The sequence below is a fragment of the Micromonospora sp. M71_S20 genome (genome assembly GCF_003664255.1).
Taxonomy (GTDB): Bacteria; Actinomycetota; Actinomycetes; order Mycobacteriales; family Micromonosporaceae; genus Micromonospora.
This window is the reverse complement of sequence record NZ_RCCV01000004.1, coordinates 345,310-460,652: the sequence shown is the minus strand read 5'-3', so window position 1 is coordinate 460,652 and position 115,343 is coordinate 345,310. Positions and strand designations below refer to the sequence as shown.

Below are 115,343 nucleotides of genomic sequence, written 5' to 3'. Positions count from 1 at the left end.
CAACGGCTGCGATCAATGCCAGGAGGGCCAGGAACCGTCCGATTCGGGCGAGTGCCAGGCTGTGCATGGACAGAACCAACATCAGCGGCACGACCGTGGCTGCGGCGACCACGAGGGCCAGCCACCCCAGTCTCCGAACGTGTGCAGTGGGGCGCGGTCGACAGCGATAACGGCCACGATCACGGCGGATGTCGCCCAGGCCGTCCATGCGAACGGCCCGAAACAGCGGATGATGAACGACTCGCACAGCTCTGCGACGGACTGCATGAGGGCAGGCCAAAGAGCGACCGGCCAGCGGGGAACCGATCAGCCGGCCAACTGACAGCGGAATCTCTCACCGGCGAGCAGAATCCCTGTCTCGACGTCGGGCGGTGGCCGGGCTTCCTGACCACCGATCGTCGCGCCCGTTCAGAACTGCCGCACGGCCAGCAGGCTGAGGGCGGCCACGAGCACGACGCCCGCCGTGACGGTGATCGTGCGGATCCGTACCCGCAGGTCGGCGTCCCACCTGTAGCCGGTGCCGGCGGCGCGGCGGGCCAGCGGGGTCATCGCGCGTCCGACACCGAAGCCGATCCCGGCGAGCATCGCGACGTGCAGGCGCTGACCGCCGAGGAGCAGGGCGACCGCCAGCACGTACGGAGCACTCGCCGAGACGTAGGTGCGGACCCCGGTGCCCATCTCGAAGCCGAACTGCAGCGCCCCGCGCCGCAGGCTGCGCTGAAGCACGTCCTGCGGCACCTGCCGGGCGTTCTGCGGCAGCCGGATCGGCACCAGGCCCACCTCGCGGAGCAGCCCCAGCACCGCCACCGCCACGATGCCCGCGTGCCGCCACGGGACGGGCAGGGGCGCGGACAGGCCGGAGAGCAACCCCAGCACCAACCCGCTGAGCAGGCCACCGGCGATCAACCCTACGACGAACAGGCTGAGGACGACGCCCTGCCGATCTCGATCCCGCCACCCGGGCGAGGCCAGCGCGTGCGCGCTGTTGTGCGTTCAAACGGAGCCGGAGAGCGTGTAACCCGCGAGCCCTCCGATCATCGCCCAGGTGAGCACGTGTCCGTACGCGGCGGCGGCGAGCGCACCGACGGCGAGCAGCACGAGGGGTACGAGGGGGTCGCCGACCCGGCGCAGTGCCGCCCGGGCGTGCCCCGGCAGCGTCCGGGTCATACGGCGGCGCCGGTCAGCGTCCGCCAGGAGTTGACCCCGATCACCCCGTCGACCGTCAGCCCGTTCTGCCGCTGGAAGTCGCGCGCCGCGCTGTCCGTCGCCGGGCCGAAGGACCCGTCGACCACCAGCGCGTAGCCGCGCCTGTTCAGCTGGCGCTGCGCGGCGCTGACGACCTGGCCGCTGTTCCCGGAGCGGACCGTGGTCACGAGCTTCGGCCAGGTGGTCGCGTCGACGACACCGGTGGCCCCGAGGCCGGCCGCCGTCTGGAAGCTCTTCACCTTCGCCTCGGTGTCGGCACCGAAGATCCCGTCGATGTCGGTCGCGTGCCCGCGGGCGGTCAACAGGTGCTGCACCGTGTAGACGTTGACCCCCGTGTTGCTCCGCCGGGTGGTGGGCCAGCTGGCCGCGCCCAGGCATCCGCACTTGGTGTTCCAGCGGCAGATCGACTTCACCCAGCCGGAGCTGGTCTTCTTGTACCCGTCGTGGCACCGGCGTTCGACCGAGCAGGCGCAGGCGCCGCACGCCCCGTTGTAGGCCCACAGCCAGCCGTCGTAGGTGCCGCCGTAGCACTGGTTCGGCCGCAGGATCCAGGTGACGCCGTCGTTCTTGTGGAATCCGGTGTACGTCCCGCTGGTGTTGCAGGAGTCGGCGAAGATCGTGCTCGGGCCGCACCCCGGCGAGCAGTTGTGGTCGCTGGCGTACGTCGGGCACCCGGCATAGATGGTGTAGCCGTCGGCGTACGCGCGGCGGGCCGCCGGGAACACACTGAGCGCGGCCATCCCCACCGCGGTGCCCGCCCGGAGCAGGGTGCGCCGCGACATCTCCCACCCGGCGCGCCTCCGGCCGCCCGGCTGGACCGGCACCCGCCGGACGGCGGGCCCGGTGCCCGGGTCGTCTCCGCGCAGCCAGGGCACGGTGTCGATACCGGTCATGCCCGATCTCCCTGATTCGTGGCGACCGCCGGTGCGGGGTCGCCGGGTGGGCTGTCGACTTCGTCGAGCAGGCGGTGCAGTGCCGCGCGGGAGCCGAGCGGCTCGGCGCGCAGCACCCGCCCGGCCCGGTCGACGACGGTGGCGAACGGGGTGGCGAGGGCGTCGTAGCGCTCGAACAGCTCCGCCTGTCCGCCGAGCACGGTGATCGGCAGCTCCGCGGCCCGCGCCGGCGGGTCCTCCCGGTAGAGGACCCGGAACTCCAGGCCGGGGCGGACGTGTTCGCTCGCCTCGGCCAGCACCTCGGTGCACGTCCCGCAGTCGGGTTCCAAAAAGAGCAGCACCAGCGGAACCGCCGGTGCCGCCGGTGCCAGCCGGGCGAATTCGGGGGCTGGTGCGCCCGGCCGCAGACCGACCGACTCGGGACGGCGCTGGACCGCCCCGCTCGACAGCGCGTGCACCTGGCGTACCAGGCCCGAGACCGTGAACGCCAGCAGGAGTATCGCGATCCAGCTCAGGATCAGTGCGCTGGTCTGGAAGCTCATCCGGGCAGGCCTCCCTCTGTCGTGCCGATGGACCGGCGGGTCGTGGGCCGCCGGGCTGTCGCCGTCGCCGGCTCGTACATCGCGGCGGGCAGGTGCCACAGCAGCACGGTGAACGTGGCGGAGGCCAGCAGCACGACGGCCAGTGGGGCGTCGGCGCGATCCGCCGGGATGATCGAGCCGGACAGGAGCAGCGCGACCAGTGCCAGCCCGGCGAGGACCGCCGCCCGCGCCACCACCCAGCCGGTCATCGGCAGTTCCACCCGGGAGCATCCGCACGAGCCGGCGCGCCCGGTCGACCTCACGTACAGGCCGTAGCCGGCGTACAGGGCGAGCAGCGCGACGCTGCCGACGAGGACGGCGGCGAGCAGGCCCTCGCCGGCGGGGTGGAGCAGCGCCACGATCCCGGCGCCGGCGAGCAGGCCTTCGCCGGCGATGGCGATGGCGGCGACCGCGCCCGGAGCCGGAAGCACCCGGTGCGCGGCCAGGGCCTCGGCGAGCGCCGCCGGCCGTGACAGGTGCTCGGCGGTGCTGACGAGCAGGGTGAACAGGACGGTGTACGTGGCCACGCCGGCCAGCAGTCCGGACATCCCGACCTACCGGGCGGTCCGGACGCGGAGCCGGTCGACCAGAGTGGGCACCTGCTCCATGTCCGTGTCGGCGAACGGCACCAGGCTGAGCCAGGCGTCCGCCGCAGCCAGTACGAAGTAGGGCTGCCCGTCGGGCAGGACGTCCCGGAAGAGTTCGCCCGCCTGCGTCTGGAGGCCACGCCAGGTGGGCAGTTGCCCGGCACGCTGCTTGGTGAGCGGTGCGATCTCCAGCAGGCCGAGCCCGGGAACCTCCTTGAGCACGGTGGCGGGTTCGACGAACTCGGCCCCGGTCTTCGAGGTCGGGCGCAGGGCCAGCCCGTCGTCGTGCTCCTCGACGCGCAGCGTCCGCAATGCCCCGAGCAGGTCGGTGGTCGCCGCGCCGTACATCTCGGTGAAGAAGCAGTGCCGCCGCCCCCGCCAGACCGCCACGAGCCGTTCCTCAGCCAACTGGATCTGCGGGTCGTACGACCGGATGCGCGCGGTCAGCAGCGTTCCGCCCTGGTAGGTGAGTTCCTCGTCGAACGTCTCGACGCCGAGCGTCCGGGCCACGTCGTCCGCGAGCCCGATCGCGCCGGCCGTGAACTCGTGCAGCCGGCCGCCGATCGTCACGTCGGCCACGGATGTGAACGGTGCGCTGAGGTCGAGTGAACCATCGAGCGAGAATCGGCCGTGGTCGATTGCCCGATGCGTCACCGGCGCGCCTCTGGCTGCCATGCGACCGCCCTTCGTCCGGGTCCGGAACTTACCAACGGCACCGTATACGGATCTGTAAATATCTGACAAGGTCGATCGCTGTCACGGTGCGGTGACAGCTCGGTGTCGGCGCGCTGACGCTGCGGGCGCGCGACGTCCGGCCCGAGCGGCACGGGCCGTGGAAGACGCCGACCGGCCGGTAGGGTTTTCCGCGTGGACCTGGCCGACACCGCCGCCCGGCTCGGCGTACCCGTCGAGGACGTCGACCGCGTGCACCGGCTCGCCGGCGACCGGCCGTCGGCTCCGCTGCCCGCGAAGGCCGACGCGCCCGCGATCCTCGACCGGCTCGCGGTGCGTCCGGACGACGCCGCCGAGATCCTGGCGGGCTGGCCCGAGCCCGGCTCTCCGCTGTGGACACCGGAGCTGCGCTGGCTGCTCGACCGCTCGATCGCCCTGGTCCGCGCCGATCTGGGGGGTTACGGCTGGCTGCCGCCCGGTCCGGCGCTGCCGCGCGAGCGGGGCCCCGCCTGGCGGCATCTCTACGTGTACGCGTACCTGGCCCTGGTCGACGTCGTCACGGCGTACCACCGCGACCACGGCATCGCCGACGCCGTGTCGTGGGTGACCCTCGCGGACCTGGGCCGCAACCTCGCGATCGACCGGCGGATGCACCGCGAGGGGTGGCCGGTCATGCAGAGCTGGCTCACGCTGCACGCGCGCGGCGGCATCTACGAGTTGGGCCGGCTGCAGCACCAGCGCGGCGACACCACCATCCACCTGCACATCCCCGAGTCGGGGCCGATGGGCCCGGAGGCGGTCGAGGCGTCGCTCGACGAGGCCCGTGCGTTCTTCCCGCGGCACTTTCCAGACGAGCGCCACACGGCGTTCTCCTGCGGCTCGTGGCTGCTCGACCCGCAGCTGCGGGAGTACCTGCCCGCGGACGCCAACATCGTCCGGTTCCAGCGGAGGTTCGAGCTGGAGCCCTACGAGGAGCCGGAAGGGCTGGACGCCGACGTCGAGGTGCTGCGGTTCGTGTTCCGCACCCTGACCACGCCGCTCGACCAACTGCCGCGCCGCACCCTCCTCCAGCGCGCGGTCGTCGACCACCTGCGGGCCGGCCGCCACTGGCAGTGGCGGCGCGGCACCTTCCCGATCTAGCCACACCCCCGGGTTCCGTACCGTTCAGCCGGATCGGCGGCACGGACGCGGACGTGGGGCGGGGCCACCGGTGTCCGGCGGCCCCGCTGGCGTGCCGTCGCTCAGACGATCTCCACTCCGTAGACGCTCAGCGCCTCGGTGACCGGCTGGAAGTAGGTGGTCCCGCCGGAGGAACAGTTACCGCTGCCACCCGAGGTCAGGCCCAGGGCGGTACTTCCGCTGAAGAGTGCGCCGCCGCTGTCGCCCGGCTCGGCACAGACCGTGGTGCGGATCAGGCCGCTGACGCTGCCCTCGGCGTAGTTCACCGTGGCGTCGGTCGCCTCGACCGTGCCGCCGTGCAGGCCGGTGGTGCTGCCGGAGCGCTGCACCGACTGCCCGACGAAGGCGTCAGCCGCGCCGGTGATGTCGCGGGTGGTGCCGTCGTACAGGTAGACGCTGCCGTCGGCGGCGGCCGGGTTGGTGTGCCGCACGATGCCGTAGTCGTCGCCGGGGAAGCTGCCGGTGCCGCCGGTGCCGAGCAGGTTGCCCTGCCCGGAGTCGGCGTACCAGTTGGCGGTGATGTCGGTGCAGTGTCCGGCGGTGAGGAAATAGTGGGTGTCACCGCTGCGGACGTTGAAGCCCAGCGAACAGCGGCCGCCACCCTCGGCGTAGATGGCCTCGCCGCCGGCGGCCCGGGTGCTGAGCGTGCCGGCCTCCCGCTGGATGCGGACGGTGCCGCCGAGCCGCTGCGCAACGGCCTCGACGCGCTCCAGCTTGGCGCCGGTCACCGTGCTGTCGACGGAGACCACGACCTGGTTGGTCGCCGGATCGGTCCACCACGCGGTGCCTGGCACCCGCGCGGCGCTGTTCAGCGTGCTGGTGGCGCGGGCGAGGTCGTCCGCACCGCGGGCGACGAGCTTCGGGGTCGCGCCGGCCGCGCGGACCTTGCGGGCAGCGGCGTCGTCGGTCACGGTGACGACCATGGCGCCGTCGGCACCGGCGTACGCCCCGCCGGAGCGGTCGCCGAGTGCGGCGGCGAGCGCGGAGGCTTGATCGGGGGAAGCGGGCGTAGCGGGCGCTGCCTGAGCGGGACTGCTGGTCAACGTGCCGACGACCAACGCGCCAGCCACCGACAGTGCGGTGACGCGGCGCAACGGAGACCCGGAGAGTCGCATGTGGTACCTCCATGGAGCTGAGCACGGGCTGCCTTTCAGGTAGCCCCGGGCACCCGATCGGTTGGTGAGGCTCACCCGACCGGAGGCGTCGATCTGTTCATAGATCTCGTATTGATTGCAAGAGTGACGGTTGGCCTGACTCGGCCGCTTCTCATACCTTGGGTCCGGACAGCCCGACGAGTGGCGCCTGCGGCGATTAGTGGCTATTCGCTGCGACTTGGCAGGTCAGCGAGCCCGGCCTGCGACCCGCCGGACGGCTCCCGCCACTCACCCCGACCGGATGGCGGGACGAGGTCGCAACATCGAAAAACCGACGGCGGCCGACGGCCGTCGGGCCGGCACCGGGCACGTCGACGCCTCACCTGCCGTCGTGGACCGGGGCGGACTCGGCCGTGCGCCGAGCCCGCCCCGCCAGTTCCACCCGGTCCTGATCGTGAGCTCCGACGACGCCTGCCGTTCGGCCCACCTCGTTGCCGCAGGCGTCAGGAGCACCCGAGCCGGACCGGTGTCACGCCGTCAGCGCTGCAGTGTCAGCAGACCCGGCCGGTAGGGCAGGCGGCCGTAGTCGCCGCCGGAGTCGGGGGCACGGCCCTGATAGAGCAGCCGCAGGTTGCAGGGATCGACGGTCATGGTCTGATCGGCGTTGCTGCGAATCAGTTCGCCGTGGCTGATGTCGTTGGTCCAGGTGGCGCCACTGTTGGCCTTGCCGGCGAAGGGGTTGCTCTCGGTCGCGGCCTGCGGCGTCCACGTACCGCCCAGACTGGTGGCCGTGAACGAGCGGAAGTAGCGACCCTGCGAGCCGATCGCCTCGACGAGCATGAGGTACCGGTCCTGGCCCTGGAGCTTGTAGACCTGAACGGCTTCGAACAGGTTGTTCGTCGTGTCGCTCATGATCACCGTCGAGGTCGAGCCGAAGCTGCCCGGGAAGTTGCCGATCGGCATGCTGGCCCGGTAGATCCTGCCGTTGTCCCCGGCGAAGAACAGGTACATGTTGGTGCCGTCCCCGATGACAGCCTGGTCGATGGGGCCGGTGCCGGAGTCGGAGATGCTTCCGGAGAAGAGCGTCTGCGGCGCCGACCAGCTGTTCACATTGGTCGGGTCACTCGACGTCCGGTAGGAGAAGGCGGGTCCGCCCCACTGGTAGGCGAGCACCCAGATGTTCCTGGGCGCGAAGTAGAACAGTGAGGGCGCGACGGCGGAGAAGGGCATCTGGTTCTGGCTGGCCGAGGCCATGTCGGACCAGTTCGTGAAGAGGCCGAAGTTCATCGAGCCCCACGTCGTTCCCGTGTCGTGCGTGGTCGCGTAGACGAGTTGCCGGCCGTTGTAGGGGGCGTGGGTGAAGTCCTTCAGTGACACCCACCCCGCCCTCGGTTGCGCCAGCGGCCCCGTCGACGACCACCGGTACGTCGACGGCAGGGCGCACGTGCCGGGCGGCGGCGTGGTGGGGTTGCCCCCGCCGTCGACGCGGACGAGTTGCCACTGCTGGTTGCTGCCGTTCCAGTCGTCGTACTGCACGATGCTCCCGCCGTCGGCGGTCGAGGCGCCCTGCACCTCCACCACCTTGCCGCTGTTCCGGTTGATCAGGCGGACGTAGCCACCGGCGGAGTCGGCCAGCCGGAACTGCTGGTTGGTCGAGTTGCCGTCGGCCCACTGCACGATGCCGGCACCGTTGGCGGTCGAGAAGTTGTAGACGTCGAGCACCTTGCCGGACAGCCGCGACCGCAACCGGTAGTAGCCACCGCCGGAGTCCACGAACTGCCACTGCTGCTGGTTGCCGTCGTTCCGCGCCCACTGCACGATCCGTGCGCCGTCGTTCGTGGCCAGGTTGTACACGTCCAGGGCCTTGCCGCTGTTGCGGTTGACCAGCACGTACCACGCGCTCGTGTCGACCGTCGCCGCGGCGGCGGGTGCCGACGACACCACCGCCGCGACGGCACCACCGAGCAACACGGCCATGCCGGCGGCGACGACCCGTAGCCACCAGCCACGCCCCCGCGACGGCGGCGCGACCGGTGGAGCTCCACCTGAAGCAGACATGATTCTCCTTGGATGAGAAGTGCCAACGGGATGCCCGGAGACGGGCGCACCGCGTTGCGTGACCGGAGCGCGAGCGCACGGAAGTTAGCGCTAACACGCCTGATGCGCCCTGGCGCGCGCCCGGTCCACGCCGACGAGCCCGGCCTGCCCGGTAAGCCACACTGTCGCCGCCCTTAGCCATCGACTGTGAGCGATAACATGCCGTTCGTCAAGCGGCAACCGTTCGGGCTCACCGGCCGGGCACGGCGCAGCGCGCGGCCGGTGGCTGCCGGCCGCGCGGCGACGGCTGGAGCCGCGGTCGCGCCCCGCTGCATCAGTTGAACGACATCTATCCCCGGACATAGATGTAGTGCTATTAATCGTTCACCAACCGGCGGACGATGGAGGGGTACATGACCAGAACCCGGATGCTGACCCTGCTCGCAGGCATTCTCTCCGCGACACTCGCGCTACTTGGGCTGGCCAATCCGGCGCAGGCCGCCGGCCACCACTACGTGGCGCTCGGCGACTCGTACGCCTCAGGTGTCGGCGCCGGCAGCTACACCTCGGAGAGCGGCACCTGCAAACGCAGCACCAACGCGTTCTCCGCCCGCTGGGCGGCGGCCAACGCGCCGGCCTCCTACACATCGGTGGCCTGCGCGGGCGCGAAGACGACCGACGTGATCAACTCACAGGTCGCCGCGCTCAGCTCGCAGACCACCCTCGTCAGCATCACCATCGGCGGCAACGACGCCGGCTTTGGCAACATCATGTCCACCTGCGCCCTCCGCGGCTCCAGCGCCTGCATCGCCGCGGTCGACGCGGCCCAGGCGCAGGCCCGGGCGAACCTTCCCGGCCTGCTCGACCGCGCGTACGCCGCGATCCGCGGCAAGGCCCCGAACGCCAGGGTCGTGGTGCTGAGCTACCCGGTCTTCTACCAGTTGGGCACGACCTGCATCGGCATCGGCGAGGCCGCCCGCGCCAAGGTCAACGAGGGCATCAACCTGGTCGACAGCCTGATCTCCGCCGCCGCGGCCCGCGCCGGGTTCACCTTCGCCGACGTCCGCAGCATCTTCGTGGGACACCAGATCTGCAGCGGCAACAAATGGATCCACTCCGTCGACATCCTGAACCTGTCGAACTCGTACCACCCGATGGTGACCGGGCAGACCAACGGCTACCTGCCGGTGTTCACCCAGGCAGTCGGCCAGTCCGCCACGGCCAAGAAGGCCGGCGCCAAGGTGTAGCCCGCTGGGCCTTGGCCCTGCGGTGGAGATCGACGGCGGCCACCGCCGGTTGTCGGTGCGGCCGGGTCCGGCCGTCAGGCAGCCGGTGTCCGGAGCTGAGCCGGCCGACGCCGTCTCGCGCTTCACGTACCGCGGGGATCTGTTCCACGGAACAGATCCCCGCAGTACGTCGTGCCGGCGCCCTCAGGCGGTTGGCGCGGTGTCGAAGCGGGCGAGTTCGGCGCGGGTGAACCGCACCCGGTCGGTGTCGGCGCCCCCGCCGCGGCGAGTTGGTCGGCCAGGCCGTGCGACCGGGCCAATCTGCCCACGCTCAGCCAGTTCACCAGGTGCGCCATCATGTAGCGATGCCGCATCGTCTGTCCTATGCCGACGCCGTCAAGATCTTGGGTGGCTCCGGCCCTCTCGCCAAGGCCGTCGACAACCTGCTCGGCGGCGCGCTCACCGTAGCGACCGCGGGCGGCAGCGATCTCGCGATCAGCCTCTTCGACGCCAAGACCGAGGTGGTCCGGCTCGGCGGCCTGCTCACGGCCAAGATCAGTGATTCCGTACGCGGGCTGGGGCGGCACGACCGCAGCGAACGGCTCCAGGCCGCGCACGCTGTCCTGGTGGTCACCGCGTTCTTCGAGGAGCTGGACGACTGCCTGACCGCGGCGGGCATCGGCGAGCCCGGATTCACCCGGGAGGACCAGCTCCGGTTCGCCGCCGACGGCGGCGATGAAGGGACGCTGGTCGACCGCTTCCTGCGCGCGCCGGTCCCCTTGCCGGCGCCCGATCTCCCGTACGCGGGCCTCCTGGCCGCTCTTGAGGACTGGTTCACCGAACAGTCGGTACGAATGGGACGCCATCTCACCGGGCTGGCCGGCTGGGACCGGGCCGACGAGCGCAAGCGTCGGATGCTGGCAGACCTGCTCGACCGGCAGCTGCCCGCTGCGGCCGTCACCCGCTACGACGAGATCCATCGCCGCCTCGCCGAGGAGATCCCCGAGTTCGCGCTCTGGACCGATCGTCTCGAGGCGCGCGCCGCCACCCGGGGCCTGGAACGTCTCGAGGCGCTGCTGCTGCGGGCCGGCTCGGGCCGCGACCCGGGCCGCCACCGGGCCGCGCTGTCCCTCTCCTATCGCGCCGAGCTCGACCGTCCCATCCTCGGCGGCGACGCGGGGGAACTGCTCCTGCCGACGCTCGGAGCCGCGTACCTCGATCCGCACTTCCGGGTCCGCGCGGCCGACCCGGGCGCCCGTCCCGCAGACGACCGGTGGTGGGCAGGCGCAAGCGTGCGCAACGACTTCGACACATTCCTCGCCGCCCACCTGACCACCACCCAGGCCACCGAGGCTCCGATGCTGCTGCTCGGCCAGCCGGGCGCCGGGAAGTCCTCGCTGACCCGGATCCTCGCCGCCCGCCTGCCCGCCGGTGACTTCTTCGTCTGCCGGGTCCCGCTGCGCGAGGTGCCCGCCGAGGCCGAGATCCAGGACCAGGTCGAACGGGCCTTGCGCCTCGCGATCGGCGAGACAGTGTCCTGGGCGGAACTCTCCCGCGACGCCGACGGCGCCCTGCCGGTCATCCTGCTCGACGGCTTCGACGAGCTTTTGCAAGCCACCGGCCTGCACCAGTCCGACTACCTGCACCGGGTCGCCAGGTTCCAGCAGCGGGAGGCAGCGTTGGGCCGTCCCGTCGCGGTCATAGTCACCACCCGGATCGCCGTCGCGGACCGCGCCCGTCTGCCTGTCGGTGCCCTCGCCGTGCGTCTCGAGCCGTTCGACGAGGCTCAGATCGAGCGCTGGCTGACCGTCTGGAACGAGCACGGTCGGCTCGTCAGACCCCTGACGCCGGATGTGGTCCTCCGCTTCCGCGACCTCGCCGAACAGCCGTTGCTGCTGCTCATGCTCGCCCTCTACGACGCCACTGGCCACGGTTTGCGGGGCGACGCCGCGGCCCTCGACGACGGTCAGCTCTACGAGCGGTTGCTGGCCTCCTTCGCCAAGCGTGAGGTACGCCGGGTGCATGTGGGACAGCCCGACTCGGCCGTGCCGGGGCTGGTCGAGCAGGAGCTCCTGCGCCTGTCGGTGGTCGCCTTCGCGATGTTCCATCGCCTGCGGTTGTGGGTCACCGAACGCGAGCTGGACGACGACCTCACCAGCCTCGGCCTCGCCCCGTCGCGCCCGGGCCGCACCGAGGCGTTCCGCAGCCCGCTCACCGTCGGCCAGGAGATGGTCGGGCGCTTCTTCTTCATCCAGCGCGCCCAGGCCGTGCAGGACGACCAGACCCGGCAGACGTACGAGTTCCTGCACGCGACCTTCGGCGAGTACCTCGTGTCCCGGCTCGTCGTGCAGGCCGTCCGCGACACCGAGGCGCGCGAGTCGGCGGGCACGCTGGCCCTGCGCTTGGGGCCGTCGAACGACGACGACCTGCTGCGATCCCTGCTCGGCCTCACGCCACTGACCGCCCGCGCCACGGTCCTGCCGTTCATCGCCGGCCTGCTCGACGGCCCCGACCGCGACCGCATCCGCACCTGGCTGACCGGCCGCACCTCCCAGGCCATGACCCGCCCGCAGTACGCCGAAAGCCGCTACCGCCCGGTCGACAAGCGCATCGACCACTGGATGGCCACCTACTCGTTCAATCTCTTCCTGCTGACCCTGGCCTGCGGCGGCGCACTGCGTGCGTCGGAAGTGTTCACCCGGACCGACGACCCGGCGGCCTGGCTGCGCAACTCAGCCCTACAGTGGCAGGCCGCCGTGCCGGGCGGCATGTGGATGGACGCCATGGAGGTCCTCACGGTCACCCGCACCTGGCACCACGGCCGCCGCGACATCGTTATCGAGTACGCAGGCGGCTGGACGCCCGACCTCCCGGATCCGACAGACGTCTACTGGGCCAACGCACTGGCACCCGGCGAAAGCCGCGACAAGACATCCGAGGCCGCCTTCGAGACATCTCCCGCGCTCAGGTCCATGCACCTGAGCAACCGCCTGAGCGACGACATGCTGCTGCACGCCCTGGAACCGTTGATCCGCCGGATACCTGCGGCGTGGAACCAATTCGCGGAGGGAGAGGACGGCAGCGGCATCTCGGTCGCGCACGCTTTCATCCGGATGTGGCTGGCGGTCTCGCTGGACACCCCCTCGGAGGAACTGGTCGCCGCCTGCCGGGACGCCTCCGCCGCCGTGGCGGACCTGGCCCCGATCGACAGGAGGGACTCGCCGGCGATCGGGGACGCCACGGAGATTGTGTTGGGCACCATGCGGGCCGAAGCGCGCCGCCTGCCGCCGGAAAAGGTGTGCGAGATAGTCCATGAGCTGATCGACGAAGGCAAGGTCACTCCGCGCGCGGCCGTCAGCGCGGTTCAGTGCCTGGTTGCTTCGGGGGCCACGGAAGACCGGTACGGGGCCTCGCTCACCTCGGACCTGATCAACGCGCACGCGCGTAGCATCGACGGCCGCGTGCTCGTCGCGGCGTTACGCGCGATCGCCGCTGGGAAGGAAGCCGGGCTTGCGGAGTTCCCTCGCCTGGCCGCAGCCCTGATCGAGGCCGGACGCCAACCGGAACTCGAACGCGAGGCCCCGGACCTCACCGACGCCTTGTTCGCTCGCCCATGAGACAACACCCGACCGCAGGCGGGTCCGGGTGACGGCAACGGGATGGGCTGGGACATCGGTACCCCCCATCGAGGTACGCGGCGCCGCGCTCTCCCGCCCAGCGATCGTGGGCCCGGGCCTGCTGGGGAGAGCCGCTCGTCAGGTTCACCAGCACCTTGCCCGCGACCGCGGCGTCCACGGAACCGAGCACCTCGTAGACCGCCGCGCCGTCGAGCAGACACACCACGACGAGCGGGCTCGCTGCCGCCGCTTCCGCGGCGGTCGCGCTGGTCACCGCGGCAGTCCTCACTCCGCACCGTCCGCTGGTGGCCGGCCCGGCCACCGTCGCGCTGCTGGTGTTGCTCGTGGCCCGGACGAAGGCTCGCCCCGACGGCTTCCTGCCCGCCGCGGTGGCGCGTACGGCCGGTTCCGCACGGCGTGCGTGCTGGCTTTCGTGCTGGGTGTGGTGAACTTCGCCCTGCTCTACGCCGCGCCGGATCTGCTGCGCGAGCACGCGGGCTGGGACAGCACCCGGAGCGGGATCGTGCTGCTGGCGCCGTACCTGCTCGGCGGCTTCTGCTCGGGGTTCCTGGTCGCGGCGTCCGTGCGGGTGCCACACCACGTGACGGCCGCCGCGTTGCTCAGCGGCGCGGCCGCCGCGCCGCTGCTGGCGGCGGTCACCTCCGCCGTACCGCTACTGCTGGGGGCGATGGCGCTCGCCTCCCTGTCCGCCGCGACCGGCCAGGGCGTACTCGCCCTGCGAGCGACCGGCGTCGTGCCCGCCTCTCACCAAGCCGAAGCCCTGGGCCTGTTCAACCTCGCCTACCTGCTCAGCGTCGCGTTCGAACCAGCGATCGCCGTGACGCTCTCGCAGCCGACCGGCTGAGATCCGGCGGCGCCCGGCGCCGGCGGGCGTCGAGCCCGACGTCCGGGCCGGGGCGGCACGAATCTCGTCGGGAGCGCCGAACCGCCTTCTGTCCAGAGGTGCCGGATGGCGCCGGCCCCGGCCGGCGCCATCCGGCACGCAGCCGGACAACGGCGAGGAGGTGAGCGGTCCTACCTACCAGCTGCAGTTGGCGGCCGGGATCCAGCCGTCCTGCCCCGGTGCCTCGGCCCCGTGGCCGTAGTACCAGGTCTGGATGTCACTGCCGCCGTAGATCGAGTGGACGCGGAAGCCCCGCCCCGGGCTCAAGGTGCGGAGGACGTCGCCCCAGGGCTGGTCGCGCAGCCAGGTGGCCTGGTTGGTCACGCAGATGTCACCAGGGCCGTCGCTGGCGGCGGCCGGCGTGGACGCCACCGCCGATCCGGCCGCGACGACGGCCATGACCGCCAGCACGCGTACAACCTTGCGCTTCATACGTTTCCTCTCGGTCGGATGCCTTACGAGCCAGCCGATTATGCCCAACACCCCTGACGGCGAGTCGGTCAGTCTGAGCGGCATCAGGGCACGTGGCGGCGAGGCGACGATCGACAGAGGTGAAGCTCCAGGTTGGACGGCAGCGGAGCCCTGCCCGGCTCGCCCACCGGCCGCGTCACCGACCGGTGCGGCTCAGCGGGTCCGGTAGCGCGCGTAGATCAGTCCGCTGTCGAAGGCACGCTCCTCGACCAGCTCGAGATCGAGGCGCACACCGTCGGGGAAGAACCGCTTGCCGCCGCCGACCACGCTCGTGGTGATGAACAGGTGGTACTCGTCCACCAGGCCGGCCGCGATCGCCTGGGCCGCGAGGTTCGGGCCGTCGACGGTGAGGTCGTGATCAGCCTCGGCCTTGAGCTTGCGCACCGCGGCCGGGTCGAAGGTCCGCTCGATCCTGGTCTTCGCGCTGGACACCGACTCCAGCGTCGTGGAGTACACGATCTTCTCCGCGGCCTGCCAGTCGCGGGCGTACTGGAGGATGTGTGGCGGCTGGTCGGGCTCGGTGTGCGCGGTCTCCCAGTAGACCATCGTCTCGTACATCCGTCGGCCGTAGAGGTACGTGCCGACGGGGCGGAAGAGGTCGTTGATGAAGGTGTGCACCTCCTGATCGTCGGCCCCGGTGCCGAGGCCGCCCTCCGCCGCCTCGGCGTAGCCGTCGAGCGAGGTGACCATCGAGTAGATGAGCTTCGCCATGCGTCTCCTTCGGGTACGAGCGGGTCAGCCGGCCCGTCCCGCTGCCGACCCGGCCGACACGAACCCCGCCCGGATGAGCACCGCCTGCGAGGGGTCGCGCAGGATCGTCCCGTTCCGCCACGAGGGTGTCAAGCAGCCGCAGCCCCGCGCCACCCCGCGGTGCGCAGGCGGTCGGTCACTCCCCCAGAACCTCGTGTCGGTACCGGTCCACCGTCGCCGCGACCCGCTCGGGGTCGCGCGGGTCGACCCGGATGACCACCCGCGCCACGCCCAACTCCCGCAGGGCGTCAGCCTCGGCCCGGGTGGCCGGCGCCCGCGAGGTCACCGCCACCTCAACCGGATCCCGGCCGAGCACCGCGCACTCGACTCGGAGCAGTTCCAGCATCTCGGCCAGGCCGGCGGCGTCGACGCCGAGCGGGTAGAAGTCGGTGCCGTAGCGGGCGGCCCTGCGGACGGCCGCCCGGCTGTGCCCGCCGATCATGATCGGCACTCCTCCGGGCCGGGTGGGGCGTGGCGCGCTGTGCACCGCGTCGAAGTGCACGGTCGCGCCGTGGTGGGTGGCCGGCGCGTCGGACCAAAGCGTCCGCAGCGCGTCGAGGTACTCGTCGGCCCGCCGGCCCCGGTCGGAGAAGGGCACCCCGACGGCGTCGTACTCCTCGCGCAGCCAGCCGACTCCGACCCCGGCGATCAGCCGGCCGCCGCTGAGCACGTCGAGCGTGGCCAGGCGTTTGGCCAGGGCGACGGGGTGGTGCAACGGGAGGATCAGCATAGCGGTGCCGAGCACCAGCCGACTGGTGTGCGCCGCCGCGAAGGTCAACCAGTGCAGGGGGTCGGGGATGTCGTCGCCGGGCAGCAGGCTCATCCGGCCGCTCGCGTCGTAGGGATAGCTGGAGTGGTAGGCGTCGGGCACCAGCAGGTGCTCGACCGCCCACACCGACTCGCAGCCCAAGCTCTCCAGCTGTCGGACGAAGGCGGCGGTGACCCCGGGCTCGGCGGCGCCCGGCCCGCCGAGCACCGGCAGTACGCCGAGTTTCAACCCCATGCGACCCACTCAGCTCGCCGGGCGCAGTTCCCGAGGACGCTGCACACCCATCGCGGCGCGGTACGCGTCGTCCAGGGCCCGCCCGCCGCCCTCCTCGCAGGTCAGCACCTCGCCCCGGACGAGGACGTAGCCCCGGGAGACCATCCGACGCAGCACGCCCAGCGCCGGCTCGGCGAGCAGCACCGCCACCCCCTCGGCGGCCAGCGCGGTCACCGTCCGGCCGAGTTCCTGCACGACCAGCGGGGCCAGCCCGGTGGTCATCTCGTCCAGCAGCAGCACCCGGGGCGAGCCCATCAGCGCCCGCGCCACCACCAGCATCTGCTGCTCACCGCCCGACAGCACGCCGACCAGGCTGCGCCGGCGGGTCCGGAGGATCGGAAACCGGTCCAGCGCACCCTGCACCGCGCTACGGGGCAGGTGCAGCAGCTCCGCCATCACCTGGAGATTGTCGACGACGTCGAGATGCGGAAACAGCTGCCGCCCCTGCGGGACGATCGCGATCCCGGCCCGCGCCCGGGCCGCCGGCCGCAGCCGGCTGACATCGTCACCGTCCAGGAACACCCGCCCGGTGGCCGGCACCGAGCCGTAGGCGGCGAGCAGCAGGCTGCTCTTACCCGCGCCGTTCGGCCCGACCAGCGCCGTGACCGTGCCGCCCGGCACGGTCACCGCGGCGTCGGTGAGGGCGCTGGCGTGCCCGTACCGGACACTCAGCCCCTCCACCCTCAACTCATGAGCGGACATCCTCCACCCTCCCCTGGCGTGGCACGCTGCCGTCGGACGGCGCCGTGGCGTCGGCTCCGGCGGACGCGTCGTCGGCCACCGCAGCGGTCGCCGCGTCGGCATCCTCGTCCTCGTCGGCGTCGGTCGAGCCGAAGTAGACCTCCTGCATCTGCGGGCTCGCCAGGCACTCCGCGGGATCGCCGTCGAAGGCCACCCTGCCCCGGTCGAGCAGCAGCACCCGGTCGACCAGTCGGGCGACCAGGTCCACGTTGTGATCGACCAGGATCACCGCGTGCCCCCGCCGCTGGACCGTCCGGATCACGTCGGCGATACCGGCCACCCCCTGCGCGTCGGAGCCGGCGAAGGGCTCGTCGAGCAGCAGCACCACCGGGTTCTGGCCCAGCGCCCGGCCGACCTCGACGAGTCGTTGCTCGCCGAGGGTCAGGTCGCCCGCCTCGCGGTCGAGACCCTCGATGCCCAGCTCGTGCGCCAACTGGCGGACGCCCTCGCGGTCGGCCGCCCGCTCCGGCCGCAGCACGCCGGTGAACGCACCCGCGATCATCCGCCACGGCGTGTTGTGCCGTTGCGCGTGCCGACCGAGCAGCAGGTTGTCCCGGACGCTGAGGTGCAGCGCGAGCTGCGGGTACTGGAAGGTGCGGCCGAGCCCGGCGCGCGCCCGGCGGGAGGCCGGCCCGGTGAGCCGCTGCCCACGCAGCAGCAACTCACCGGCGGTGGCCGCCTGCGCACCGGAGATCAGGTCCACCAGCGTCGTCTTGCCGGCGCCGTTCGGGCCGACCAACCCGAGGATCTCCCCCGCCCGCAGCTCGAACGAGACGTCCGCCAACGCGGTCACCCCGCCGTACCGCTTGGTCAGGCCACGACCGACCAGAAGCTTCGTCTCATCCACCGGTACGCCTCCTCCGTGGCAGCGTCATCGCGCGCCGTCTCAACTTGTCGGCGTATCCGATCACGCCCTTCGGCGCGACCAGCATGATCACCAGGACCCCCAACGCGAGCAGCAGCGTGCCACTGGCCTGGATCGCCGGGAAGTTCAGGGTCAGCTCGACGGCGAGCACCGCACCCGCGACCGCGCCCCAGGGCGTGCCCGAGCCACCGATCAACGGCATGAAGATGGCCAGGAAGACGATGTTGAGCGTGAAGGTGTCCGGCGTGATGCTGCCGGCCGAGTAGGCGAAGAGGCCACCGCCGACCGCGGCGATGGCCGCGCCGAGCGCCAACGCGACCAGGTTCATCATCGGTACGCGGACGCCGGCCGCCTCCACCGCGCGGGGGGCGTCCCGCATGGTCCGCACGATCACGCCCCACGGCGACAGCCGCAACCGGTCCAGCAGGAAGGCGACCACACAGACCACGATCACCGAGCCGACCACCACCTGGTAGTGGCTCGGCATCCAGCCGAACAGGCGCAGCGGGCGCAGGTTGCCCACGCCGCCGGAGCCGCCGGTGAGCCGCTCGCCGTCGATGAGGAACGCGGTGAAGGCCATCCCGAAGAGCAGGGTCACCGCGGCCAGGAAGAACCCGGACAGCCGCCGGGTGGCCAGGCCCAGCAGGACGGCGATGACCGCCGCCACGATCGGGCCGGCGATCCAGGCGAGCAGCAGCGGCAGGTCGGTGCGGGTCGAGATCAGCCCGACCGCGTACCCGCCGATGCCCGCGTAGGCGCTGTACGCCATCGACAGCGAGCCCGCCATCAGGTACGGCACGTACATCCCGAGGGCGATCAGCGCGTAGGTGACGCTGGCGGTGACCAGCGTCTGCCGGTAACCGTCGGAGCCGACCCAGGTCAGGATCAGCACGGCGGCGGCAATCCCGAGGCCCAGGCCACCGATGCCCGGCACCTGCCGGATGTCCCACCGCGGGCGCGCGGCTGCGGCGTGGGGGGCGCTCACGTCGGTCATGCCCGCACCGTCCTGACGAAGAGGCCCTGCGGACGGAAGGCGAAGAACAGCAGCGCGATCAGGAGCATCCCGTAGACGTGCGACTGGCCACCGAAGTAGTAGGGCAGGAACACCTCGACCAGGCCGAGCAGCATGCCCCCGAAGAGCGGCGCCCAGACCGAGCCGGTGCCGCCGATCACCACCGCGAGGAAACCGGACAGTGACCAGTGCAGGCCGGAGAGCGAGTGCACCCCGGCCTTCGGCGCGAAGAGCAGACCCGCCACCGCGGCGAGGAAGCCGGCGGCCAGGAAGGCGACCAGTCGGATCCGGTTGACCGGCAGACCGAGCAGCGAGGCCGCCTGTTTGCTGTCACCCACCGCACGCAGCAGCCGGCCGGTCCGGGTGGCTCTGATCCAGACGGCGGTCACCCCGAAGGTCAGCACGGTCACCACGATCAGCAGTAGCGAGCTGGGTTGGACGACGATGCCGCCGATCGGCAGGGGATCGAAGGTGGCCAGGCTCTGGCCCGGCAGCGTCGGATGGCCGAAGAGGTACCCGGCGATCTGCTGGATGGTGAAGAGCACGGCGGCCACGGCCACCAGGGCGGGCAGCTCGCCGCCGCCGCTGCGCCGCTGCACCGGCCGGACCACGCCCAGCTCGGTGCCGGCTGCCAGCAGCAGGGTGACCGCCACCGCGATCCCGGCCGCGGGCCAGACGCCGAGGTCGTACTCGATGACCAACCAGCTCGTGCAGAGCCCGCCCATCATCGCGTAGGGGCCGATGGCGAAGTTGAAGAAACCTGCGCCGACCTGGACCAGGTAGTAGGCCAGAGCCAGCATGCCGAAGAAGCAGCCCATCTCCATCGCGGAGAGCCAGAGCTGGAGGTCTGTCATGTGGAAACTCCTCGGGAACTGCCGCAGGGGCCGGTCGCAGGACCGGCCCCTGCGCCGGTCAACCGGAACAGGGCGGTTGGAAGGTGGACCAGGGTCCCTTCGGCTTGTTGTCGTCGCCGAACTCGATCAGGGACAGCCCGCAGAGCCCGTCGGCGCCGAGGTGCTTGGTCGCCGAGAACGACAGGGTGAAGTTGCCCTGCCCGAAGGCGGCCTGGTAGCCGGTGATCCCCTGGATCGCCGCGTTGAGCTTGGCCGGGTCGTCCGGGCCGCCGGCCTTCTCGATGGCCAGCTTGAGCAGTTGCACCGAGTCCCACGCCTGCGCGTCGTACGCGGTCACCTCGTAGTCGTCGCCGTTCTTCTCCTTCAGCAACTTCGTCAGAGCCTGGGTGCGGGGATTCTCCGAGTTGATCGACCCCATGAAGATCAGGCCCTTGAGCGCACCGGCGTTGGCCAGTTTCCACGAGGACGGCTGGTTGCCGATCGAGGCCAGCGAGAAGCGCGGCTTGCCGGAGAACTGCCTGGCCAGGGTGTTCTGGGCGAGCACCTCGAAGGAGCCGCCGACGCTGGTCACCAGGACGGCGTCCGGATTGGCGTTCTTGAGTCGGGCCACCTGCGCGGAGAGGTCGGAGGCGTTGGCCGCCCCCTTCTCGGTGGCCACCACCGTGACACAGGAGAGCCCGCCGAGCAGCGACTTGTTGAGCGCGGCGATGGTGGTGGTGTCGTCGGTCAGCACACCCAGCTTGCTGATGTTCGCCGCCTTGAACGCGCCGCAGTAGACCTCGGCCCAGTCCGCCGTGGTGTTGGCGAGCATGTAGATGAGTTCGTTGTTGGGTGGTTCGACAAGCGTGGCGGTGACGCCCGTCGGCGCGATCGCCGGCAACTTGAGCTGGGTCAGCGTCGACTTGGCCTGCATGATCGCCGCGCTGCCGCTCTGCAGGAGCAGCGCCTTGGCACCCTGGCCGGAGAGCTTCTGCAACACCGCGGGCACCTTGGTCGGGTCGCTCTCGTCGTTCTCGACGACGAGGCGTAACGGCCGGCCGAGCACCCCGCCCTTGTCGTTGATGTCCTGCACCGCCAGCCTGATCGTCTTGCCGGCGATGGTGCTGTAGGACGCGCCAGGACCGGTGCTGTCCTCGTCCATCCCGATGATGATGGGCGCCCCTGATGCGGTGCCGTCGGTGGGCTTGTCACTGTCACCGCCGCCTCCACCACAGGCGGTGAGGGCCAGCAGGGCCGCCAGACCCGCCGCCAGACCGGTGGAACCAATTCTCGATACGACCACTGCTATCCCTGCCTTGCCGGTTGTCAGTGATAGGTAGTTGTGGACTGCGCGCGCCGGAGCCCGTTGACCGTCCCCGGCGCGCCGCCCGGTTACCGCCGTCGCGCCCGCGATGACGCCGACGTTTCCGGCGACATGTCACCCTCCGCGAGAAACCTAGCAAGCGCTTGGTTGCTTCTCATGATGGTGCCGGCATGGCCGTGTGTCAAGCACCACAATGCGACGCGCAAGTTACGAAGAAATCAAGAAGGGCGCTCGTCTGCGTCGGGGTTCCGCCGCAGGTCGGGGCCCGATCGGGCGGTATGGGCGCCAACTTCCCCTTCGGCCCGGCGGCCAGGCGGGCGGCTCCGGAATCCGGCCGAGCAGCCGGGTACCGGCCAGGTCGACGACGACCACCACCAGGCCGTCGTCCCGGCAGCGCCCACCGACCTGCCGGCGGTCGGTCATCCGCGCGCCGAGGGGCAACGCGCAGGCCAGCCACGACCCGGCCCGGGCGCCCGCTGTGGCGGGTACCCGGGCCGGTGGGATCTCGTGCCGGCGGAGTTCGCCGGTCAGCGGGTGACCGGGGTCAGTCGGTAGACGGAGAAGACGAAGTCGGGGCAGACCATCTGGCAGGCGGTGCAGCCGGTGCAGCCCGGGGTCAACTCGGGAAACCGGTAGCCCTTCTCGTTGACCTCGGCGGACATCACCAGCACCTGGGGCGGGCAGGCCAGGACGCAGAGGTCACAGCCCTTGCACTTCTCGGTGTCGATGATCAGGGTGCCCCGGCTGGCCCTGGCCGGGCCCTCCTGCGTCGTCACGGGCGGGCTCCTCCCCTCGTCGCCTGCACGATGCCGAGCAACCGGTCGCTCTCCCCGGCCGCGGGCGGTGGCGTCTCCGCCGTGAACACCCCGCGCCGGCGCAACGCCCGCACGGCGTTCTCGGCGGTCATGAGCACGTGGTCGAGGCTCGCCGCGGCAGCGGCCTCGGGATCCCCGGCGACCAGCGCGGCGTGTTCGCGACACAGCGCCGCCCGCTCGTCGTCCATCGCGTCCTCGATCGAGAACCTCGCCGCGACCGGCACCAGCCCGCTGAAGGTACGCAGCAGCGCGCGCAGGTGCGGGCCGGCGGCGGCGAGATTGACCACCTTGCGGAACTCACGAGCCAGCCGTTCGAACTCGTCCACCTGGCCGCAGTCGACCAGCGCCTCGATCAGCTTGTCGAGCGTCTCGCGTAGCCCGGCGTCCCCCGAGGCGGCGGCCCGACTGCTGGTCAGGGCGCTGAGCATGCCGTACAGCTCGAACGCCTCGCGCACCGTGCCGGCGTCGAACTCGGCCACGAACGCGCCCCGGTAGTGCGGCATGCTGACCAGGCCGTCCCGTTCCAGCTGCATCAGCCCCTCCCGGACCGGCACCCGGCTGACACCCAGCGTCGTGGCGATGCCGTCGAGGTCGATCCGGTCCCCGCTGCGCAGCGTGCCGTCGAACAGCAGCCCCAGGATGTAGCCGGCGACGGCCTCGCCCGCCTTCGCCCGTACCAGCGGCGTCATGTGACCAACTCCCCCAGTGGATAGGTCTGTTCCAGTGACCCGCCAAGGTAGCCGGGCCCCTCGGCGGTGGGGACGAACCACCCGGTGGGGCACATGGTGAGGATCTCCACCAGGCTGAACCCGGCACCGGCGAGCTGCGCCTCGAAGGCCTTACGCAGCATCCGCCTGGTCTGCGCCACCCCGCCGGCGGTGGAGACCGTGCCCCGGGCGACGTACGCCGTCCCCTGGAGGCTGGCGACCAGGTCGGCGACCGGGATCGGGTACCCGTGCGTCTCCGCCTCCCGACCGGCGAGGCTGGTCTTGGTCCGTTGACCGAGCACGGTGGTCGCGGTGAGCTGGCCACCGGTGTCGCCGAAGACGCCGTTGTTGAGCAGGACGCAGGTGATCCGTTCCCCCCGGGCGGCGGCGTGCAGCACCTCCTGCAACCCCTCGTTGGCCATGTCGCCGTCGCCCTGCATGGTGAAGACGGCGCATTCCGGGCGGACCCGCTTGATGCCGGTGGCGCAGGAGGGCGCCCGTCCGTGCAGGCACTGGAGCACGTCGACGTCCATGATCCGCACGAAGCTGCCGTAGCAGCCGTGCCCGACCACTCCGATCGTCCGCTGCACGATGTCGAGTTCCTGCAACACCTCCAGCAGCAGCCGCAGGGCGACCGGCTCGCCGCAGCCGGGACAGAGCGAGTGCTCGCCGAGCAGCAGCGACGGTTTCGGGTCAGCCACCTTGCGGGCGGGCCCGGCGGGCGGGCCGCTGGTGTCGATGATGATCTGTTCCCGGGTCATGCGGGGACACCTCCGGTGAGCGCGGCGAGGATCCGGTCGCGGATGACCGGGGCGTCCATCAGGTCGCCGTAGGCGAGGCCGGACTCGGCGATGCTGACCCCGCCGATGAACCGGACGACCGACCGGTCGGCGGCGTGGATGCGTACGTCGTCGAGCATCTGGCCGGCGTTGAGCTCGAACACCAGCACCCGGCGGGCGCCGGTGGTGGCGGCGGCCAGCGCCTCCCCCGGGAACGGCCAGAGCGACACCGGGCGGAACCAGCCGATCCGGTGCCCCTCGGCGCGCAGTTCCTCGACCACGTACTCGACGAAGAGCGCCGCCGTGCCGAAGGCCACCACGACCGTCTCGGCGTCGTCGACGTACGCCTGCTCGAACCGGGCCTCGACGCCGGCGATGGCGTCGAACTTGTCGGCGACGGCCCGCCAGTGCCGGTCCGGTCCGGGCCCGGGGTCGGTGGCCTTGCCCATGGCCCAGGTCCAGACCTGGCGGGAGCGGCCGGTGCCGCCACCGGTGCCGTCGAGCACCCAGTCCCGCGCCGGCAACGGCCCGTAGTCGCGAGGCGCCACGGTGACGGAGATCCGGGTCTGGGCGATCAACGGGTCGCCGTAGAGGATCACCGGCGCGCGGTGCAGCTCGGCGAGATGGAACAGCAACTGGGTGTGCTCGACCGCCTCGGTCACGTCCTTCGGCGCGAGGGTGATGGTCCGGTAGTCGCCCCAGCCGCCGCCCCGGGTGCACTGGAAGTAGTCCTGCTGGTTGCGGGCCATGTTGAAGACGACGAACGGGGTCTCGTTGAGCGCCGCCTCGGCGATCGTCTCCTGCATCAGCGCGATCCCCTGCCCGCAGGAGCCGGTGGCCGACCGGGTGCCGGCCGCGGCGGCGCCGAGCACCATGTTCGCGCCCTCGATCTCGCTCTCGGCGTTGACGCAGACCCCACCGACCGCCGGCAGTTCGCGCGACATGCTCTCCAGCAGCCCGGTGAACGGCGACATCGGGTAGCCGGCGAAGAAGCGGCAGCCGGCCGTGATCGCGGCGGCGGCGATGGCGGCGCTGCCCTCCAGCAGCTCCCGGGTCACGACGACACCCCCACCGTGGCGCCGACCGGCACGACCGGCACGGCGGCGCCGGCCGCGAGCGCGCGGGCGTTGGCCGGGGCGTGCTGGCGGCGGTACGGCGGCAGCAACTCGGTCATCGCCTCGACCAGGGCGGCCGGGTCGACCACTCCGGTCACCGCGTTGTACGCCCCGAGCAGGACGAAACCGATCGCCTGCGGCGCGTCGACCGACTTCGCCACGGCGGTGGCGTCCACCGGATGCACCGTCATCGCCGGCAGGCTGCCCGGGTCGACCAGCGGGACGTTGACGACGGCCGGTCCACCGGGGCGCAGCCGGGCCAGGGCCGGCCCGCTGAACCGGTGGTGCACGACGATCGCCGACCAGGCGGCGGCGAGCACCGGCAGGCTCCGCAGCGGCTCGTCACCGATCACCACACCGGCCCGGGACGGGCCGCCGCGCATCTCGCCGCCGTAGTCGGCGGTGAGCATGGCGTAGCGCCCCGCGCGGGTCGCGGCGAGGGCGAGGGTCTTGGCGAGCAACTGGATGCCCTGGCCACCGACCCCGGTGACCACGAGTTCCCGCTCCATGCGTCCTCCTGAGTTCGGCACTTGACCTGGTTTGGATATTGAATACAAAATCTAACCGCGAGACAAGGGCAGGGTACGAGCCGTCGAGAGGAACACGATGCGCGCCGCTGTTCTGCACGGCTTCGGAGACCTCCGGGTCGAGGAGGTGCCCGATCCGCAGGCCGGGCCGGGCGAGGTGCTGGTCGACATCTGCTGCGTACAGCCGAGCGTGACCGAGTGCATGCTGATCGCCGGCGAACCGGTCGCCCTGCACCGACGGCTGGCCGACGCGCTGGCCACCGGGCCGGTCCGCTTCGGCGGCCACGAGTTCTGCGGCGTGGTGCGGGCGGTCGGCCCCGGGGTGCGCCGGTACCGGCCGGGTGACCGGGTCACCGCCGTCGAGACCCTGGTCTGTGGACACTGCGCGGCCTGCCGCAACGGCCGCACCGACGCCTGCGTCCGGCCCGAGTTCATCGGGTTCACCCGGCCGGGTGCCCTGGCCGAACGACTGGTCGTACCTGAGACGGCCGTGGTGCCCGTCCCACCCGGGGTGAGTGCGGCGGCCGCGGCGGCGATCCAACCGCTGGCCGGGGCGCTGCACGCGCACGCGCTGGCCGCCGTCGCGCCGGGCGAGACGGTGCTGGTCCTCGGCGCCGGGGTGATGGGCCTGCTGGCGGTCCAGGTCGCCCGCCGGGGCAACGCCGGCCTGGTCGCGGTCAGCGGCCGGAGCCCCGCCAAACTCGCCCTGGCCCGGCGGTTCGGGGCCGATCTGGTCATCGACGCCGCGGCGGCCGGTGCCGCCGCAGCGGACCCGGTGCTGGCGGCGGTCCACGACGCGACCGACGGGATCGGCGCCGACGTGGTGATCGAGACGGCCGGCGGGTCGCCGGGGCTCGGGCTGTCCGGTGCGGACACCCTGGAGCTGGCCGCCCGCTGCGCCCGCCGGGGCGGTCGGGTCGTCGGCGTCTCGGTGCTGCCGGACGACGTGCCGGCGCCCCTCGGTCTGCTGCGCGAACGGTCGGTCTCCCTGCTGCACCCCCGCTCCGGAGCCGGCGGCTACTCCCCCTCCGGTAGCGTCTTCACACACGCCCTGCGCCTGGTCGCCCGGGGCGACGTCGAGGTGGAGCCGCTGATCACCCACTGGTCGACCGGGATCGAGGCGATACCCGAGGCGGTGCGGATCACCCGGGACAAGGCCGCGCACGGGGCGATCAATCCGGTCCAGGTCCGGCTCGACGTCGACTGGGGGCGGCCGTGAGCCTGCTGATCGGGGAGATCGTCCGGCTGACCGCCCGGATGACACCGACCGCCGTGGCGGCCACCCTGCGCGGGCGGCGGATCACCTTCGGCGAGCTGGACCGGCAGGCGAACCGGACCGCGAACGCGCTCGCCGGGCTGGGGGTGCGGGCCGGCGACCGGGTGGCCTGGTCGACCGCGCCGACCCTGCGTACCCTCGACGGTTTTTTGGGCTGCGCCCGCCTCGGCGCCGTCTTCGTGCCCGTCAACCCGGCCCTGTCCGCCACGGAGGCCGAGGCGGTGCTGGCCTACCTGGAGCCCCGGCTGTTCGTCAGCGACCGGCCCGACGGTCCGGCCGGGACGCTGTCCGGGGTGCCGTTCGCCCGGGTCGGTGCCACCTCGGGTGGGGGTAGCGATCTGGATGCGCTCACCGCGCGCGCCTCGGCCACCGCGCCGGCCGGCGCCGACCGGCTGGCGGACACCGACCCGCACATCATCTACCTGACCAGCGGCAGCACCGGCCAGCCGAAGGGCGCGCTGGTCAGCCACCGGGCGAGCTGGCTGCGGGCCTCCCCCGGCGGCGGCACCTTCACCACCGGGATCCAGGGCTCGGGCGGGGTGCTCTGCAGCTTCCCGCTCTACCACTACGGCGGCTGGCACTACGTGCTGGAGGCGTGGCAGAACCGGACGGCCGTGCACCTGGTACCCCGGGCCGACGCGGTCGCGCTCATCGACGTGGTCCGCACCGAACACCCGTCGGCGCTCTACTGCATCCCGGCGGTCTGGGAACGGCTGCTCGATCCAGAACACCACCGGGCGGACCTCTCCGCGCTGCGGCACGCCGACACCGGCACCTCGGCCGTGCCGGCCGAGCTGGTCGACCGGATCAAGCGCCGGCTGCCGGCAAGCACCACGACCATCCTGTACGGCTCCACCGAGGCCGGTCGGATGGCGGCGCTGCACGACACGGACCTCGCGCGCCGGCCGGGCAGTGTGGGACGGCCAGCCTTCCCGGGTGCGCTCTGGGTGGCGGCGGGGGGCGCCGGTCGGATCGGCGAGGTCCAGGTGACCGGGCCGGCGCTGATGTCCGGGTACCACCGGCTGCCCGTCGAGACCGCGGCGGCGCTGCCGGACGGCGCGTACCGCTCCGGCGACCTCGGCTGGCTCGACGAGGACGGATACCTCTACCTGACCGGCCGGGCCCGGGAGGTCATCCGGACCGGGGGCGAGTCGGTCTCCCCGGTCGAGGTGGAGGCGGCCCTGCACGGCCTGGCCGGCGTCGTCGACGTGGCCGTCATCGGATTGCCGGACGGTCGTTGGGGCGAGGTGGTCTGCGCGGTGCTGGTGCTGGCGCCGGGCGCCGCTGCGCCGGAGGTCGACGCGGTACGCCGCCACGTGGCCGGCCGGCTGGCCGGCTTCAAGCAGCCGCGCCGGGTGGTCGTGCTGCCCAGCATCCCGCGTACCCCGGCCACCGGGCAGGTGCAGCGGTCCCGGATCCGCGAGTCGCTGCGGAACGTGGCCGGCCAACTGCCGTAGCCGGGGCCAGGCGGGGCGCGCGGCGCGACCGGGGCGGGTCGCTCCGGGTCAAGGCGGTGGGCCCGGCTCCCGGGTGGTGTCAGCGCCCGGAGTGTCGCCGGTCAGCCGGCGCGCAGCCGCGCGCGCAGCTCGGCCTTGGCGATCTTGCCGCCGGAGCCGCGCGGCAGTTCGTCGACGAGTTCCAGCCGCTCCGGCCAGTTCTCCGGGGACACCCCCCGCTCGGCGAGGTGCGCCCGCAGCCCGTCCAGGTCCAGCGTGGCCCCGGGATGCGGCACCACCACCGCGCAGACCCGCTCGCCGTACGTCGGATCGGGCACCGCCACCGCCGCCACCAGGGCGACCGCCGGGTGGGTGCCGACCTGGTCCTCGACCGCCGCCGCGCTGACGTTCTTGCCGCCCCGGATGATGAAGTCCTGCTTGCGGTCGACCACCCGCAGGTAGCCCCGCTCGTCGGCGGTGCAGATGTCCCCCGTCAGCATCCAGCCGTCCGGGGTGAAGAGGCGCTCGTTGGCCTCCGGGTCGGCGAAGTAGCCCAGGCAGGTGGCCGGGCCGGCGCAGGCCGCCTGCCCGGGGCCACCCGTGGCGGTGACGTCGGTGCCGTCCTCGGCGAGGAGCCGTACCCGCATCTCGTCGATCACCCGGCCCGCCGTGCGCAGCCGGGCGTCGATCCAGTCGTCCACAGTGGTACGAGACAGCGCCCCGGTCTCGTTCGAGCCGAAGAACTGCAGCACCTGGGCACCGGTACGACGCTCGAAGTCGGCCGCCCGCTCGAACGGCACCGCCTCGCCACCGGTGAACATGCACCGCAGCGAGCTGAGGTCGTACCGGCCCGGGTCGGCGTTGAGCATCATGATGAACTGCGTGCTGACGCAGCAGAGCACGGTGACCCGTTCCCGCTCGATCAACTCCAGCGCGCCGGTGGCACTGAACCTGGGCATCACCACGGTCGGCGCGCCGAGCAGGGTGGGCGTGAAGTTGGCCGTCCACTGGGCGAAGCCGTACGGGGCGGGAATCAGGGTGAGGAAGACGTCGTCGCCGGTGAGCGCGCCCGCGTCGACGGCGAGGTGGTGGTAGTACATCCACCGGTTCTGGTTGTGCACGACGCACTTGGGCATGCCGGTGGTCCCGGAGGTGCCGTTGAGCAGGTGGATCTCGCCCAGGCCGAGGGTCCGCCCGGCGATCAGTCGACGCTCGGCGTCCGTCGGCGCCGGCCAACTTACGTCGGCCAGCGTCGCCGGCAACTCCAGCCGTACGGTCAACGGCAGCCCGTCCACCAGCTCGGCGGCCGGAATCCCGCGGTGCTCGGCGAGACTGACCAGCGCGGTGGCGCCGCTGACGGTGAGCAGGTGCCGGACCTCCAGCCGACCGGCGCGCGGCCCGACCGCCACCACCACGACGCCGGCCTTCAGCGCCGCCAGGTACGCGACGTGCACCAGCACCCCGTCGGGGAGCAGCACCCCGACCCGCTCGCCCCGGGCGAGGCCCTGGCGGAGCAGTACCGCGGCGAGCCGGTCGGAGAGGTCGTCGAGCTGCCGCCAACTGACCCGCTCGGTGCCGGCGACGAAGGCGGGCCGTTCGCCGATGGCGCCGGCGTGCCGGCGTACCCGGTCGACCAGGGTGTCGGCGCCCCAGCGACCCACCTCGGCCAGCCGGTCCGCGACGTAGCGCTCGTGGGCGCTGCCGGGGTCCGGGGCCGTCCCGGGTGGATAGAGAGCCGAGACCTGGTTCACCTGCACCACCCCTACCAAACAAGCGCTTGTTTATGGCATTCTGTGGCCGGACAGCGAGACGTGTCAAGGAGGCGGAATGCGGATCTGGCGGACCTCGGCGGCGGCCGACCTGTTGACCGTGGCGGTCGAGCCCGGCGACCGGACCCACCGGTCGTTCGAGGTCGGCGCGGGAATGCTCACCGACCACGTGCCCGGCGCCCCGTCGGTGCTCTCCACCCCGGCCCTGATCGGGCTGCTGGAGGACACCGCCGCCGACATCCTGCGTCCCCGCCTCACCCCCGGCGCCGCCTCGGTCGGCACCTGGATCGGGGTGCACCACCGTTCCCCGGCCCTGGCCGGGGAACGGGTGGACGTGGTGGCGACGGTCGCCGTCGTGGCCGGCCGACGAGTCACCTTCGACGTGACCGCGTCGGTCGGCGGACGAACCGTCGGCGACGGCCAGGTCACCCAGACCCTGATCCGGGCCGTCGGGCACTGAGCCGGCCCACGGCCGCCGTCCGTCGCGACCCGCGCCGTCGCCGACACCGCACCCGACGGGCCGGCCCGCCGTCGACCGCTCAGAGCAGCGCCCGCAGGGCCGACTTGTCGACCTTGCCACCGGCGCCCAGTGGCAGCACGGGCAGCCCGACCAGCCGCTCCGGCCAGTTGACCTTGGAAACGCCCGCCGCCTCCAGGTGGACCCGCAACTCGTCCAGGGTCAGCCCGACACCGTCGCGGGTGACCACGAAGGCACAGACCCGCTCCCCCAGCACGTCGTCGGGCATGCCGACCACCGCGACCTGGGCCACGCCCGGATGCCCGCCCACGGCCTCCTCGACCACCGGCGCGCTCACGTTGTGCCCGCCCCGGATGATGAAGTCCGCCGTCCGCCCGGTGATCGAGAGGTACCCGTCGGCGTCCAGCCGCCCCAGGTCCCCGGTGCGCAGCCAGCCGTCCGGCCGGAACAGCAGGTGGTTGGCCGGCTCGTCCCGGAAGTACCCGGAGGTGCAGCCGGGACCGTTCACCGCCACCTGGCCCGGCCCCTCGGTCACCGGGTCACCGTTTGGGTCGAGCAGGCGTAGCCGCATCGCCGGCACCGGCCGACCGGCCGTCCCCAGCCGCGCCGGACGAGGGTCGGCCACCCGGGTCACCGAGATCGGCCCGGCCTCGTTCGAGCCGTAGAACTGCAGGACCGCGCAGCCGGTCCGCTCCTCGAACTCCTCCGCCCGGTGCCGCGGCACCCGCTCTCCGCCGGTGAAGAGCACCCGCAGCGAGCCGAGGTCACGCCGGGCGAACGACTCGTGGTTCAACATCATGATGAACTGGCTGGTCACGGCGGCGAGAACGGTCACCCGGTGCCGTTCGAGCAGGTCCAGCGTCCCGGCCGGGTCGAACTCGGCGCTCAGCACCGTGGTGAACCCGTACCGGGCGGGCATGACGTGGGCACTCCAGAGCCCGAAGCCGTACGGTGCGGGCAGCGCGCTCAGCACCACCTCCTCCGAGCCGAACGCCCCGGCCTCGGCGGCCAGCGCGGCGAAGTACTTGCGCACGTTCATGCTCTGCCGCACGCACTTGGGCCGCCCGGTGGTGCCCGAGGTGGAGTTGAGGAAGAACAGGTCGTCCGGGCCGAGACCCCGGCCGGCGAGCAGCCCGACGGCCTGCGCCACCGTCGGCACCGTGAGCGGTACGCCGGCCCGGCGCAGCACCGGCACCGCGTCGACCAGGTCCAGTTCCAGGTGCTCGGGAGCCCCGGTGAGCCGGGCGATCTCCCCGGCGGGTCGTCCCCGGTGACGGGACCGGCTGACCAGCGCGACCGCGCCGGTGTGCCGCAGCAGATGGCTGATCTCGGCGTCCCCGGCGCGAGGGCTCAGCCCCACCGTCACCAGGCCGGCCCGCTGCGCGGCCAGGTACGCGACGTGGGTGAGCGCGCCACCGGTGAGCAGCACGGCCAGCGGCTGCCCCGGCGCCCAGCCGGCGAGCACGTACGCCCCGGCCAGCCGGGTCGCCGCCGCGTCGTACTCGCGCCAGGTCAGCGCCCCCTCCGGGGCGTGGAAGGCGATCCCGTCCGGCGCGGCGACGGCGTTGCGCGCCACCAGGTCGCCGATCGTGTCGGCGTCCCACGAACCGTCGGCGTAGTACCGCTCGATCGTCGCCGAGGAGAACTCAGACACCTGCCCCACCGTCCATTCGCAGCACCGCTCCGGTGGCGAACCTCGCCTCCGGTGAACCGAGATAGGCGACCGCGGCGGCGATCTCCTCCGGCTGGGACACCGGCGGGTCGACCAGTGCCCGGCCGTGTGCCAGCAGTCGTGGGTCGGCCCCCGGCACGGGCGTCAGGTTCCGGGTCAACGCCGTGTCGATCGACCCGGGGCAGACGCAGGTGACCCGGACCCCGGTGAGCGCGTACTCCACGGCGAGCGCCCGGGTCAACGCGACCACCCCGCCCTTGGCCGCCGAGTAGGCGGCGCTGTACCGGTAGCCCCGCACTCCGGCCAGGGACGCGACCGTGACCAGCGCGCCCCGCCGCGCGCTCAGGTGCGGCAGCGCCGCCCGCGCGGTCAGGAAGGTGCCGGTCAGGTTGACCGCCAGCAACCGGTCCCACTCGGCGAGCGCGACGTCGGTGGTGTGGCCGAAGGAGGCGACCCCGGCGGCGGTCACCACCAGGTCGATGCCACCGCCCCAGTCGACCGCCCGGTCGACCGCCTCGGCGATGCCCGCCTCGTCCCGGACGTCAACCGCGATCGCCAGGCCGGCCGGGCCGAGGTCGGCGTCGTCGGCGAGCAGGTCGAGGCAGGCGACCCGGGCACCCTCGGCCGCGAGTCGGCGGGCCGTGGCCCGGCCCAGCCCGCTGGCGGCGCCGGTGACCAGCGCGACCCTGCCCTCGTACCGGCCGTTCATCGGTCCACCGCACCGCCACGGGGCGGGCCGTCCACGGTCGTGCCGCCCCGGGTGGCGGCGTCGCGCACCGACCGGTTCGGCTGGACCAGTACCCCGCCACCGGTCGCGACGGTCGTTGCGGGGCGTAGCTCCGTCACGACGTCGTCCTGGGTCATCCGCTCGTCAGCCATCGCCGCCTTCTCGCCGCCGGTCCGCCCGGCCGTCCGCGGTCGCCCCCACCGGTCGGCGCACGTCAGCGCAACTCGATCCCCGGAGGCACGTGGAGCAACTTACCAAGCGCTTGGTTGGTTACGCTACCCTGTACGACGAGCGGCACGACCTGTCGATGCCGCCGGTACACTCCGGAGGCCGTCCGGCGGGAGGACCCGTCGGACGTCCAACGACCAAGGCCCCTGTTCCGTCGAGTCCGTCTGTGAGAAAACATGGCGCGAGAGCCTGGAGTCCGGCGCGAGGCGATCCTCGCCAGTGCCGCCGCACTGTTCGCCAGGAAGGGCGTGGCGGCGACCACGGTCCGGCAGATCGCCGACGACGTCGGCATCCTCTCCGGCAGCCTCTACCACCACTTCGACTCCAAGGAGACGATGGTCGACGAGATCGTCTCCTCCTTCCTCAAGGACCTCCAGCACCGGTACGAGCAGGTCCTGGCCGAGGAGATCGACGCCCGCCAGCGCCTGCACGACCTGATCGTCGCCTCCCTCGAGGTGGTCGAGGCGCACCCGCACGCCACCGAGATCTACCAGAACGACGTCAACTTCCTGCTCCAGTTCGACCGGTTCGACTACCTGCGCAACGCCGGCCGCCAGGTGCAGAACGTCTGGCTCACGGTGATCGAGGCGGGCATCGCGGAGGGCACCTTCCGGGCCGACGTCGATCCGAAGATCCTCTACCGCCTGATGCGGGACGCGGTGTGGTTGTCCGTCCGCTGGTTCAAGCCCAGCGCGGACCACCCGATCTCCAGCCTGGCCGAGGACTGCACGTCACTCTTCCTGGACGGCCTGATCAGCCGCCCCAAGGACTGACGGCTACCGGCGCCGGCCAGGCTTCGGGCAGCTCCGGCCAGACCTCACGGCTCCCGGCCGGACTCTCGGCTCCCGGCCGGGCCCGGTCACGGCTGCTGGCGCAGGTCACCGGCGAACGCCTCGGCCACCGCCGCGACCGTCCACTCCGGCAGCCGTACGGCGACGGCCGTGCGCGGCGGCTGCACCAGCGACAGTTCGTCGCCGTCGACCCGGACGATCCGGCCCGAGATCCCCGCCGCCGCGTCGGAGAGCAGGTGCACGACGGCCGGCGCGTTGCTCGCCGGCGACTTGCCCACGTTCTGCCCGCGGGCCCGGGCGCCCAGATGCCGCTCGAAGGCGTCCGCCATCCGGGTGTGCGCATTGGGCGAGACCGCGTTGACGCGTACCTCCGTGTCGGCCAGGTCCGCCGCCCAGCACCAGGTCAGCGAGGCGACGCCCCCCTTGCTGGCACCGTACGCGGCGAGGGCGGCAGTGCCGGACTGGGAGCCGGAGGTCACGTTCACCACCGAACCGGCGCCGCCCTGCTCCAGCATCGCGCGGATCGCGTGCAGTCCGCAGTAGGCGGTGCCGAGCAGGTTCACCTCCAGCACCCGGCGGAACTCCTCCGGGTCCTGCTCCCGGGGACCGGCCAGCCGGAACAGCCCGGCGTTGTTGACCAGTCCGTCCACCCGCCCGTACGCGCGACGACAGTTGTCGATCAACCGGCCGGCTCCGGTCCAGGTGGCGACGTCCGAGTCGTCGGCCAGCGCCCCGATCGCCCCGGCCACCGACGCGGCGGCCGCCGTGTCGACATCGTTGACCACCACCGAGGCGCCCTCGGCGGCGGCGAGCCGGGCGTAGGCCTCGCCGAGGCCACGCCCCGCGCCGGTGATCACGACGGCCTTGCCGGCCAGCACGCCCGGCATCACGAGAGCCGCTCGATGATCAGCGCCATTCCCTGTCCGCCGGCAGTGCACATGGTGACCAGCCCGAACTGCCGGTCGCGGAAGCGCAGCGCGTTGATCAGGGTGGTGGTCATCCGGGCCCCGGTCATGCCGAACGGGTGCCCGACCGCGATCGCTCCGCCGTGGACGTTGAGCCGGTCCAGGTCGATGCCGAGCATCCGGTAGCTCGGGATCACCTGGGCCGCGAACGCCTCGTTCATCTCCACCAGGTCGATGTCGCCGATGGTGAGCCCGGCGTTGGCCAGCGCCCGCTGGGTGGCCTGCACCGGGCCGAGGCCCATGATCTCCGGACTGAGCGCGGAGACTCCGGTGGCGACCACCCGGGCCAGGGGGGTCTGACCGAGCTCGCGGGCGCGGGTGTCGCTGAGCACCACCAGCGCGGCGGCGCCGTCGTTGAGCGGGCAACAGTTCGCCGCGGTGACCGTGCCGTCCGGCCGGAAGACCGGTTTCAGGGCGCCGACCTTCTCCAGGGTGACGCCCGCACGCGGGCCGTCGTCACGGTCGACGACCGTGCCGTCGGGCAGGGTCACCGGAGTGATGTCGGTGGCCCAGAAACCGTCCATGGTCGCCTTCTCGGCCAGGTTCTGGCTGCGGACGGCGAACTCGTCCTGCTCCCGGCGGCTGACCCCGCAGTGCTGGGCCACGTTCTCGGCGGTGTGTCCCATGGCGATGTAGACGTCCGGCTCGGCACCGGCGGACCGCGGGTCGGACCAGTCCGCGCCACCGCCCCGGGCACGGGCGGCGGTGCGCTCCTCGGCGACGGCGTAGCGGGGGTGGTGGGTGCCGGGCATGCCGTCGGCCTTGCCCCGGTCGTAGCGGGAGACCATCTCCACCCCGGCCGAGAGGAAGGCGTGCCCCTCCCCCGCCCTGATCGCGTGCAGAGCCATCCGGGTGGTCTGCACCGACGAGGCGCAGTAACGCTGCACCACGGCGCCGGGCACCCCGTCCAGGCCGAGCCGCAGGGCGAGCATCCGGGCCAGGTTGTAGCCCTGCTCGCCGGCCGGCTGGGCGCAACCGAGCAGTACGTCGTCCAGCGTCCGCGGGTCCAGCGCGGGAACCTGCGCCAGGGCCGCACGGGCGATGTCGGCGATCAGGTCGTCGGCGCGCACGCCGACCAGCGAGCCCTTGCCGGCCCGCCCGATCGGTGAGCGGGCCGCGGCGACGATGACGGCTTCTGGCATCGGTTGCCCCCTTACTGAGTGACCATCCAGCCGCCGTCGACCGGCAGCAGCACGCCGTTGAGGTAGCTGGCGAGCGGGGAGAGCAGGAAGAGCACCGCGCCGGCGACCTCCTCCGGCCGGCCGGCCCGCCCCATCGGGTTGCGGGCCACGAGGTCCCGGCCCAACCCGGAGGCGGCGAACCCGGCCGTACGCGGGGTGTCGATCAGACCGGGCGCGACGGTGTTGGCCCGCACCGCCGGGGCGAGCCGGGTGGCCAGGTGCCGGGTGTAGCCGGCGATGGCCGCCTTTCCCGCGCAGTACCAGGCGGAGTCGGTGCCGACCAGGTTGCCGGCGACCGACGCGATGTTGACCACCGCCGCTCCGTCACCCGGCCGGCTGGCCAGCCAGGCGTCGGTGACCGTCCGCACGCTGCCCACGGTGAGCGCGAGCGCCCGGTCGAAGCCGAGGTCGGCGCTGCTGGCCGGGCCGGCGTTGTTGACCAGGTACGTGGCCGGGCCGCCGGCGACGAACGCGCCTCGCACCGCCACCGGATCGGCCACGTCGACCACCCGCGCGACGGCGCTGCCGCCGGCGGCGGTGATCTCGTCGGCGGTGCCGGTCACCGCGTCGCCGGCCAGGTCCCAGGCCGCCACCCGCAGGCCGACCCGGGCGGCCAGCAGCGCGGTCGCCCGGCCGATCCCGCTGCCGGCACCGGTGACGACGACGGTGGCGCCGGCCGGGAAAGCGAACTCCATACCGTCAACCTAACAAGCGCTTGGTCAGATGACAACGGCCGCCCCGCGACCGCCGCAGGCCGCCGCCGCCCTGGTGACGGCGGCGGCCCGTCACGGGGTCAGCAGGGGCCGAGGTCGCGCCACTGCGCGGTGAGCCCCGGCTCGGAGCCGAGCGTCCACCAGTTCGCCTGCCAGAGCCGGCCGTTGTGCCGCACCCGCTGGCCGCCGAGGTACACCGTGCCCCGGTCCCAGTTCGGCGCGCCTGCACAGTTCACCGGCGGCGGCGACGAGGGGGGCGGGGACGACGGCGGCGGCGAGGACGGCACGCCGGTGGGCGACGGCGACGACGTGCTGGGCGGCGTCGTGGGGCAGGCGCCGCCCGCGCCGACGGTGTCGGTGTGGGTGGTGCCGGCGGACCGCTGGCCGGCCACCCGCGCCGCCACCTCGGCCGGCGTGAGCACCTGCCGGTCGGCAAAGTACAGCCAGTCGACCTGCTGATGGTAGGTGCTGCGCCCGCCGGTGTGGGTGGCCAGATCGATGAACCACAGGTTGAAGTTGATCGACATCGGCGTCTCCGGGTAGTACCGGTCGCCGTGATCGGCCACCTGCTGACCGTCGACGTAGTACTTCACCCGGCCCTGGGAGACGGTGAACAGCAGGTCGTGCCAGCCGTCGAAGCTGCGGCGCTGCGCGGTGTGGGTGTTGTCGGCCACCCAGGGCTCGTTCTGGTACGTCTCCCAGGTGGTCTGGTAGAAGATCGGGCCCTGTTCGCCCCACCCGCCGTTGGGTAGGTACTCGAAGTCGATCTCGCCGTAGTTCGGGTCCATCGGACGGTCGAGCGGGGTGATCGTGAAGAACGTCTCGACGAGCCGATCGCCGTCGTTGCCGGCGACCGGCGCGTCGGCGAAGCGCACCCGGGCCGCGTACGTGCCCTCGAAGAACGCCCGGCGCTGGAACAGTTCGGCGTGGCTGGTGCCGGCGGCCGTCCCGTCCGTGGAGGCGGCGAGCTGGAGCACCTTCTGCCCGCCGGAGGTCGGGAACGAGATGTTGGACGCCGGCCACGAGGCGCCCGGCACGCCGGGGCCGCCGGCGTTGGTGCGCACCGTCCAGTTGCGGGCGGGCAGCGCGGGGTCGGCCGACGACGCGTACGCGAAGTCGTCGAACAGCACGCCGCAGGCTTCGGCCGCGGCGGCGGCGCTGCCACCGGGGCCGAATGCGGCGAACGCGGCGACGGCGGTGAGTGCCGCCGACGCGGCGGCGATGGCCGCGCGGGATCTCCGTGACATGGGGGGTCTCCTCACGGTGGGAGGGAAAGGGGTACGCGCGGGCGGGCGACGACGACCACCCGCGCGGTGGAGCCGGACGGAAGGGCCTACCTGATCGCCCCCGCGGTGAGGCCCGTGCGGATCTGCCGTTGGAAGAGCACGTACGCGGCGAGCACCGGCAGCATCGCGATGGTGAGGCCGGCGAAGAGGCCGCTCCAGTCGCTGCGGTAGCCCTGGCTGACCGACAGCGCGGCCAGGCCCTGTGCGAGCACGTACCGGTCGGGGTCGGGGTTGAGCACCAGCGGGAGCAGGTACTGGTTCCACAGCCCCAGGAAGTTGAAGATGGCGATGCTCACCAGGCCGGGTCGGGCCAGCGGCAGCATCACGCGGACGAGGACACCCCAGTGCGAGCAGCCGTCGAGGAACGCCGCCTCGGCGAGCGCGGTCGGCAGCGAGCGGAAGAACGCGTGCAGGAAGAAGACCGTGAACGGCAGCGCGTACGCGGTGTAGACGAGGATCAGGCCCGGGTAGGTGCCGAGCAGGCCGAGCTGCTCGACCACGAAGAACAGCGGCACCAGGGCCAGGAACACGGGGAAGAGCAGCCCGGAGACGAACGTGTAGTAGACGATCCGGTTGCCCCGGAACGGGTAGCGGGCCAGGGCGTAGGCGACGGTCGAACCCAGGACCATGGTGAGGACGAGCGCCGCCCCGACGACGATCGCGCTGTTGCCGACGTACCGGCCGATGGCGGCCTGCTCCCAGGCCCGCGACCAGTTGTCGAACCGCGGCTGCGCCGGCGGCGTCCACGGGCTGGTGAGGATCTCGCGGTCGGTCTTGAGCGAGCTGACCACCGCCCAGAGCAGGGGCAACGTGACGATCGCCGCCCACGCCACGAGGAAGACGTGCGGGCCCCAGGTGCCGCTGCGGCGTCGGCGCCGGGTCGGCGACACGGGTCTCGCGTCGACGGGCCGTTCGATGATGGTCGTCATGTGTACTCCACCCGCTCCCGGCGTCCGGCCCGCAACGCCACGACGGCGACGGCGAGCGTGAGGAAGAACAGCGCGACGCCCATCGCCGCGGCGTAGCCGAACCGCCCGTACGTGAAGGCGTTGCGGTAGAGCCCGAGACCCATCACCTCGGTCGCTCCGTCCGGCCCGCCCGGGCCCACGGTCATGATCTGCACGACCGCGAAGCCGTCCAGAGCGAGCACGCCGAGGTAGACGAACGCGACCTGGACGTTGTCCCAGAGCAGCGGCACGACGACGCGCCACAGGACGGCGAGGCGCCCGGCGCCGTCCAGCACCGCCGCCTCCAGCACCTCGCGCGGGATCGACTCCATGGCGGCGCCGAAGAGCACCATGTAGAAGCCGACCGACGACCAGACCAGCACCGCCATGACCGCCCACAGGGCGACGGCCGGGTCGCCGAGCCAACTGCGGGTCAGCGCGTCGAGCCCGACCCCGCGCAGAGCGCCGTTGAGCAGCCCGTCGGTGGGACCGTAGACGAACTGCCAGAGCACCGCGACGATCGGCAGCGAGAGCACCTGCGGCAGGAAGTACGCCACCTTGTACAGCTCGCCGCCGCGTACGGCGGAGGGTCCGCCGGCCCCGCCGCGCCCGCCGAACGAGACGAGCGCGGCCAGCAGCAGCCCGAGGGCGATGGTGGCCGCCGGCACCACGAGGAGCATCAGTCCGTTGTTGCGCAGAGCGGCGCGGAACAGCGGATCGTCGGCCAGCCGGCGGAAGTTGTCCAGCCCGACGAAGCCCACCTCGCCGGAGACGCCGGTCCAGTCGGTGAGAGCCAGGTAGAACGCCTGGGCGTACGGCGAGAGCACGAACACCGCGTACAGGGCGAGAGCGGGCAGGATCGCGCCGGCGAGGAACCGGTTCCGGCCGGATCGGACGGTCGTCATCGCTACCGCTCGTACTTGGTGACGGCGGTGTCGGCCGCGACGCGGTCCGCCGCCCGCTGGATCCGGTCGGCCCACTGGGCCGGCGTGACGCGCCGGGTGGCCAGCTCGCCGGTGGCGTCGTCGACCGCCTTGGCCAGGGGCGCGTACCAGGTGCGGAAGCGGTACGCGAACGTGTGCGAGGCGGCCGCGTCGACGGCGGCCTTCACCGAGCCGAGCCCGCTGGAGAGGGTGAGACCGTCGGTCGCACCGGTCACCGTGGGCAGGGTGGAGTTCAGCTCGGCGAACCGTCGCGCGGCCGACTTCGAGAACAGGACGCGCAGGAACTCCAGACCGCCTCGCGGATTCTTCGCCTTCGCCGGCACGATGAAGCACTCGCTGCTGGCCGCCTGAAGCCCGCTCACCGGCATCCGGTCACCGCCGCCGAGGGACGGCACCGGGGCCATCACCATGTCGAAGCCGTCGGGGGCGATGCCCTTCTGCTCGGCCTCCAGCCAGGACCCGCAGGGAATGATCGCGGCACGGCCCTGGCACCAGGCGGCCTGTGCCTCGGTGTGCGACAACGCCTCCGAGCCGGGCAGGAGGTAGCCGCGCCCGGCCAGCTCGGCCACGGCGGTGGCCGCGTCGAGCAGCGCCGGCTGCTTCCACGCGTTCGGTTCCAGGTTGTCGACCGCCTTGACGAGATCGGCCCCGCCGGCCTTGGCCGCCATGGCCAACAAGGGGTCGTTGACGTACTCCGGGTACTTACCCTGGTACGTCCACGGCGCGACGCCGGTCTTCTTGATCTCGGCGCAGAGCGCCAGCATCGCGTCCCAGGTCGTCGGGAACGTCCAGCCGTTGCGCGCGAAGAGCGACCGGGAGTACCACAGCCCCCAGACGGTGTAGGTGAAGTTGAGCGTGCGCGGGACGCCGTCGAACGTGCCGTCGTCGACGACGCCCGGCAGCAGGGTGTCGCGCACCTTCGTGCCGCCGCCGTCGAGCGCCGGGGCGTCGAGCAGTTCGCTCAGGTCGGTGAGCTTGCCGGCGGCGACGAGCGTGGCGAGGTCGAGCCGTCCGGCGCCGGTGTTGTCGACGACGTCCGGCGGAGTGTCGGCGACGAACCTCGGTTGAAGCGCCTCGCCCACCTTCTGGATGCCCTTGTGGTCGACCGTCGCACCCGGATGCCGCTCCTGGTAGAGCTTCTCGGCGTGGACGGCGTAGTCGTCGCCGTAACCGCCCTTGAAGATGACGACCTCGAGCGGTGCCGCGTCGGGCACGCCGAGCGGGTTCTCGGCGCTCTTCGCGCCCTCGGCCGCGGGGGCGCCGTCGTCACCGCCGCCGGCGGTCACGCATCCGGCCAGGGGCACGGCCGCGGCGACGGCTGCGCTCGCGCGCAGGACGGCGCGCCGGGTGGTGGGGTGGCGTCCGTGCGGAGAAGAGGGGTTCATGACTGGGCTCGCCTTCTCTAGGCGGCACGCCGGATGCGCCCGGCGTACCGCGCCTCCAACTCCTGGTTGTGCCGGTCTCCGCCGGGTACGTTCGCCGACAGGTAGACCGGGGGCGTCTCACCGGCGGCGACGAGCCGGGCCACCACCTCGCACACGACCTGCTGGGCCAGCAGCGCACCGGTGATGGAAGAGATCGCGCCGACCGCTCCCCCGCCCTCGATCGGCAGGGCGGCGTCCCCGAAGGGGGCGCCGTTGTCGAGTACCACGTCGGCGAGGTCGGCCAGCCGCAGGCCGCTCGGGTGCCGCGGCGGGACGGCGTTCGTATGGGCGAGCGAGGTGATCGCGACCAGCCCGTGGCCGTGTTCGCGTACCAGGCGCGCCAGTTCCACCACCACGCCGTTGACGCCCGAACTCGACGCGATCACGAACACGTCGTCCGGCTTGACGGGGGCCAGCTCGTAGAGGCGGTGGGCGACCGCCGGGTCGCGCTCGAGGAACGGGTCGTCGAGCGACGCCCGCTCCGCCCCGCCGTACAGGACGATGTCGCGCAGCGCGATGCGGTTGGTCGGCACGAGGCCGCCGGCCCGTCCGGCGATCTCCATGGCCAGGGCCTCCGAATGGCCGCTGCCGAACGCCTGCACCACCCCGCCGGCGCGCAACCCGGCCGTCAGCAGGTCGGCTGCGCGGCGCACGGCGTCCTGCTGGGTGGCGGCCACATGCGCGATCGCGGTGTTGACCGCGGTGAGGTACTCCTGGGCGCCGATCATCGTTCCTCCGGTCGGTGACGCCGCCGGGGCCGGCGGCTCTCGTCGGGCAGGCGGTGGGCGGCGACCGCACGGGCCGTCACCTCGAAGGCCGCGGTGGTACGGCGGTACGTGCGCTGCGCGACCGCGACGTAGATCAGGTCGAGCACGAGCAACTGGGAGTGCAGCGCCGACAGCGCGGCGAGCCGGAACGTCGTCTCCTGCACCGCGGTCGTCATCACGACGTCGGCCACCTCGGCCAGCGGCGAGCGCGGGAACGAGGTGACGGCGACGGTCAGCGCGCCGTGGTCGGCCGCCTCGGAGAGCACCTCGATGACCTCTCGGGTGCGGCCGCTGTGCGACAGCCCGATCGCCACGTCGCCCGGCTCCAGCAGTGCCGCGTTGGTGAGCGCGGTGTGCGGGTCGGGGCGGTGCCAGCACGGCACCCGGATCCGTTCGAGGCGGAACGCCATCTCGCGGGCCGCGTTGCCGGAACTGCCCAGCCCGAACAGCTCGACCCGGCGCGCCTGCGCCACGGCCGCCGCGACCCGGTCGACGGCGGCGAGGTCGACCTGGCCGGCCGTGTCCTGGATCGCCCGCCCGTCGGCCGACGCGACGACGTCCAGCAGATGGCCGAGCGGGTCGTCGGGGCCGATCTCGCGGTCGATGTCGGTGTCCCAGCGGGCCTGCGCCGCCCGACCGGTCTCCGTGGCGACGGCGACCCGCATCTCGGCGTACCCCCGGTAGCCGAAGGTGCGGCAGAAACGGGTGACCGTGGCCGTCGAGGTGCCGGCCCGTTCGGCGAGGTCGACGATCGTGGACCGCGCGGTCTCCTCGGGGTCGCCGAGGAGCCGCTCACCGACCCGCTGGAGAGCCTCGGGCAGGGTCGGCAGCTCGGTGCGGACACGGCCCAACAACCCGGTCCCGGCCATCGGCATTCCTTTCACTTCACTCTTGTGGTGAGCAAAATTATGATTGAACGTTGATTGATGTCAATACTTTGCACATCGACGATCCTCGTTTTCGGTGCCGATTGTGGCGGCTCGGCGACCCGGGCGGTCGTGGCGACGCCCGACGGGCGGGTCGTCGGCCGCGGCCGGGCCGGCGCCGGCAACCCGGCCACCCAGCCGCCGGCCGAAGCAGCTTCCGCCCTGGTCGCGGCGACGCGGGAGGCCCTCGCCGGGCACGACCCGGCGCGGGTGGCGGGGGCCGTGGTGGGACTGGCCGGACGGTCGGCCCTGGACCGGCCGGCGGTGGCGGCGATCTACCTGGACGCCTGGCGAGCCACCGGGCTGACGTGTCCGCTGCGGACGGTGGGCGACGCGGTGGTGGCGTTCGCGGCCGGATCACCGGCGCCATCGGGCACGGTGTTGATCGCCGGGACCGGGGCCGTCGCGGTGCAGATCGTCGAGCGGGCGGTGGGCCGTACCGTCGACGGGCTGGGCTGGCTGCTGGGCGACGAGGGCGGCGGCTTCTGGCTCGGCCTCGAAGCGGCACGGCTGACCGCCCGGGCGCTGACCACCGGCCGCCGCGCGGGCGGGCCACTGGTCGACGCCGTGTCCAACGCCGTGTTCCGCGCCGCCACCCCGCCCGTCCACACCCGTCCCGCCCCTGCCTCCCCCGGGAAGCCCGTCGAGCCAGCCGCCGGATCGACGGGCACGGCGGCCGACGGCTTCGTCACCGCGTTCTACGCCTTGCCCCGCGACCGGGTGGCGGGGCTGGCCCCGCTCGTGCTCGACGCCGCCCGCGTCGGCGACCGGGACGCGCACCGCCTGATCGAGGCAGCCGCCGACCGGCTCGCCGCCACCGTGCGTGCCGTCCCGCCCGGTCGCGGACCGCTCGTCCTGGCCGGCGGCCTGCTCACCGGCCCGCCGGAGCTTCGCGCCGCGCTGGCGGCCCGCCTCGGACGCCGCCCGGTGTCGATCGCCGGAGACCCCGCCGCCGCGGCGGCCTGGCTCGCCGCCCGCGAGCTCGTGCCCACCGGCACCGAACACGGCGCATTCGTCACCCCGCCCGCGTGATGGCGGGTCCCGGCGACCGGACCGCCGGCACAGTGAGCGCCATCGGACGACATGGAGCTCCTCGTCGCCCCGCAGCCGTTGACGAACCGGCGACCCATCTGAAACATTGACGGGCATCACGCGAAATAAGTTGGCATGACAGCGCAAGAAGCCGATCGCACCATTGGAATTTCCTGACAACGCCACCTGCTTCCGGACGCCGCAGACCGCGCCGCAAGATCCACCGCCGATCTCACAGAACAGGGACGCCATGAAACGAAGGAAACTCGGCCGAGGGCTGCTCAGCGGTCTCCTCGCGGCCGGCCTGATCGGCCTGACGGCCGTCTCGCCCACCCCGGCGCTCGCGGCCGGGGGCCCCAACCTGTCGCCCGGCAAGGCGGTCTCGGCCAGCGGATCCAACGGCGGCTACGTCGCGGCCAACGTCAACGACGGCAACCAGCAGACGTACTGGGAAAGCCCGTCGAACGCCTTCCCGCAGTGGGTTCAGATCGACCTCGGCAGCAGCGTCACCGTCGACCAGGTGAAGCTGAAGCTGCCCCCCTCGACCGACTGGGGCACCCGTACCCAGACCATCGCCGTGCAGGGCAGCACCAACGGGAGCACCTTCAGCACGCTCTCCGGGGCGGCCGGGCGGGTGTTCAACCCGGCGACGGCCAACACCGTCACCATCGACTTCGCCGCCACGGCCGTCCGCCACGTGCGGCTGACCATCACCGGCAACACCGGCTGGCCCGCCGCCCAGATCTCCGAGTTCGAGGTCTACGGCGTGGACGGCCTGGGCGGTGGCGACCCCGGCGTCCCGGGCGGCACGAACCTGGCCGGCGGCAAGCCGATCGAGGCGTCCTCGTCGGTCTTCACCTTCGTCGCGGCCAACGCCAACGACAGCAGCCCCAGCTCCTACTGGGAGTCGGCCGGATTCCCGTCGACCCTGACGGTGAAGCTCGGCGCCGACGCCGACGTCACGGCGGTCGTGGTCAAGCTCAACCCGGACCCGGTCTGGGGCGCCCGCACGCAGAACATCGAGATCCTGGGCCGCGCGCAGACGGCCACCGGCTTCACCTCGTTGAAGGCCGCGACGAGCTACGCCTTCGACCCGGCGAGCAACCAGAACTCCGTGACGATTCCGGTCACGAGCCGGGTCGCGGACGTACAGCTGAGGTTCCTCGGCAACACCGGCGCGCCCGGCGGGCAGGTCGCCGACCTCCAGGTGCGGGGATCCTGGGCCCCGAACCCGGACCTCGTCGTGACGACGACGAGCTGGAGCCCCGCGACGCCGAGCGAGGCCACCCCGATCACCCTGTCGGCCACGGTCAGGAACACGGGGACCGCGGCCGCCGGCGCGACCAGGGTGGACTTCAAGCTCGGCGGCACCGTGGTGGGTGGCGCCTCCGTCGCCGCGCTCGCCGCCGGCGCCTCGACCACCGTCTCGGCGAACATCGGCACGCAGGCGATGGGCAGCCACACCGTCTCCGCGGTGGTGGACCCCGCCAACACGGTCGCCGAGCAGAACAACGACAACAACAGCTTCACCTCGGCCACGCCGCTGGTCATCACCCAGGCTCCCGGCCCCGACCTCCAGGTCGTCGGCGTCACCTCCAACCCGTCCAACCCGGCCGTCGGAGCGGCGGTCACGTTCACCGTCGCGGTCAGGAACCGCGGCATCACCAGCGCCCCCGCCGCCTCCGTGACCCGAGTGACGGTGGGCGGCACGACGCTGAGCGCCAGCACCCCCGCGGTGGCCGCCGGCGCGACGGTCAACGTGGCCGTCGGCGGGAGCTGGACCGCCACCGCCGGCGGCGCGACCATCACCGCCACCGCCGACGCCACCAACGTCGTCGCCGAGACCAACGAGACCAACAACTCGTTCTCCCAGGCCATCGTGGTCGGCCGTGGCGCGGCCACGCCATGGGTCGAGTACGAGGCCGAAGCCGCCCGCTACCAGGGCACCCTGCTGGAGGCCGACCCCCTGCGCACGTTCGGGCACACCAACTTCGCCACCGAGTCCTCCGGGCGCAAGTCGGTGCGGTTGAACAGCACCGGGCAGTTCGTCGAGTTCACCTCGACCAACCCGTCGAACTCCATCGTGGTGCGCAACTCCATTCCCGACGCCCCGGGCGGCGGCGGCATCAACGCCAGCATCAGCCTCTACATCAACGACGTCTTCGCCCAGAAACTGACGCTCTCGTCGCGGAACAGCTGGCTGTACGGCACCACCGACGACACCGAGTCGCTGTCCAACACGCCGCAGGCCGACGCCCGACGGCTGTTCGACGAGTCGCACGCCCTGCTGTCGCGGTCCTGGCCGGCCGGGACCAGGTTCAAGTTGCAGCGGGACGCCACCGACACCGCGTCGTTCTACATCATCGACCTGATCGACCTGGAGCAGGTGGCGCCCCCGGCCACCAAGCCGGCCGAGTGCACCTCGATCACGGCCTACGGCGCGATCCCCAACGACGGGCTCGACGACACCGCCGCCATCCAGCGCGCGGTGACCGACGACCAGAACGGCGTGATCAGCTGCGTCTGGATCCCCGCCGGGCAGTGGCGGCAGGAACAGAAGATCCTCTCGCCGGACCCGAACCGCGGGCAGTACAACCAGCGGGGCATCCGGGACGTCACGGTCCGCGGAGCGGGCATGTGGCACTCACAGCTCTACACCCAGACCGAGCCGCAGAACGTGGTGGGCAACATCAACCACCCGCACGAGGGCAACGTCGGCTTCGACATCGACGACAACACCAGGGTCTCCGACATCGCCATCTTCGGCATGACGACCAACCGCGCGAACCGGGGACACGGGCTGAACGGGCGGTTCGGCAGGAACACGAAGATCAGCAACGTGTGGATCGAGCACGTCAACGTCGGCGCCTGGGTCGGGCGGGACTACTCCGACACGCCCGCCTACTGGAACCCCGGCGACGGGCTGGAGTTCACCGGCATGCGGATCCGCGACACGTACGCCGACGGCATCAACTTCTCCAACGGCACGCGTAACTCCCGGGTGTTCAACTCGTCGTTCCGTACCACCGGCGACGACTCCCTGGCCGTCTGGGCCAACCCGCGGGTGAAGGACGCCAGCGTGGACGTCGCGCACGACAACCGATTCCTGAACAACACCATCCAGCTGCCCTGGCGGGCGAACGGCATCGCGATCTACGGCGGCCACGGCAACTCGATCGAGAACAACCTGATCTACGACACGATGAACTACCCCGGCATCATGCTGGCGACCGACCACAGTCCACTGCCCTTCTCCGGCACCACGCTGATCGCCAACAACGCACTCTTCCGGTGCGGAGGCGTCTTCTGGAACGAGGACCAGGAGTTCGGGGCGATCACGTTGTTCCCGGCGACGACGGACATCACCGGCGTCACCATCCGCGACACGGACATCCACGACTCGACCTACGACGGCATCCAGTTCAAGAACGGCGGAGGCAACATGCCGAACGTCGCGATCACCAACGTGAAGATCGACAAGTCGAACAACGGCGCCGGCATCCTGGCCATGAGCGGCGCTCGCGGCAACGCCGTCCTGACCAACGTCACCATCACCAATTCGGCCGACGGCAACATCGTGAAGGAACCCGGTTCCACCTTCTCCATCACCGGCGGCTGACACCCGCCCGACGGTGACGCGAGGTGCCTCCGGCCGCGGCCGGAGGCACCTCGCGGCCAGGCGGATCGGCGCGGTCGCGGCGCCCGCACGAGCGCCTCTACGATCGGCGAGATCGAATCCATGATCGTGGAGGTTCGCGGGATGACGGTCGGGTTCGGCCTGCTGGGACCCGTGAACCTGTGTGTCGACGGCCGCCGCGTCGCGCTGCCGACCGGCCGGCCGCAGCTCCTGCTGGCCGCGCTGCTCATGGGTCGCGGGCGGCGGGTGTCCGCCGACCGACTCAGGGGCAGTCTCTGGGCGGAGCCACCACCGTCGGCGCAGGTCAACATGAGGGCCTACGTGGCACGGCTGCGGGTCGCCCTGGGCCCCTACCGCGACCGGCTGACCTGGGTGAACTCCGGCTATGCGCTGAGGGTCGAGCCGGGCGAGCTGGACCTCGACCGCTTCGAGACCGACGTACGCGACGCTCTCGACGCGAGCCGCGAGGGACGCCCGGAGCAGGCCGCGGACCTGCTCGCCACCGGGATGCGCCGGTGGTACGGCGAGGCGGCCGAGGGGCTGCCCCGCTACGGCGCGCTGGGCCACGGCCTCGACGCGCTCGACGAGAGCCGCGCGGTGGCGGTCGAGCAGTACGCCGCCGCGTGCGTCGAGGCCGGCCGGACCGATGCCGCGGTCGGCGCGCTGCGATCGCTGCTCGCCGACCAGCCGGGGCGCGAGTCCGCCTGGGAAGGGCTGGTCCAGGCTCTGGTCCGCTCGGGCGACCGGGCCGAGGCCATGGCGGCCCTGGCCGCGGCGAACGCCGCGCTGCTCGCCACGTTCGGCCGGGGCGCCGGCTGGGTCCTCCCGGCCGAAGGCCCACCCGTCGGTCAGGGTTCGGTGGAAGCGTTCGACCTTGCCGTTGGTTTGGGGCCGGTAGGGGCGGGTCTTCTTGGGGGTGACGCCGAGTTCGGTGCAGGCATCGCGCCAGGCGTAGGACTTGTAGGCGGAGCCGTTGTCGGTCAGCACCCGCTCGACGACCACACCGCGGGCAGCGAACCAGGTGACCGCGCGGCGCAGTGCGCCGATGGCGGTGGCGGCTTTCTCGTCGTCGCGGATCTCGGCGTAGGCCACCCGTGAGTGGTCATCGACGACGGTGTGCACGAACGCGGTCCCGACCCGGGGTTTCCAGCGGTGGTTACGGGTGCCGGTGCGGCGGGCGGTGGCCTCCCGGTTGCGCTGACCCTGGACCCGACCGACGTAACGCCACCCCCCGCCGTCGGGAGTCTGGCCGAGTTTCTGCTCTACGTGGGGAATTCGCTGTTCGCAGTCGCCGGTGGACTCGGAGGGCATGTCGCCGGCGACGTGGCTAGCTCGACGGCGATCCAGGAGCTGTGACGGTACGACCAGGAAGTTGAGCCAAGCTCTCTGGCTGCCACACTCGGTCAGGCGGTCAGCGCCGCCAATCACTCCCTCCGGCACCGGATCGAAGCCGAGCCTGAGCTAGCGGGTATGGGCACCACCTTGGTCGCCCTGCTCATCACCGACACGACTGCCGCCCTAGCCAACATCGGCGACTCAGCCGCAGTGCGGAAGGCTGCACGGCGAGACCTTGAGGGTATGTACTGACAGGTGTCTGCCTCGGGCGGGCACGGCCCGTGATCCTGGTGGCATGACGAGAAAGAGCGTTCCGATCACCGTCTTCGCCCGTACGACGTCCAGCCCCGCCCACACCCACCGGGTCATCGTGCCGATCGACCTCGCCCAGGTGTTCAAGCCGTGGGGACCGTTCCCCGGCGTCGCGGAGGTGCGCGACCAGACCGGCGCCTGGGACCGGCCGGGGACCTCGCGCCAGGCCTGGTTCACCGACGGCTCCAAGGCCGACGAGCGGCTCACCGAGGCCGTGGACGGACACGGGTTTGCCTACGAGCTCAGCGGCTTCACCAACGTGCTAGCCAAGCTGGTCGCCGGGGTGCGTGGCGAGTGGTCGTTCCTCCCCGACGGCACCGGCACGTCGATTCGGTGGACCTACGATTTCCAGCCGTTGCCTGGCCGCCGCTGGATCATCGCCGGGCCGTTCAAGCCGCTCTGGGCCAGGTACATGCGCGCCGCGCTCGCCCGGATGGTGACCGTGGTGCAGGGCACGCCCGGTGCGATCATGGGGGAGTGAGCGATCTGAGCTTCGGTGCCCTCGTGCGCGGCTGGCGCGACCGCCTCGACCCGGCCGATACCGGCTACGCCCGGTCAGCTCGCCGGCGCGCCCCCGGCCTGCGCCGCGAGGAACTCGCCGAGCTCGCCGGCCTTTCCCACGAGTACGTGCTGCGGCTGGAGCAGAGCCGGGCCACCAACCCGTCCGCCCAGGTGGTCTCGGCCCTGGCCCGCGCGCTGCGGCTCTCCCCTGCCGAACGCGACCAGCTCTTCCGTGCCGCGGGCCTGCTCGCGCCCCGCGACCAGACCATCGGCACCCGCGTGCCGCCGAGCATCCGCCGCCTCGTCGACCGCCTCGGCGATCTCACGATCGGCGTGTTCGCCGCTGATTGGAGCCTGCTGTGGTGGAACGACATGTGGACGGCTTTGCACGGCGATCCGTCCGGCCTGCCGCCCGCCGAACGCAACCTTGCCCGCGCCCTCTTCGGCACGGGCGAGGGCCGCTGGCAACTGCGCCCGGTCACCTCGACAGCGGGCCCGTACGCTTTCGAGACCGCGATCGTCGCGGACCTGCGCGACGCAGTTTCCCGCTACCCGGCCGATCCGGAACTGGCGGCGCTCGTGGACGGCTTGCGGGCGGCCTCACCCTTCTTCGGCGAGCTGTGGTCAGTGGCGGGCATGGGACAGCTCACCGGTGATCTCAAAACGATCAGCCATCCCCAGCTGGGTGACATCACTCTGGACTGCGACGTGCTGACCGTACCCGGCGTCGACCTGCGCATCGTCACCTACACGGCAGCCCCGGGAACCAGCGGCGCCGACCAACTCGACCTCCTGCGTGCGTCCCGGCTCAGCGAGGCTCGCTGACGACCGAGCCGCCCAGGGAGCCAGGCCGGCAACACTCTCGTTTAACAGCACCGGCACCGAGAGCGAGGCGGTGGCGTGGTCCCCCAGGGCGAGGCCGTCCCACGGTGTTAAGCGTGGTCGTCGCGTTGGGCCGGAATGAGGCCCGGCAGCGCGCTGTACAGGGTGCTGCGCGAAACGCCCAGGAGCTTGGCGATCGAGGTCATCGTGCGGTTCGGCTCGGCGAGCAACTGCAGGGCATACGCGACCTTCTCCGGGGTCATCGCCGGCGGCGGGACCGTAAAACGAACGGCCCTGTCTCACATTCGGTGGTGACGGAGGGTGGCGAGGCATCGTTCATTCCTATGTGGAGGATGTCAACGAGCTTGTACAGGCGGTGTTCTCGGGGTTATCCCCGCTGATCATCGAGGTCGTGGTCGACGAGGGTGAGCGAATCGTGGTGCGGGCCCGGACGCCGCGGGACACTGCGGTCTGCCCAGGGTGCGAGGCCTCGTCGGGGCGGGTCCACGGCTATCACTGGCGGACGGTGGCCGACGTTCCGGTCGACGGGCGGCGGGTGGTGGTCCGCGTGCGGGTGCGGCGTCTGGTGTGCCCCACGCGCAGCTGCCGTCACACTTTCCGCGAACAGGTTCCCGGGGTGCTGGAGCGATACCAGCGCCGCACGGCCCGCCTGAACAGGCAGGTCAAAGCCGTGGTCAAGGAGTTAGCGGGCCGGGCAGGGCCGCGTCTGCTGGCGATACTCGCCATGGGCCTGTCCCGTCACACGGCCCTGCGCACCCTGCTGCGCATCCCGTTGCCCACCGGGCGGACACCCCGGGTGATCGGCGTAGACGATTTCGCTCTGCGCCGGCGGCACCGCTACGCCACCGTGGTGATCGACGCCGAGACCCATGAGCGGATCGACGTACTACCCGACCGCACCGCCGACACCCTCGAAGCGTGGCTGCGCGAGCGTCCCGGCGTCGAGGTCGTGTGCCGCGACGGCTCGGCCACCTACGCCGAGGCCATCCGCCGTGCCCTGCCCAACGCGGTGCAGGTCGCCGACAGGTGGCACCTATGGCACAACCTATGCGAAGCGACCCTCAGCGAGGTAAAGGCGCACAGCACCTGCTGGGCCCCGTACTGGACGCACCCATCTACGACGGGCCCGCGCACAGACGACCCTGCAACGCTGGCACCAGATCCATGACCTACTCGACCAGGGCGTCGGCCTGCTCGAATCCGCCCGCCGCCTGCAGTTAGCCCTGAACACCGTCAAACGCTACGCCCGAGCCGACCGGCCCGAGCGGATGCTCCGCGTCCCCAAGTACCGTGCCAACCTCGTCGACCCCTACCGGAACACCTACCCAAACGCCGAGCCGAGGACCCCGGCGTCGGCGTCAAGCACCTCTTCGACGAGATTAAGGCCCTCGGCTTCACCGGCTCTCGATGGTCCAGGTCCGCGCGGGCGATCTACCTCATCTGCACGCCTTCACCCGAGGCATGGAACGGGACCGCAACGCCGTGAACGCCGCGCTCACGCTTCCCTACCGCAACGGCCCCACCGAAGGCATCAACACCAAGACCAAACGGATCGCACGCCAAATGCACGGACGAGCAGGCTTCACCCTGCTCCGCCACCGCATCCTCCTCGGATAGCAGCACCCTCCGTCACCACCAAATGTGAGACAGGGCCGTTCGTTTGACAGGCCCCACCTCCTCCCCCGTTCCGCCTGGTGGCTGCGCCTCGGCGCCTGCCGCGAACCGGCCTTCTGATGTTTGTCGGACCCTTCAGGCACCATGCCCGGCCATGGATGTACGACAGGAGTTTCGGGGCGCAGCCCGGGAAAAGGGCGTGCCGGTGGACGAGATCGAGCGCTGGGTGCGGCTAGCCCGACCACAGACGGAGCTGGTTCCAGAGGGCGACGGCCTGCCTGTGGCCGGTCGGTTCGGCGGTCTCGCGGCGTTGCCGGAGGGCGAGGAGTGGCCTCCCGGGCAGTGTCTCGTATTGACGCTCGACCTTGCCGCCATCCCCTCGCACGGGCACGACCTTGACCTGCCGGCCGACGGGTCGCTGCTGTTCTTCGTCGAGCCGGACTTCACGCCCAACGACTGCCGGATCGTTCATGTGCCGGCCGGCACTCCGGTAACCGAGCACCCGAGCCCCGGGGTGCCAGTCTTCGGTCCGATTCTGCTGCACGCTCGTGCCGGCTGGAGCCTTCCGGAGAACGAGCACGAGGTGCCGTTCGACCTTCGCTTGGACGACGAGGTCGAGGAAGTGATCGGAGAGGTGATGTGGGACCTCGAGAACAACAATTACGAGTTTTCTCTCGGCGGTTACGGCGGCGCCAGCACCGGCGGCGCGGACAACCCCATCCTCAACGCAAACGAGCACACCGTGCTAGCCACCGTCTGGCTGGACGAGGGGCAGGTGGGTGACGCGTTCGGCGAGACGCTGATTGTAGTCAACTTCATGATCAAGCATGCGGATCTGGCCGAGCGCGCCTTCGACCGGATCTGGCTGATGACTGACTTCAACGGCTGACGCGGTCAGGACTCCGGCGTGGTCCCCGGCTCGGCGTCCACCGCGTCGCGGGCGGTTCGGCGCAGAGCGGCGACGCCCAGCCTGTGGTACTGGGTCGACCAGCAGACAACTGCGTCGGTACCAGGCTAGGTGTAGAAGGAGAAGTGCGTACCCGGGTAGAGCTTGAGCTGCCGGGGGACGCCCGGCCCCTGTTCGCACCGGCGCCTGAGGCCGACGGCACGCTGTCGGAGCGATCAGCCGGCGAGCCCGGTCCACGCCGCGGCGGGAGTCGGGGCTGCAACCCGGCCGAGGACCAGGCGCAGCTCACCGACCATCCCGCCGCGGCGCTCGCGACCCGGGTCATGCGGCCCTCACCGGCGCGGAGACCGGGCCCGGCCCTCGTGGCCGCCGGCCCGGACCCTCACGCCCGGATGAGCCGGTCCCCGTCGGTGGGGATCGTCGTCAGCTGTTCAGGTTGGCCAGCAGCGCGTTGGCCATGCCCTGCTCACCCCTGGCGTTGGGGTGGAACGGGGCGGCGGCGTTCTGCGGGATCAGCCCTTCGACCCACCGGGTGCTGCTGCTCTTGCACGTGTCGTGGCCGACCGACGGCCGGTAGACGTCGGCGTAGCTGGCGTTGTTCGCGGCCGCGGTGTTGGCGAGCATCGTGTTCAGGGACTTCTGGACACCGCGCAGGTACGGCACGTCCTGGTAGGCGATCGGGACCACGGGCCAGCAGCCGTAGCCGCTGTCCGGCAGGATCGCCGGGTACCCGAGCACCACGACCCGGGCGCCCGGGGCGGCCCGGCGGACCGCCTGCAGCACGGCGGTCACCTTCGGCGCGGTGGCGGCGATCCTGGCCTGCAACTGGTCGACGCCTCCGGCGGTGTACCTGTTCTTGCAGGGCGAGCCGAGCGGGCTGCTCAGGCTCGCCTCCGCGCAGTCGCTGATGATGCCGGAGAAGCCGATGTCGTTGCCGCCGATCTGCACCGTGACCAGCGTCGTGTCCGGGGTGATCGCGCTGAGCTGCGGCGGCAACGAGATGCCCAGTGCGCCGCTGCCGCCGACGAGGATGTCCTCGGTGGTGGCCCCGGAACAGCTCACGTCCGCGAACGCCGACGAGCCGGCGGCGGCGACCAGCGACGGGTAGTTGCGGCTGGAGCGCAGGCAGTTCAGATCGACCTGGGTGGGGATCAGCGGACCGGAGGTGTAGGAGTCACCCAGCGCGACGTAGCGCCCGGTGGGTACGGCGGCGTTGGCCGGTGCGGCGAAGGCGAGCAGCACGCCGGCGGTGGCCGCGGCGAACGCGGCCAGCCTGCTGGCCCGGAGGAACGACAGGCGGGGACGGATCATGGCATCTCCCAGAGGGGATCATGGTGGGTGCCGTGATTGTGTCCGCGTCGTCGTGGAAGGTCAATATCGATGGCCATTGCTACTGCCGGAATCGACGCCGGAAACGGTACGCGGCGGGTGGCCGAACATTTTGCCGGGCGGTGTCGGTGGTGCCTGCTTCAATGCGGCGGACGTTCGGAGCCGGGAGGGCGAGGATCAGTGGGCACCTGGGGCAGCGGAAACTTCGACGACGACACGGCCGCCGACCACCTGTCGGGCCTGACCGACCGGCTGATCGCCGAGGTCACGGAGGCGATCTCCGGCGACCCGGTCGGCATCGAGCCCGACGAGTACTGGGGCGTCGCGGTGCCCTGCAACCTTGAGCTGCTGCACCTCATCGCACGACAGAACTACGTCGGGGCCAGCCTGCCCGACCGGACGACGATCGCCGGCTGGAAGAGCAGATACCTGGCCGTCTGGGACCGGACGATCGACGGCTTGGAGCCCGGTCCGGAATACCGGCAGCAGCGGCGCGCTACCCTCGTGCGCACATTCGACCAGCTCGCCGAGTTGGCGAAGGAGTAGCGACGGGCGGCCGGCAGGCCCATGCCGGTGCCGCGACGCGGCGTCACAACGGGCCCGGGTCCGGCCGGCGACGCGGCACCGGCTGCCGCCGTCTGGGACGGGACGTCGGCGGCTGGCTTCAGCGGGCCGGGCGGGTCCCTGCCAGGACGCCCACGAGCGTGACCAGGGCTACGGCCTGCGTGACGACCACCACGACCACCAGACCCGCCAGCGAGAACTCGTACAGGAGACCGGCCGCGGCACCGCCGATCAGCGCCCCCGCGCCTTGCACGGCGGCGAAGACGCCGTACGCGGTGGCCCGACGCTCCCGCGGCACGAGATCGGCGACCAGCGCCTTGACGGTGGAGTCCTGCACCCCCACGGCCGCACCCCACACGAGTGCCCCCGTCACCGCCAGCGGCAGACCACCGCCGAACACCAGGGCGGGAACGGCGGCCACCAGCGCCGGCAACGCGATCAGCACCCACGGCCCGGCCCGGTCGTAGAGCACACCCGTCAGCAGGGCGGCGAGCGCGCCCGCGGCCATCGCCGCCGCGTACACCAACGGCACCGCTGCGGTCGCGACCACGCCCGCGCGGACGAGGTGGAAACCGATCAACCCGAACGTCACCAGACCCGCCGTGCACACCGCCATCGCCGCGGCGAACACGTGGAACCGGGCAGGCAGCGGCTTCCGGCCCGCCACCGGCGGGGTGCCTACCGCGGTGGCTCCGCCGGCCGCCGGCGAAGCGTCCGCCCGCGCGCGGATGGTGAGCAGCAGCATCATCGCGAGCACCCCGGGCACGGTCAGGACGGCCAGGCCCGGCCACAGCGACCCCGCGGCCATCGCGACCACCGCGGCGACGAGCAGCGGACCCGCGAAAGCCCCGACCTGGTCCAGCGCCTTGTGGACACCCAACCCGCGCCCCAGGCCGACGCGGCTGGCGGCGTCGGCCAGCAGCGCCGACTTCGCCGGACTACGGATCGCCTTGCCCAGTCGCTCGGCGAGGATCAACGCGGCGGCGACGGCGAGGCCGGCGCCGCCCAACAGCGGGGTGACGGCGAGCAGCGGCACGCAAACCGCGGTCAGCCCGTACCCGAGAATCGTCAACGACCAGTACCGGCGGGTCCGGTCCGCCAGTGGCCCGGACACCAGCCGCAGCACCAGCGCCGCCGCCTCACCGGCGCCGGTGACCAGCCCGACGACGACCGCCGACGCGCCCAGCGAGGCCAGCAACGGCCCATAGATCGAGCGGGCACCCTCGTACACCATGTCCGCGGCCAGGCTCACCACACCGAACCCGACGACCGCCCGCCACGCCGACCCGCCACCCCCGGCCGCACCTACCCCGCGCGACGGTAGGGAGTCGACCGCCGACGGCCTACCGACGACATCTGCGGCGTCATCCACACGATCCACTTCCGGACGCATGCTGGGCATTATCCGCAGTCCTCTACCGGGCGGCCGACGAGGCCGCCCAGCTCCCGGCCGCGTCGAGGTCCGTCGCGACACGAGACAGGTCCGGCCGGGCGTCGACCGCCCGCCTGTGCCGCCGGTGTACCTGCTCGAAACCCTCTACTGCCGTCCGGGGCGTCGCCCGACGGTGACAGGGCGGCCACCACAGGTCAGTCGTGGCGGTGACGTACGAGGTAGTCGATGTAGCGAATCGTGTCCTCGCGGTCATCCTTGCTGATCGAATCCCACAGGTCCGCCAACCAGTAGAGCGAGCCCGACAGCATCCAGGCCCATCCGCGCACCCAGGTCGCCTCATCGAACCCGAGCGCCTCCCGGTAGGCGGCCCGCGCGCGGGCATCGAACAGGCTCCAGCCCGGCCGCACCTCGACCGCCGGATCGCCGCGGCCGAGACCGCCGAAGTCGATCACGCCGGTGAGCCTGCCCCGGTCGACCAGCAGGTTGCCTTCCAGGAGATCACCGTGCAGCCACACCGGCGGTCCGGGCCACTCGTCCGCCGTCATCGCCTCGTCCCACGCCGCGCTCACCGCCCGCCCGTCGATCCGGTCGCCCAGCGCCGCGATCGACCGGCGGGTCAGCTCGTCCCGCTGCGCCAGAGGTACGCCGCGCTGAATCCCCTCCTTGACTGGCCCGTCCATCGGGTCGATCGCCATCATCGCGCGTACGAAGCCGGCGAGGTCGACAGCGAGGTCGACGAGGTCGGGCCCGGCTACCGGATTGCGCCCGTCCAGCCATGAGACGACCGTCCACGGCCACGGATAGTCCCCGCCCGGCCGGCCGACCGCGATCGGCACCGGCACCGGCACCGGCAGATGCGGTGCCAGCCGCGGCAGCCAGGTCGCGTCGGTCGCCACCTGGTCGACCGCCCACGGCGCCCGCGGCAGCCGTGCCGTCAGGGAACCACCCAACCGGAACAGCGCGTTGTCGGTGCCGTTCAACGGCTGCGCAACGATCGGCAGGTCCGACCATTCGGGGAACTGCTCGTCGATCAGGGCGCGTACCTGCTCGACAGCGACGACGATCTCTCCAGGGCGCATCGGCGCGACCGTAGACCCGCTGGATCATGCGGTCAATCGAATTGTCGTACCAATCAACACTCTCGCGTCGCTGACATCAGCTCGCTGCCTAGTACTTCGTCACGCAGTAGACCACGGTGGGATTCGTGAATCGGTACCAGCGGTTCCATCTCTGGTCCCGCGTGCAGCTGTTTCCCTTGGTGGCGCCGGGCACGATGTCGATGATATGGACGGTGCCCTTCGCCTTGCACTTCGGCGCCCCGACGATCCAGCCGTTGCCCGTCGGTAACCGGTAGCAGCGCAGACGCACCAGGTGTCGCTCCAGGCAGAGCCGACAGCCGCGTTCGGTGAGGCAGGGGCACGGCGTAGGCCCGGAAGACGCGGGTGCCCTCGGCGCGCCCCGACGGCCGGGCGATGTGCAGGTGGACGATTCGCGGGTGGGCGATTGGCGTGCCGCCGGGCTCATGGTGGCCGGGTGCGACGGCTGTCGGCGCGACGGCGAGTGCCTGAGCAGCCGACGCCGGACCCGTGCCGTGGCGACGCCTGCGCTCGTCGCGGGTCTCACGCGTCGCGCAGCGCGTCCTGCACCCCGGTCTCGCGGCGCCCGAGGTGCGCCGGATCGCGGCCGGAGATGAGGTCCAGGGTGGCCTTCACGCAGGCGCCGTACTCACGGGTGGAGCTGATCCGCCACGTCCTGTCGTACCGGCGGGCGGTCTCGTCGCCGACCCCGTTGGCGTCGACGCCGAGCCGCCGGCACACCGTCACGGCGCGGGGCAGGTGGAAGGACTGGGTCACCACCGTCGCCCGCTCCACCCCGTAGACCCGCTTCGCACGGGCGCACGAGTCGTACGTGTCGAAGCCGGCAGGGTCCAGCACCACCCTCGTCGCCGACACGCCGTTGTCGACCAGCCAGCGCCGCATCGCGGCCGGCTCGTCGTAGTCGGGGTTCATGTTGTCGCCCGAGAGCAGGATGGCGCGCACCTTGCCGGTGGCGAGCAGCCGCCGGGCGATCTCCAGGCGGCCGGTGAGGAACGGCGACGGGGTCCCGTCGGGGTGGACCTTGGTGCCCAGCACCAGGGCGACCGGCGCCTCCGGGACGTCCCGCTCGGTGAAGATGTGGCCGTCCGCCCCGCCGCGGATCCAGTGCACGCTGGCCAGGGTGCCGCCGGTCAGGAGCACCGCGACGACGACGACCGCGACGACGACGCGACGCAGCCAGCGCGTACGCCGGCGAGTGGCCGGGCGCGGCCTTCGGGTCAGCTTGGGGAGTCGGGGCCGCATGGGGCGAGTATCCCAGGGCCGCCCGACGACCGGTCCCGCCCCTGGCTGTGCGCGGTCGCGGGCAGCGGAGAGCGGCTGACCGGCCCCCGGCGGCAGTGACGGACGCCGAGGCGGACCGGCACCTGTGGCGCCGATCCGGGCGTCACTCGTCGTGCTGCCGGCCGGCCGAGCGCTCAACCATGAGGTGCCGGAAGCCGGCCCGCTTCCGGTGCAGCGAGCCGGCCCGGGCGTCTCGAGGCCACCCCCGGGATGGATCAGGCAGGCACCGTCCCGTTCAGGTACGCGTTGATCTGGTCGATCTCCAGCGCGTTGAAGACCTCAGGCTGGGCGGCGGCCTGGTTCGAGTTGATGATCCGCTTGAAAAGGTTGTAGTGCGCAATCGACCGCAGCCCGATGACGCGGTTGGGGGTGACCAGGTAACCGGTGCCGCCGGTGCTCCAGATGAGGTACATCAGTCCATCCTTAGTGACAATCTCGGGGGGAGATCCGGGCGCCCCGGCGTACGGGGCACCCGTGAGAACCGACTCGGGGTTAATTCGCTGACCGTTCGGCTGGAAGATCTCAAGATGCAGGTGCGCGCCGGTGGAGCGGCCGGTCGATCCCACGTTGCCGATGTGCTGGCCGGCGGCGACCTGCGCGCCCGTCCCGACTCTGGGAGCCTCCCGCATGTGCCCGTAGACACTCCGCCAACCATCGGCGTGCGTGATGGTGGCGTTGTGGCCGAGGCCGCTCGCGCTGTACGAGACGCTGGTCACCGTGCCCGCCGCGATCGAACGGATCGGATAGCCGAGGATCCCCGAGTAGCTGTAGTCGGTGCCGTTGTGCATCCTGGACACGCCAGTGATCGGATCTGTCCGCATCCCGTACGAGGACGTGATCGGGACCCATTTGTCGAATGGCCGGTTCCATCTCGGCGTCGCGCCGTACGCGGCTTCCGCGAGCCAAGCCTCCGGGATGATGCCGGCCGCCAGCGTGGCGGTGACCAGGCCAAGCAGATGGCGACGGTCGATGCCACGCGACGCCGCCCCATCCCCCGGCGATGTTTCGTCGAACGTCTGCATTCGGCCCCTTGCTCACGATGAATGACGAGCGATCCGCACCGGGGAGACCACCGACTGTGACTTCTGCTCAGTTCCGGGCCGCTGGTTCGGGACGGGCTGACCAACCCCTTCGGCGGCGAACCAGCGAGCCCGCGTGCATCTGGGATCTTGGATATTAGGGGATCGAACTCCATCGGTGTCAAGACTCGGTTTCCGTCCGGTCGGTACGGCCCGAAGCCGCGTCGGCCGCCTCGGCCGCGCCGGCACTCGTCCCACGCCCTCGACCGCGCTCGTGGAACGGGTCCGGTGGGCTCGGGTGACACGCGCTTCCTGGCGGTGAACGACAACCCCGTGGCCCCGGTCCAGGCCACGGGGAACATCGCGTCAGTGTGTGGCGGTGGCGGTGCGGACGGTTCTGCTGAGGGTCGCGGCGAGTGCGAGCAGCGTGAGCCATCCGGCCAGGACGAAGGTCAGCGTCGGCGCTCCGAGCAGGGCGATCAGGGCACCGCCGGCCATGGTTCCTATCGCCGCACCCCCGGTGGTGAGGGTGTCGATCGCGCTGGTCACTCTGCCCCGGAGAGCGTCGGGGGTGACGACGAGCCGGTAGGAGTCAAGGGCGACGTTGTAGACCGGCGAGGCCACCGACTCCGCGAACGCCACGACCAGAAGCAGCCACCACGTCGGCGCTGTCGCGTAGAACGGAAAGGCCGACACTTCGATCCACAGCATCGTGATGGACAGCGCCCCGAGTGGAAATCGGCGGGTGAGCGCTGGCGCCAACAGGTTCCCGAACAGGGCGCCGACGGCTGCGCCGGCGAAGACGATGCCGACCTGTATGGGGCTCGCGTCCAGGCGCTGGGCCAGCATGATGATCAGCAGATAGCCGGCGCCGTACCGCACGCTGTCCGCCGCGTCAAGCAGAGCCAGCGTCCGGATCACCGGATTGCGCCACAGCCAGGCCAGGCCGTGACCGATGTCGGCCAGGAGTACGCGCGGCGGGGCCGACGTGGCCGGTTGTTGCTGGAGGTCGGCGCGGATGGTCAGCAGGGACACGGCCGAGGCCAGGAACGAGGCGGCGTTGATCGCGAACGGGACCACCCGGCCCACGGCGTAGGCGATGCCGGCCACGGAGGCGCCGACGATCCGGAGCGCGTTGGACATCGCCCCGATCGTTGCGAGCGCGTCAGGCAGGTCACTCTTGGCGACGATGTTCGGCAGCGCCGAGCTGTTCGCCGCTGCGAACAGGGTGCTGAGCACACCGTTGAGCAGCGCGACGGCGTACAGCTGCGGCATGCCCAGCGCGCCGAGCGCCGCGGCGACGGGCACGGTGGCGGTCAGCGTCCCACGGCCGATCTCGCACCAGATCATCGTGGATCTGCGATCCCAGCGGTCGACCAGGGCGCCGGCCACCAGCCCGAAGACGATGTGGACCGCAGTCTGGAGGCCGAGCAGGATGCCGGCCTGGGTCGAGGATCCGGTCAGGGCCACGACGAGAAGAGGCAGAGCGAGGAACTGAAGCTGGTCACCCAGCTGTGAGACCAGCCGTCCGCCGAGCAGCAGTCGGAAATCGCGCTGGCGCCACAGGTGTCGGGGCGGCGTCGGAGTGAAGTTGTCCATGGTGGAGTCCTGTCGATGAGTACGCCTACTCGGCGGGCCGTCACGGGCTCGACAGACACGCGGGTGCGACGACGTACGGCATCGCAGCGAGGAAGGATCACCAGAAGTCGCCGGAAAAGGGCAGACTTCACCCGCGTGTCGCAGCGTGACAGCTAGGACTTACGCGGAGAGGACACGAGCTGAGATCTTAGGGGGCGACGCGACCGCTGGCGACCGACCGTGGTCACTGAATGGATCACCTGAACCCGGACCGGACGCGCCCGCGGTCGGCGACCGCCCCCGCCAACGACCACTGAGCGTCCGCAGTGGACGACGCATTGACACGGGAGCGCGTACGCGGCCAGACTGACGCCACAACTCCATCAGCGCGTGTGTATGGGGGAAGTCCGGTCGAAGTCCGGCGCTGGCCCGCAACGGTAGGCCGTCGAGGTGCACCTCTGACGGCAAGCCCGAATACCCGACGTACGCGCGGAATCCGCTCCCCCACCCGTCGTGGCCCACGGGTCGGAGTCCCGGTCGACCCCGCGCTGCGGTGGTCGTCGGGCTTCTGACGACCGCCGGGCCGGAAAGGCGCTTCCGATGGTCGTCCGCCTGAGCCGGCACCGCCTGCTCGCCCTGCTCTGCGGTGTGCTCACCGCCCTCACCCTCGCGACGTCGGCATCAGCCCACGTCTCCCCCACCTCGCCCGCCGGGGTCGGTCGGTCGGAGGCCGCGGCCGGCTGGCTGGCCCGACAACTCGTCGACGGCGAACGCCTCGAGGTGGTCTTCGACGGCGTCGCCTACCCCGACCAGGGGCTGACCCTCGACGCGGTGTTCGCCTTCGCCGCCGCCGGTGTCGCCGACGACCCGGGGGCGCGGGCGCTGGCCTGGGTCACCCGGCCGGACATCCGCGACACCTACGTCGGCGACGGCACGACCGAGGCGTACGCGGGCGCGACCGCCAAGCTCGCCCTCGCCGTCCAGGTGCGCGGCAGCGACCCGACCGACGTCGGCGGCGTGGACCTGATCGCCCGGCTGCGCTCGTTGCAGGCCCCCAGCGGCCGGTTCACCGACCGGTCGGCGTACGGGGACTACAGCAACACGTTCAGCCAGTCCTTCGCCCTCCTCGCCCTGGACCGCACCTCGCAGGGCCCGCCCCCGGCGGCCGCCGCCTGGCTGGCCGGCACCCGCTGCCCGGACGGCGGCTACCCGGCGCTGCCCGCGCAACCGGTCTGCACCTCCGACGTGGACGCCACCGCGCTCGCGGTGCAGGCGCTGCGGGTCGCCGACCGCCCGACCGACGCCGCCGCCGGGCTGAGCTGGCTGCTGTCCGTGCAGCGCGCCGACGGCGGTTTCGCCAACGCCGCCGGCACCCCGAACGCCAACAGCACCGGCCTCGCCGCGCAGGCTCTGCACGACGGTCACCGACCGCTGGCCTGGGCACGGGCGCGGGTGTTCCTCGCCGGGCTCCAGGTCGGCTGCGCCGGGGCACCGGCCGACCGGGGCGCGGTCGACTTCGACGGCGGCACCTTCGACCCGGGCACCGCCGCCCGGGCCACCGGCCAGGCCGTCCTCGGCCTGACCGGCGCCGGGTACGCCCGGCTGTCCGCGGCCGGCGCCACCCCGGGCACGCCAATCCCCGCCTGCCCGTGACCCGTTCCGTCGCTCACCCGATTCCAGGAGGAACCGTGTTCCGTCACCGATCCACCGTGCGCGCCCGGCTCGCCGGCCTGCTGGCCGCCGCCGTCGCTGCCGTCGCCCTCACCGCCGTCGAACCCGCCCCACGGGCCGCGCAGGCCGCCGCCTGCACCGGCACCTCCGGCGTCACCGTCGTGGTGGACTTCGCCGCGCTCGGTGGCGGCGTCCAGGTCGCCTGCGCCCCGGGCGATCCGGCCACCGGGGTGGCCGCCCTCCAGGGCGCCGGCTTCACGGTGACCGGCACCCAGCGCTGGGGGCTGGCATTCGTCTGCCGGATCAACGGCAAGCCGACCGTCGCGACCGATCCGTGTGTCAACACCCCGCCCGTCACGGCGTACTGGTCGTACTGGCACGCCTCCAGCGGCGGCGCCTGGTCCTACAGCACGTCCGGCGCGAGCAGCTACAACCCGGCCCCGGGCACCGTCGAGGGCTGGTCGTTCGGCGCGGGCGCCCCGCCGAGCATCGCCGCGCCCTGACCGGAGCCGCACCCGCCGTGACCGCGGTGCCGCACCGGGTGTCGGCCACCGCCCCTGGCGTCGCGAGACGTGCGGGCGGTACGGTGTCGGCACCCGGTGCACACCGGGTCCACAACTGCATACGTCCCGTGTGGGGGGAAGCCGGTTCGAAGCCGGCGCTGACCCGCAACCGTGAGCGAGGCTTCGGCCTCGCGAGCCGGAATGCCTCGCCCGGGACGAGCGGCTTCCACTGTCGAGGTTCACAGGGTGAAGTCCGGGCCACCGAGGCCCGCTCCACCCCCGCTCATCGCATCACGCGAGCGGGGTGTCGCTGTCCCCGGGTGCTTTCCGGAGCTTCCACCGACCGCTCCGCGAAAGGCACCCCTCATGTCCCGGTCCCGCTCCCGGCGCCTCGGTGTCGGCGTGCTTGCCGCCACGGCGGCGACGACCGCCGCGCTCACCGCCGTACCCCTGACCGTCGTGGCCGCACCCGCCCCGGCCCACGCCGCCGCCGCGCGCGACGCGGCTTCGTGGCTGGCCGGCGAGTTCGCCGACGGGGTGCTGCCCGGCCCGTTCGGCGGCCCGGACTGGGGTCTGACCGTCGACGGAGTCCTCGCCCTGTCCGCGACCGGGGTGGACGCGCCGGTCCGTCAGGCCGCGACGGCGCAGGTGGCGGCGCACGTGCGGTCCTACAACAGCTACGACGACTGGGGCATCCCGGGCTTCACCGACGGCGGGGCGACCGCGAAGCTGCTGTACGCCGCCTCCGCCGCCGGAGCTGACCCCACCGACTTCGGCGGCTTCGACCTGCGGACGGAGACCCTGTCGCTGGTCGCCGGAGCGGACGCGGGGCACCAGCGGGGGCGGATCACCAGCCGCACCACCGCCGACAGCGGCCCGGACGCCAGCAACACCTTCGACCAGTCCTTCGCGGTGCTGGGCCTGGCTCGCAGCGGTGACGTGCCGCAGGACACCGTCGACTTCCTCGTCCGGCAGCAGTGCGCGGCCGGTGGGTTCCGGCTCTACCCCGACACCGCCGCCGGCCCGTCCCCGTCCTGTTACGAGCAGGCCGGCGCCACCCTCGACGTCGACTCGACCGCGATGGCCGTGCAGGCGCTGCTCGCCGCCGCTGCCGACGGCGCCACCGGTGCGACCGAAGCTGCCGGCAAGGCCGCGGACTGGCTGGTGGACCAGCAGCACGCCGACGGGTCGTTCGGCGGTTCCGGCCCGACCACCGGCGCGAACTCCAACAGCACCGGCCTCGCCGGACAGGCCCTCGCCGCCGCCGGCCGCGACGCCGAGGCCGCGCGGGCCGCGGGCGCGTTGGCCGCGCTACAGCTCACCGCGGCAGACGGTGGCGCGGCCGCCGCCGACGCGGGCGCCATCGCCTACAACACCGAGAGCCTGGCAACGGCCGTCGAGTCCGGGATCATGGACCGGGACCAATGGCGCCGGGCCACCCCACAGGCCCTGCTCGGTCTCGTCCAGGTGCCGCTGGGGCGCATCGGCCTCGACCCGCCGCCGTCGTCCCCCGGGCCGACCCCGACCGGCACGGCCTCGCCCACGCCTACCGCCTCCCCGACGGCCACCACCTCCCCCACGCCCACCGGATCACCGACGCCCACCGTGACGGCCAGCCCGACGCCGAGCCCGTCCGCGACCACCGGGCCGCCGACGCCGTCCGCCACGGCATCGGCGACCGCCGCCCCGAGTGCGACCCCGACCACCCCCGGCCTGGGCGGGCTGCCGACGACCGGCGCGGCGGTCACCAGCTACGTGCTGATCGCGTTCCTGCTGGTCGGGGGCGGGGTGCTGCTCCTCGTGCTCAGCCGTCGGCGGGCGGCATGACCGTCCGGGCCGCCCGCGCCGGTCTGGTCGTCGCCCTCACCGCCGCCGGCACGATGGCCGGACCGGGCACCCCCGCGAGCGCCGCCGGCTCGGCCGGCTACTGCCCGGACGCCTCCGGTGTCACTGTGGTGGTCGACTTCAACGAACTCGGCGGCGGAACCGTGGTGCGGTGCGCGCAGGGCGAGCAGTCCACCGGTCTGGCGGCGCTCAAGAACGCCGGCTTCCAGATCACCGGCACGCTGCGCTGGGGCGAGGGGTTCGTCTGCCGGATCGAGGGCAAGCCGTCGACGGCGTCCGAGAAGTGCGTCGACACGCCGCCCGCCAGCGCCTACTGGTCGTACTGGCACGCGGCCAGCGGCGGCAGCTGGACGTACAGCGACAAGGGTGTGCTCAACCGCAGGCCGCCGGCCGGCAGCTTCGAGGGCTGGTCGTTCTCCCTGAACCGCGATGCCAGCGACGCGCCCCGACCGGGCGCGGCGCCGAGGCGGCCCGCGCCCTCGCCCCCGCCGCCACCGGCACCGCCCACCCAGGGCGGTGGCCCGGTCGCCCCGCCGCCCGCAGGAGGCGGCGGACCGGTCGCGCCACCCCCTGCCACCGCCGGCCGCCCCGGTGCGGCCGGACCGGTGCCGGGATCCTCCGGGCCCGCGCCGCTGCCCACCGGTACGCCGACGGCCAGTGGCCCGGGCCCGACACCGAGCGCGGGAGCCGCGACACCACCTGCGAGCGGTGCCGTCGGCTCACCGTCGGGCAGCTCCGTCGACCAGCCGGTGGTGACCGAGGTCGCCGCCTCCCGTGCCGCTCGCGGTGTTCCGCTGGGCACGGCGGCCGGCGTGCTGCTGCTGGTCGTGCTCGGCGTGGGCGGCCTGCTGGCCGCACGGCGGCGGCGGGCCGTCGAGCCGGATGACTGACCGGAGGCTTCACCAGGCGGAGATGTCCGGAGGGGCCGACCGGGGACGGTCGATGGGCCGGGTGGCGCGACTGCCGCGGGCGCTGCACCCCGGGGCGTGGTGGCTGTGGGCGCTCGGCCTGGCCACCGCGGCCAGCCACACCACCAATCCGTTGCCGCTGGGCCTGCTCGTCGCCGTCGCCGCGCTGGTGGTCGTCCGGCGGCGGGGCGATGCGCCGTGGGCGCTGGCGTTCCGGATGTACCTGGTGCTCGGCGCGGTGATCGTGGCCATGCGGGTGGTGTTCCGGATCGTGTTCGGCGGCGGGCAGGGCGAGCACGTGCTCATCCGGCTCCCCGAAATCCCCCTGCCCGCGTGGGCGGCGGGGATCCGCCTGTTCGGGCCGGTCGCCGTCGAGCAGCTCCTCGGCGGGTTCTACGACGGGCTGCGGCTGGCCACGATGCTGGTCTGCCTGGGCGCGGCGAACGCCCTGGCCAACCCGAAGCGGCTGCTCAAAGCCGTGCCCGGGGCCCTGTACGCGGTGGGCACGGCCGTGGTGGTGGCGCTGTCGGTCGCCCCGCAACTGGTGGAGAGCATGCTGCGGGTCCGTCGGGCGCGGCGGCTGCGGGGTGCCTCCGGCCGGGGAGTACGGGCGTTGCGGGGCATCGCGCTGCCGGTGCTGGCCGACGCGCTGGACCGGTCTCTGGCCCTGGCCGCGGCGATGGACTCCCGGGGCTACGGCCGCACCCCGGCGGTGCCGGCCGGGCAGCGCGCCGTCACCGGTGCGCTGGTGCTCGGCGGGCTGGTCGGCGTCTGCGCCGGCACGTACGGGCTGCTCGACGCCACCAGACCCGGTTACCTGGGCCTGCCGATGCTCGTCGTCGGCCTGTCGACCGCCGTGACCGGCATGTTGCTGGCCGGCCGTCGGGTGCGGCGCAGCCGCTACCGGCCGGACCACTGGCGGGGCGCGGAACTGCTCGTGGCCGGCTGCGGGCTGGGCGCCGCCGCGCTGACGGTACTGGCCGGTTCGGTCGATCCGGAGCTGTTGTATCCGCCGGTCAGCCCGCTCACCTGGCCCGAGCTGACACCGCTGGTGCTGCTCGCCGTCGTGGTCGCGGCGGCACCGGCCTGGTTGGCGCCGCCGCCCGCGCTCGCCCGACCGGCCGCCGCGCGGAACGCCGGCGCGTCGCCTGCGCCACATGCTCCCGTCGGCGCCGCACCGGCGGGTGCAGCGAGTCACCCGACCTCGTCGTCCCACGCGCAGGGAGGCCCTTCGTGATCGACTTCGACCGGGTGACCGTCCGTTACGCCGAAAGCGTCCGCCCGACCCTGCGGGACGTGACGCTCCACATCGGTGAGGGCGAGCTCTGCCTCGTCGTCGGCCGTACGGGAACGGGCAAGTCCACGCTGCTGCGGGCGATCAACGGGCTGGTGCCGCACTTCACCGGCGGCACCCTGTACGGCAGCGTGACGGTGGACGGCCGGGACACCCGCCGTCATCCGCCGCGTGACCTCGCCGACGTCGTCGGCGTCGTCGGGCAGGACCCGCTGTCCGGGTTCGTCACCGACACCGTCGAGGAGGAACTCGCCTACGGGATGGAGCAGCTCGCCCTGCCGGCGACGGTGATGCGCAAGCGCGTCGAGGAGACCCTCGACCTGCTCGGCATCGCCGAGCTTCGCGACCGGCCGCTGCGGACACTGTCCGGCGGGCAGCAGCAGCGCGTCGCCATCGGGGCGGTACTCACCGCCCACCCGAAGGTGCTGGTGCTCGACGAGCCCACCTCCGCGCTGGACCCCACCGCGGCCGAGGACGTGCTCGCCGTGGTGACCCGGCTGGTGCACGACCTCGGCGTGACGGTGGTGCTGGCCGAGCACCGGTTGGAACGGGTCGTGCAGTACGCCGACCGGCTGCTGCACCTGCCCGGTGACGGTCGGGTGGTGGACGGGGAGCCGGCCGCCGTGCTCGACGGTGTCGACATCGCACCGCCGCTGGTCGAGTTGGGCCGTCTCGCGGGTTGGACGCCGTTGCCGCTGTCGGTACGCGACGCCCGCCGGCGGGCGGCCGCCCTGCGCCACCGGCTCGCCGACGCGGCGGTACCGGCCGACGCGGCGGTCCCGGAGGTGTCCCCCGTGCTGACGGCGCGCAAGGTCGTCGTGCGCTATCCGGGGACGGTCGCCGTGGCAGGCGTCGACGTCGACCTGGCTCCGGGGCGGATCGTGGCGTTGATGGGGCGTAACGGCTCCGGCAAGTCCAGCCTGCTCTGGGCATTGCAGGGCAGCGGCCCCCGCCACGGCGGCACCGTCGCGGTGGTCGGCGCGCGGGGCACCGTCGACCCGAAGGCCCTGCCGGCGGGCCGGGCCCGGCGTCATGTCGGGTTGGTCCCGCAGACCCCCGGCGATCTGCTGTACCTGGAGACGGTGCAGGCCGAGTCCGACCAGGCCGACCGGGAGACCGGGGCACCCGCCGGCACCTGTCGGTCGATGCTCGACCAGCTCACCCCGGGGATACCCGCGGACCGGCACCCCCGTGACCTGTCCGAGGGGCAGCGGCTCGCGCTCGCGCTCGCCGTCCAGCTCACCGCCGCCCCGCCGGTGGTCCTGCTCGACGAACCGACCCGCGGCCTGGACTACCGCGCCAAGCGGCAGTTCACCGCTGTCGTCCGACAGCTGGCCGGCGCCGGCCGGGCGGTGATGATCGCGACGCACGACGTCGAGCTCGTCGCGGCCCTCGCCGACCGGGTCGTGGTGATGGCCGAGGGAGAGGTCGTCGCCGACGGCACCACGGCGGAGGTCATGCTCGCCTCGCCGGCGTTCGCCCCGCAGGTGGCCAAGGTTCTCGCTCCCGCGCCGTGGCTGACCGTGGAGCAGGTCGCGGTCGCGCTGGCCACGACCGGGGAGCCGGGGTGAGCGTGCTGCGGGTCGCCCCGCGCACCGCTGTCGTGCTGGTGCTGGCCTCCGCCGCCGCACTGGCGACCTTCACCTGGCCGTTCTTCGTCCCCGCTGATCCCGAGAGCACCGCCCGCACCGGCGAGGCGCCGCTGGTGTTCCTCGTGGTGCTGCCGGTGCTCGTGGCCCTGGTGCTGGCCGAACTCAGCTCCGGCGGCATCGACAGCAAGGCGTTGGCGATGCTCGGGGTGCTCGCGGCCGTCAACGCCGCGCTGCGCCCGCTCGGCGCCGGCACCGCAGGCATCGAGACGGTGTTCTTCCTCCTCGTCCTCGCCGGCCGGGTGTTCGGGCCCGGGTTCGGCTTCCTGCTCGGCTCGACGTCGCTGTTCACCTCCGCACTGCTCACCGCGGGGGTCGGGCCGTGGCTGCCGTTCCAGATGCTGGCCGCGTCCTGGATCGGTCTCGGCGCCGGGCTGCTACCCGCCAGGCTGCGGGGCCGGGCGGAGATCGCCGCCCTGGCCGGCTACGGCATGCTCGCGGCCTACGGCTACGGGCTGCTGATGAACCTGTGGTTCTGGCCGTTCAGCATCGGCGCGAACACCCAGCTCTCCTACGTCGCCGGGGCGCCGCTGCTGGAGAACCTGCACCGCTTCGCCGTGTTCACGGCGGTCACCTCCACCTTCGGCTGGGACACCGGACGTGCGATCACCACCGCCGTGGCGATCGTCCTCGCCGGACCCGCGGTCCTCGCCGCGCTGCGCCGTGCCGCCCGAAGAGCCGCGTTCGGCGCACCAGTCACCTTCGCCGCGCCCGATCCGCAGCCGGCCACGGCCACCACACCTCCGACCCCACCGCCGACACCACTGCCGCCCGGGACGTGACCGGCTTCGGCGTAGGCGCGAGCCCGACGTGAAAGACGGTCGCCCTCCGCGACGGGGGGCACGGAGGGCGACCGGGGTGCGGGGGTGAGGGTTACCGGGCGTCGGTGAGGCCGTAGGCGCGGTCGATGGTCTGCACGACGCGGTTGCCCGACCGGTCCCAGGCCTCGGTGCGTACGGACACCGCACCGCTGGTGTCGGCCAGCTTCGGGTGTACGACCACCGCGTGGTAGCTGCCGCCAAGGCCCGGCACGACGACCGCCTGCTTCCAGGTGGCCCCGTCGTCGTACGACACCCAGGTACGCAGCCCGGCGATCCGGGGAGCGTTCGGCGCGGCGTGCGGGGTGACCTCGAACCGGTACGCCCGCCCGGCCGTCGTGGTGTCGGTGAGCGACAGGTCGAAGTCGTGTTCGAGCTGGATCAGCGGCTGCCAGTCGCACCGGCCGCTACCGATGCGGATCTGCTCGGTGTAGCAGGACGCCGGCTGCTGCACGGTGCCGGTCGCGCTGGCCGACCGGAACGTCCAGTCGGTGGCGATCCGCTTCGCCAGGGTCTGGCCGGAGAAGTTGTCGTGGCGGACGGTACGCAGCGTGTACTGGCCCGGCACCGACGGCACGGTCCAGTGCATGAAGTTCGTCCCCCGGCCCGGCGGCGGATTCGGGGTGACCGGGACGCCGTCGCGTTCGAGGCTCGCCTGTACCCGGCGGGCGCCCGAGACGGTACTGGTCAGGTCGGCCGCCGACGACGAGCGTTCCAGCAGGTAGATGGTGTCCCCGTCCCGGCACCCCATGCAGGTGCTGGGCAGGGCGGAGTGGCCCGGCAAGGTACCCAGCACGACCGGCGGCTGGTGGATCTTCTCCGTCCTCGTGATCGCCCGGGGGAACATGCCCACGTGGTCGGAGCTACGGCTGGCCCCGTCGGCGGGGTTGTGCACGGTGAAGTACCGCCCCCAGAGGATCTCCGGACCGGTCACGTTGTAGTACTCGGTCCGGGCCACCGGCACGTTGTACGCGTGCGCGGCGTTGGCGCTGAAGTTCTGCCCGGGAGAGTACGTGTGGCTGACCTCGTGCGCGTTCGTCTCGTACTGCGGCGCGGAGACCTGGGCGTGCTGCTCGCTGCGGACCTGGACGAGGTCCCGGTGCCGGACGGCGCCGACCGGCTTGGCGGGCATCCGGCCTTCGGTGTGGTGCCGCAGCTTGTACTCGTACGGGCTGACGACCTGGGCGTCGATGTCGACGAAGGGACGCTTCGCGCCGGCAAGCACCTTCGCCACCTTCGCTCCCTGGTCACCGTCGAGCCACAGCAGCGGCAGCCGCGGCTTGACGACGTCGTACGGGGGGATCTGGTCGTAGGAGCCGGGATCGTTGCGGCCGGCGAAGTACTGGAGTGCGCCCGCCGCTCCGGCGTCGGCGGCCCGCTCGATGTCGTCGACGTACCAGGAGTCGGCCGGGGTGTCGAGGAAGACGAGCTTGCCCCTGACGTCGCGCCCGGCGAGCAGGTCCGCCCGGCTGGCGAGCTGGAGCCGCTGGTCGGTGGTGAACTTGGGCGCGAACTCGGCGTCGGTGAGGTACGTCGGCTCGACCTTCACCCGGCCGTTGCCGTGCACGGTGGTGGTGGCCTCCGGCGCGGCGAGCATCTGCTCGAACCAGGTCCAGTAGTCACCGATGGTCGGCTTGGCCCGGGTCGGCACGACGTGGGTCCGCCAGCTGTACCCGTGCCCCGGGCCGCTGTACCAGACGCTGGCGTAGTTGGCGCCGGACGCCGTGGAGAAGCTGCTGCCCATGGCCCGGTGCACCGCCTCGCTCGGCAGCGGCGTGTCGATCTTCTTGACCTCCACCAGGTCGCGGGCGAGATCGAACTCGATGGTGGTGTTCCCGGTGACCTTGTACTGCGGGTCCTCGATCCAGGCCTGGTGCCGGAACGACCTCCCGTCGCCCCAGTAGGCGCCCCAGCAGCTCAGGTGGTACTCGCCGTCCGGGACGTACCCGGTGCCCTGCATGTCCTTGCCGCCCAGGGGGACGGTCATCATGACCTGGTAGTTCGTGTCGTCGCGGAGGTTGCGGAAATCGCAGGGGGCAGCCCCGATGGCGATGGGTTCGCCGGGCCGGCTGAGGATCCGGGTGGTGACCTGGCGCATCGGCGGCTGCCGGATGAGCCCGACCGCGAGGGTCAGCCGGGTCCCGGTGGCCTCGTCGGTGGCGACGAGCGACCCGGTGTAGCTGCCGATGTCGAGCCCGGCGGCGTCCAGGGTCACCGTGGCCTGCACGGTGCCGCGAGCCGGCACGGTGACCGAGGCGGCCGTGGACAGGGCACCGGTGGCGTCGCCGCCGCCGATCTTGCGCAGCGCCGGGGTCAGGGTGAGGGTGACCGGCCCGTCGGTGGGGTTGTGGTAGCCGACCTGCCGCTCGATGCGGGGATCGGTGTTCGGCGACACGGTGCCGAAATCCACGTTCACCGTGCTGGTGGTGACCTGCTGGCGGATCGCGCGGGCCAGGTCCAGCCGGCCGGCGCCCTGCTGGTAGGCGGTGTGGCCGTTGTCCTTGCTGGTGCCGATCAGCGTCGGCTTGAGCTGGGCGGCGGTCCAGTCCGGGTGCTGCTGGGCCAGCACCGCGGCGGCGCCCGCCACGTGCGGAGTGGCCATCGAGGTGCCGTTCGCCGAGGTGTAGAGGTTGTCGACCGGCGTGCCCATCGAGGTGCCGGTGGCGCGGGCGGCGACGATCCCCACGCCGGGGGCGGAGATGTCCGGCTTGATGGCCCGGTCACCGAGCCGGGGGCCGCGGCTGGAGAAGCTGGCGAGTTCGTCGGTCTTCGAGGTCGCACCCACGGTCAGGGCCGCGTCCGCGGCACCGGGGGCGCCGACGGTGTTCTCCTGGCCGGAGTTGCCCGCGGCGATGACGAAGAGCGTGCCCGTCTCGGCGGTCAGCCGGTTGACCGCCTGGCTGGCCGGGTCGGTGCCGTCGGTCGGCGCACCGCCGAGGCTCATGCTGACGACCTTCGCGCCGCTGGTGGCCGCCCACTCCATCGCGTCGATGATCCACGACATGTCACCGTTGCCGGCGTCGTTGAGCACCTTCGCGACGAGCAGGTCCGCGCCGGGGGCGACGCCCTTGCGTGCCCCGGCCGAGCCGGCGCCCGTGCCGGCGATGGTGGCCGCGACGTGGGTGCCGTGGCCGTGCCCGTCCGCCACCGACGCGACGTCCGGCACGAAGCTCTTCGAGCTCACGACCTTGCCCCGCACGTCCGGGTGGTCGGCGTCGATGCCGGTGTCGAGCACCGCCACCTTCACCCCGGTGCCGTCGAGCCCGGCGGCCCACGCCTGCGGCGCACCGATCAGTGGCACGCTCTCGGCGAGGTCGACCTTGACCTTCTGGTCCAGCCACACCTTGCTGACTCCCGAGCCCAGTACCGGTCCGGTGGTCGCCGCCGCCAGCCCACGGGCGGCGGCGGACCGGTCGGCGCCACCGGTCAGCGCGGTCCAGAAGTCACCCGTCCTGGCCTTGTCCACGACCAGGCCCGCGCCGGCCACGCTGGGCAGGTCACGCCGTACGGTGGTGCCGGGCAGCGCCGCCGGGGAGGCCGTCCGGGCCTTCGCACCCGCGCCGTAGCTCACGATCACCGGCATCGTCCGGGCGGCGTCGTCGCCGTAACCGTTGCGGGCCAGGTACTGCACGTCGAACAGTTCCCGGTCCAGCAGGCCCCTGGCCACCAGGCCCTGCGCCGACTGGGGAATCACGTAGACCCCGGTCGGGTCCGAGTAGGAACGGAACGCGTCCGCAGCGGCGGGACCGTCCGGCGAGCTGACCACCGTGGCGCTGCTCCTGCCGTCCGCTCCTTCCGTGTACCGCACCCGGTGGCCGGTGATCAGGGTGACGGTTGCCTCGAGTCCGTCGCCGGTCCCGGCGGTCACGGTGCGCGTCGCGGTCGGGTTCGGCCCCGGTTCGCCCGCCGTCGGTGCGGCGGTCACCGGTGACGGGACCCCGATGGTGGCGACGGCCACCGCGACGGCGAGGCCGCAGGCGACCCCGCCACGCCGTGATCGCCGTGGAATCAGGCTCGACATGAATATTCCTCTCCAAGGGGCTGTACGCAGGGGGAACGGATGCGTCCCGTGGAGCTTCGCAGCGGGTTCGGCGGCACGGAAGCCGCCCGTCTGCCTGGTTCACGCCACTGGCGTGAATGGGGCACACCTCGAAGGGGCCCTCGTCGTCGCAGGTGACGGTGGGTACGGATCGGATCACCCGCCGGGCGATCGACCACACGACCCCTTGTCGCCACCGCCAGTTCAGGGGCAGCATGACCGGATGCGGGATGATCAATGGCCGTTCCCCGACCTCGGCCTGTCTCCCGGGCAGCAGGCCCTCTACGAGTCACTGGTCGCCAGACCGGAGCCGGTGTCGGCCGACGTCGCCGGGACCGCCGACTTCGCGCGCCTGGCCGAGCTCGGCCTGGCCACCCGGCTGCCCGGTCAGCCTCCCCGGTGGACGGCGGTGGCGCCCGACGTCGCGCTGGGCCCCCTGCTGACCGAGCGCCGGGAGTCCCTGCGCGAGTTGCGCCAGCGGGTGACCCGGATGGCCGACCGGTTCCAGCGGGCCGCGACCGCCGAACACTCGGAACTGGTCGAGGTGCTCCACGGCCGCGACGCCATCCACGCCGCCTTCCAGAACCTCAAGGACAGCGCCAGGCAGGAGTTGTTGATCTTCGATGCGCCGCCGTACCTGAACGCGTTCGCCCTGCCCGCCGAAGAGGCGGAGCGCCGGCAGGTACGGATGCGCACCATCTACGACCGGGAGGGCATGGCCATCCCGGGGCGGCTCGCCCAGCTTGCCCGCTTCGTCTCGGCGGGTGAGCACGCCCGGGTCGCGGACGTTCCGATGAAGTTGATGCTCTGCGACCGGCAGGTCGGCCTCGTACCGTTGCGACCGGACCTCGCGCTGGAGACCTGTCTGCTGGTCCGCGACTCCGTCCTGCTGTCGGCGCTGTCGGCGTTGTTCGAGAGCCTCTGGGAACGGGCCGTGCCGCTGGACGTGGGGGTCCGCCAGCGGGTCGAGTCGGACCCGGACGCGCCGTCGGACCTAGAACGGGACCTGCTCGCGCTGCTGGTCGCCGGACTGACCGAACAGGACGTCGCCGAGCACCTCGGCTGCCACGCGCGCACCGTCCGGCGGCACATGAACCGACTGTTCGCCCGGCTCGACGCGGTGACCCGGTTCCAGGCCGGCTACCAGGCCGTCCAGCGCGGCTGGCTGACCGCCGAGGACCGGGAGGACCTGTGTACGAACTGATCGGCGACGCCGAGGAGATGGCCTACGACCTGCTGCTCGAACGCCCCGGCACCACCCTCGCCGAGCTCGCCGCGATGTGGTCGGGGCCGGTCCGGTTGTCCGACGCGCTCGCCCGGCTCGAGGCCGCCGGCCTGGTCGGCGTCCAGCCCGGGACCCCGCCCCGGTACACCGCGTCCGCCACCGACGTCGTCGCCGGGCTCCTCCAGGAGCGCGAGGCCGTTCTGGACCGGACGCACGACCACTTCCTGCGGCTCACGGAGGCCTACCGGGACGCCCGTGCCGACGTCGACCCACACGTCGTCGAGGTGGTGCGTGGCCGGCGCGCGGTGCGGCAGGCGGTCAACCAGGTGCAGCGCAGCGCCCGGCGGGAGTTGTGCTGCTTCGACAAGCCGCCGTACGTCCACCTGGAGAGCACCGCCGCGACCGACCGGGAGCTGCTCGCCGCCGGAGTGCAGTGCCGCTGCATCTACGACCGTGCGGCCGTGGAGGAGAGCGGTGGGCTGCCCACGATCGAGGAGCTGATCCGCACCGGGCAGCAGGCCCGTGTCCTGCCTGATCTGCCGATGAAGATGTACATCGCCGACGATCAGCAGGCGATCCTGCCGATGCAGCCCGGCCCGATCGGGCAGGAGAGCGCCATCATCGTCCACCCGTCGGCGCTGCTCGACGCGCTCCGCACCCTGTTCGACAGTCTCTGGCGCCGGGCGGTGCCACTGCACCTGCCCGCCCACCGCAGTGCCGGCGAAGGCCGGAGCCGGACCACGGAGATCGACGACGGGCGGTTGGTGGTGCTGCTGTTGTCCGGATTGACCGACGAAGCGATCGCCCGCCAGATCGGCGTCGGGTACCGCACCGTGCAACGGCGGATCGCCACCCTGATGAGCGACCTCGGCGCGCGTACCCGGTTCCAGGCCGGCGTCCAGGCGGCGTTCCGCCAGATGTCCCCCGCCCCGCAGGTGTCGGCAGGCCGTCGCTGCCCGGTCAGCGGCGGTCACCGACCCCGACTGCCGGCCGCGGTGGAGACTGGCGGGTCTCAGGGATCACCTCAGCTCGAGTAGCGGCGGGCGGTCGACCTCGGCCGTGGACGACCCGTCCCGGCTGCCACCGCCGGTCCGTGAGCTCGTGCGCCGCGACGACGCCTCGGCGTGCGTGATCCGATCACCCTGCCGTCCGGGACGTCAGGGTCAGGCGGCTGCGCACCTGCGGCGGGCTGTCGAGGCGTACCTCGTACAGCCGCCCCTCGGCGTGCGCCGGCGTCTGGTCCCCGTAGTGCGGCGAGAGGGGATTGCCCGAGCTGCCGTGGCGGAGCACGTCGCGGATGCGGGTGCTGCCGGAGGGGCCGAACTCGACGACGAAGCGCCACGGCGCGCCCTCGACCACCCGGCCGTCGCGGTCGGGGTACATCAGACAGACGCTCTGCCCGCCGCCGCCCACCGGAGTCGGGGGTGATCCGTACAGCGAACGCAGCGTGTCCGACACCGCGGCCAGGGGATGCTGGTCCGCGATCCGGTTCGCCCTGCCGTAGCGCCAGCCGGTGGCGTCGTCGCCGAATCTGTCGGCGAGTCGGCGCGCCGCCTCGGTGAGGGCGTCGGCGACGACGGCCGGCAGTTCCTCCGTCTCGCCGAGCCGCCGGCGGGCGTCCGCATCCATCACCAGGTGGTCCACCTGAAGGGTGGCATCGGTCATGGCGTCGGCGACGGCCGCACCGAGCCGGCGGGTGATCCAGCGCTCGGTCAACACCCGGGTCAGCGCCCCGAAGACCAGGGGTGCGGCCTGATCGGCGTCGTCCCTGCCATCCCAGGCGGCCAACGACCGATGGCTGAACACGGCCAGCGGCGACTCCGGTGGATTCTCGTCGAGCGCCTTCAGCAGGGTGGGCAGGATGCGCCGCGCCCGCCCGTTGCGCAGGTCCATCTGCCACGCGCCGAAATCGGCCGGACGGGCCGTCGGCGTCGCCGTCAACAGCTCCTCGATCCGGTCGGCCCGGTACGGTCCGCCCCAGTCGCTGCCCAGGTGCGGGGCGACCCCGTCGGGCAGGATCTGGTGGTTGGCGCTGACCACGAAGCCCGCTGGCGGATCGACGAGCTCCGGTAGCTCGTCAAACGCCAGCGTGGTGCTCCAGCGACCGGCCACCTCGGCCGCGCCGGCCGGGGCGAGGCCCTCCTGACGGTCACGGCGGGGCACGATTCCGGCCGTCCGCAGCGCGACCGTACCGTCGCGGGTCGCGACGACGAGGTTGAGCACGGGCACACCGAAACCCCGCAGGGTCTCGCGGAACGCCGGGTAGTCGCGCGCCCGCCACATCCGCTGGCAGCTCTCGGCCTCGGTGGACGGGTGCAGACCACTCCAGTAGAGGGCCACCGGTTCGACGTCCGCACCGGGTGGGCCCGGCAGGTCGACGTATCCCGTCCCGCCCGCGGCGGTCACGGAGATATCGGTTCCGCCTCGCACCCGGACGACGCTGGTCTGCGACCACCGTGGCTCTCCCGTCGGGTCCGTCCGCTCCCCCACGGCCAGGTCCTGGGTGTCGATGGTGGAGTTCGTCACCCCCCACGCGAGATCCGGGTTGGCGCCGATCACCAGTCCGGGCACGCCCGGCACCGTCACCCCGTACGCGCGTTCGCCGTCGAGATCCAGTCCCAGCTGGTACCAGAGGCTCGGCTGGGTGAACAGGATGTGCGGGTCGTTGGCCAGCGCGGCGAAGCCGGTGGCGGACCTGGCCGCGGACACCGCCCACGCATTCGAGCCGCTCCCCTGCCGGCCCGCGAAGAGGTCGCCGAGGTGGGCGGCGCCGGCCGCGGAGAGCAGCGCGGTGTCACCGCGCCGTGCCGCCGGCCCCGCCGGGGCGTCGGCGGCGATGGTGACGCTGCCGCCGGGCGGGTACTTCGGCGCCAGGAAGCTGCGGACGAGGTCCGGTCGCTCCGCCAGCAGCCGGCTACGAAAGACCTCCTGTTGCAGGTTGCGGCCCAGGTGGAAGCCGAGCTGCTTGACGATGGCCAGCGAGTCGCCGACCGACCACGGGCCCGGCCGGTACCTCACCAGGTGGAACTCGGACGGGAGCTGACCGCGGCGCCGCATCCGGCGCACCGCGGTGTCGACCCCGTGGGCGAAGGCCGCGAGGTTGGCGCGGGCAGGCGGCGAGAGCAGCGCCTCGCTCTGGCGGGCGGCCCGCTCGAAGGCGAGGGTACGGGCGAGGACGTCCGAACCGGCGGCGCGACCGCCGAACACCTCCGACAGTCGTCCGGTCGCCCGCCGGCGCAGGACGTCCATCTGCCACAGCCGGTCGTACGCCATCGCGACCCCGACGCCCACGTAGAGATCACGCTCGTCGCCCGCGCGGATCCACGGGATGCCGCGTTCGTCGCGGTCGATGTCGACGGTCCCGTGCAGGGCCGCCACGGAAAGCGCCCGGGTGCGCCGGAGCGCACGACTGCTCGGCCAGGCGGCCAGGCGCAGGATGCCCGCCGTGGCTCTCATGACGCCTTTTCGGTCTCCGGGAGAGTGTCATGGCGATTCAGGTCAGGGATGCGCCGGCCGACCAGCAGGTAGATCGCGACGCTCACCATCGCCAGGGAGCCGATGGCGAGGAACATGACCGGCCCGCCGAAGGACGCGAGGACGAGGCTGCCGAGGAACGGTCCGGTGAACCCGCCGACCTGCGCGAAGGTCTGTGCGCCGAAGTATGCTCCGCGCCGGTCCTCGGGCGCGATGCGGTCGACGAGCGCGAACTCCGACGGCACGATCAGGGTCTCGGCGACGGTGAACACCACCATCGCCACGATGTAGTGCCACATCTGCTCGGAGATCGCGAAGCCGGCCATCCCGACGAAGGTGAGGATCCCGCCGAGGGTGATGGCGTTCAGCGGGTTGTAGCGCTGCACGTAGCCGGCGGCGAAGAGCTGGAGGATGATCACCGCCACCGCGTTGGTGGTCATGACAGCGGCGAGCACCCGGGCGCTGTCGGCGAAGTCGATGACGAAGTTCTGGGCGAGCAGCACCGAGATCCTGCTGTGCACCGTCTCCAACAGGATCGCGCCGATGAGCAGGAGAAGCAGGCGGCGGTCCGACATCACCGCCCGGGCCGACTCGCCCAGTCCGCGGGCGATGGCGCCCGTGCTGCGGCCGAGCGTCGCCAGCCCGGTGTTCCCGACGGACGGTCGTGGCAGTTGCCGCGTGGCCGTCCAGAGGACGGCGAAGTAGACCAGGTACACGGCGGCGGCGGCGGGGAAGGAGATCCGGGCGCCGGTGAACCCGAGGGCCACGCCGATCAGCGGACCGACGGCGTAGCCGGCGTTGATCGCGAGGTACTGGTAGGAGAACCACTTCACCCGCAGCGCGACGGGGAGCAGGTCGCTGATGAGCACCTTCGCGACCGGACTGAAGGCACTGGTGGCGAACGCCATGGACGCGTTGAAGACGAACGCCGTCACGGCGTCGCGCGCGAAGAAGAACCCGACGAAGCTGCCGATCACCACCAGCAGGCAGGAGAGCAGGACCCGGCGGCGTCCCACGATGTCGGAGAGCGCGCCGCCGAGGAACCCGCCGGAGATGCCGAAGAGGACGGAGGAGCCGATGACCAGGCCGACCGTCGAGACGGACAGGCCGAGTTCGTTGCGGAGGAAGATGGCGAGGAAGGGAATCGTCACGCCGTTGGCCAGGCTCATCACGCCGGAACCGCCGACGAGGATCCTGGCCAGTCGCGGTGGGCGGAACGCTGCGCTCGCAGCCGGTTCCCGGGTCAACTCGGGTTTCCTTCCGTCTTGTCCTGCTGGTGCTGGAATTCGATCATTGTCTCGGCGACGGTTGCCGCTCCGGGGTCACGCAGCATGCCCTCGTGGCTGCTGGCCACCACCGTCTCGGTCAGGTTCGGCAGCACCAGGTGCCAGCCCTCGGTGTGCCCGTCGTCGTCGTGGGACCTCTCCAGGCCCGCCACCAGCAGCAGTGCGGGCACGGCCAGGGCAGGCGCGGGCTCGGCCATGATCCGTCCCATCGTCCGGTAGTCCTCGAAGGCGTGGGCGAGCTCGCCGATCGTGGCAGCCAGCGCGGGCGCCGCGGTGGAGGCGGCCCAACGCAGGAGTTCCGCGTCGGCCAACCCGGCCGCGGACTGCGGGGAGAGTTCGCGCCACCGGCGGGTGTGCTCGGGAAACGCGAGGGCGACGTCGGAGAGGAAGGCGACCAGCTGGGTCCGGTGATCCTCGGAGAGGCGCTGGTGGAGACATCGTGGGCTCGGTGCGTCGAGCAGGGTGATGCTCCGCACCTGGCTGCCGGCCGCCCGCATCGCGTGGGCGAGGTGCAGCGCCATCGCCCCACCCAGGGAATGTCCGACGAGGTGGACCCCGGGATCGGCGACGGGCAGCAGCTCGGTCAGGCAGGCCTGCGCGGCGACGGCGGAGGACGGCGTGCCGTCCTGCGCCCGGAGGAGGTCGCGGGTGTGCAGGGCGTAGAACGGGCGGCCCCGCACGTGCGTCGACAGCCGCGCCATCGAGGCGCCGATCCCGAAGACGCCGGGCAGCGCCACCACGGGCGCCCGGCCCGCGACGGGGTCCCCCAGCGGCAGCAGGTCGACCGGGCGGCGGGACGCCACAGTCTGCCCGGCCGGCCGGGCCCGTCGGACCGCGCCCGCCACCGCTCGTATCGTCGGCGCCTTCAGGAAGTCGCGCAGCGGGACGACGACACCGAACTGTCGGCGTACGGCGGCCAGCAGGCGGGTCGCCAGCAGGGAGTTCCCGCCCTGCCGGAAGAAGTCGGTGTCTGCTTCGACCTCGGTGCCGGGCAGCAGCTCGGCCAGGATCGCCAGCAGGGACCGCGTGACGTCGTCGACGTCTGCGGGCACGTGTGGCGTCAGGACGGCGCCCGGGTCGGGCAGGGCCTCCCGGTCGAGCTTGCCGTTGGCGGTTCGCGGCAGCGCGTCGACGAGGACGAACGCGGACGGCACGGCATACCCCGGGAGCCGACCCTCCAGCCAGGAGCGCAGCTCCGCCGGACCGACGCCACCGGCACCGACGACGTACGCCACCAGCCGCGTTCCCGTGCCGGGTGAGGTGTGCGGCACCACCGCGGCCTGCCGCACACCGGGCCGGGCGACCAGGGCGGCGTGCACCTCCCCCAACTCCAGGCGGTAGCCGCGGATCTTGACCTGGTCGTCGTTGCGCCCGTGGTACTCGTACTCGCCGGACGGCGTCCGCCGGGCGAGGTCCCCGGAGCGGTATCCGCGTACGGGCCGGCCCTGCGCGTCGGTGACGGTGACGAACCGCTGCGCGGTGAGTTCCGGTTGCCCCAGGTAACCGAGGGCCACGCCCGCGCCCGTGACGATGATCTGCCCGATCTCGCCGTCGGCCACCGGCTGGTCGTCCTCGTCCCACAACAGGAAGCCGAGGTCGGGAAGTGGGGCGCCGATCAGGCTGGTCGTGCCGGCGATGTCGGAGGCGAGGATCCGGCGGTACGAGGCGTGGACGGTGGTCTCGGTGATCCCGTACATGTTGACCAGTTCGGGCGCGGCGTCGCCGTACTTGGCGACCCAGGGCCGCAGGTCTGCGAACCGGAGCGCCTCACCGCCGAAGACCACCCACCGCAGCGGCAGCCGGTCGTCGTACTCGTCCTCCTGGGCCGCCAGCGAACCGAAGGCGGTGGGCGTCTGGCTGAGCATCGTGACCCGCTCCGCCCGCAGCAGGCGCCGCAGGGCGACCGGGTCGCGCATGACCTCGCCCCCGACGACGACGACACACCCGCCGGTGAGCAACGCCCCCCACATCTCCCACACCGAGAAGTCGAAGGCAAACGAGTGCGCCATGGTCCACACGTCTCCCGGCCCGAACCCGAACAGTGGCTGCGTGGTGCCGATCAGGCGCAGGACGTTGGCGTGCGAGACCTCGATTCCCTTGGGACGGCCGGTCGTGCCCGAGGTGTGGATGACGTACGCCCGGTCGGTGGGCGCGATCGGGCGGACCGGTGCGGCGGGCGGGTCCGGCCGCTCCCCGCCGCCGTCCGAGGCGTCGAGCAGGACAGCCGCGACCGTCGCGGGCAGGGAGCCGGCCAGCGTACCCGTGGTGATCACCAGGGGCGGCGCCGCGTCACCGACGATCATGCCGGTACGGACGGCGGGCGCCTCCGGGTCGAGCGGCAGGTACGCGGCACCCGTGCGGAGCACCGCCAGCGCCGCCACGATCATCCGCGCCGAGCGCGGCAGCAGCACGCCGACCGGCTGGCCGGGCGGCGCGACCGTCGCGATCCGGCTGGCCAGGGCCCGGGAGGCGCTGGCCAACTCCCGGTACGTCAGGGCCTGCCGGTCGCAGCGGACGGCGACCCGGTCGGGGTGCCGACCGGCGACCTCGTCGAAGGCCGCGACCAGGTTGTCGGCGGTGACCGTCGCGGTGGCGTTCCGGCCGAGCGCCGGTGTGGACACGTCGCGGCGTCCGGCGAGCCGCCGACGCAGCCGTAGCGCGCGGTCGGTCGACGTCATGAGCAGTTCTCCCCAGGTTTCGGATCGCCGGTTCTCACAGGGCGAGCACCAGCGGGACGATGAGCCCTGCCGCTTCGACCCGCGCCACGTACGCGCCCCAGTCCGGGGAGTCGATGAGGGCCGCCGTCGCGCGGTGGTCGATCTCCAGGGACTGGCCGTTCACCTCCCGCCAGATCTCCCCGAGCGCCCGGCGGTCCTCGTCGTCGACGAGCGTCGCCTCCTCCACCGGCCGGTCCGGGCTGCCGAGGAAGAACCTCAGCAGCCGGTCGGCCGCCCCGGCCAGCCGGTCGATGGCCTCCGGGGTGAACAGCGACCGGTCGTACTCGATGGTCAGCCCGATCCGCTCCTCGTCGGTGAAGTGCAGCAACAGGTCGAAGCGACTCGTCTGCGCGCCCAACTGGGTCACGGTCGTGTCCAGGCCCGGCAGCGCGGCGGCACCGCGCATCGACCGGGCGACGGAGACCACGACCTGGACCAGGGGGCTGACTCCGGGCCGACGGGGCGCTCCCACGAGGTCCACGATCCTCTGCAACGGCAGGCTCTGGTGATCCAGGGCGTTCAGGGCGCTGTCCCGGACCGCTGCGACGACGGCCCGCGCGCTGTGCTCCGGGTCGACCTGGTAACGGAACGGCACGGTGTTGGCGAAGAAGCCGACGAGGTCCTTCGTCTCCGCCGGGTGCCGACCGGCGACGGCCGCACCGATCACCACATCCGACTGCTGGGCGAGCTTTGCCATCAGCACCGCGCTGACGGCGTGCACGACCATGAAGAGGGTCACGTGGTGTTGCTGCGCGAACGCCCTCACCTCGGCGGAGAAGGTCTCGTCCCACTCCCGGCGGTGCTGGCCCGCGGCCCGCGCACGGTCCTCGGTCCGCTCCAGGTCGGTCGCGAGGGCGAGTTCCCCGTCGTAACCCTTCAGGTAGGACCGCCAGAAGTCGCCCTCGCGTCGGGCCGGCGCCGATTCGAGGTAGCTCTGCTGCCAGCGGGAGTAGTCACCGTACTGGATCGGGAGCGGGGCCAGGTCCGCCTCCCGTCCCGCCCGGTGAGCCGCGTACGACTCCGCGATCTCCCGCAGGATCACCTCGTTGGACCAGCCGTCGGTGACCACGTGGTGGCTCGTCCATTCGAGCACGTGGTCCCGGTCGGAGAAGCGGTACAGGGTGGCCTCGGTCAGCACACCACCGAGGTCGATGCGCCGCGTCGCCCGCTGCCGGACGTACTCCAGCATCGCCTCGGTGTCCCCCTGCGCGATGACCGCGTCAGTGGCCTGCCGTACCCGCAGGCGCGGCTTCGCATCGGGGTCCACGACCAGCAACGGCACGCCATCGCGTTCGACGATCCGGCTGGACAACACCTCGTGCCGCGCGACGAGCCGGTCGACGGCCGCCCGCAGCGCCGTCACGTCGAGGTCGCCGTGGAGATGCAGGAGGTAGCCGTCGGTGTAGGCGCCGCCGGAGTCGAGCTGGTCGAGGTACCAGAGGCTCGACTGCGCCATGGACAGCGGGAACTCCCGCAGGCCGGCGGGCCTCGCCGGGATCGGCACGTCCGACTCCCGGTCGTCTGTCAGCGCTGCCTCGACCCGGGCGGCGAAACCCCGCAGCGTCGGGTTCTCGAACAGCTCCCGGATCGGCAGGCGGACCCCGAGGCGGTCCCCCAGCCGGGCGAGGACCTGCGTCGCGTGCAGGGAGTGGCCGCCCAGGTCGAAGAAGCTCACCTGGGGCCCGGGCCGGCGACCGGACAGCACGGAGGCCCAGATCTCGGCGACGGCCTCCTCCATCGGGGTCATCGGGGCGGAGCTCTCCCCGCCCGGTTCGTCGACCGGGGACAGGGCTGTCGCCGCCAGCGACCGGGTGTCGACCTTGCCGTGGCTCGTCCGCGGCAACTCATCGAGGCGGACGAGGAAGTCCGGGATGGCGTTGCGTGGCAGGACCTGGCTGAGCCCGGCACGAACCTCCTCGGGCCGCAGGTCCCGGCGGACCAGGGTGCCCTCGGCCGAACCGCCGGCGCCGCCGGAGACCACCTCCGGTACGAAGAACCCGGCGAGTTGCTTGCCGCCGTCGTCGGACTGCCGGACGATCACCACGCTCTCCTGGACGCCCTCGACACCGGCGAGGGCGCGACTGACCTCGTCCAGTTCGACCCGGTTCCCTCTGATCTTGAGCTGGTTGTCGATCCGGCCGAGGAACTCCACCGAGCCGTCCGCCAGCCGGCGGCCGCGGTCACCGGTGCGGTACATGATGGCGTCCCCGTCGACGGCGAACGGGTCGCTGACGAAGACCGCGGCGGTCCGGTCGGGGTCGTTGACGTAGCCGCCGCCGACGCAGATGCCGCCGGCGTACAGCTCTCCCGGCGTGCCGGTGGGCACCGGCTCCCGGGCGCCGTCCAACACGTACAGGGCGGTGTTGCGGGCGGGTCGTCCGAGGGGGACGGAGGCGTCCCGCTCGTCGACGTCCGCCGCGACGAGGTGGTGCAGGACGTCGTCGGACGTCTCGGTCGCCCCCCACATGTTCAGCAGCCCCACCCCGGGCAGCAGCCGGCGGAACGTGTTGGCGGACTGCGGGGTCAGCGTCTCCGCCTGCGAGGCGACCCAGCGCAGGCGGAACGGGGCGAACGCGTCGACGCCGTAGAACGCGAGCTCGGCGCACATGATGTTGAGCACGGAGGGCGTCACCTCAAGCACGGTGACCCCGTCCTCGGCCACGGCCCGCAGCAGCGACGCCGCGTCCTGACCGATCTCGTCCGGGTAGATCACGGTCGTGGCGCCGACGGCGAGTGGCGCGAGGAGCTGCCAGACGGAGATGTCGAAGGTGGCGGCGGCGTCCTGGGCCAGCCGGTCGCCGGGCCGTAGGCCCAGCTGCTGGATCTTGGCGTCGAGGTGGTTGAGCATGCCGTCGTGTCGGATCAGGGCGCCCTTGGGGTCGCCCGTGGATCCCGAGGTGAAGAGGATGTACGCGCTGTCCCGACCGCCCGGTGCGGGGCCGAGCGCGACCGGGGTGCCGGCAGCGGCGGCGAGGACGTCGGCCAGATCGACCAGCTCGAGGTCGGGAATCGCGGTCAACGCGGCGCGGTGCGTCTCGTCGCACACCACCAGCCTCGCCTCCGCCCGCCCGACCATGCGGGCGACGCGTGCGGCCGGGCCCTGCGGCAGCGGCAGGTACACCGCGCCGAGGCGGAGAATGGCGAGGGTGACGACGAGGTAGTCGATGTTCCGGCCGCTGGCCAGGCCGACCACGGTGCCGTGACCGACCTGCCGTGCACGCAGCCATCCGGCCACCCGCTCGACGTGTGCGGCGAGCTCCCGGTAGGTGATCTCGCGGCCGCGGCAGACGGCGGCCACCTCGTCGGGGAACGTCTGCACCGAACGGGCCAGCCGTTCGAGGAAGCCCGTCGCCGTCGCCGGCTCGACCGGCCCGCGTGAGATCGCCAGCAACGCCCGGTACCGCTGCTCGCCGAGCAGCGCGACCTGCGTCGGCTCGTCGTCCGGCTGGTCGACGACGCTCGTCAGGGCCCGCAGGAAGATGTCCGCCACCTCGTGGAGCTGGTCCTCCGAGATGCGCTCCATGTTCGCTTCGAGGTCGAGCGTGAGCAGTCGACTGAACGGATCCTTGTTGAACTCGGCCCGCAGGGTGAAGTTCGTCTGGATGTAGCCGAAGCCGTCCACCACCTCGATGCCGGTGGCATGGGCGAGCCGTTCGTAGCCGTGGAAGTGGGTGTAGTTGAACATGATGTCGGTCAGCTCGGGCACGCCGGCGAGACGAAGCATCTCGGCGTGCGGGAAGCGCCGCACCGGCAGCAGCTCACGCTCCTTGTCGCTGGTCGCCGCGATCAGCTCGCGCCAGGTGCGACCCCGCGGCCGGAGCCGGAAGGGTACGAGGTTGAGGTGCAGGCCGATGACGTCGGTGCCGCCCTCCTCCTCGACCCGCCCGTTGGCGGCGACGCCGAGCACGACGTCGTCGCGTCCCGTGAGCGCCATCACCACCCGGGCCTGGACGGCCATCACCACGTGTTTGACCGACACGCCGCAGGCGGCGGCGAGTTGGTGCAGACGGTCGGAGAGTTCCGCCGGCAGGTCCACGCTGAGGAAGCCCATCCGCCCCTCGTGGACGTCGCCGGAGCCCCGGGCCAGGCGGGGCAGCAGGCTGGGCTCGACGTCGGCCAGTTCCTGTCGCCAGAAGTCCCGGACCGCCTCGTCACGGAGCACGGCCTGTTCCTTGGCGATGAAGTCGGCGTACCGGCGCACGGGCAGGGCACGGTCGTGCGACGCGATGCCCTGCAGGTCCTGCCAGTAGTCGACGAGGAGCTCCGCGAGCAGTGAGGTCTCGCTCCACCCGTCGAACATCGTGTCGTGGAAGCTCATGGAGAACATGAACTCGTCCGGGCCGAGCAGGTGCGCCGTGAACCGGACCAGTGGCGGCCGCGCCCAGTCGTACGGGTTGCTCATCTCCCGGCGTCGCCAGGCCTCGAACTCGGCCAGCTGCCGGTCCTCGTCGAACCGGCTCAGGTCCGCCACGTTCAGCGGGGTTCGGGCCTGCGCGTGGACGACCTGGAGCGGTTGCGAGAAGCCGGACAGGTGGAACGACGTCCGCAGGATCTCGTGGCGCTCGGTCACCCGCGCGAGCGCGCGGCTCATGGCGTCGTGGTCGAACCTGACGCGCAACCGGAACATGAAGATGTCGCAGTACATGTTGACGCCTTCGGCGTACGCGCTGTGGAACAGCACGCCGGCCTGGAGGGTGGCCACCGGGTAGGCGTCCACCGCGCCGGCCGGCAGGAGCGCCCGGTCCGCCGGGTCGATGAGGCTGAACGGCTCGACCGGCGGGTCGATCGACTCGTCCGTGGCGACCGCGTTCGCGGCCAGCGCACGCGGCGTCTTCAGCTCGTAGATGTCGGCCAGGTCCAGCGTCATCCCGCGGTTCGCCGCGGCCGCACGCAGCTGCACGGCGATGATGGAGTCCCCGCCGACGCCGAAGAAGGAGTCGTCGGGTCCCACCCCCTCGACGCCGAGCACCTCCTCGAACAGCGCGCAGATCGCCCGCTCCACGGTCGCCGAGGAGGCGTCGGCGACCGCTTCCGTGGCCATCGGCGCCCGGAGCTGGTTGGCGGCGGTCGGTGCGGGCAGGAGCGTGAAGTCGACCTTGCCGTTGGCGTTGAGGGGAATCTCCGGCACCGGGACGACGAACGCCGGAAGCATGTACGACGGCAGGCTCGCCCGCAGCAGTTCCGGAATCTCCCCCAGCTCGCAGCCGGCGTCGTGGGTCACGTACGCGACGATCTGCGTCCGGTTGCTGCCGGTGCCCGACGCCGCCGGCTGCCCGGCCCGGACGAGACTGCGGACCGTGGAGATCCGCCCGGACACCGCCTCCTCTTTCACCACCGGATTGCGCTGCGGTCGCGCCCGGCGGACGGTCACCGCGACCTGCCCGACGCCGGGTACCGCGGTCAGCGCCGCGTGGATCTCCCCGAGTTCGACCCGGTGCCCACGGATCTTGACCTGGTCGTCGGCCCGACCCAGGTACTCGTACTCCCCGGCGGGAGTCAGGCGCGCGAGGTCACCGGACCGGTATCCCCGCACCGGCCTGCCGTCGACGGTCAGGTCGAGGAACCGTTCAGCGGTCGCTCCGGGCTGGCCCAGGTAGCCGATCGCCACCCCTGGTCCGGTCACGACGATCTCACCGGTCCGGCCCGGGGCCACCGGCCGGCCCTGCTCGTCCCGGAGCAGGAAACCGAGATCCGACAGCGGACGACCGATGAGGCTTGCCGTGCTCGTCAGGTCGGCCGCCAGGACCCTGCGGTACGAGGAGTGGACCGTCGTCTCCGTGATGCCGTACATGTTGACCAGTTGCGGCTGCTGGTCGCCGTACCTGCCCACCCAGGGCCGGAGGTCACCGAAGCGCAGCGCCTCACCGCCGAAGACCACCCACTTCAGCGGCAGCCTGTCGGGCTGGGAGACCTCGTGCGCGGCCAGGCTGTTGAAGGCGGTGGGCGTCTGGCTGAGCATCGTCACCTGTTCGTCGGCGAGCAACGCCCGGAAGGCGACCGGGTCCCGTGCGACGTCCTGTGCCACGACGACCAGCCGGCCGCCGGACAGCAGCGCCCCCCACATCTCCCAGACGGAGAAGTCGAAGGCGAACGAGTGGAACATCGTCCAGACGTCCCCGGCGCCGAAGCCGAACTGCGGCTGGGTGACCCGGATCAGGCGCAGCACGTTGCCGTGGCTGACCTCCACGCCCTTCGGCCGCCCGGTGGTGCCCGAGGTGTAGATCACGTAGGCGCGGGTGTCCCACGCCGCGGGGCACCGCCCGTCGGTGTCGTCGCTCCGGTCCTCCGCGACCTCCTGCGGCCCCATCACCGGGGTGTCCGGCGGCAGCAGCTCCGCCAGCTCGGGAGTCGTCAGCACCACCGAGGGCGCCGCGTCCGCCACGATCAGCCTCAGCCGGGCGGCGGGAGTGGACGGATCGACCGGCACGTACGCCGCGCCCACCCGCAGCACGGCCAGGCTCGCGACCACCATGTCCACCGAGCGCGGCAGGAGCAGCAGCACCGGACGCGACGGGTCGTCGACCCGCGCCCGGAGCGCCGCGGCGAGAGCCGTCGACCGGGCGGCCACCTCGGCGTACGACATCCGCCGGTCTCCGCAGCACACCGCGATGCTGTCCGGGTGACGTCGGACGACCTCGTCGAACGACTCCACCAGATTACCGACGGCAACATCGGAAGCAGTCATCATTTCCGCCTTAGCTGAGTCGAACCGGGTCGTGAGCGAGTGGTGTGGACGGCCGTCGGACCCACCGGGCGAGATTCTCGGAGAACCGCCGACACACCTCGGCTGCCGCCTCCGCGGACACGAGGTTGCGTTGATGGACGAGGCGGAACGCGAGTCCGTCCGCGTCGAGGGCGCCGTAGAGGCTCGTCGCGAAGGCGGCGTCCACGGGCGGCATGTCGAACGTCTCGACGTCGTGGGACCCGATCCGCCGCCGGCGGCGGATCCAGGGCACGGACAGTCCCACGTCGCTGCCGTGTACGGGCTGCTGGAGCGTCAGCGTCGCCTGGAAGAGCGGATTCTGGCCGTGCCGATCCGCAGCGAGTGCCCTTACCAGGTCGCTGAAGGGAACGTCCGCGGTCGACAGTGCGGCCCGCAGTTCCCGCCACAGGCGTTCCTCGAGCGTCGACGGGTCGGGCCGGTCGGTGAGGTCACCGAGGATGGGCACCATGTTGACCAGGTAGCCGACGGTGCCGGCGAAGCGCGGGTCGGTGCGCCCGTGATGCGGCGCGCCGATCACGATCCGCGGCTCGCCGGTCACCTCGTGCAGGGCTGCTGCGTAGGCGGCCAGCAGGGAGACGAAGGGGGTGAAGCCGCGCCGCGCCGCGTGCCGGTGGAGGGTCCGTACGACGCCCGGGTCGACCTCGAAGTCGATCCAGCCGGCCCGGTGCCGGTCCGGGTCCGGTCGTCGTCGTGGCGACCGGGCTGACGCGGGTCGTTCCGGAAACAGGACGAGGTCACGCAGTGGCCGCCACTTCTCCGCGAGGGCCGTGACCCGGTCCCGCCAGTCGGGGTCGAGCCGCGCCTGCTGCTGCAGCCGGGCCCAGTCGGTGGCGTCCGCCGCGCCCGGTCCCGCCGTGGCCGGCGGGGCGTCGCCGCCCGTGATCCGGGGCAGGATCTCGGCGAGCAGGAGCTGAAGCGACCAGTGGTCGACGACCGCGTGATGGCACGCCACGAGAAGCACCGTGCCGTCCGGCGGGTACGCCACCCCGGCCCGCACCAACGGGCCCCGCACCAGGTCGAAGGGGCGGTAGGCCCGCTCGTGCAGGTAGGCCCGTACCGCCTCGTCGGGGCCGTCCGGGAAGGCCCGGCACTCCCAGTCGACCGTGCCCTGGTCGTGCACGGTCTGGACGCCGGATCCGAGCGGTCCGAGCGTCGTGCGCAGCGCGGGGTGCCGAGCGACGGCCGTGTCGATCGCGGCACGCAGCAGTTCCTCCTCGACGCGGCCGGAGACGCGTAGGGCGATCGCCAGGTTGTTCGCCCGGTTGCCGCGGGACACCTCGTCGTAGAAGTGCAGCTCGACCTGGCCGGCCGAGGCGGGGCTGACCGCGCCGGTCGGCGCCGGCAGCGGTACGGCGGCCGGGCCGGGATCAGCGGCGGCGGCGACCATCTCGGCCACCGACCGGTCGCCGAAGAACAGCTCGATGTCCAGGGTGCCGTCCACCAACCGCTCGACCGCCGCCTTGAGTTCGATCAGTCGCAGCGAACCGAGTCCCAGCGCCGCCAACGGCAGCGACGGGTCCAACTCGGATCCTTCGAGGTTCGCGTACCGCCGGACCAGCCGTTCCACGGCGGCGGACCGGTCGCCGGGGTGGGTGTCCGCGGCGGCCCGCCCGGGTGCCGCGGACGGGACCGCCGGCACGACGAGCTTGAGCCGTCCCCCGACGAACAGCTCCCTGGTGGCACGCCGACGGATCTTCCCGCTGGAGGTCTTCGGTATCGCGCCGGGCACGACGACGACCACGTCGTCGAGGTCCAACCCGCACCCGGTGGCCACCCGACGCCGCAGCCCGTTGGTCAGCGACGTGAGCAGCGTGGGGTCCGCGCGCAGCCGCGCCAGCCCGCTGCGGGAGGCCTCGACCACCAGCGCCACCCGCTGGTCACCGGTCTCCGGTTGGAACGCCGCGGCACCGCCCTGCCGCAGGTGCTCGTCGCCCGCGGTGGCGACCGTCTCGATGTCGTGCGGGTGGTAGTTGCGGCCCGCCCGGATGATCAGATCCTTCTGGCGCCCCGCGACGTAGAGCTCGCCGTCGTACATCGCGCCGAGGTCCCCCGTACGCAGGAATGCCCCCTGCCGGCCGCCGACGGTGGCGGCGAACGTCGCGGCGGAGTCGGACCTGCCCCAGTACCCGGCGGCCACCCCGCCGGAACTCACGCAGATCTCGCCGACCTCGCCCGCCGCGCAGGGTTCGCCGTCAGCGCGGCGCACGGCGACCGTCGTACCCGGTGGCGGGGTGCCGCAGGAGACCAGCGTGACCGGATCCGTCCCGGCTGCTCCGGTCGCCCCGGTCAGCCGGCCCGTCTCGAGAGCGTGCCGGTCGAAGGTGCCGGCGCGGTAGCCGGTCGACGCCTCGGGGCCGCTGACGAAGAGCGTCGCCTCCGCCAGGCCGTAGCACGGATAGAACGCTCGGCGGTCGAACCCGAGCGGCGCGTACGCGGCGGAGAACGCGTCCATCGTCCGCCTGTGCACCGGCTCCGCGCCGTTGAACGCGATCCGCCACGAGCTGAGGTCGACCCCGTCGAGCAGCCCGGCGTCGAAGCGGTCCGCCAGGAGCTGGTAGGCGAAATTGGGCCCACCGGAACAGGTCGCCTTGAACCGGGACACCTCCGCCGGCCACCGCAGCGGATCCCGGACGAACGCGAACGTGTCGAGCAGGATCGCCGGTATGCCCACGAACAGCGGCAGCAACGTGGTGCCGATGAGGCCCATGTCGTGGTACATCGGCAGCCAGCTGAGCACCACGTCGTCGGTGTCGATCCCGAAGCCGGCGGCGATGGCCCGGTGGTTGTCGGTGAGGTTGCCGTGGCCGACCATGACCCCCTTGGGATCGCCCGTCGATCCGGAGGTGTACTGGAGGAAGGCGAGGTCGCCCGGCCCCGGCCGGTGGGGTCCCACCGGAGCGGCCTGCGCCCGCACCGACTCGATCGCGTGCACCGCCGGTCCGTCCGGCTCGGCCGCCAGCCCCGACAGCGGTTCGACCAGCTTCGCGGTGGTCAGCGCGTGGGTGGCTCCGCAGTCGCGCACGACGGTGGTGACGCGGTCGAGGCGCGTGTTGGGGCCCGGCGGGTAGAGCGGCACCGCGACCACGTTGGCGTAGAGGCAGCCGAGGAAGGCGGTGACGTAGTCGAGGCCGGGTGGGAAGAGCAGCAGCGCCCGGTCGCCCGGTTCCGCGACCGACCGCAGGTGGCCGGCCACGGTACGAGCGCCCTCGTCGAGCTGCCCGTACGTGGTGCTGGTCGCCGCCCCGGCGCTGTCGACGAAGGTCAGCGCGTGGTCGTCCGCCCGGGTGTCCGCCCAGGCCGACAGGGCCGCGATGAGCGAGGTGTGCGTCATGGTCGTCTCTCAGTGGGCCGGGGCCAGGGACGATTCGTCGCTGAAGGCTTCCGGGCGGTCCTCGTCGACCAGGAGCCGGACCTGGTCCACGGCGGTGTGGATCCGGCGGATGACCTCCGCTCTGCTGGAGCCCGTGGCGATGACGTGCCCCAGGCGGTCGTAGGCGTTTCGTGGTGGTCGCACGGACGTGCCGGGGGACGCCGTCACGGTCACCTGTTCGACGCCGTCGAGGCGTTCGATCTCCGCCCCGCCCGTGGTACCCCGCAGCGTCCCGGGTCGGGGAGCCACCAGGAACTCGATCGCGGCGTACCCGTGCGTGGTCGAGGAGAGCCGGGTCGGCTCTCCGACGGCCGCGGCCAGCTGCGCGGCGAGCAGGTCGGAGCCGGTGGCGAGGCGGTAGAGCTCGGGGATCATCCCGCCTGCCGGGCGGGGGTTGATCTCGATGATGGCCGGGCCGGACGGCGTGAGGCGTACCTCGGTGTGGGTCGCTCCGTGTGACATCCCGACCGTGGCGAGCGCCCGCAGGACGGCATCCACCATCTCGGCCGCCTGATCCGTTGGCAGGTCCGCGGGAAAGACGTGACCGAGCTCCACGAAGTGCGGCCCGCCGGTCACCCGCTTCTCGGTGATCCCGAGACAGCGGTTCCCGGTGCTCTCGCCGAACACCTCGACGCTGAACTCGGCACCCCGCACGTACTCCTCGACCAGTGCGCAGCGGGCGGTCGGCATGCCCCGGACGTTGACGCGCATGCCCAGGACCGTCTCCACGTGCGCGGTGGCCTCCTCGACGGTGGCGCAGAGCAGCACGGCGTTGGATCCGGAGTCGTCCGCGGGCTTCACCACGCACGGCAGTCCGACCTCGCTCACGGCGGCGGCGGCCCGTGCCGGGTCCGTGACCGCGACGAAGCGGGGTTGCCGGATCCCGCTGTCCCGCAGGGCCTCCCGCAGCAGGGCCTTGTTCCGACAGGCGGCCACGGCTGCCGGCGGGTTGCCCGGCAGTCCCAGCCAGTCGGCCAGCCCGGCGGCGAGCACGGTGTAGAAGTCGCTCGTCGTCGTCACCCCGGCGAGCTGTTCACGACGGAACCTGCCCTGAATGAGCGAGCGCAGGACCGGCAGGTCGTGGGTCTCGCAGACGAGGACCTCACAGTCGGTGTCGGCGAGCCCCGGGTAGCGGTCGGGACGGTCGGTGAGCAGTACCGGACGCAGCCCCATCCGCCGCGCGACGCTCAGGGCGAGCACGCCGGTGCCACTCGTGTTCGCCTCCAGGAACAACAGGTACCGCTCGTCGTTCGTGCGTGGGACATCGTCCGTGCGCGACCAGCTCACGGCGACCTCGCCGGGGCTGATCGGACGCGGCCGGTCCGCCGCGTCCATCTCGTGGAGGCGGTCGGCGGCCCATCCGTCGTCGTAGACGGTCTGCGCGTACCGGTCGCCGCGATCGGGGAAGATGCCGACGATCCGGGTCCCCGGCTCCGCCCGGCGAGCCACGTCCTTCAACACCTGGTAGACCGATCCCGACGTGTTGCCGCCGAATATCTGCTGTTCGCGGGCCAGGTCACGGGTGGCGCCGAACGCCTCCCGGTCGTTGAGCCAGTGCACCTCGTCGATCTGGCGGCGGTCCAGGTTGGCGGGCTCGAGGCTGTTGCCGAGTCCGCCCTGCAGCCTGTCGGGCACGTCCGGTTGACCGAACAGCACGCTGCCCACGCAGTCCACCCCCACCACTCGCAGCTCGGGCAGCGCGCGTCGCAGCGCCCGGGCCGAGCCGCACAGCGATCCACCGGTGCCGACCGCCCCGACCAGGACGTCGAAGCAGGTGAGGTCCCCCAGCAGCTCGCCGGCCAGGGACCGGTACGCACCCGGGTTGTCCGGATTCCGGTACTGCTCGGGAAAGAACGCACCTGGCAGGCCCTCGAGGAGCTCGTGCAGCCGTTCGAGGCGGGCACCCTGCCAGCCCTGGCTGGACATCCGGTCGACTACGTGCACCTGGCAGCCCAGGGCGCGCAGTTTGGCGAGCGTCACGGGGTCGATCCGGGGGTCGGTGACGACGTGCACCGGATGGCCCAGGGCGGTGCCGACGAGGGCGACGCCTAGCGCCATCGTGCCGGACGAACTCTCGACGATCGGCGCGCCCGGTTTGAGTACGCCCAGCCGCCTGGCCTCGAGGATCACGTGGCGGGCGACCCGGTCCTTCATCGCGAAGAGGTTCTGGAGTTCGAGTTTGGCGTACACCTGCACGCGCGGGTCGACATCCATCCTCAGCCTGATCAACGGCGTGTGCCCGATGGCGTCGACGACGTTCTGGAAGATCACGCGCTGGCCCCCGATCGTCCGTAGGTGCCGACGTCGTTCGCGCCCGCCCGGGCTGCTCCGCTCAGGATCGTCATTCTTCCCCGATTCGACGCTTATCGACGCCCGAGCAGTGCCCGGGCGGAACCTCGCCGTTCACGGCGGTCGTCCCACTGCTGCCGGAGGAGTCGGAAATCGTCCGCCTGGCTGGCGAGCAGGTCGGCCAACGCTTCGGGGTTGACCGAGCCCGCCGACCGCTTTCCACGAATTGCGCTCTCGATGTCGAAGGCGTCGGCGAGCACGCGTGCCGCGTCGGAGACCTGGTATCCGTGCCGGCCGGCGACCTCGGCCAACAGCCCCGGGTCCCCGGGATGGGGCGGGATGTCGGCGGAGATGGCGGCGGCGATGTACTGCCCGACGACGATCTGGGCGTCACGCCAGGGGATCCCGTCGTTGAGGGTCAGGTCGTTCGCCAGTGCGAACGCGCCCAGATACTCCCGCCGACAGGCTTCCCGCATCCGGGCGGATCGGAAACGCAGGTTGTCGATGACAGTCGAGAAGAGCCGCAGAGCGGTCCGCGTGGTGGAGACGGAGACGTGGAGGTTCGCGGTCGCCTCCTTGGACACCTCCACCATGTTGGAGTAGGGCGTCGAGCGTTGGGCGAGGACGATGTCCACACCGAAGGCGCCGAGATGTGCCAGCTTCCCGCGGATCCGCTCCAGGATCGGGAAGTTCTTCTTCTGGGGCATCGCCGCCGAGATGCCGGAAAGCTCGTCGGGCAGGTCGATGAAGGCGTACTCGTTGCTGCCCCACGTCATGAGGTCGGTGACGAAGCGGCTCAGTTCGGCACTCAGGATGGAGAATTCCGCCATCATCTCCAAGGCCAGTGACCGGGACGCCACCGCGGTCAGGGCGTGCGGAACCGGGCCCGCGAAGCCGAGCAGGTGCGCCATGCGATGGCGGTCCCAGGGCAGCTGCTGACCTGCCATCGAGCCCGCGCCGAGCGGCGAGAGGTCGTTGCTGTCATAGGTGGCGAGCCAGCGGCGCAGGTTGTGCAGAATCTGCTGGGAGAGGGCGGCCAGGTAGAAGCCGGGAGTGATCACCTGGGCTGCCTGGAGATGGGTGTATCCGGGCATCAGCAGATCGGTCGTGCCGCTGGCGAGCCGATGGACGGCCTCACCGAGGCCCAGCAGGTCCTCCGCCGCCCCACCGAACCACTCGCGTGCCGCGAGAGCGTGTGCGGTCGCCTGAGAGTCGTTACGACTGCGGTCGACGTGCCAGGCCGGGACCGGCTCGGTCAGCTGACGATGCACCCATTGCTCGATGGCCATCGACGTGTCGGACATGTTGGTGGAGGGGTCGGCGCTGAGCGTGGATTCGTCGATCCTGCCAAGAATGTCCGCGATGTCTCGTCGTTGGTCGCCGGTGATGACCCCCATCCGCTCGTACTCGAACAGCAGAGCCACTTCCACAGCGAGGTAGTGAGGAAGCAGGTGCGCCATGTCGAAGACGAACTGCGGCCGGAGGATCTCGTCATGCACCTGGCGGGACGGGCCGCTGGACAACCGTCCTGACATCAGGGCGGAGCCCTCGGGAACGAGCTGCAACTGAAGACCCCCGTTACGAAAGTTGCGCGGCCGGACGGCAACCAGAATCCGCGCCTTGCGGCGCGCGACATCGCCTGCGGATCAGACCGCCTCGGATGAAATACGGTCAGCTGAGGGAGGTACGACGACTCACGACAAGGGCGCGATCGGCAGCGCGGGGATAATTCGACGTTTGCCGTCAGCAGACATCAAATCGACTCCCCGTGGAACGACTACAAATCGTGCGAACAACGGAGCATGAAACAACGGTTAGCGCCAATACCCGGTCTTCGATGGGGCGAGCGTAGCCGCGCACCCCGCGCCGGGCAAGGGACTGCATTCGCGCGCTATGTCTGGTACAGGTCGTATTTGCTCATCCCGGTATCCGGCCCTGAAGCACCCGCCTGGGCACCCTGACGATGGTGGGAGCTTTTCCTCCGGCCGAGGCCGCTCCCGGCCATTGATACTGCTGACAGGGCTGACGGCCTGGACGGGCCGGGCGTCTTTGGCGCCTGGAAACGCGGAACGCGTATGGGGATTCAGACCGGTGGGAGTTAATCCCGACCCATCGTCGGCGGACACGGGACAGCGCCGGTCTGCATTTGACCTTCAAGCGGAATTCCAGGTTCCGTCGATGACGCCTGACCGAAAGCAGCCTCGCGACTACCGACCGTTGCGGGCGTCATGGCATTGCGACCTCCCGGACGGCGACGACCTCCCCGCATCCTGACAGACCTCCGGCGGGCAATGCCGTGTCGTTGGTGGACACACTCAAGGGGTCGGATCTGACTCGGGCAGTGTGCGGACGCTGGCGCCCGCCCGACGGCAGATCCGGGTACGGATGTCGAGATCGTCGGGCAATATCGGTTCGAGTCCGGCACGATGGGCTGGTTGGTGAGGAACGCGGTGGCGCTCGTGCTGCTGTTCGCGCCGGGTGACTTGCCGGCCGCCATTGCACACGCGGTGTGAACCGGCGCGGCACCGCCGACAGCGGCGGGGGTGGTGTCGGTGGCCCGCTGCTGTTCGGCGTACATCTGATCCTCACAGCCGTAGCCGGATCGCGACAGTGACCACCGGCACCACACTCACAAGCTCGGAGCCAGACATCGGCGGCTGCCCCTCGCCAGGGCAGCTGGGAGGAGGACGCGATGCAGGCCATCCAGAAGGTCCGCCATCGACGGGCCGCCGTCGACGGTCTGGAGGTGTTCTTCCGCGAGGCCGGGCGCCCCGGCCAGCCGGCGGTACTGCTGCTGCACGGGTTCCCCAGCTCGTCGCACACATTCCGCGAGATCATGCCCACACTCGGCGACGTGGCGCACGTGGTCGCACCCGATCTGCCCGGCTTCGGCATGTCCTCGTCGCCAACCGTCGGCAAGTACGACTACACGTTCGAGAACCTCTCGCGGACGATCGAGACCCTGCTCGACCAGCTCGGGATCGAGCGCTTCTTCGTCTACCTGCACGACTTCGGCGCACCGGTGGGATACCACCTGGCCACCCGGGCCCCGGCTCGCATCCGCGGTCTGATCGTTCAGAGTGGCAACGCGCACGAGGACGGCCTCGGCGGGCAGTGGGACAGCGCCCGGGCCTACTGGACCGATCCGACCGACGAGAAGCGCGCCGAACTGCCTGACTGGTTGAACTTCGCCGGCACCCGCGACCAGTACCTGGCCGGGCTGCCCGAACGTCTGCGCACCCTGCACGCTCCCGAGTCGTGGCACCTCGACTGGGAGCGCATGAGTCGACCCGGCAACGTCGACGCGCAGTTCGCGCTGTTCACCGACTACGCGAACCACGTCGCCCGCTTCGATGAGCTCGCCGAATACCATCGCGCCCACCAGCCGCCAGCGCTCGTGCTGTGGGGACGGCACGACGCGTACTTCGACGTGGACGAGGTCCTCGCCTACCACCGCGCCCTCGATCGCATGGACGCGCACATCTACGACGGTGGGCACCTCTTGCTGGAGACGCACGCAGCGGAGTGTGCCGAGCTCATGCGGGCGTTCGTGCTCGACAACGGCAGGGCAAGCCCTGGATGGACATGACCATCGACACGTGCGAACCGCCACGCCGGCTGGCGGTCTCCGCAGTCGACGAGCACGGCAGCTGAAATCTGGACATGACGCTGGCCGAAAGCGCGGGCGTCACCGAGCTCCGGTTCACGCAGCACCTGACCGGCACGGAGGGCGTCGGCGAGGTCGGACCGGGCTGGAAGTCCTACCTGGACGCTCAGGCAGCCTCGCACGACGGCCAGCCAGCGCCGGATTTCGACGACTACTACCCCGCCATGAAGGAGCACTTCGAAGCGCAACGACAGAGACGCTTGTCGGATGATGATCGCCAGCACAGTCAGCGGCAGATCCGGAGCGTCGGATCGTCACGGGCCGCGCGGGCGCCCGGTAGGTTTGCCCGCATGTCACCGATCCCAACGCCGCTGCTACCCGAAACCCGACGTGCGCTGGTCCACCGGCTGGCCACTGGTCAGGTAGCGGGTCGGGCGCCTTCGGTCGTCGCCGCCGTGGCGCGTGACGGCCGTCCTGTGTGGATGGACGGGCGGGGAACGGTGGACGGCAGAGTGCCGGATGGCAACCTCCAATACCGGATCGGCTCGATCACCAAAACTTTTCTGGCGGTGCTGGTGCTGCGCCTGCGCGACGAGGGACGACTCGCGCTTACCGACCCGCTGGCCGAGCACCTGCCTGGCACGGCGGCGGGCCAGGCCACGGTCGGTGCCCTGCTGGCGCACACCGCCGGGCTGATCGCTGAGGCGCCCGGCCCGTGGTGGGAACGAACCCCGGGCGCGCTGCGACCCGACCTGGCCGACGTGCTGGGCAGCGATCCGCAGGTGCATTCGGCCGGCCAGCGCCACCACTACTCCAACCCCGGTTATGCGCTGCTCGGCGCGCTGGTGCAGCGGGTTCGGGGCCAGGCGTGGGGCGAGGTGCTGCGGCGCGAGGTGCTGGAGCCGCTCGCGATGACCCGCACCACCCTGCAGCCGGTCGCGCCGCATGCCACGGGCTGGGCGGTGCATCCCTGGGCCGATGCGCTCCTTGCAGAGCCCGCTGTGGACACCGGCCTGATGGCGCCTGCCGGGCAGCTGTGGTCGACCGTGACGGACCTGGCCAGGTTCTCCGCGTTCCTGATCGACGGCGACGACCGGGTGTTGCATCCGGACACCGTCGCGCAGATGCGCAACCCGGCGAGCCCACCGGAGGCGACAGGCTGCGACAGCGGCTACGGGCTCGGCTTGCAGCTGCTGCGCCGCGACGGCCGGCTGTTGGCCGGGCACACCGGCTCGATGCCGGGCTTTGTCGCGACCGTGTGGGTCAGCCCCGATGACGCTCTGGGCGCGGTCGTCATGGGTAACGTGACCGCGGGCCTGTCCGCCGGTGCTCTCGCCGCTGATCTGCTGCAGACGGTCGCCGAGCGGGAGCCGCGGATCCCTGCGCCGTGGCGACCGCTGCCCTCGATCGACCCGCAGCTACTGGATCTCGCCGGCCCGTGGTACTGGGGGCCGGCCCCTTATGTGCTGCGCCCGCAGGCTGATGGCTTCGTGGAGTTGGCCCCGCTGTCCGGCGGGCGCGGCACCCGGCTGCGCCCCACCGGCGACGGCGACTGGGAGGGGATCAACGGCTACTTCGCCGGCGAACGGCTGCGGGTGCAACGCGACGCGGCTGGCGCCGTCAGCCACCTCGATCTTGGCACCTTCGTCTTCACCCGGCAGCCCTACGACCCTGCGGCGCCAGTGCCCGGCGGTATCGACCCGGCCGGTTGGCGGGCCGGCTGATCTGACGAACGCACTGATCTCGGCGGAGTCGGCTGTGCCCGGTCGACGCGCACCGCGCTCGCTCGACGATCGACGCACGCGGTGATGGACGTCCACACCGGTCGGTGGGGACGCACCTACGCGCTGACCGGGCCAGCTGGACACGGGTCCGCGGCTGGCCCGGTCGGCGCGGCGTACCGGCACCGTCAGGTCGGTGCGCCGACCGAGGTCAGTCCACCAACGTGACCTGCCCGTTGTCCAGGTCGTACCGGGCACCGACCACCTTCAGCGCGCCCGCGTGCACCCGCTCGGCGATGATCGGACTGCGTACGGTCAGCGCCTGGACCTGGGCGCGGACGTTGGCGCGGACGCCGTTGTCGACCTCGTCCCCGGGCTGCCCCAGCACCGGTGCCACCACGGGCCGCAGGCTCTCGACGATGGTGCCGATGTGACCGGGGGCGGAACCGCCGGTGCGGATGGCGTCGATGGTGGCGGTGATCGCCCCGCACCGCTCGTGACCGAGCACGACGATCAACGGGCTGTGGAACTCCTCCACGGCGAACTCGATGCTGCCCAGCAGCAGGTCGTCGACGATGTTCCCGGCCACCCGGTTGTCGAACAGGTCGCCCAGACCCTGGTCGAACAGCACCTCGGGGGCGACCCGGGAATCTGCGCAGCCGAGGGTGATGGCGATCGGGTGCTGACCAGCGGCCAGGCGGCGCAGGTCGGCCAGGCTCTGGTGCGGGTGCCGGCTGTGCCCGGTGACGAACCGGTGATTGCCGTGGCGCAGCCGCCGCCACGCCTCGGCCGGGGTGACGACGGGCAGCTGGCTCGGGGCGGCCGTCGCCGGCCGGGAGGCGGCGAGGCCGAGCGCGACAGCGGTGGCCCCGCCGGTGGCCAGCAGCGACCGACGGGACACGACGTTTCGCTTCACGATGACCTCCTGAGGTGAGGTAAGCGCCTGCTTTCTACCACCGCCGGAAGAGCCGCTGTGTCCCTTTTCCGACCCGGCCCGTTGCGTCACAACAGCGCTCGCCCGCCGGCCCCGGCAGGACGCCAAGGCGCCGGGACCGCGTACCGGGCCCAGTTCCGTGCCGCGCACAGGACGGCCGTCAGCGGGCGGCGGGCCGGTCGACGCCACAAGGGCCCCGGATCCGTGAAGTCGGGTGATGTCTGGTTCAACCACTGCGGGGCGGCGCATAGGGGATGCTCTGTCGATGGGCACGCATCGCAGGCCCTCATGCGTACCCTCGGGTCGCTCTTCAGCGGTTCTGTCGTTCGATGCCACGCCGGATGAGGCCGCGGACGCCGGGAAGGGTGATCGCTCGGATCGTGACGTCGTTCATCCAGACGTGGAAGCGGCTCGGTGGCGCGTACTGGTACATGCCGCGGCGCGCGAGCGCCTGCCGCTTGACGACCTCGGGTCGCAGGCCGGTCTCCCATTCCGCCAGGGCTGATGAAACGTCGTCGCCGTGCCGCTGCAGGGCGGTGCCGAGCCGGTCGGCGCCGGCGAGAGCAAGGGCCGCGCCGTGCCCGGCGAAGAGCGTGACGCACCAGGCCGCGTCGCCGAGGAGCACGGTCCGGCCGGTGCTCCATCGTGGCATGTCCACCTGGCTGACCCGGTCGAAGAAGACGCCGGAAGGGTCGGGCTCCAACTGACCGATCGCCTCGGGCACGCCCGCGGCCAGGTCTCCGAACGCTGCGCGAAGCGCATCCACCGGTCCGCGTTCCAGTTCCCGGCCCGGGTCCGCGCAGCGGTACGCGAAGAAGGCCGAAGACCGTTGCGGGCCCAGGTTGACGACTGCCGCCGTGCGCCCGGGGCCGATGAAGGTCGTGGCGGACGACTCGCGTACGGCCGCTACCGGATGCGCGAGCGGGAACGCCGCCACCACGTACGGCAGGTCGATCCGATGATCGGGGCCGAACATCGCAGTCCGGGTCGCGGAGTGCACGCCGTCAGCGCCGATGAGCAGGTCGGCGTCCTCGATGGTGCCGTCGCTGAGCCCGATCCCCACCCGGTCGGCGTCCTGGTCGACGGAGGAGACGGTGACGCCGAAGCGGATCTCGACGTGGCCGCGTACCGCTTCGTACAGTGCGGTCTCGAGGTCGCCTCGGAACACCGTCATCGTGCGGGGGCCCAGTGCGGCCTCGGCGACGGCTGAGGGCACCGTGAGCTTCGGCCTACCGTCCGCTCGGACCAGCACCGTGGTGAACAGGCCCAACGCGCGATCGGAGAGGGCGGGGACCAGCCCCAACCGCTCGGCGGCGTCGTAGCCCCCTCCGAGCAGGTTCACCAGGTAGCCACCGCTGCGCCGGGCCGGGGCGCGCTCCACGACGAGCGTGTGCCACCCGTCCTGCGTCAGCCGCAGGGCGGTGGCAAGACCGGCTATACCGGCGCCGACGATCACCGCTCGTTTCATCCGCACTCCCAGACCAGAATGAGCGTTCGCTCAAACAGTATGAGCACATGCTCATCCCGGCGCAACATGCTTAGACTTCGGGCATGCCACGCGGAGTCGCCATCGCCGAACCTCGGCAACACCTGTTCGCCGCCGCGGAACGCGTGATCGCCGCAGCAGGCCCCAGCCAGCTCACCAGCCGAGCGGTGACCCGCGAAGCCGGCGTCGCCACAGGGCTGCTGTTCGCCCACTTCGCGAACTTCGACGACTTTCTGGTCGGCTACGCGGTCGACCGGAGCTTCCAGATCGCCAGCGCCGCGGCCGGCCTCTCCGGCCGCGCCGGCACCGGTGCGGTCGCCGCGAACCTCACCGAGACAGCCCTCGCGACCCCGATGATCACCCTGCTGGCCGTCACCCGGCTCATCGCCTCCCGGCCAGCGCTAGCTGCAGAGGTCGAAGCGGTGCTGGGCAACGGAAGTGCCGCACTGCAGCCACTCGAACGCGCCGTCGTCGCATACCTCGTCGCCGAACAACAACTCGGACGGATACCCGCAGGCGCCGACACCGAGGCGCTTGCTCTGGCCGTGGTCGGCGCCCTCCACCACGTCGCACTCACCGGCGGAGCCGACCCGGCGGCAGACGGCCGCATCCGCCGCGCCATAACCGCACTGACCGACGGCTCCCAGGCCGTCACTTCCTGACTCGATCCCGCGCGTCCAGGGCACACTCCCCCGCCCACCACATCCGGATCTGCCGCTGATCGCGCGGCCCGCCGACTCACCCAGCTCGAAATGATCGACCGGTGATCGCCGCCGACCGCGTCGGTGGATCAAGGCTGAGGACTGTCGGCTATCCCGTTGGCGGACGTCCCGGCCATCGGACGCAAGCGCAGGAAATTACACCCCATCGGTCATTCCCGATAAACCATCGGACATCCGTGACCATGGCACAACCCTGCGTCGCCCAAAAATCGGTAAAGATCCATGTCACCGTCTAGAGAACTGGAGCATGCGTGTCTTCGATGAACAGAAGGAAGCTGATCGCGCTCGGCGCCGGCGCGGTCGCCGCCGCGGCGACCGGCACGGCGGCACAGGCCGCACCGTCCACGGACGGCGCGCTGGCCACCGCCCCGTCCGCCGCCGAGCTCGCAGCCACCCTTCCGGGGGGTTTCACGAGCAGGTACGCGGCGGTCAACGGAATCCGGCTGCACTACGTCGCCGGTGGGCGCGGGGAGCCGCTGATCCTGCTGCACGGCTGGCCGCAGACCTGGTGGGAGTACCACAAGGTGATGCCCGCGCTGGCCACCCGGTACCGCGTGATCGCCGTGGACCTGCGCGGTGCCGGCGGCTCCAGCAAGCCGGCGTCCGGGTACGACAAGAAGACCATGGCGGCGGACATCGCGGCGCTGGCCGGGGCGCTGGGCTACCCCAAGGTGAACGTCGTGGGTCACGACATGGGATCGATGGTCGCCTACAGCATGGCGGCGAACCACCCCGCAGTCGTCAACAAGATCGCCATGCTGGACGTGGAACACCCGAACAGCAGCTACTACGAGTTCCGCATGCTGCCGGCGCCGGGTGCTCCGTTCCACCCCTGGTGGTTCGCCTTCAACCAGGTGTCACAGCTGCCGGAGCAGCTGATCACGGGCCGGTCCCGCTTCCTCGTCGACTGGATGTTCGACAACCTCCTGGTCAACAAGGAAGCCATCAACAACTTCGACCGGGCCGTCTACGCCCATGCCTACTCGACTCCGGACGCCATCCGGGGCGGCAACGGCTGGTACCAGGCGCTGGGCCAGGACATCGTCGACAACGAGACATACGCGCCGGTGACCGCCCCGGTCCTGGGCATCGCCCACGACATCTTCTACCCGAGCTTCGCTGCGACGCTCACCCAGCAGGCCATCAACGTGCAGCTGGTACAGATCGCCAACACCGGGCACTACTTCGTCGACGAGCAGCCTCAGGTGCTCATCCAGCACCTGAGATCGTTCTTCGGCTGAGGCCGGGCCGAACCGAGGCTCAGAACGGGCCGGTGGGCGACGGCCGATGGATCATCCCCGCCATGATCGCGTTGTGCGCAACGCGCCCGTGGCGGGGATGACGCCCGTTCCTGCTGTCCGTCGAGCTTGACCGGTGCGATGTGGGCGGTCCTCGCGACCTTGATGCCCTGGTCGGCTACGGCCTGGCGATCCTCGCCCCCGTCCTGCTGCAGATCGTCAAGGGCATTCTCGGGACGCCGTCATGACCGCTGCGCCGGACATGTCGCTGTCACCCTGGCCGCCGGCTTCCACGTGCCGCGCGTGGGACGGTCTCGCTGTCCTAGGCATTCGATGAACGGCAGCCGAGACAGGGGCCTGACACCTCGGGAACATACGTTCCGGGATGCCTGACGCAAGGCGCCTCGCCCGACGTGCTGGCCGGTCCATGCAGCGTGCTGGCCCCGCGTGGACGGTTCCGCGACGGCCGGCGGCGGCACGACTGGCGCCGACCTGACCGCGAGTACGCCGACAAGCTGCCGAAACCTCGGCGCACGCGACCGCGGATGAAGCGCTGACACTTCGCCCCGGGCCGCAATCGCGGAGGTGCGACAGAACTCTCCGGCTTGAAATCATCTCGGTGCGTGACCACATCGCGCCGAGATCTGCTCGAACCACCAATCCGGCGTGAATCAACCCGATCGCCGTGACCATGTGCCGCAGCACGTGGCGACGGACGCCCGCGAAGGAGAATCACGATGGAGATCACCCAAGCGCCGCCCCGAGCGGAACTCGTCCGCCGCGCCTCCGAGCTCGTCCCGCTGCTGCGGGAGAAGGCGGTCTGGATGGACGAGAACCGGCAGCTCCACCCCGACGTCATCGAGGCCATCACCGATGCCGGGCTGCTGAAGATGCGAGTTCCGGTCCGCTACGGCGGCTACGAGTCCGACATGGGCACGGTCGTGGACGTGCTGGCCGAGCTCGGGCGGGGTGACGGCTCGACCGCGTGGACCGTCGCGGTCTGGTCGATCAGCACGTGGTTGACCGGGCTGTTCCCCGACGAGGTGCAGGACGAGGTGTTCTCGACGCCGGACGTACGCGTCTGCGGGATCCTCAGTCCCGGCGCGATGGCCGTGCCGACCGAAGGCGGTTACATCGTCAACGGCAAATGGTCGTTCAACACCGGTGCGCAGCAGAGCACGTGGAACACGACGGCAGCGGTCACGCCGGTCGAGGGCGGCGGTTTCGCGCCGGTCATGCTCGCCATTCCGGTCGCGGACCTGCAGATCGTCGACGACTGGCACACGTCGGGCCTGCGCGGTTCCGGCAGCATCACCACGATCGCCAAGGACCTCTTCGTCCCGGCGGAGCGTGCGCTCCCGATGGGGCCGGTGCTGCAGGGTCAGCACAGGTCCAAGCTGAACGCCAACGCACCGATCTTCAACGCGCCGTTCATGGCCACCGCCTGCTCGATCGTCAGCGCGCCGGCTCTCGGCTTGGCCCTGGCGGCGAAGGACGCCTTCCTCGATCGGCTGCCCGGTCGCAAGATCACCTACACCAGCTACGAGAACCAGAGCGAGGCCCCGATCACCCACATCGAGGTGGCCGGCGCGATCGTCGCGATCGACGAGGTCAGGTTCCACGCACACCGCGCGGCGGACCTGCTCGACACCAAGAGCCGGGCGGGCGAGCCCTGGACGCTCGAGGAGCGGGCGCGCATCCGACTCGACCTGGGCGCCGCCTGCCAGCGGGCCGAAGAGGCGATCGGCATCCTGGCCAATGCCAGCGGCGGCTCGTCCGTCTACCGCGACGTCGCGATCCAACGCATCCGGCGGGACGTGCAGGTGCTCAACCTGCACGCCATCCTGCACCCCAACACCAACCTCGAGCTGTACGGCCGGATCGTCTGCGGCCTGGACGCCAACACCCTCTACGTCTAGGACGGCTGTCGCGAGGCTCCCGGTCGAGCCGGGGCGGAGCCCAGGCGACGTCCGGCAGGGCGGAGGTCGGTCCGGACACCGGTGTCCGGACCGACCTCCCACGCCGCCGGCGGCGATCCCGGCCCCACCGCCGTCGCCGCCCGCGCCCGACCGTCGCCGGGGCCCGCCGCGGGCCGGCCGGGGGACCTCGACACACGCCCTGGCAGACAGCGAAGCGTGGCCAGCCGGCCGCACCGCCGTCGCCGCGTGACCACGTCCGGCAGCTCCGTCTGCCGGGCACGGTCACGGCCACCCGGCGACCACCGCGGTCGTTCTTCGCCGGACCCCGCGTCCAGGAGATCCGGGAGTGGCAACCGGACGGGGTACGCCGAGATCGCCCAGTAGCCGACACAGGAAACCGGAGGCGCAGCCGTGCCGCGATTGAACCCAGCCCGAGCAGTCACCTCCCTGCTCCCAGAGCCTGGCCCCAGGCGCGTGTACGCGTTGGCACTGCTGGTCAACACGTTCGGCACCGGGCTGCTGATGGTCAGCCTGCCGCTGTACCTCATCCGAATCGTGGAGCTGTCCGCCGCCGAGGTCGGGGTCGGCCTGACCATCGCATCGGCGATCACCCTGCTGGTGGGCCTCCCGCTCGGCGACCTGGCCGACCGGCGCGGTCCGCTCGGGGTGACCAAGGCCATGCTCCTGGTGCAGTGCGTCGCGACGGTCGGCCTGCTCTTCATCGACAACTTCGCCACCTTCGTGGTCGTCGTCACCGTGGAGATGGTCGCCGGAAGGGCGATCGTCACGGCCGAGGGCGCGCTGTTGCGGCGGGTGGCCGACGACAGCGCGGCCGGCTTCCGCTCGCTGACCCACGCGATCACGAACGTGGGCTTCTCGCTCGGCTTCGCCGGTAGCGGCATCGCGCTCCAGATCGGCACACCGACCGCCTTCCATGTCACGATCGTCATCAACGTGCTGACCTTCGTGATCGCCTGGGTGATCCTGCACCGCGGCATGCCGCACTACGAGCCGCTGCCGATTCCGCACACCGCGCTGCGCTGGAGCGTGATGCGCGACAAGCCGTTCGTGGCGTACGCCGTGCTCGGCATCGCCTTCAGCCTGCAGTTCAGTGTCCTCCTGCTGCTGCTTCCGATCTGGGTGGTCGACCACACGAACGCGCCGGACTGGACCGTCTCGGCCTCCCTCGTGATCAACACCATCCTGGTCGTCGCGTTCCAGGTCCGCCTGGGCGCCAAGGTGCAGACGCTCCGGCAGGGCGGACTCGCGTGGCGGCGAGCCGGGTTGGCCTTCCTGTGCAGCTGCGCGGTGATGGGCTTCGCGGCCGGACTGCCCGCCTGGGCCGCGCTGCTGATGATCGTGGTGGCCGTGTCCGCGCACACCGTCGGCGAGATCTGGCACCTGGCCGCCGGATTCGCCCTGGGCATGGGCCTACCGCCGGCACATGCCCAGGGCCAGTACGACGGCTTCGCCAGCATCCTCGGCGGCACCGGCGCGGCCATCGCTCCGGTGCTGCTCCTCGGACCGGTCCTCAGCAGTGGCCGGACCGGCCTGATCGCACTGGGTGCCTTCTTCGCCCTGACGAGCATGCTGATGCCGGCCGTGGCGCGATGGGGCGAGCGGACCAGGCCGACGTCGCCGGACGTGGGCGAGACGGAGGCCGCCGGCGCGACGGCCTGAGCGGCACGGACGCCGACCGAGGCAGCCGTCCGCATTCGCGCCGCCGCGCGGGCCCGACCGGCGCACCGGCGAATCACGGATTTCGATCCAGCGCACAATACCGGCATTTATGCGCCATAACTCCACGGCGCTTCGCGACGGCCTCTCCCCGATTACTCCGTCCACACGCCGCGCGATCAGGCATCGGCGCACCAACGGTTCCCGTCAACCCATAGCGCGACCTGCACCGAATTGGTGCAGGTGGCAGGGCACGGTGCCGTTCCGTAAGGAGAAGCCATGCCCTGACGATCGCGGGCGGGACGCATATCCACTGTAGAGTCGGAACCCTGTGCAAATTGGAATCTGCTGCTACGATGGCGGCACGCTGCGACGCGTCGCGCCGTGGTTGCACATACGACGGGCACGGAGGGCTGAATTGAGTTTGCACCGAAAGCTGTTCTCGATGGCGATTGTCGCTTCAATGGTCCTGCTCACGCCTACGGCCGCGGGCGCTTCCTCTGCCGGCCACGACGACGAACCCAGGCGGCTCGCCACGGGTCTGTCCGGCGGCGCGGGCAGCACCATCGGCCCGGACGGGGCGCTCTACGTCACGGAAACCATGTCCGGTGAGATCTCGAGGGTGGACCGCACGACCGGAGCGGTCACCACGTACGCCACCGGCCTGCCGCTGGCGCTCGGCGTGCCCGGCGGTTCGATGGATGTCGCCTTCCTCGACGGCAAGGCGTACGTCCTGGTCACCCTGGTCGGGCCCGACATCGGCGGCAGCCACGTCGTCGGCCTCTACCGGATGGACGGCCCGAGCACCTTCACGGTCGTCGCGGACATCGGCGCGTGGGCCATCGCCCACCCGCCGAACTCGCCGTACGCGGTGGACAGTGGCGCCCAGTACGCGTTGCAGGCCTACCGTGGCGAGTTCCTGGTCACGGACGGCCACCACAACCGCGTGCTGCGCGTCACCCGCACCGGTGAGGTCTCGGAGGTCGTCGCGTTCGGCAACATCGTCCCGACCGGACTCGCCGTCCGGGGCAACACGGTGTACATGGCCGAGGCCGGCCCGGACCCGCACCTGCCGGAGGACGGCAAGATCGTGGCGTTCGACGCCCGGTCCCCGCAGCCGCGCGAGGTGGCTTCGGGTGGGCGCATGCTGGTCGACGTGGAGTTCGGTCGCGGGAACAAGCTCTACGCCCTGTCGCAGGGTTACTTCCCGCCCGGCAACCCGCACGCGTCGCCGGCGTTGCCCAACACCGGCGAACTGCTCCTGACCAAGCACGACGGCACCTTCGCCGTCGTCGCCGACGAGTTGAACCAGCCGACCTCGGTGGAGATCGTCGGAAGGACCGCGTACGTCATCACGCTCACCGGCGAGGTCTGGACCGTCGGTATCTGATCGGCTCCGCAGTAGCGCGTCCGCGCAGTTAATTGACGCAACAGATTCCACGGCCCGGCGACGCCTAAAGCGTCGCCGGGCCGTGGGGTCTTTTCGGCACAGCCGCGCGAACCTGAAGACGTCTCGGATGTCGAGACGAATCGAAAAGCGGCTGAATGGACCAGGTGGATCATGTTCCGCCGGAACTCCCCCGACGGGCACAAATTGTCCGCGTTACACCGCGGGTCACCCCCGCGCCCCGGCAGTGGTCGTTTCACGCCCGGGGATTCGCGGCGCGGCGGGACCGCGATACCGCAGCCGACCACGGTCGATCACCACGGTCCCGTCCTCCCTGGCGGTCCGGAACGAGGCGGCGCCGTCGTCACCGCGCCAGATCGAGACGACCAGCGAGTCACCCGGCGTCACCGGAGCGGTGAACCGGCCCGACATCGAGATGAACCTGGCCGGATCGGAGCCGCACAGCTCGTGCAGCAGCACCCGTCCGGTGAAGCCGTAGGTACACGGACCGTGGAGGATCGGCCGGCTGAAGCCACCTCGCGCGGCGACCGCCGGATCGGTGTGCAGAGGGTTCCGGTCGCCGGAGAGCCGGTAGAGCAGCGCCTGCTCCGGCCTCGTGCGCTGCACGACCCGGTGGTCGGGATCCCGGTCGGGCGGCTGCCACGGTGCGGAGGCGCCGCGGTCGCCCCCGAACCCGCCCTCGCCCCGGACGAACATGCCGAACCGGGCGGTGACGAGCGGCTGACCGTCGACGGCGTCGACGGCGACGCTCTCGAACTCCACAAGCGCGCCCGAGCCCTTGTCGTACATCCCGGTGACGGTGGAGGTGACGAGAACCGTGCCAGCGACCGGCAGGGGCCGGTGCAACTCGACGTGTTGCTCGGCCTGCACCAGCATGGCCCGATCGAAGACGCCGATGTTGCGCGCCACCGGGGCCCGCGCCAGCAGCACGCCGTACGTGGGCAGCACCTTCTGCTCGACGCCTTCGCTGTTCTCCGTGGTGAACGCGAGCTCGCGCAGCGGGTCGCCGAGACCCGCTCCGACACCCACGGCGTACAGCAACGCGTCCGTCGAGGTCCAGGATCGCTCGTACGGTTGACCCGGCACGCCGACGAGGCTGTGATCGAGCGGCATCAGGAGTCAGCCGGCTGTCCGTGCGGGACAGTCACGATCCTCGCCCCACTCACGCGGTCGTCAGTTCGAGCCGCTCGGGCCCACCGCTGATGATGTCGAGGAAGCACTCCTTGATCCGGTCGGCGAGGCTGGCGTCGTGCATGTCGGTCCGCACCTGCAGGGCGATGTCGAGGCCCTCCGGGATCGACGCCACGACGAGCATGGCGGGGAAGTGGCACTGCGTGGAGAGCGCGCCGCCTTCGGTCACGAGCGTCCCGGCAGCGTTGCCGAAGGCGAGCTCGGGTGTCGGGGTGTAGCTGAGGGCCACCAACCGGTCGAGCTGGATGAGCTTCTCGGAGCCGCTGAGCGCGCTGCCCAACTCCTCGGGGACGATTAGGACGTCGCGCGCAGCCATCGCCCGCAGATACGCCTCGCGCGTCCGCGCGAGGATGTTCGCACCCGAGTGGGACGGGCCGTTCGGACGCAGCACGATGTTGCCCACCCGGTTGGTGACGGTCCCGTCGATCACCTTGCCGGAATTGTTCGCGATGGCGACCACCACGCCGAAGTCAGGCGTTCCGCCTGCCCGGACGATGGACTCCACGTACACCGCCGCCACGCAGACGGATGACGGCATACCCTCGTCCCGGGCGTACTCCTCCCAGCTCTCCATCTGCGCCTGCGGCACGACGAACTCGCGCAGGACGGCCGGACCCGGCAGCGAGTAGCGCGAGTCCTCAGGCATCGGGGGAATCTCCGACACCCCGTCGCTGCGCCCGGGAAGCCGGCAGGGCGGGAGCTCATGGAGCTCGTCGCGCCAGTACCGGCGCTGCGCCTCGGTGTCCGCCGACGCGAGCTGGTGCCGGAAGTCGCACGCCATCTCCGCGAGCGACGCGGTCCGGCTCGGCCACCGCGGCGCCTCCCCCGCTGCGCGCGCCGCGTACGCCGCGGACAGCTCTGCCGTCACGATGACCAACGAACGGCCGTCGAACCCCGAGTGGTCCGCCGCCAGCCCGAACAGGGTGCGCCCGCTCTGCCTGCTGCGCACGATCGCGCACCGCCAGACCTTTCCCTCGTCGAGCCGGAGCGGCCTGCGCAGCGTCCGCCGCAGCGTCTCGAGCGCAGCGTCGTCACTGCCTTCCTCGCCCAGCCGGTGGAACTCCGCCTGTCCCGGATCCGCCGGCACCTCGGCCAACCCGAGCTCCGGCCCGCTGAGATACCGGGCGTGCAGCGCCTGGTGCCGGCGGTGGACATCGGTCGCGGCGCTTTCCAGGACCGCATCGTCGACCTCGCCGTCGACCCACCAGGCCATCTCGACCACGATCTTCTGCGGAACCGTCTCCGCCTGCACCGGAGTGATGGCCACGAGCTCGTCACCCTCGGCGGCGAGCGGCTTGGCGGGGGCGTCCTGTTCACCGCTCGTGTCGCGGGCCGCGTCGAGCCACGCCGCGAGCTGCGCGATGGTGGGGGTTCGGAAGATCTGGGTGAACCTGACCCGCACCCCGGTGATCTGCTCCAAGCGGGCGCAGGCGATCGTCACCCACATCGAGTCGAGTCCGAGATCGAACAGGGAAGCCGCGCGCGGCAAGCCAGGGACGTCGAGCAACTCCGCGAAGACGCGCTCGACCATGACCTCCGTCTCACCGTGGGGGCGCTCCCCACCGGCGACATCGGACGACGGAGCGGCATGGGAGGTGTCCATGGCCTTCTGCTGGGTCATATCCACTCCTCGTGAGGGACGGGACAGGCTGGCAACGACGTTTGGCCAGAAGCTGAGGATCGCCTGTCCTGCGCCGGCGCCGCACCTCTCGGGTTGCTCCCCCACGTCCTGACACCGGTCGACCGGTGGTCGAGGTGGGCGCACGTGCGGAGATGCCGTCGGGCGGACAGCCCTGCCATGGTGGATCTGCGAGGGATGTTCCGTTCCGAGCTCGCGGATGGGGGAAGAAGATGGGTACTGCTCGGGAGCAGGTCGTCGCGCAGGTCGCCCACACGCCGGACGCCCAGCGCTACGAACCGGTGTTCACCAACCCGACGGCGTACCGGGCACCCGAAACGCCACGGCAGGAAACCCTGTGCGCGTTGTTCGCCGAGGCCCTCGCCACGACCCGCGTGGGGCTGGACGACGACTTCTTCGACCTCGGCGGCCAGTCCCTCAACGGCATCCGGCTGATCAACCTGATCAACAAGACACTCGGACTGGAGTTGTCGATCGACGAACTGTTCGACTACCCCACCGTCGCCGAACTGGACCAGCACCTCGCCGGCTGAGCATGCCCGGCCCGGTGGTGCACGCGGGTGCCAAGCACCAGAGAGTTGGGAGTGATCCATGGGCACAGAACTCCCCGACCCGGCGGACATCGGCAGGCACTACGACGAACGGTCGCCGATCGAGGACGAGTTCCGCAACGGCCAGGTCCACATGTACTACTGGTACGACGAGGACGACAGCGCGACGCTGACCGAGGCCGTGGCCCGGATCAGTCGCAAGGTCACGGACACCCTCGGCCTGCGTGCGGGTGAGCACGTGCTGGACGCCGGATGCGGTCCCGGGGAGACGGCGGTGTCGCTGGCCCGGCAGTACGGGGTCCGGGTCACCGGCATCACGGTCAGCGCGTTCGAGGTGGAGAAGGCCAACGAGCGGGCCGCGGCGAGCGGCGTCGGCGAGTTGGCGCACTTCGAGTACGGCGACTTCATGAAGCTGGACCACCCCGACGGCACGTTCGACGCGGTGCTGGCGCTGGAGTCGCTGCAGAACGCACCGGATCTGGACCGGGTGCTCGGGGAGCTGTACCGGGTGCTGCGGCCGGGCGGCAGGTTGTCGCTCTCCGACTTCAGCCTCGAATCGACAGCTGACCCCCAGCGGCTCGCCAAGTTCATGGCCAGCCTGCGGCTGACCGTCCTGCCGTCCCTCGCGGAGTGGAACGCGCGGCTACGGGCCGCGGGCTTCGAGATCGAGGAGTACACCCAGTGCGGCCCGCGGGTGTACGGCAGGAAGGCGAAGTTCCTGGAGGCGGCGATGGTCCGACGCGGTGAGGTGGCCGCGAAGTTCGGCGAGAGCGCGATGGCCGACTTCTCCAGGAGGAGCATCGGCTTCTTCGCGCCGCGGAAGGACCAGATCGGGTACGTGATCGTCTCCGCGAGAAAGCCCAACCGGTGATCCGCGGTGCCGCCCCGGCCCCGTTCCGCGGCGTGGCGTGGCCGGATCGCGGCGTGCCGCCCGGGCGGGAGGACGACCTGCTGGTCCGGCACGGGCTGCTGGTGCGGCGGCTCTCCATCGTGCCGGGGAGAGCGGCGGGCGGCACTGCTCGGCATCGGGCCGGCGGTCCGGCCCGCCCGCCGATCGCCGCTCAGTCGTCGATCGCCTGGTAGATCGTGGTCCAGAAGTCGTTCCACATCGGCAGTGTCTGGTCGCCCATGTGCGCCCGCTGCATGACGACGATCGCCGTCATGTCCTCGGCGGGATCGTTGTACCAGCCGGTGCCGTAGAAGCCGGACCATCGCCGAGGGGCCCAGGCGCGTGCGCCGGGTGGCGACCGCCATCCCGAAACCCCAGCCCCGGTTGTCGAAGTCCCCGGGCCCGAACCCGGATACCGCCTTCTGCGCCGGGGCCAGGTGGTCGGTCGTCATCAGAGTCACCGACGGTCGGGAGAGCACCCGCTCGCCGCCGTGGGCACCGCCGCCGAGCAGCGCCGAGACGAATGCGAGGAAGTCGTCAGCGGTCGAGACGAGGCCAGCACCGCCGCACTCGAACGTCACCGGCCGGCTGAACCGCCCGTCCGGCGGGTCGTCGACGAACGCCTCGCCGGTGGGAGCGCTGTCCCTGGTGTACGACGTCGCGAGCCGGTCGAGACTTCCACTCTCCACGCTGAAGGCGGTCCTTCATGCCGAGCGGTTCGCAGATCCGCTCACGCACCGCCTCCTCCAGGGACCTGCCGGTGGCCCGGGCGATGAGCGCGCCGGTGGCGTCGGCGGCGGAGCCGTACATCCAACGCTCGCCCGGCTGGTGGACCAGCGGCAGCTCGCCCAGGCGGCGCACCCACTCGTCCAGATCCGTCCTGTCGATCGCGATCAGCGCGTCGGCGATCGGGACCGTCCCCGGCTCGGCGAGGACCGTGCCGATGCCGATGCCGAAGGTGAGCAGGTCGCGCAGCGTGAGCGGGCGGACCGCCGGAACGGTGTCGTCCAGCGACCCGCAGGGATCGGCGAGCACCCGCATGTCCGCCAGCTCCGGGAGCAGGTCGTCCACCGGGTCGTCCAGACGCAGCGTGCAGTCCTCGACCAGCGTCATCGCGCACGCGGCGACGATCGGCTTCGTCATCGACCGCAGCCGGACGATCGTGTCGCACCCCATCGGGAGCACCGCCACCGGGCCCTCGAACGCAAGGGTCCCGGTGGTTTCGACGTGCGCCTCGCCGACATCCTGCTCCCCCGAGCCGCTCGGTGAAAGAACTGTCTCCCCCCGTTCGACATCGCAGCTCAGCCTCGACGACGGGACAGCGGATCGATGACAGCCGTCGACCACCGTCCGCCCCCCGGACATCACCGGCCGGACACTCAGGTGACACCGGGGCCGTCGGTGACCGCCTTCGCGGCCGACCGCCGCAACGCTCGGTCACAGGCGGCGAGATGTCGGCCGAGGGCCTCCTCGAAGCTGGTGGTCGCGGCGTCGAACATGAGCTGCCGACGGACAGCCAGTTCGGTACCTGAGAACGTTCTCGTCATCGCCGCCACGGCGACGAGCGCATGGGCCGGATCCTCGGCCAACTCGTCGATCA

89 protein-coding genes, 4 pseudogenes and 2 riboswitches (2 of these 95 only partly in view) are annotated in these 115,343 nt (G+C 71.8%); of the genes and pseudogenes, 35 read left to right on the top strand and 58 right to left on the bottom strand.

Features of this window, described 5'->3' with window-relative positions; genetic code table 11:
• From DER29_RS31180 to DER29_RS31155, 7 genes are all read right to left on the bottom strand, one after another.
• Window positions 1-112, bottom strand: partial view of a hypothetical protein gene (locus DER29_RS31180; RefSeq protein WP_121401195.1) — the 5' portion only. It extends 203 nt beyond the left edge of the window; 112 of the gene's 315 nt are visible here — the first part of the coding sequence; it begins with the start codon at window positions 110-112; its stop codon lies beyond the left edge, outside the window.
• A gap of 296 nt (window positions 113-408) precedes the next feature.
• A complete protein-coding gene (locus tag DER29_RS31175; protein WP_199729626.1) occupies window positions 409-906 on the bottom strand; it encodes a hypothetical protein in 498 nt (165 codons plus the stop codon).
• 87 nt (window positions 907-993) lie between these two features.
• Entirely contained in the window at window positions 994-1,167 is a 174-nt protein-coding gene (locus tag DER29_RS34965) for a hypothetical protein (protein WP_199729625.1), read from the bottom strand.
• A complete protein-coding gene (locus DER29_RS31170; RefSeq protein WP_121401194.1) occupies window positions 1,164-2,099 on the bottom strand; it encodes a peptidoglycan-binding protein in 936 nt (311 codons plus the stop codon). Before DER29_RS31170 ends, DER29_RS34965 begins: the two co-directional genes overlap by 4 nt.
• Window positions 2,096-2,641: a hypothetical protein gene (locus DER29_RS31165; protein ID WP_199729624.1), complete on the bottom strand. Its 546-nt coding sequence runs from the start codon at window positions 2,639-2,641 to the stop codon at window positions 2,096-2,098. The genes DER29_RS31170 and DER29_RS31165 overlap by 4 nt, the downstream gene beginning before the upstream one ends.
• Window positions 2,638-3,228 carry a MauE/DoxX family redox-associated membrane protein gene (locus tag DER29_RS31160; RefSeq protein WP_121401193.1) on the bottom strand — a complete coding sequence of 197 codons (591 nt, stop codon included), beginning with the start codon at window positions 3,226-3,228 and terminating at the stop codon, window positions 2,638-2,640. The genes DER29_RS31165 and DER29_RS31160 overlap by 4 nt, the downstream gene beginning before the upstream one ends.
• Before the next feature lie 6 nt (window positions 3,229-3,234).
• Window positions 3,235-3,846, bottom strand: a complete 612-nt coding sequence (locus DER29_RS31155; protein ID WP_199729623.1) for a hypothetical protein — start codon at window positions 3,844-3,846, stop codon at window positions 3,235-3,237.
• A gap of 288 nt (window positions 3,847-4,134) precedes the next feature.
• Here DER29_RS31155 and DER29_RS31150 point away from each other — a divergent pair, with 288 nt between their 5' ends.
• Window positions 4,135-5,079, top strand: coding sequence for an acyltransferase domain-containing protein (locus tag DER29_RS31150; RefSeq protein ID WP_121401191.1), 945 nt, complete (start codon window positions 4,135-4,137; stop codon window positions 5,077-5,079).
• 101 nt (window positions 5,080-5,180) lie between these two features.
• Here DER29_RS31150 and DER29_RS31145 read toward each other — a convergent pair whose 3' ends face one another.
• Window positions 5,181-6,233: a S1 family peptidase gene (locus tag DER29_RS31145; RefSeq protein ID WP_121401190.1), complete on the bottom strand. Its 1,053-nt coding sequence runs from the start codon at window positions 6,231-6,233 to the stop codon at window positions 5,181-5,183.
• Window positions 6,234-6,749: 516 nt separating this feature from the next.
• Complete coding sequence (locus DER29_RS31140) at window positions 6,750-8,270, bottom strand: non-reducing end alpha-L-arabinofuranosidase family hydrolase (protein WP_121401189.1); 1,521 nt, start codon at window positions 8,268-8,270, stop codon at window positions 6,750-6,752.
• A gap of 392 nt (window positions 8,271-8,662) precedes the next feature.
• Between DER29_RS31140 and DER29_RS31135 the strand changes: the two genes are divergently transcribed.
• Together DER29_RS31135 and DER29_RS31130 are read left to right on the top strand one after the other, a co-directional pair.
• Window positions 8,663-9,496 carry an SGNH/GDSL hydrolase family protein gene (locus tag DER29_RS31135; protein WP_121401188.1) on the top strand — a complete coding sequence of 278 codons (834 nt, stop codon included), beginning with the start codon at window positions 8,663-8,665 and terminating at the stop codon, window positions 9,494-9,496.
• Window positions 9,497-9,765: 269 nt separating this feature from the next.
• A complete protein-coding gene (locus tag DER29_RS31130) occupies window positions 9,766-13,092 on the top strand; it encodes an NACHT domain-containing NTPase (protein WP_148710153.1) in 3,327 nt (1,108 codons plus the stop codon).
• Here the strand turns inward: DER29_RS31130 and DER29_RS31125 are convergent.
• Window positions 13,064-13,366, bottom strand: coding sequence for an NAD(P)-binding domain-containing protein (locus DER29_RS31125; protein WP_233600282.1), 303 nt, complete (start codon window positions 13,364-13,366; stop codon window positions 13,064-13,066). The genes DER29_RS31130 and DER29_RS31125 overlap by 29 nt on opposite strands.
• A 159-nt stretch (window positions 13,367-13,525) precedes the next feature.
• Between DER29_RS31125 and DER29_RS31120 the strand changes: the two genes are divergently transcribed.
• Window positions 13,526-13,957: a hypothetical protein gene (locus DER29_RS31120; RefSeq protein ID WP_233600281.1), complete on the top strand. Its 432-nt coding sequence runs from the start codon at window positions 13,526-13,528 to the stop codon at window positions 13,955-13,957.
• 174 nt (window positions 13,958-14,131) lie between these two features.
• On the opposite strand, the gene DER29_RS31115 is transcribed toward DER29_RS31120, so the two are convergent.
• From DER29_RS31115 to DER29_RS31055, 13 genes are all read right to left on the bottom strand, one after another.
• Window positions 14,132-14,428 (bottom strand): hypothetical protein, encoded by a 297-nt coding sequence (locus tag DER29_RS31115; protein WP_121401186.1) that lies wholly within the window; start codon window positions 14,426-14,428, stop codon window positions 14,132-14,134.
• A 192-nt stretch (window positions 14,429-14,620) separates the two neighbouring features.
• Window positions 14,621-15,178 carry a dihydrofolate reductase family protein gene (locus tag DER29_RS31110; RefSeq protein ID WP_121401185.1) on the bottom strand — a complete coding sequence of 186 codons (558 nt, stop codon included), beginning with the start codon at window positions 15,176-15,178 and terminating at the stop codon, window positions 14,621-14,623.
• Window positions 15,179-15,353: 175 nt separating this feature from the next.
• A complete protein-coding gene (locus DER29_RS31105; protein WP_121401184.1) occupies window positions 15,354-16,220 on the bottom strand; it encodes an LLM class F420-dependent oxidoreductase in 867 nt (288 codons plus the stop codon).
• A 9-nt stretch (window positions 16,221-16,229) separates the two neighbouring features.
• Window positions 16,230-16,961 carry an ABC transporter ATP-binding protein gene (locus tag DER29_RS31100; protein ID WP_121401183.1) on the bottom strand — a complete coding sequence of 244 codons (732 nt, stop codon included), beginning with the start codon at window positions 16,959-16,961 and terminating at the stop codon, window positions 16,230-16,232.
• Complete coding sequence (locus DER29_RS31095) at window positions 16,948-17,847, bottom strand: ABC transporter ATP-binding protein (protein ID WP_121401182.1); 900 nt, start codon at window positions 17,845-17,847, stop codon at window positions 16,948-16,950. The genes DER29_RS31100 and DER29_RS31095 overlap by 14 nt, the downstream gene beginning before the upstream one ends.
• Window positions 17,840-18,859: a branched-chain amino acid ABC transporter permease gene (locus DER29_RS31090; RefSeq protein WP_121401181.1), complete on the bottom strand. Its 1,020-nt coding sequence runs from the start codon at window positions 18,857-18,859 to the stop codon at window positions 17,840-17,842. Before DER29_RS31090 ends, DER29_RS31095 begins: the two co-directional genes overlap by 8 nt.
• Window positions 18,856-19,731: a branched-chain amino acid ABC transporter permease gene (locus DER29_RS31085; protein ID WP_121401180.1), complete on the bottom strand. Its 876-nt coding sequence runs from the start codon at window positions 19,729-19,731 to the stop codon at window positions 18,856-18,858. The genes DER29_RS31090 and DER29_RS31085 overlap by 4 nt, the downstream gene beginning before the upstream one ends.
• Window positions 19,732-19,789: 58 nt before the next feature.
• Complete coding sequence (locus DER29_RS31080; protein ID WP_370040833.1) at window positions 19,790-21,013, bottom strand: ABC transporter substrate-binding protein; 1,224 nt, start codon at window positions 21,011-21,013, stop codon at window positions 19,790-19,792.
• Between the two features lie 548 nt (window positions 21,014-21,561).
• Window positions 21,562-21,810 (bottom strand): 4Fe-4S dicluster domain-containing protein, encoded by a 249-nt coding sequence (locus tag DER29_RS31075; protein WP_121401178.1) that lies wholly within the window; start codon window positions 21,808-21,810, stop codon window positions 21,562-21,564.
• Window positions 21,807-22,538, bottom strand: a complete 732-nt coding sequence (locus DER29_RS31070; protein ID WP_121401177.1) for a GntR family transcriptional regulator — start codon at window positions 22,536-22,538, stop codon at window positions 21,807-21,809. Before DER29_RS31070 ends, DER29_RS31075 begins: the two co-directional genes overlap by 4 nt.
• On the bottom strand, window positions 22,535-23,317 hold the full coding sequence (locus DER29_RS31065; RefSeq protein WP_121401176.1) for a thiamine pyrophosphate-dependent enzyme: 783 nt from the start codon (window positions 23,315-23,317) through the stop codon (window positions 22,535-22,537). The genes DER29_RS31070 and DER29_RS31065 overlap by 4 nt, the downstream gene beginning before the upstream one ends.
• Window positions 23,314-24,393, bottom strand: a complete 1,080-nt coding sequence (locus DER29_RS31060; protein ID WP_121401175.1) for a hypothetical protein — start codon at window positions 24,391-24,393, stop codon at window positions 23,314-23,316. The genes DER29_RS31065 and DER29_RS31060 overlap by 4 nt, the downstream gene beginning before the upstream one ends.
• Window positions 24,390-24,959, bottom strand: coding sequence for a 2-oxoacid:acceptor oxidoreductase family protein (locus tag DER29_RS31055; RefSeq protein WP_121401174.1), 570 nt, complete (start codon window positions 24,957-24,959; stop codon window positions 24,390-24,392). Before DER29_RS31055 ends, DER29_RS31060 begins: the two co-directional genes overlap by 4 nt.
• Before the next feature lie 97 nt (window positions 24,960-25,056).
• Here DER29_RS31055 and DER29_RS31050 point away from each other — a divergent pair, with 97 nt between their 5' ends.
• Together DER29_RS31050 and DER29_RS31045 are read left to right on the top strand one after the other, a co-directional pair.
• Window positions 25,057-26,196, top strand: coding sequence for a zinc-binding dehydrogenase (locus DER29_RS31050; RefSeq protein ID WP_121401173.1), 1,140 nt, complete (start codon window positions 25,057-25,059; stop codon window positions 26,194-26,196).
• Window positions 26,193-27,710: a class I adenylate-forming enzyme family protein gene (locus tag DER29_RS31045; protein WP_121401172.1), complete on the top strand. Its 1,518-nt coding sequence runs from the start codon at window positions 26,193-26,195 to the stop codon at window positions 27,708-27,710. The genes DER29_RS31050 and DER29_RS31045 overlap by 4 nt, the downstream gene beginning before the upstream one ends.
• 101 nt (window positions 27,711-27,811) lie before the next feature.
• On the opposite strand, the gene DER29_RS31040 is transcribed toward DER29_RS31045, so the two are convergent.
• The gene (locus tag DER29_RS31040; RefSeq protein ID WP_199729622.1) at window positions 27,812-29,440 is read right to left on the bottom strand and encodes a class I adenylate-forming enzyme family protein; all 1,629 of its coding nucleotides are present in this window, start codon (window positions 29,438-29,440) and stop codon (window positions 27,812-27,814) included.
• 76 nt (window positions 29,441-29,516) lie between these two features.
• Here DER29_RS31040 and DER29_RS31035 point away from each other — a divergent pair, with 76 nt between their 5' ends.
• Complete coding sequence (locus DER29_RS31035) at window positions 29,517-29,918, top strand: thioesterase family protein (RefSeq protein WP_121401171.1); 402 nt, start codon at window positions 29,517-29,519, stop codon at window positions 29,916-29,918.
• A gap of 79 nt (window positions 29,919-29,997) precedes the next feature.
• Here DER29_RS31035 and DER29_RS31030 read toward each other — a convergent pair whose 3' ends face one another.
• From DER29_RS31030 to DER29_RS34370, 3 genes are read right to left on the bottom strand one after another with little or no spacing between them, the layout of a single operon-like run.
• Window positions 29,998-31,590: a class I adenylate-forming enzyme family protein gene (locus tag DER29_RS31030; protein ID WP_148710152.1), complete on the bottom strand. Its 1,593-nt coding sequence runs from the start codon at window positions 31,588-31,590 to the stop codon at window positions 29,998-30,000.
• Window positions 31,583-32,317: an SDR family NAD(P)-dependent oxidoreductase gene (locus tag DER29_RS31025; RefSeq protein WP_121401169.1), complete on the bottom strand. Its 735-nt coding sequence runs from the start codon at window positions 32,315-32,317 to the stop codon at window positions 31,583-31,585. The genes DER29_RS31030 and DER29_RS31025 overlap by 8 nt, the downstream gene beginning before the upstream one ends.
• Window positions 32,314-32,487: a hypothetical protein gene (locus DER29_RS34370; protein WP_158619120.1), complete on the bottom strand. Its 174-nt coding sequence runs from the start codon at window positions 32,485-32,487 to the stop codon at window positions 32,314-32,316. Before DER29_RS34370 ends, DER29_RS31025 begins: the two co-directional genes overlap by 4 nt.
• Window positions 32,488-32,739: 252 nt before the next feature.
• Between DER29_RS34370 and DER29_RS31020 the strand changes: the two genes are divergently transcribed.
• The gene (locus tag DER29_RS31020) at window positions 32,740-33,336 is read left to right on the top strand and encodes a TetR/AcrR family transcriptional regulator (RefSeq protein ID WP_121401168.1); all 597 of its coding nucleotides are present in this window, start codon (window positions 32,740-32,742) and stop codon (window positions 33,334-33,336) included.
• Window positions 33,337-33,422: 86 nt separating this feature from the next.
• Here the strand turns inward: DER29_RS31020 and DER29_RS31015 are convergent, their stop codons facing one another.
• From DER29_RS31015 to DER29_RS30975, 9 genes are all read right to left on the bottom strand, one after another.
• Window positions 33,423-34,241 (bottom strand): SDR family NAD(P)-dependent oxidoreductase, encoded by an 819-nt coding sequence (locus DER29_RS31015; protein ID WP_121401167.1) that lies wholly within the window; start codon window positions 34,239-34,241, stop codon window positions 33,423-33,425.
• Window positions 34,241-35,461 (bottom strand): acetyl-CoA C-acetyltransferase, encoded by a 1,221-nt coding sequence (locus tag DER29_RS31010; protein ID WP_121401166.1) that lies wholly within the window; start codon window positions 35,459-35,461, stop codon window positions 34,241-34,243. Before DER29_RS31010 ends, DER29_RS31015 begins: the two co-directional genes overlap by 1 nt.
• Before the next feature lie 11 nt (window positions 35,462-35,472).
• Complete coding sequence (locus tag DER29_RS31005) at window positions 35,473-36,195, bottom strand: SDR family NAD(P)-dependent oxidoreductase (RefSeq protein WP_121401165.1); 723 nt, start codon at window positions 36,193-36,195, stop codon at window positions 35,473-35,475.
• A 98-nt stretch (window positions 36,196-36,293) separates the two neighbouring features.
• Window positions 36,294-37,460 carry a carbohydrate-binding protein gene (locus tag DER29_RS31000; RefSeq protein ID WP_121401164.1) on the bottom strand — a complete coding sequence of 389 codons (1,167 nt, stop codon included), beginning with the start codon at window positions 37,458-37,460 and terminating at the stop codon, window positions 36,294-36,296.
• 86 nt (window positions 37,461-37,546) lie between these two features.
• Window positions 37,547-38,428: a carbohydrate ABC transporter permease gene (locus DER29_RS30995; protein WP_121401163.1), complete on the bottom strand. Its 882-nt coding sequence runs from the start codon at window positions 38,426-38,428 to the stop codon at window positions 37,547-37,549.
• The gene (locus DER29_RS30990; RefSeq protein ID WP_121401162.1) at window positions 38,425-39,351 is read right to left on the bottom strand and encodes a carbohydrate ABC transporter permease; all 927 of its coding nucleotides are present in this window, start codon (window positions 39,349-39,351) and stop codon (window positions 38,425-38,427) included. The genes DER29_RS30995 and DER29_RS30990 overlap by 4 nt, the downstream gene beginning before the upstream one ends.
• 2 nt (window positions 39,352-39,353) lie before the next feature.
• Window positions 39,354-40,775 carry an N-acetylglucosamine/diacetylchitobiose ABC transporter substrate-binding protein gene (gene ngcE, locus DER29_RS30985; RefSeq protein ID WP_121401161.1) on the bottom strand — a complete coding sequence of 474 codons (1,422 nt, stop codon included), beginning with the start codon at window positions 40,773-40,775 and terminating at the stop codon, window positions 39,354-39,356.
• 17 nt (window positions 40,776-40,792) lie between these two features.
• A complete protein-coding gene (locus tag DER29_RS30980) occupies window positions 40,793-41,542 on the bottom strand; it encodes a sugar isomerase domain-containing protein (RefSeq protein WP_121401160.1) in 750 nt (249 codons plus the stop codon).
• Window positions 41,539-42,450 carry a MurR/RpiR family transcriptional regulator gene (locus DER29_RS30975; protein ID WP_233600280.1) on the bottom strand — a complete coding sequence of 304 codons (912 nt, stop codon included), beginning with the start codon at window positions 42,448-42,450 and terminating at the stop codon, window positions 41,539-41,541. Before DER29_RS30975 ends, DER29_RS30980 begins: the two co-directional genes overlap by 4 nt.
• Window positions 42,451-42,507: 57 nt before the next feature.
• On the opposite strand from DER29_RS30975, the gene DER29_RS30970 reads away from it, so the two are divergent.
• From DER29_RS30970 to DER29_RS35825, 3 genes and pseudogenes are all read left to right on the top strand, one after another.
• Window positions 42,508-43,539, top strand: a complete 1,032-nt coding sequence (locus DER29_RS30970) for an N-acetylglucosamine kinase (RefSeq protein WP_121401158.1) — start codon at window positions 42,508-42,510, stop codon at window positions 43,537-43,539.
• 250 nt (window positions 43,540-43,789) lie between these two features.
• Window positions 43,790-47,158, top strand: a complete 3,369-nt coding sequence (locus DER29_RS30965) for a CARDB domain-containing protein (protein ID WP_121401157.1) — start codon at window positions 43,790-43,792, stop codon at window positions 47,156-47,158.
• A 120-nt stretch (window positions 47,159-47,278) separates the two neighbouring features.
• Window positions 47,279-47,947: pseudogene (locus DER29_RS35825) on the top strand (BTAD domain-containing putative transcriptional regulator); the annotation flags it as partial.
• Window positions 47,948-48,001: 54 nt separating this feature from the next.
• Here DER29_RS35825 and DER29_RS30955 read toward each other — a convergent pair.
• A pseudogene (locus tag DER29_RS30955) lies at window positions 48,002-48,445 on the bottom strand (DDE-type integrase/transposase/recombinase); the annotation flags it as partial.
• Here DER29_RS30955 and DER29_RS35820 point away from each other — a divergent pair.
• The 3 genes and pseudogenes from DER29_RS35820 to DER29_RS30945 form a co-directional block, all read left to right on the top strand.
• Window positions 48,374-48,721: pseudogene (locus DER29_RS35820) on the top strand (protein phosphatase 2C domain-containing protein); the annotation flags it as partial. The pseudogenes DER29_RS30955 and DER29_RS35820 sit on opposite strands and share 72 nt — an antisense overlap.
• 85 nt (window positions 48,722-48,806) lie before the next feature.
• A complete protein-coding gene (locus tag DER29_RS30950; RefSeq protein ID WP_121401155.1) occupies window positions 48,807-49,304 on the top strand; it encodes an SRPBCC family protein in 498 nt (165 codons plus the stop codon).
• Entirely contained in the window at window positions 49,301-50,149 is an 849-nt protein-coding gene (locus DER29_RS30945) for a helix-turn-helix transcriptional regulator (protein ID WP_121401154.1), read from the top strand. The genes DER29_RS30950 and DER29_RS30945 overlap by 4 nt, the downstream gene beginning before the upstream one ends.
• 107 nt (window positions 50,150-50,256) lie before the next feature.
• On the opposite strand, the gene DER29_RS30940 is transcribed toward DER29_RS30945, so the two are convergent.
• Window positions 50,257-50,409 carry a helix-turn-helix domain-containing protein gene (locus tag DER29_RS30940; protein WP_121401153.1) on the bottom strand — a complete coding sequence of 51 codons (153 nt, stop codon included), beginning with the start codon at window positions 50,407-50,409 and terminating at the stop codon, window positions 50,257-50,259.
• 83 nt (window positions 50,410-50,492) lie between these two features.
• Between DER29_RS30940 and DER29_RS30935 the strand changes: the two are divergent.
• Together DER29_RS30935 and DER29_RS30930 are read left to right on the top strand one after the other, a co-directional pair.
• Window positions 50,493-51,784: pseudogene (locus DER29_RS30935) on the top strand (ISL3 family transposase).
• A 151-nt stretch (window positions 51,785-51,935) separates the two neighbouring features.
• The gene (locus DER29_RS30930; RefSeq protein ID WP_121401152.1) at window positions 51,936-52,670 is read left to right on the top strand and encodes a DUF1963 domain-containing protein; all 735 of its coding nucleotides are present in this window, start codon (window positions 51,936-51,938) and stop codon (window positions 52,668-52,670) included.
• Window positions 52,671-53,111: 441 nt separating this feature from the next.
• On the opposite strand, the gene DER29_RS30925 is transcribed toward DER29_RS30930, so the two are convergent.
• Entirely contained in the window at window positions 53,112-53,999 is an 888-nt protein-coding gene (locus DER29_RS30925; RefSeq protein WP_121401151.1) for an SGNH/GDSL hydrolase family protein, read from the bottom strand.
• Window positions 54,000-54,197: 198 nt separating this feature from the next.
• Here DER29_RS30925 and DER29_RS30920 point away from each other — a divergent pair, with 198 nt between their 5' ends.
• Window positions 54,198-54,563 (top strand): DUF4259 domain-containing protein, encoded by a 366-nt coding sequence (locus DER29_RS30920; RefSeq protein WP_121401150.1) that lies wholly within the window; start codon window positions 54,198-54,200, stop codon window positions 54,561-54,563.
• Window positions 54,564-54,681: 118 nt separating this feature from the next.
• On the opposite strand, the gene DER29_RS30915 is transcribed toward DER29_RS30920, so the two are convergent.
• From DER29_RS30915 to DER29_RS30895, 5 genes are all read right to left on the bottom strand, one after another.
• A complete protein-coding gene (locus DER29_RS30915; protein WP_121401149.1) occupies window positions 54,682-55,974 on the bottom strand; it encodes an MFS transporter in 1,293 nt (430 codons plus the stop codon).
• A gap of 194 nt (window positions 55,975-56,168) precedes the next feature.
• Window positions 56,169-57,053, bottom strand: a complete 885-nt coding sequence (locus DER29_RS30910) for an aminoglycoside phosphotransferase family protein (protein WP_121401148.1) — start codon at window positions 57,051-57,053, stop codon at window positions 56,169-56,171.
• 540 nt (window positions 57,054-57,593) lie between these two features.
• Complete coding sequence (locus DER29_RS30905; RefSeq protein WP_121401147.1) at window positions 57,594-58,313, bottom strand: vancomycin high temperature exclusion protein; 720 nt, start codon at window positions 58,311-58,313, stop codon at window positions 57,594-57,596.
• 254 nt (window positions 58,314-58,567) lie between these two features.
• A complete protein-coding gene (locus tag DER29_RS36135; RefSeq protein ID WP_121401146.1) occupies window positions 58,568-59,374 on the bottom strand; it encodes a M23 family metallopeptidase in 807 nt (268 codons plus the stop codon).
• Window positions 59,375-59,737: 363 nt separating this feature from the next.
• Entirely contained in the window at window positions 59,738-60,970 is a 1,233-nt protein-coding gene (locus DER29_RS30895; protein ID WP_121401145.1) for an MFS transporter, read from the bottom strand.
• A 332-nt stretch (window positions 60,971-61,302) separates the two neighbouring features.
• Window positions 61,303-61,450, top strand: a riboswitch (cobalamin riboswitch).
• 99 nt (window positions 61,451-61,549) lie between these two features.
• Here DER29_RS30895 and DER29_RS30890 point away from each other — a divergent pair.
• The 7 genes from DER29_RS30890 to DER29_RS30860 all read left to right on the top strand — a co-directional run bounded on the left by DER29_RS30890 (window position 61,550) and on the right by DER29_RS30860 (window position 69,601).
• A complete protein-coding gene (locus DER29_RS30890) occupies window positions 61,550-62,602 on the top strand; it encodes a prenyltransferase/squalene oxidase repeat-containing protein (RefSeq protein ID WP_121401144.1) in 1,053 nt (350 codons plus the stop codon).
• A gap of 35 nt (window positions 62,603-62,637) precedes the next feature.
• Window positions 62,638-63,123, top strand: a complete 486-nt coding sequence (locus DER29_RS30885; protein WP_121401143.1) for a hypothetical protein — start codon at window positions 62,638-62,640, stop codon at window positions 63,121-63,123.
• A gap of 88 nt (window positions 63,124-63,211) precedes the next feature.
• Window positions 63,212-63,352, top strand: a riboswitch (cobalamin riboswitch).
• 137 nt (window positions 63,353-63,489) lie between these two features.
• The gene (locus DER29_RS30880; RefSeq protein WP_121401142.1) at window positions 63,490-64,950 is read left to right on the top strand and encodes a prenyltransferase/squalene oxidase repeat-containing protein; all 1,461 of its coding nucleotides are present in this window, start codon (window positions 63,490-63,492) and stop codon (window positions 64,948-64,950) included.
• Complete coding sequence (locus DER29_RS30875) at window positions 64,947-65,858, top strand: hypothetical protein (protein ID WP_121401141.1); 912 nt, start codon at window positions 64,947-64,949, stop codon at window positions 65,856-65,858. Before DER29_RS30880 ends, DER29_RS30875 begins: the two co-directional genes overlap by 4 nt.
• Window positions 65,851-67,113, top strand: coding sequence for an energy-coupling factor transporter transmembrane protein EcfT (locus DER29_RS30870; protein ID WP_370040822.1), 1,263 nt, complete (start codon window positions 65,851-65,853; stop codon window positions 67,111-67,113). The genes DER29_RS30875 and DER29_RS30870 overlap by 8 nt, the downstream gene beginning before the upstream one ends.
• Window positions 67,110-68,741, top strand: a complete 1,632-nt coding sequence (locus DER29_RS30865; RefSeq protein WP_121401140.1) for an ABC transporter ATP-binding protein — start codon at window positions 67,110-67,112, stop codon at window positions 68,739-68,741. The genes DER29_RS30870 and DER29_RS30865 overlap by 4 nt, the downstream gene beginning before the upstream one ends.
• Complete coding sequence (locus tag DER29_RS30860) at window positions 68,738-69,601, top strand: ECF transporter S component (RefSeq protein ID WP_233600274.1); 864 nt, start codon at window positions 68,738-68,740, stop codon at window positions 69,599-69,601. Before DER29_RS30865 ends, DER29_RS30860 begins: the two co-directional genes overlap by 4 nt.
• A gap of 91 nt (window positions 69,602-69,692) precedes the next feature.
• Here DER29_RS30860 and DER29_RS30855 read toward each other — a convergent pair whose 3' ends face one another.
• The gene (locus DER29_RS30855; protein WP_121401139.1) at window positions 69,693-73,658 is read right to left on the bottom strand and encodes a S8 family serine peptidase; all 3,966 of its coding nucleotides are present in this window, start codon (window positions 73,656-73,658) and stop codon (window positions 69,693-69,695) included.
• 241 nt (window positions 73,659-73,899) lie between these two features.
• Here DER29_RS30855 and DER29_RS30850 point away from each other — a divergent pair, with 241 nt between their 5' ends.
• Both DER29_RS30850 and DER29_RS30845 read left to right on the top strand, forming a co-directional pair.
• Window positions 73,900-74,880: a LuxR family transcriptional regulator gene (locus DER29_RS30850; protein WP_158619118.1), complete on the top strand. Its 981-nt coding sequence runs from the start codon at window positions 73,900-73,902 to the stop codon at window positions 74,878-74,880.
• Entirely contained in the window at window positions 74,868-75,938 is a 1,071-nt protein-coding gene (locus DER29_RS30845) for a hypothetical protein (RefSeq protein WP_121401138.1), read from the top strand. Before DER29_RS30850 ends, DER29_RS30845 begins: the two co-directional genes overlap by 13 nt.
• 100 nt (window positions 75,939-76,038) lie before the next feature.
• On the opposite strand, the gene DER29_RS30840 is transcribed toward DER29_RS30845, so the two are convergent.
• The 7 genes from DER29_RS30840 to DER29_RS30810 all read right to left on the bottom strand — a co-directional run bounded on the left by DER29_RS30840 (window position 76,039) and on the right by DER29_RS30810 (window position 96,260).
• Complete coding sequence (locus tag DER29_RS30840; RefSeq protein ID WP_121401137.1) at window positions 76,039-78,357, bottom strand: penicillin acylase family protein; 2,319 nt, start codon at window positions 78,355-78,357, stop codon at window positions 76,039-76,041.
• The gene (locus DER29_RS30835; RefSeq protein ID WP_199729621.1) at window positions 78,354-79,622 is read right to left on the bottom strand and encodes an MFS transporter; all 1,269 of its coding nucleotides are present in this window, start codon (window positions 79,620-79,622) and stop codon (window positions 78,354-78,356) included. The genes DER29_RS30840 and DER29_RS30835 overlap by 4 nt, the downstream gene beginning before the upstream one ends.
• On the bottom strand, window positions 79,619-82,339 hold the full coding sequence (locus DER29_RS30830; protein ID WP_121401135.1) for an amino acid adenylation domain-containing protein: 2,721 nt from the start codon (window positions 82,337-82,339) through the stop codon (window positions 79,619-79,621). Before DER29_RS30830 ends, DER29_RS30835 begins: the two co-directional genes overlap by 4 nt.
• A gap of 34 nt (window positions 82,340-82,373) precedes the next feature.
• Window positions 82,374-89,063, bottom strand: coding sequence for a non-ribosomal peptide synthetase (locus DER29_RS30825; RefSeq protein ID WP_158619117.1), 6,690 nt, complete (start codon window positions 89,061-89,063; stop codon window positions 82,374-82,376).
• A gap of 10 nt (window positions 89,064-89,073) precedes the next feature.
• Window positions 89,074-92,433, bottom strand: a complete 3,360-nt coding sequence (locus tag DER29_RS30820) for a fatty acyl-AMP ligase (RefSeq protein WP_121401133.1) — start codon at window positions 92,431-92,433, stop codon at window positions 89,074-89,076.
• A gap of 9 nt (window positions 92,434-92,442) precedes the next feature.
• Window positions 92,443-94,743, bottom strand: coding sequence for a pyridoxal-phosphate dependent enzyme (locus DER29_RS30815; RefSeq protein ID WP_121401132.1), 2,301 nt, complete (start codon window positions 94,741-94,743; stop codon window positions 92,443-92,445).
• Window positions 94,744-94,835: 92 nt separating this feature from the next.
• Window positions 94,836-96,260, bottom strand: a complete 1,425-nt coding sequence (locus tag DER29_RS30810) for an argininosuccinate lyase (protein WP_158619116.1) — start codon at window positions 96,258-96,260, stop codon at window positions 94,836-94,838.
• Between the two features lie 1,193 nt (window positions 96,261-97,453).
• On the opposite strand from DER29_RS30810, the gene DER29_RS30805 reads away from it, so the two are divergent.
• On the top strand, window positions 97,454-98,350 hold the full coding sequence (locus DER29_RS30805; RefSeq protein WP_121401130.1) for an alpha/beta fold hydrolase: 897 nt from the start codon (window positions 97,454-97,456) through the stop codon (window positions 98,348-98,350).
• Window positions 98,351-98,424: 74 nt separating this feature from the next.
• Window positions 98,425-100,092, top strand: a complete 1,668-nt coding sequence (locus DER29_RS30795) for a serine hydrolase (RefSeq protein ID WP_233600273.1) — start codon at window positions 98,425-98,427, stop codon at window positions 100,090-100,092.
• A gap of 208 nt (window positions 100,093-100,300) precedes the next feature.
• Here DER29_RS30795 and DER29_RS30790 read toward each other — a convergent pair whose 3' ends face one another.
• Together DER29_RS30790 and DER29_RS30785 are read right to left on the bottom strand one after the other, a co-directional pair.
• Window positions 100,301-101,005 carry a carbonic anhydrase gene (locus DER29_RS30790; protein WP_121401129.1) on the bottom strand — a complete coding sequence of 235 codons (705 nt, stop codon included), beginning with the start codon at window positions 101,003-101,005 and terminating at the stop codon, window positions 100,301-100,303.
• 328 nt (window positions 101,006-101,333) lie between these two features.
• Window positions 101,334-102,491: an FAD-dependent oxidoreductase gene (locus DER29_RS30785; RefSeq protein WP_121401128.1), complete on the bottom strand. Its 1,158-nt coding sequence runs from the start codon at window positions 102,489-102,491 to the stop codon at window positions 101,334-101,336.
• 83 nt (window positions 102,492-102,574) lie between these two features.
• Between DER29_RS30785 and DER29_RS30780 the strand changes: the two genes are divergently transcribed.
• The 5 genes from DER29_RS30780 (at window position 102,575) to DER29_RS30760 (ending at window position 109,455) form a co-directional block, all read left to right on the top strand.
• The gene (locus DER29_RS30780) at window positions 102,575-103,171 is read left to right on the top strand and encodes a TetR/AcrR family transcriptional regulator (protein ID WP_121401127.1); all 597 of its coding nucleotides are present in this window, start codon (window positions 102,575-102,577) and stop codon (window positions 103,169-103,171) included.
• Between the two features lie 320 nt (window positions 103,172-103,491).
• On the top strand, window positions 103,492-104,472 hold the full coding sequence (locus DER29_RS30775; RefSeq protein WP_121401126.1) for an alpha/beta fold hydrolase: 981 nt from the start codon (window positions 103,492-103,494) through the stop codon (window positions 104,470-104,472).
• A 734-nt stretch (window positions 104,473-105,206) separates the two neighbouring features.
• Entirely contained in the window at window positions 105,207-106,388 is a 1,182-nt protein-coding gene (locus tag DER29_RS30770) for an acyl-CoA dehydrogenase family protein (RefSeq protein WP_121401125.1), read from the top strand.
• 474 nt (window positions 106,389-106,862) lie between these two features.
• Complete coding sequence (locus DER29_RS30765; protein WP_121401124.1) at window positions 106,863-108,068, top strand: MFS transporter; 1,206 nt, start codon at window positions 106,863-106,865, stop codon at window positions 108,066-108,068.
• A gap of 442 nt (window positions 108,069-108,510) precedes the next feature.
• Window positions 108,511-109,455, top strand: coding sequence for a ScyD/ScyE family protein (locus DER29_RS30760; RefSeq protein WP_121401123.1), 945 nt, complete (start codon window positions 108,511-108,513; stop codon window positions 109,453-109,455).
• Between the two features lie 225 nt (window positions 109,456-109,680).
• On the opposite strand, the gene DER29_RS30755 is transcribed toward DER29_RS30760, so the two are convergent.
• Both DER29_RS30755 and DER29_RS30750 read right to left on the bottom strand, forming a co-directional pair.
• Window positions 109,681-110,559 (bottom strand): MaoC family dehydratase, encoded by an 879-nt coding sequence (locus DER29_RS30755; RefSeq protein ID WP_233600272.1) that lies wholly within the window; start codon window positions 110,557-110,559, stop codon window positions 109,681-109,683.
• A 76-nt stretch (window positions 110,560-110,635) separates the two neighbouring features.
• Window positions 110,636-112,285, bottom strand: a complete 1,650-nt coding sequence (locus DER29_RS30750) for a condensation domain-containing protein (RefSeq protein ID WP_121401121.1) — start codon at window positions 112,283-112,285, stop codon at window positions 110,636-110,638.
• A 230-nt stretch (window positions 112,286-112,515) separates the two neighbouring features.
• Between DER29_RS30750 and DER29_RS30745 the strand changes: the two genes are divergently transcribed.
• Both DER29_RS30745 and DER29_RS30740 read left to right on the top strand, forming a co-directional pair.
• Entirely contained in the window at window positions 112,516-112,836 is a 321-nt protein-coding gene (locus tag DER29_RS30745) for a phosphopantetheine-binding protein (RefSeq protein WP_199729620.1), read from the top strand.
• A 58-nt stretch (window positions 112,837-112,894) separates the two neighbouring features.
• Window positions 112,895-113,725, top strand: a complete 831-nt coding sequence (locus DER29_RS30740) for a cyclopropane-fatty-acyl-phospholipid synthase family protein (protein WP_121401120.1) — start codon at window positions 112,895-112,897, stop codon at window positions 113,723-113,725.
• 555 nt (window positions 113,726-114,280) lie between these two features.
• Here DER29_RS30740 and DER29_RS30725 read toward each other — a convergent pair.
• A complete protein-coding gene (locus DER29_RS30725) occupies window positions 114,281-114,919 on the bottom strand; it encodes a serine hydrolase (protein WP_158619115.1) in 639 nt (212 codons plus the stop codon).
• Between the two features lie 203 nt (window positions 114,920-115,122).
• Window positions 115,123-115,343, bottom strand: partial view of an enoyl-CoA-hydratase DpgB gene (gene dpgB, locus DER29_RS30720; protein WP_199729619.1) — the end only. The gene runs 523 nt beyond the window's last position; the window shows 221 of its 744 coding nt (coding positions 524-744); the start codon falls outside the window, past its right edge; it ends in the stop codon at window positions 115,123-115,125.

Coding starts and splice junctions, on each gene's coding strand:
- DER29_RS31090 (WP_121401181.1), bottom strand. CDS start 18,859: ATGACCGACGTGAGCGCCCCCCACGCCGCAGCCGCGCGCCCGCGGTGG.
- DER29_RS30840 (WP_121401137.1), bottom strand. CDS start 78,357: ATGAGAGCCACGGCGGGCATCCTGCGCCTGGCCGCCTGGCCGAGCAGT.
- DER29_RS30990 (WP_121401162.1), bottom strand. CDS start 39,351: ATGACGACCGTCCGATCCGGCCGGAACCGGTTCCTCGCCGGCGCGATC.
- DER29_RS30965 (WP_121401157.1), top strand. CDS start 43,790: ATGAAACGAAGGAAACTCGGCCGAGGGCTGCTCAGCGGTCTCCTCGCG.
- DER29_RS30980 (WP_121401160.1), bottom strand. CDS start 41,542: ATGATCGGCGCCCAGGAGTACCTCACCGCGGTCAACACCGCGATCGCG.
- DER29_RS30855 (WP_121401139.1), bottom strand. CDS start 73,658: ATGTCGAGCCTGATTCCACGGCGATCACGGCGTGGCGGGGTCGCCTGC.
- DER29_RS30905 (WP_121401147.1), bottom strand. CDS start 58,313: ATGCGGCCCCGACTCCCCAAGCTGACCCGAAGGCCGCGCCCGGCCACT.
- DER29_RS30895 (WP_121401145.1), bottom strand. CDS start 60,970: ATGGACAACTTCACTCCGACGCCGCCCCGACACCTGTGGCGCCAGCGC.
- DER29_RS31055 (WP_121401174.1), bottom strand. CDS start 24,959: ATGGAGCGGGAACTCGTGGTCACCGGGGTCGGTGGCCAGGGCATCCAG.
- DER29_RS31020 (WP_121401168.1), top strand. CDS start 32,740: ATGGCGCGAGAGCCTGGAGTCCGGCGCGAGGCGATCCTCGCCAGTGCC.
- DER29_RS30925 (WP_121401151.1), bottom strand. CDS start 53,999: ATGATCCGTCCCCGCCTGTCGTTCCTCCGGGCCAGCAGGCTGGCCGCG.
- DER29_RS31015 (WP_121401167.1), bottom strand. CDS start 34,241: ATGCCGGGCGTGCTGGCCGGCAAGGCCGTCGTGATCACCGGCGCGGGG.
- DER29_RS31005 (WP_121401165.1), bottom strand. CDS start 36,195: ATGGAGTTCGCTTTCCCGGCCGGCGCCACCGTCGTCGTCACCGGTGCC.
- DER29_RS34965 (WP_199729625.1), bottom strand. CDS start 1,167: ATGACCCGGACGCTGCCGGGGCACGCCCGGGCGGCACTGCGCCGGGTC.
- DER29_RS30875 (WP_121401141.1), top strand. CDS start 64,947: ATGACCGTCCGGGCCGCCCGCGCCGGTCTGGTCGTCGCCCTCACCGCC.
- DER29_RS30940 (WP_121401153.1), bottom strand. CDS start 50,409: ATGACCCCGGAGAAGGTCGCGTATGCCCTGCAGTTGCTCGCCGAGCCG.
- DER29_RS30775 (WP_121401126.1), top strand. CDS start 103,492: ATGAACAGAAGGAAGCTGATCGCGCTCGGCGCCGGCGCGGTCGCCGCC.
- DER29_RS31000 (WP_121401164.1), bottom strand. CDS start 37,460: ATGTCACGGAGATCCCGCGCGGCCATCGCCGCCGCGTCGGCGGCACTC.
- DER29_RS30870 (WP_370040822.1), top strand. CDS start 65,851: ATGACTGACCGGAGGCTTCACCAGGCGGAGATGTCCGGAGGGGCCGAC.
- DER29_RS31010 (WP_121401166.1), bottom strand. CDS start 35,461: ATGCCAGAAGCCGTCATCGTCGCCGCGGCCCGCTCACCGATCGGGCGG.
- ngcE (WP_121401161.1), bottom strand. CDS start 40,775: ATGAACCCCTCTTCTCCGCACGGACGCCACCCCACCACCCGGCGCGCC.
- DER29_RS36135 (WP_121401146.1), bottom strand. CDS start 59,374: ATGCAGACGTTCGACGAAACATCGCCGGGGGATGGGGCGGCGTCGCGT.
- DER29_RS30995 (WP_121401163.1), bottom strand. CDS start 38,428: ATGACGACCATCATCGAACGGCCCGTCGACGCGAGACCCGTGTCGCCG.
- DER29_RS31105 (WP_121401184.1), bottom strand. CDS start 16,220: ATGGGGTTGAAACTCGGCGTACTGCCGGTGCTCGGCGGGCCGGGCGCC.
- DER29_RS31145 (WP_121401190.1), bottom strand. CDS start 6,233: ATGCGACTCTCCGGGTCTCCGTTGCGCCGCGTCACCGCACTGTCGGTG.
- DER29_RS31165 (WP_199729624.1), bottom strand. CDS start 2,641: ATGAGCTTCCAGACCAGCGCACTGATCCTGAGCTGGATCGCGATACTC.
- DER29_RS30915 (WP_121401149.1), bottom strand. CDS start 55,974: ATGCGTCCGGAAGTGGATCGTGTGGATGACGCCGCAGATGTCGTCGGT.
- DER29_RS30830 (WP_121401135.1), bottom strand. CDS start 82,339: ATGACGTCGACCGACCGCGCGCTACGGCTGCGTCGGCGGCTCGCCGGA.
- DER29_RS31025 (WP_121401169.1), bottom strand. CDS start 32,317: ATGAACGGCCGGTACGAGGGCAGGGTCGCGCTGGTCACCGGCGCCGCC.
- DER29_RS31065 (WP_121401176.1), bottom strand. CDS start 23,317: ATGACCCGGGAACAGATCATCATCGACACCAGCGGCCCGCCCGCCGGG.
- DER29_RS30950 (WP_121401155.1), top strand. CDS start 48,807: ATGACGAGAAAGAGCGTTCCGATCACCGTCTTCGCCCGTACGACGTCC.
- DER29_RS30850 (WP_158619118.1), top strand. CDS start 73,900: ATGCGGGATGATCAATGGCCGTTCCCCGACCTCGGCCTGTCTCCCGGG.
- DER29_RS31140 (WP_121401189.1), bottom strand. CDS start 8,270: ATGTCTGCTTCAGGTGGAGCTCCACCGGTCGCGCCGCCGTCGCGGGGG.
- DER29_RS31085 (WP_121401180.1), bottom strand. CDS start 19,731: ATGACAGACCTCCAGCTCTGGCTCTCCGCGATGGAGATGGGCTGCTTC.
- DER29_RS30780 (WP_121401127.1), top strand. CDS start 102,575: ATGCCACGCGGAGTCGCCATCGCCGAACCTCGGCAACACCTGTTCGCC.
- DER29_RS30890 (WP_121401144.1), top strand. CDS start 61,550: ATGGTCGTCCGCCTGAGCCGGCACCGCCTGCTCGCCCTGCTCTGCGGT.
- DER29_RS31170 (WP_121401194.1), bottom strand. CDS start 2,099: ATGACCGGTATCGACACCGTGCCCTGGCTGCGCGGAGACGACCCGGGC.
- DER29_RS31070 (WP_121401177.1), bottom strand. CDS start 22,538: ATGACGCCGCTGGTACGGGCGAAGGCGGGCGAGGCCGTCGCCGGCTAC.
- DER29_RS30740 (WP_121401120.1), top strand. CDS start 112,895: ATGGGCACAGAACTCCCCGACCCGGCGGACATCGGCAGGCACTACGAC.
- DER29_RS30770 (WP_121401125.1), top strand. CDS start 105,207: ATGGAGATCACCCAAGCGCCGCCCCGAGCGGAACTCGTCCGCCGCGCC.
- DER29_RS30970 (WP_121401158.1), top strand. CDS start 42,508: ATGTCAATACTTTGCACATCGACGATCCTCGTTTTCGGTGCCGATTGT.
- DER29_RS31110 (WP_121401185.1), bottom strand. CDS start 15,178: ATGGCGAAGCTCATCTACTCGATGGTCACCTCGCTCGACGGCTACGCC.
- DER29_RS30910 (WP_121401148.1), bottom strand. CDS start 57,053: ATGCGCCCTGGAGAGATCGTCGTCGCTGTCGAGCAGGTACGCGCCCTG.
- DER29_RS30930 (WP_121401152.1), top strand. CDS start 51,936: ATGGATGTACGACAGGAGTTTCGGGGCGCAGCCCGGGAAAAGGGCGTG.
- DER29_RS31135 (WP_121401188.1), top strand. CDS start 8,663: ATGACCAGAACCCGGATGCTGACCCTGCTCGCAGGCATTCTCTCCGCG.
- DER29_RS31050 (WP_121401173.1), top strand. CDS start 25,057: ATGCGCGCCGCTGTTCTGCACGGCTTCGGAGACCTCCGGGTCGAGGAG.
- DER29_RS30745 (WP_199729620.1), top strand. CDS start 112,516: ATGGGTACTGCTCGGGAGCAGGTCGTCGCGCAGGTCGCCCACACGCCG.
- DER29_RS30805 (WP_121401130.1), top strand. CDS start 97,454: ATGCAGGCCATCCAGAAGGTCCGCCATCGACGGGCCGCCGTCGACGGT.
- DER29_RS30750 (WP_121401121.1), bottom strand. CDS start 112,285: ATGACCCAGCAGAAGGCCATGGACACCTCCCATGCCGCTCCGTCGTCC.
- DER29_RS30725 (WP_158619115.1), bottom strand. CDS start 114,919: ATGGGGTGCGACACGATCGTCCGGCTGCGGTCGATGACGAAGCCGATC.
- DER29_RS30820 (WP_121401133.1), bottom strand. CDS start 92,433: ATGACGCACACCTCGCTCATCGCGGCCCTGTCGGCCTGGGCGGACACC.
- DER29_RS30760 (WP_121401123.1), top strand. CDS start 108,511: ATGGCGATTGTCGCTTCAATGGTCCTGCTCACGCCTACGGCCGCGGGC.
- DER29_RS31115 (WP_121401186.1), bottom strand. CDS start 14,428: ATGAAGCGCAAGGTTGTACGCGTGCTGGCGGTCATGGCCGTCGTCGCG.
- DER29_RS31100 (WP_121401183.1), bottom strand. CDS start 16,961: ATGTCCGCTCATGAGTTGAGGGTGGAGGGGCTGAGTGTCCGGTACGGG.
- DER29_RS31160 (WP_121401193.1), bottom strand. CDS start 3,228: ATGTCCGGACTGCTGGCCGGCGTGGCCACGTACACCGTCCTGTTCACC.
- DER29_RS30880 (WP_121401142.1), top strand. CDS start 63,490: ATGTCCCGGTCCCGCTCCCGGCGCCTCGGTGTCGGCGTGCTTGCCGCC.
- DER29_RS34370 (WP_158619120.1), bottom strand. CDS start 32,487: ATGGCTGACGAGCGGATGACCCAGGACGACGTCGTGACGGAGCTACGC.
- DER29_RS30975 (WP_233600280.1), bottom strand. CDS start 42,450: ATGGCCGGGACCGGGTTGTTGGGCCGTGTCCGCACCGAGCTGCCGACC.
- DER29_RS30825 (WP_158619117.1), bottom strand. CDS start 89,063: ATGACTGCTTCCGATGTTGCCGTCGGTAATCTGGTGGAGTCGTTCGAC.
- DER29_RS30795 (WP_233600273.1), top strand. CDS start 98,425: ATGACGCTGGCCGAAAGCGCGGGCGTCACCGAGCTCCGGTTCACGCAG.
- DER29_RS30785 (WP_121401128.1), bottom strand. CDS start 102,491: ATGAAACGAGCGGTGATCGTCGGCGCCGGTATAGCCGGTCTTGCCACC.
- DER29_RS31035 (WP_121401171.1), top strand. CDS start 29,517: ATGCGGATCTGGCGGACCTCGGCGGCGGCCGACCTGTTGACCGTGGCG.